Here is a 115,343-nt window from a genome sequence, read left to right as displayed (position 1 = left end):
TCTGGATGTCAGTCGCATCGAAGCCGGTGAAATGCCGATCCTGGAATCCGACATTACCGTATCCGACATCATGGCATCCTGTGCACGCCTGATCGATTCACGGGTACGGGAGCGCCGCATCACCTTCTCGCAGGAAATACAGGAGGGCATACCGGTATTGCGCGCCGATGAACGACGGATGAAACAGATTTTCGTCAACCTTCTGGCTAACGCCGTCAAATTCACGGACCCCGGCGGGGTGGTCTCCTTTTCCTGTGATTACACACCGCAGAAAGGCATGTCTTTTGTGATCACAGACACAGGAATCGGTATTCCTGAAGAAAACCTGTCCTCCGTCATGGAAATGTTTCGTCAGGTAGACGGATCCTTCACCCGGAATTATGAAGGGGTCGGCCTTGGCCTGCCGCTGTCAAAAAAACTGGTGGAACTTCAGGGTGGTACCCTGGAACTGCGCAGCCGGGAAGGCGTCGGCACAACAGCAATCGTAACCCTGCCCCCCGAACGCTGCCTGACTTAAACCACGGCCAGAAAACCAGCGAAGACTTCACATCTGGGGCTTGCTGCTAGCTCCGCTTTCTGAATCCAGCAGGGGTTCCTGTCCGTTATTTTCTTCAGCATCAAGAGGAATGAGGTGAAGACATCCATGCCTCACACCTTTTTGCGCCGTAATTTGATCAGCCAGTTTACGAACTTCCTTGACCGTTCCGTTCAATATCGTCGCCTCAAGACAGTTTTCAGCGTCAATGTGAAGATGCATTGTTGCTGTCTGGATATCATGATGATGATGCTGGGTTTCAACGAGCCGGGAGGATAGAGCCCGCTCCATATGATTATACATGTAGACGACACAGCCCAGGCTACGCGCATCTTCGTTCTCTGAAATCCTTTGACCGGCAAGCATTTGCCGGACGGCATCCCGTACCCCTTCGGAGCGATTTGCGTAGCCCTTCATTTCGATAAACCTGTCGAATTGTTCCAGCAGGTCGTCATCTATCGTCACAGTGATTCGTTCCATACAGGGTCATCCGTTATTGCCACGCCTCAAGAGTATGATAATTTTAAAATTCGTCATACTTTCTTGGATTCACGATAATATCAGGAGATACCTCATGAAACGATACATCTTCCAGGCTGCGGCTATTCTGGTGCTGGCTGCCTCACCAGCCTTTGCCCATACAGATACCGGAACCACAACAGGGTTTTCAGCCGGGTTTGTTCATCCGGTTGGCGGACTGGACCATATGCTGGCCATGATTGCGGTTGGTATTCTGGCGACCCAGATCGGCGGAAAATCCTTGTGGCTCGTGCCGGCATCATTTGTCGGGATGATGATTATCGGTGGTTTTATCGGCATGAGCGGCATTGCAGTTCCTTATGTCGAACTTGGTATCGTCGGATCCGTTGTCGGACTGGGATGTCTGATTGCTGCCGGACAAAAAATGCCAACAGTTGTTGCCATGTTTCTGGTCGGGCTGATGGCCGTATTTCATGGCCATGCGCACGGCACAGAAATGCCGATAAATGTCAGCGGAATTGAATATGGCATCGGCTTTGTTGCAGCTACGGGGATACTACATATTGCTGGAATCGGCCTGAGTATCATCGTTCAGACGATCGGAAGAAAAGCCGCTCCGAATGCTCTGCGTTTAAGCGGCGGGATTATTGCTGCGACCGGCGTCACCCTTTTCACCATCTAGAATATCGAGACCGGGGCTATAACAACCCCGGTCTCCTGCGGTTCCAGAAGACCTTATCCGGCAGGCTTTTCCAGATGTGCCGGTTTGCCCTGAACGCCCTTATACAAGACGCCCTGACGCAGTTCCATAATCCGCGCATGTTCAGCACGGGCAGCAGCGTCCATATCCGCCTTTGGCTGTGCCTCATGAATGAAGTTACCATATCTATCTTCGCCGCGAACCAGCATCGCACTGTCCTCCGCAGCATGAATCTGGTGGACATCCGGTGCAATATAGCGAATGGCCACACCAATCCGGCGGTCATCGGAACGGTTTGGTTCGGAGGCATGAACAGTACGGATATTATGCAGGGAAATCTGCCCCGGATCGAGTTCGCACAGAACTGACTCTGCTTCCGGCACCGCAACCGCAACTTCCTGTCCCCGGGTCAGCAGATTGTCTTTCGACAGGGTGTCGACATGCTCCATCTGATCCATTTTCTGACTGCCCGGCCACATTTTCATACAGCCACTAACCCGGTTGGCCGGCGACAGGGCGACCCAGGCCGTAACAACATCCGGTTTGCTGAGACCCCAGTAGGTTGAATCCTGATGCCAGGAAACGAAATTCGTGGTGCCCGCATCCTTGATGAACAGGCTGGTCGCCCAGCAGAAAATATCAGGCCCCAGGACATCCTCCACCGCATCCAGAATCACCGAATTCGTGGCCAGCTCGCAGACCCAAGTCTGCAACAGATGAAGCTTCTGGCCTTTTGACAGCTCATACCAACCATCATTCGCTGCCTCATAGGCTTCAAAACGAGCGCGGTAATGCGCCGTCTGCTCCGCCGTCAGGGCGTTAACCGGAGAGACGAAACCCTGTTCCTGATAGCTGCTGACCTGCTGATCACTCAGATATTTTGGCATTTCCCACCTGCTTGCTTTGTTTATTTGCTTATTATGACCGGACTATATCCTGCGCAGAAACCGGATGAAATGACGACCGAAAAATTACCGGGCTTTGACCCGGATTGTCAGCGCCAGTGCTTGGCAACAGCTATGGTCAGGCCATATGTTCCGACATGCCAGTTCTCTATCTTCTGCGACACGCCAAATCGACCTGGGAAAATCCTAATCTCAGCGACCATGACCGCCCTCTGAACGAACGTGGTCAGAATGCTGCACCGCTGATCGGAAAATGGTTACGCGACAACGCACCTTCGCTGGATCAGGCACTGGTGTCATCTGCAACACGGGCCCTTGAAACCTGGAAGCTGGTCGCCGCAGAACTGAAGACAAGACCCGCTGTCACAATCGACCGCTCATTTTATCTCGCTGGCCAGAATCAGTTGCTCGCCGCCCTGCGGACGGTCGACCCCGCCGCAGAGACCTGCCTGCTGATCGCCCATAACCCGGATCTTCAGCAACTCGCCCTCAGCCTTGCGGATGATCAGCAAAGCAAGGGACGCCGGTCACTCCAGAAGAAATTTCCGACAGCCGGACTTGCCGTCCTTAGCTTTCACGGTGACTGGTCGGAACTCGACGCCGGCAGAGCCAGGCTGACCGACTTCATCCGTCCGCGAGATATAGCCTGAGGCTAGGCAAAGGATTCGATAAACCGGATCAACGGTTCCCACTCGCGGACCAGCGGCAGAAAATTCCGTCCTGTTTTCTCAAAAATGCCTTCACCGGTCCCCGCAAAATCCGGGTAGACCGCGCGGTCGCTGATGATTGCCGTCGGTGTCCGACCGGTTTCTTCCAGTCTTTCCAGCAGCTGGTTCCCCGACCTGGTTCCCTTGCGGAACCGGTTCACCACCACAGCCACCGGCTTGCGGCCCTTGCGGACAGGCTTCAGCTTGTCGACCCGGTCCAGCAGTCGTTCACTCGCAGTAATATCGAAACCGGATGGCAGAATCGGCACAATCGCGAGATCACACTTTTCCAGCAGGGCAGCAAAGGCCCTGGTCCTGACACCCGCCGGCGCATCAACAATCACCCGCTGACCAGCACCCTTCGGAAGCTTCAGATCATCACGCCACTTCTGACAGGTAATTGGCGGCTGTTCCGCCCGGCGCAGGGCACACCATTGCCGGGAGCTTTGTTGCCTGTCCGCATCAATCAGCAAGGTCTGAAAGCCCCGGCTGGCATAAGCTGCGGCCAGATTGGTCGCGATGGTTGTCTTCCCGCATCCGCCTTTGGCATTTGCCACCAGAATCGAAATCATTCGCCGGTCTCCCAATAGGGTTTGGCGCGTTCGAACGCTCGCCAGTGTGCAACCATGCCCGCATTATCATGGTGCAGACGATATTGCTGCCAGCCCAGCAGAAATCCGCGGGCCGCGGCAAGCGATGCATTCTCCGGGTCAGCCCGGCACAGATCTTCGCAAAGCTGCATCGACATTGCCACGTCATTCATGAACCCAAGATCGTCCTGTAATCCGGACAGCTTCCGGCCATAACTCCGGGCCTTCTCGCGCTTGTACAGGCTTTGGAAAAACTCATTCGCATAACGCAGTTTCTTGAGCGCGATCCGAACCAGGTGACGGCTGTCATAATCCAGATTCTCAAATTTCTTTCCGCGTTTAAGAACCCGCTGCCATTGTGCTGTAAGCACCCGGTCCGCCACCTCAGACACCGCCGTACTCGTGGCTTTGTCAGGCAGACCGATCGTGCCCAGCGTCTCAATCCACAGCCCGATGGACAATGCCGCCGACGTATACCGGCGAGAGGTTAGCGCGCGGCGCATCACGGTCCGGCGCCGGTTACGGGCTGCCCCCGCCGCATCCCGCAATGGCTCCAGAATGTCCGGCGTCAGGGCCCCATCCGCAGTCCCGGTCAGGATTTCCCCCATGAAGACATCCAGATCACGGGCCGGCCCCAGAGCATCTGCAATCCATCTCACCTCACGCCCTATACGACTGGCTTCTGCCTCCGGCAGATAGTCTGAAAGAAGAGACAAGGCAGACCGGAAGCGTCGTAACGCGACCCGCATCTGATGCACGGCTTCCGGATCATGATCCGAGAGCAGCGCAGCCTGATTGGCCATCCACTGACTGAAACAATCCTTGAAGATTGTCCGCATCGCCGCCCCGATGGAGATATCCGCTTCCAGCACCGGCGCACCTGCCAGCCTGTAATCCGGCAGAATATTCCGTGCCAGTCTGTAACCCCGCGACGACTTCGTCTCGCCGCTCAGATACAGCGGACCGCTTTCGAGAAACTGCTGCGCAAGCCGGTAGAGATCGGCCGGCTTGCCTTCCAGAAGCTCGATTTCAACTTCCGCGAAAGGCTGTTGCTGCCGCCCTGACCGGACCACCCCCTTGTCGAAGGCCACTTCGACAAGGGTCCCGGTATCTGTACAGGTCAGTTCCACCGACCGGCGTTCGAACTGGTTTGAAAAGATCATCACCAGACCATCAGGAAACAGAAAGCCGATCTGTTCTGCCAGCTTCGGGTCATCAATTGTCGGAGCCGTAATGGTGCTGTCCGTAAGTTCGCGATTCTGCTCCAGCCTGCGATGCAACACATCCGAACCGGAGTCCGACTTGATGGTCTGAATGAACCGCCCGCCGGTTTCACGGACACGCAGGGAGCAACCGGCCTTCAGGAAGCGAAGGTCATCAGTGTCGTAATAGGTATTGATGAGTTTTCTGGTCTTCGGCTTCCCCATCTCCCATCCCGCTGGAATGACAGACGCAATATCCCTTAACTTTTTCGGATCAATTGAAAGCTTGAGCTCAGTCTCAGTCACTGATGAATTGGTCACGTGTAATAAAACCTTCATAGATAATATCTATAGATAAAGTTTTAGCTGTGGAATGAATCGAAATCACGCAGAGAATTTGTTCGGCCTCAAACAACAGTGCTGAACTGGTCTGCACGATGGTCAGTAACAACGGCAACATCGTCCATTTTCTCTGGTTATCCTGATCGTCAGTCCGAAACCGGGACACTGCCCGTGACAGTGGTAAAATCCGGGAAATGTCATCAGGAGAGAATGGTGGGGGCTGCCCGGTGCTGTAAAATCAGGAATACTGCGGCCTCCGTGAGATGACCTTGCTGATCGTCAAATTGATGCCACAAGCCTGAGACCTAATACAGAGTTGTACTTTCGCGCTTTCCATGGCCATTTCACCCCTACCAGCAACAAGACAGATCAATATGCCAACCATCCTGGTTGCCGATGATGAACCTGATTTCGAGATGCTTGTCCGCCAGCGATTCCGGCGGCGTATCCGCTCGGGTGAACTGAACTTTCTGTTTGCCGCAAACGGCGAGCATGCCCTGCAGACGCTGGTCGAGAACCCTGCCATTGATGTGCTGCTGACCGATATCAACATGCCCCGCATGGATGGCCTCGCCCTGCTGAACGAACTGGCTGACATACGGCCTGATATCAAGGCTGTCGTGGTTTCCGCTTACGGCGATATGGACAATATCCGCAGTGCCATGAATTCCGGTGCTTTTGATTTTGTCACCAAACCGATCGACTTCCAGGATCTGGAAATCACGCTGAACAAAACGATTGAACATGTTGCCCTGCTCCGTGACGCGGAAAAGCAGGAAATGGAACTGACCTCCATCCGGCGTGAGCTGGAAGTTGCAAGGCGGCTCCAGCAAAGCATTCTGCCGCGACAGTTTCCAAAAGATGACCGCTATGAGGTCCATGCAGAAATGCATCCGGCGCGGGCTGTCGGCGGTGATTTCTATGACGTTTTTCATCTGCCGGACGCCCGTATCGGGCTGGTCGTCGGTGATATCGCCGGTAAAGGCGTACCCGCCGCCCTGTTTATGGCCATTGCACGCACCATGCTGAAGGCAACAGCTCTTTCCGGCTGCACGCCCGGCGAATGCCTGCACCGGGTCAACGATCAGATTGCCGATCAGGAACCGGCAAATATGCTCGTCACCCTGTTCTATGCGGTCTATGACCCGGCCAGCGGCGATCTGGAATTTGCCAATGCCGGACATGACCTGCCGATCATCCGGCGTCGTGGTGGCGGGATCGACCGGCTGGACAATCCGGACGGAGTTATTGCCGGCGTTCAGTCCGGTCTGCCTTACGAAACACGATCTGCCTCGCTGGCAGCCGGTGACCGGCTGATTATCTATACAGACGGCGCCATCGATGCCCGCGACGATGCCGGTGAACGGTTTGAAACCTCACGGCTGATTCGCCTGCTGTCAGAGCAGGCCGACGGGTCGTCAGCTGCCGATGTCGTCGGCAGTGCGATGCAGAGCCTCAACCACCATATCGGTGGTGCTGACCCGGCAGACGATATCACCTGCCTCGCGCTCTGCCGGACAGCCTGATCACTCTATCCTGATTTTGACGGTCTCGCCTGTCGGCGAAGAGCCAACACCCTTCAGGACTTTCGAATCGCTGAAATCCACAGCCCCCGCGTACGACTGGCCACTTGCGCAATATAATTGCCAGCGCCCGGTCGTTGCCGACAACCTCCGGGTGATTTCCCCGGCACATCCCCGGTAGCCCCTATCTTCAGACTCAACGGAGAATTCACCGTAAACCTGACTGGCGTTCCATGTAACCGGCCCGGAGATGTCAGACGCACCACCTGGCACAGTCAGCACAAATTCCTTCCAGGGCTGGCTGGAAAGCTTTGACCCATAGGAGTCCTCAGACGCCGGCGCAGACTTGTCCCACAGGACAGTTTTTCCATTTGCGTAAATATAGCACTTTTTGCCACTGCGTTCGCAGCTGTTGATCGCAACGACAGCTCCGTTGTTCCCGCTGCAAACCGAGGCATATCCCGCCGGGCAATATGCCCAGCCAACTCTTTGCCCGTCTTCAGAAACCGCAATATAGCTGACTGTAGAATCTTCCATCGCTTTTGCGATATGACTCTGCACAGTGGGGGAGAGGGTAATCGGCCCCTTGCCGATATGGGACTGGCAACCTGTCAACAAGACAAGCAGGACAAACGCCGACAGAATTCTCATCATTCACCACTTAAAATAGATTACAGAAAGAAATCTATCAGCAATAGAAGTGGCTCTCTTCAGTGTCAAGAGCGCAGCTTTTCCACAAAGCTGCCGAGATCCTGCCGGACTCCATCGGTTTCGGACGCGAGGGAGGATGCAGCTTCATCCAGTTCGGCTGCGGTCTGGTCGAGCTGTCCGGCAGCATCAGCCAGTGCCCCCACACCCTGCGCAATGATCGCCGTTTCATTAGCGGCGTCCTGAACGCCTGAGGAAATTTCCCGGTTAGCCGCTTCCTGCTCCTCGACGGCAGCAGAAATTGTGCCGGAAATTTCATTCATACGATTAATTGTCGCGTTGATATGCTCGATGGCCTCAACCGTCACACCGGTTGCCGACTGAATGGAGCCGACCTGTTCGGCAATATCCTTGGTCGCTTTCGCGGTCTGGGTTGCAAGGTTCTTCACCTCATTGGCGACCACGGCGAACCCCTTACCGGCATCCCCTGCACGTGCGGCCTCGATTGTCGCATTCAGGGCCAGCAGGTTGGTCTGCTCGGCAATATCGGTAATCAGCTGAACCACATGGCCAATCTTGTGCGAACTCGCATCCAGATCACGGACCTGCCCCATTGCAGAACCTGCTTCCGTTTCTGCCTCCCGCGCGACTTCCGCAGAAGTTGCGACCTGACGGGCTATTTCGGCGACAGAGGCATTCATTTCCTCCATGGCCGCGGCGATACCGGCAACACGATCAGATGCCGCATTCACCGAACGGGAGACCTCGCCAGCCTGCTCTGCCGTTTCTCTGGAAACATCTTTCACTGTACCCGCCGTGCGCCGGACATCGTCAGATGTTCCGGCAATCCGGCCAATCGCACTGCCAATTGACTGCTCAATATTACCCGCGAGTTCCTGACGTGTCTGGACCCGCTGAATACGTGCCTCGTTCTCAACCTCCTGTGCGCGGGCCTGTTCTGCCCTGATACTCTCGCCAGCTGCTTTCAGCTCAGACATCGAAACGTCGGCTGCAAGAAAATTCCGGTTCAGACGGATGACGAGAACCAACAGCACCAGAGTTTCCGCAACGACAATCACTGCATGGAGCACCACCCGGAAGAAATTGGCCCCATCGGGAAAAATGCAGGTCGGCAGAACGAAATTCAGCGACAGATGATGAACGGCCACCACAGCTGCCGCTGCCAGAAGAACCGTCACGTCACAGAAAAATGCCAGCATCGCGAGACCGGCAAAGAAATACATATGCAGATCAATCTGCCACGGATGATTGCGATACATATAGACCAGCAACATGACCTGCCCCATCAGGGCCACAGCCGTAATAACCCGCATGATGATCCGCGGACAGGAAGGCAGTCGCCAGGCCAGCGTCGCCACGACGCAGAAAATCACCGACGCGACCAGAGACCCAGTCCAGTCATTTCCCGCATGAAAACCGGCGAGAACAATCAGCGCCGAATGGACCCAGAGAAACGGGACAAGAACATTGGCAGCCTGCTGCCGGATATTTGCGAGAGCTTCCATGACTCAATTTTCCTGACGTTTACCGCACAGTGATAGGCCGTCTGAATACCGGCGTCGATCCGTAGAAATACATATGCCGCCGGCAGCCCGGACGAAATTTAAAACAGAAAACTGAGGAAAAATGGTGCCGCCAGAAAGAATCGAACTTTCGACCTCACCCTTACCAAGGGTGCGCTCTACCCCTGAGCTATGGCGGCCGGGTGTGGAGGGCGCGGAACATGCCACAGGCATTCATGCTCCGCAAGTCCATAGGTTACCTGTTTTTGCAGATAAATTCTGTCGGTCAGATGAATAGCCCCGGAACCGAAATCAGGCGGCGAAACCGGCGTTGGGCGGCTCAACGGCTTTGGCAGAGATTTTCTCGGCCTCTTCAGTCGTTTCGGCAACCTCTTCATAAATCTTTTCCGGTTCGCGATAGACCGGCTGCTGCCGTGTTGCATCGGTCTGCTGTTCGGCCTTTTCGGAGGCAAAACCAGTCAGGTTTTTATCCGTATCGGGCACCGGATCTTCGATAATGTCGGTATCCTTGGCACCCGCCAGATTCGATGTCTGCTGATACAGACGCAGCCGGGCATCGCCACCCGTCTGGCGTTCCCGCAGAACACGCGCCTGTTCGGCCCGGTTGATCCGGCCATCTTCATTCCGGTCCAGACGTGCAACAGCATCAGCCGTACCGACAATTTCAGCCGGGCTCAGATGTACCGCGGCATCAACCGGGTTATCTTTCCTGCTGTCTTCAGTCTGCTCCGCCTGCCGGTTTTCATCCGGCTGTTCACGCGCAGTTTCGCGTTCGCTCCGGGCAGCCCGGTCTCGCAGGACGGCAGCGAAGCGTGCGGCTTCGTCATTGTCGTCTTTGGTGCTGTTGAAGGATTGCTGGTTATTGTTATCCACGTCAGCGACAGCCTGAGATGCGGCCAGCGCCTCCCGGCCTGCCGGGCTCAGATCAATCTGTGCTTCATCATTGCGGTTGAACCGGTCACCTGTCGTTTGCGCACGCTGCTGGGATGCAGCGATATCGGCATTCAACCGGTCAGCAAGAACAGTATTTTGGCTCGACAGCCGTGCAAATTCTGCGGGCGGCGTCGGCCGGCTGGGAATATCTTCAGACATAATGACCCTCCGTCTTCTACAAAGGTCTATACAAAAGCAGCACGCTTTCTGGTGCTGATGTTTACGTAATATACACAATTGTCAGTAAATAGCCAGTATTTTCCTTGACAGCCACGCCGATAACAGTTGGGTCAGGTTTCATGAACGACAGTCAGAAAAAACCCCGGCAGCAGCCGAAAACCGGCAAAAGCCGATCCGAACTGGAACGCGAGGCACGCCTGGCTGTCGCGCTCCGTGACAATCTCCGTCGCCGCAAGGCAAAATCCCAGGACAGCAAACCTGGAAACCGGGGCAACGGGGATACAGAAACATGATCGCCAATCCGGAGATCGACTGGGACACTTATTTCATGAGCCTCGCCTATCTGGTGGGTATGAAAAGCAAGGATCCGCGGACCAAGGTTGGTGCTGTTGTGGTCGGACCGGACAATGAAATCCGCTCGACCGGCTACAATTCATTTCCCCGCGGGATGAATGATCAGGTCTCTGAACGGTATGTGCGCCCCGCCAAGCATCTGTTTTTTGAACATGCCGAGCGCAACGCCATCTACAACGCCGCCCGCATGGGGCAATCCCTCAAGGGGTGTCGTATTTATCTGCCCTTCATGCCCTGTTCGGACTGCGCACGCGGTATTGTTCAGTGCGGTGTCAGCGAGGTCATCCTGCATGCCGCACATCCCGGCAACCATAAGCAGGAGCAGGCGAAGGAAAATCACCGTGCTTCCAGTGTCATCTTTCAGGAATGCGGAATCCATGTCCGCTACTGGGATGGTTCGGTGGCGGAAATCCGAACCGTGTTCGACGGCGATGACGTCGACCTTGCCTGATCACGCCTTTTTCTTGCCATACAGGGCTGAAACCTTATCAACAGCCTCCCGTTTCAATCATCTCTTTTTCGCGGACAGGATATAATATGGATCGCATTCGAATCCGGGGCGGGCGCCCCCTGCACGGCAATATTCAGATCGGCGGTGCAAAAAACGCTGCCCTGCCACTGCTGACATCGGCATTGCTGACCGACAAGCCCGTCACTTTTACCAACCTGCCGCGACTGGCCGACATCGACACGCTGGCGCAATTGCTGCGACAGCATGGTGCAGAAGTCGACATCACCGGCGAAAATGGCGATGCAAGCTGCCGCATCGTCGCCGCCGGCGTGAACAACACGACGGCCCCTTATGATCTCGTGCGCAAGATGCGGGCATCGGTCCTTGTACTCGGTCCGCTGCTGGCCCGGTTTGGTGAAGCCCGGGTTTCCCTGCCTGGCGGCTGCGCCATCGGCACCCGGCCGGTTGACCTGCACCTGACCGCGCTGGAAGCACTCGGCGCCACCATCAGCCTTGAAGAAGGCTATATACATGCCACCGCACCGAATGGCCTGAAGGGTGCGCGGGTGGTCTTTCCGATGGTTTCTGTCGGTGCCACAGAAAACCTTCTGATGGCCGCTTCACTGGCCGATGGCGAAACCATTCTGGCCAACGCCGCCCGCGAACCGGAAGTCGGTGATCTGGCGGAATGTCTCGTTGCAATGGGTGCCGACATTACAGGCATCGGCACCGACACTCTTAAAATCAGGGGCCAGGCGACGCTTGGCGGCTGCACGCACAGCATCGTGCCGGACCGGATCGAAACCGGCAGCTATGCTGTCGCAGCCGCACTGACCGGTGGAGATATCCTGCTGACCGGCAGCAGGCTGGAACTCATTCAGGCCGTCAGTGACACCCTGACCCGCGCTGGCGCACGCATCACCGAGGAAGCTGATGGCATCCGTGTGGCAGCGCCGAACAGCCGGATGCAGGGCATTGATGTGATGACTGAACCCTATCCCGGCTTCCCGACCGACATGCAGGCACAGATCATGGCCCTGACGACACTGGCCAGCGGGGCGTCGATGATTACAGAAACCATTTTCGAAAACCGGTTCATGCATGTACCGGAGCTTTGCCGGATGGGTGCCAATATCAATGTGCACGGCCATTCAGCGATTGTCCGCGGTGTCGACAAGCTGCAGGGCGCACAGGTCATGGCCACAGATCTGCGGGCTTCCATCTCGCTGGTTCTGGCCGGACTTGCTGCCGAGGGTGAGACGGTCATCAACCGCGTCTACCATCTGGATCGTGGTTATGAGCGGGTCGAAGCCAAGCTGGCAGCCTGTGGCGCAGATATCGAACGGGTCGCTGCCTGACGAAAACCGGCTTCGACGCTGGAATATCCGGCGAATTGGCGTTAGGAAACCGCCCACCTGTAGTGGAGTCGGAAAAACATCGTGGTCTCAGAAGACAAGATCGTCATCGCCCTGCCGAAAGGCCGGATCCTCGAAGAAGCCATGCCGTTGCTGGCCCGTGCCGGTATCCGGCCGGAACCTGCCTTCACGGACAAGAAAAGCCGCGCCCTCCGTTTCCATACCGACGACCCGCGGGTCGACCTGATCCGGGTCCGCTCATTCGATGTTGCGACCTTTGTCGCCTTCGGTGCGGCACAGCTCGGTATTGCCGGGTCTGATGTCATCATGGAATTCAATTACTCGGAACTCTATGCACCGCTGGATCTCGGTATCGGCGGATGCCGCCTGTCTGTCGCTGCACCGGAACAGCTGGTTCGGGACGAAGACCCCTCGACCTGGAGTCATGTTCGCGTCGCAACCAAATATCCGGAGATCACCCGCCGCCATTTTGCCTCCCGTGGCGTGCAGGCAGAATGCATCAAGCTGAACGGGGCGATGGAACTGGCGCCGTCTCTGGGTCTCTGCCGCCGGATCGTCGACCTTGTCTCCTCGGGAGCCACATTAAAGGCTAATGGCCTTGTGGAAGTCGAAGTCATTGCCGACATATCGTCCCGGCTGATCGTCAACCGTCCGGCACTGAAAACCCGCTCGGATGAGATCAACCGCTGGATTGACCGTTTCCGTGAGGCCCTTGATGCCAGTTGAACTGAACAGCCGCGACGTAAGCTTCGAACAGGATTTCACGCACCTGCTGCATGCCAAACGGGAAACCGATGAGGATGTCCGGGAAACTGTGCGCAATGTTCTGGCCGACGTCCGCGAACGCGGCGATGCCGCCCTGTTTGACTATACGAAGAAATTCGACCGGGTTGAACTGACGCCGGAGGCCATGCGGGTCAGTCAGGACGAAATCAATCTCGCTATTGCCTCGGTAACGCCGGACATTCTGTCGGCGCTGGAACTGGCCCGTGACCGCATCATTGCCTATCACGAACGGCAACGCCCGACGGATTTCGAAGTGACCGATGATGCCGGTGTCCGTCTCGGCTCACGCTGGACCCCGGTTGGGGCGGTTGGCCTTTATGTTCCCGGTGGTACGGCAAGCTATCCAAGCTCCGTTCTGATGAATGCCCTGCCGGCCCGTGTTGCCGGCGTGCCCCGTATTGCAATGGTTGTCCCGGCTCCTGACGGCGTGCTGAATCCACTGGTTCTGGCTGCCGCCCGCATTGCCGGGGTGGAAGAGATTTATCGTATCGGCGGCGCACAGGCGGTTGGCGCACTGGCTTTCGGTACCGAAAGCATCCCCGCAGTCGACAAGATCGTCGGCCCCGGCAACGCCTGGGTAGCCGAGGCCAAACGTCAGGTATTCGGAACGGTCGGCATCGACATGGTGGCCGGTCCTTCGGAAATTCTTGTCATCGCTGATGGTGAAAACGATCCGGCATGGCTGGCCGCCGATCTGTTGAGCCAGGCCGAACATGACACCGCCGCCCAGTCGATCCTGATTACGGACTCACCGGATTGTGCTGAAGCCGTTAAAGCCGAAGTGGAACGCCAGCTCGGCACATTGGGCCGTGAGGCCATTGCCCGGGAAAGCTGGAATAATCACGGCGCCATCATTCTCGTCGAGAACCTGCGTCAGGCTGTTCCGCTGACCGACCGGATAGCACCGGAACATCTGGAACTGGCTGTCGACAGCGAACGGGCTGAAGAACTTTGCAATGCCATCCGCAATGCCGGGTCGATCTTTGTCGGGCGTCACACACCGGAAGCAATTGGTGACTATGTCGGCGGGCCGAACCATGTCCTGCCAACAGCCCGCAGTGCCCGTTTCTCCTCCGGGCTTGGCGTTCTCGATTTCTTCAAGCGCACATCGATCCTCTCCTGTTCGCCGGAGTCACTGCAGAAACTGGCCCCCGCAGCGATTGCCCTGGCCGATGCAGAAGGGCTGACGGCCCACGCCCGTTCCGTCTCTATCCGACTCAACCGCAGCGGCGGGAGCTGAACCTTGTCCGACCGGCAGCGGATCATCGATATCGTCCTCGACGAGAAGACCGTTGTCCGCCGCAAGCCGGAGGTCGAGCACGAGCGCGCCGTTGCGATTTTTGACCTGATCGAATCCAACAGCTTTGCTCCCGTCGGCCACCAGGGAGGGCCTTACCGGCTGAAACTTGGCATCAGCGAGAACCGGCTGGTCTTTCATATCAGCACCGAAACGGAAGAAACGGTCAGCGAAATTGCCATGCCGCTGCGCCCGTTCCGGCGGATCGTGAAGGATTATTTCCTCGTCTGCGAAAGCTATTACGACGCCATCCGCACCGCGACTCCCTCAAAGATCGAGGCTATCGATATGGGACGACGCGGGTTGCACAATGACGGCTCGGTGGTTCTGCAGGAACAGCTGAACGGCAAGATCGATATTGATTTCGATACCGCCCGGAGGTTGTTCACCCTGATCTGCGTTCTTCACATCCGGGGTTGAAGGTGGATACGCCCGGGGCTGTTCTGTTTTCCTGCACCATGAATGTCATCCGTTCGCCGATGGCGGAAGCGATCATGAAGCATCTGCATGGCCGACGTATCTATGTCGATTCCGTCGGTGTACGGTCTGCCGGCGTGGTTGACGGATTTGCCATCACGGTAATGGACGAAATCGGCATTGACCTCAGCCGTCATCACAGCAAGACATTTGATGATCTGGCTGATTCTTCCTTCGATTACGTCATCACCCTGTCCCCTGAAGCACAACACCGCGCTGTCGAAATGACCCGCACGATGGCCTGCGAAGTCCTGTTCTGGAATACCTTTGATCCTTCGGTCCTGCCCGAAGACGCTCCGCGCGAGGAAAAGCTGAATGCCTATCGTCTGGTTCGCGATCAGCTGATGACCCGGATCAAGGAGCAATTCCCGCTGGCACCTGCACCCTGAGCAGTCCGTTGGCTTACCTGCACCACCTGCGGCATAATGCCGTCCCGACATTGAACGATTTAAACCGATGACAGTCATGACCCGTCTTCTCCCCGCCCTTCTGTCTTTCGTTCTGATGCTGTCCGTCAGTTTGCCACTGGCCGCACAATCAACCCAGGACGCACCGCTACCTGACAAGGCTGTCGAAGCATTGCTGCAGGTTCTCAAGGACGATGCGGCACGGGCAGCGCTGGTTGAAAAGCTGGAAGCGGCGCAATCGGAAAGCGAAGACAAGCCGGCCGGCGGTGTCGTGTCGGGCATCGCCTCTCTGTTGTCTGTCGTTTCCACGACGGCAGAGCGCTTCGGGCAGCAGGTGACGCAGTCGGCAAACCTGCTGATACGCCTGCCGGATATGACCATCAACATGGTCAACGAACTGGGACGTGAGGATAACCGGAGTTTCTGGCTGTCCCTGCTGACCATGATCGGTGCCGTCCTTGTTGCTGCACTGGCTGCCGAATGGATTGTGGTCAGACTGCTGGCACGTCCGCTGCGTGCCATGGAAGCCAAGGAAGGCGAGCAGACCCTGTTCCGGGTCATATATGTCGTCGGACGTCTGCTCCTGAAACTGCCCCCGGTTCTGGCTTTCGCCGGTGCCGCCTTCGGTGTGCTGTCGCTGTTCAATCCGGAGCCCGTCCCGCGGTTGTTGCTGCTGACCGTCATCAATTCCAATCTGTTTGTACGGATCGGTACGGTCATCGGTCAGATCGTCCTGAGCCCCAGGGTCAGCAATCTGCGCCTGATTCCGTTCACGGATGAGACCGCGAATTATCTCTATATCTGGGTGCGGCGTTTCCTGATCACGATCTTCTATGGCTACTTCTTTGCCGAAGCTGCCCTGCTGCTCGGACTGCCGGCAGGTGCCTACAATCTGCTGCTGAAACTGCTCGGGCTGCTGGTTCTGGCGATGACCGTAGCCTTCATCCTCCAGAACCGGGAACCGGTTGCTGTAACCCTGAAAGGTGAATCCACTGGTGCATCGGCGATCCTGCGGTCGCGGCTGGCCGGCTCATGGCATATCTTCGGTATTCTTTATGCCATTGCCGGTTATCTGGTCTGGGCGCTGGAAATTCCGGACGGGTTTGCCTTCATCGCACGGGCAACCGCCGTTACGCTGATTATTCTCGTTGCTGCGAAGTTGCTGCGCGGCGGTCTGCGCAGACTGACCACCCGCCTGTTCCGCCTGAATGATGAAACCCGGGCCCGCTATCCCATGCTGGAAGCCCGTGCCAATCGCTATTTACCGGCAATCGACCGGATCGGCGCTGCAATCATCACCGTACTCGCCCTGATTCCCATATTACAGGTATGGGGCGTCGATGTATTCGGCTGGCTTGGCTCTGAAGCCGGCCAGGGCTTCGCCGGCAGCCTCGCCTCGATTGTCTTCACTGTAGCGATTGCCCTGCTGGTATGGGAAGCCGTCAGCATCGGGATCGAGCGCTATCTGAAAGCCAAATCCGAGGAAGCGGGGGGCGGCAGCCAGCGCCTGCTGACCCTGCTGCCGCTGATCCGCAACTTTGTCCGGATTGCCCTCGCGGTCTTTGCTGCCCTGATCGTCCTGTCAGAACTGGGCATCAATATTGCGCCCCTGCTGGCAGGTGCCGGGGTGGTCGGTCTGGCCATCGGTTTTGGTGCACAGACACTGGTGAAAGATGTCATCACCGGGGTCTTCATGCTGATGGAAAACTCCATTGCCGTGAATGACTGGGTGCGCATTTCAGATCAGTTTGGCCGTATCGAAAGCATGTCGATCCGTACCGTCCGGATTCGTGACCTCGACGGGCAGGTACATACCATCCCCTTCGGCGAAATCACCATGGTGACAAATCTCAGCCGTGAGTTCGGTGTCGCCATGATGGATATCGGCGTCGCCTACCGGGAAGACTATGATGAAGTCGTGGAAATCCTCAGCGAGATCGGCAGGGAGATCTATGATGAAGATGAGTGGAAAGCACAGATTCTCACCCCGCTGGAAGTCATGGGATTGCAGAACCTTGCCGATTCAGCCGTTGAAATCCGCGTAAAATTCCAGACCAAACCGATGATGCAGTGGAAGGTGCGACGCGAGTTCCTGAAGCGGGTCAAGAAGGCCTTCGATGCCCGCGGAATCGAAATTCCCTTTCCGCACCAGACCATATACTTTGGCGTCGACAAGGATGGAACGGCCCCGCCTGCGAATTTCCGTCCCCTCCCGGACACAAGCGAAAGCTCAACATGACCTCTGGCCTGCGGCTGGATTCCTGAATGCCGGAATCGAAATCCCTGATCGTCACCATCCTGCTGGTAATGCTGACAGCAATGGGGCCGGTGACCACCGACCTTTACCTGCCGTCACTGCCGTCGCTGACGACAGACCTGAGTACCAATGTCGCCACGGCACAGCTGACCCTCAGCGTGTTCATGATCGGCTTTGCCCTGTCGCAGATCATCTACGGTCCGCTGTCGGATCGTTTTGGCCGCCGGCCGGTCGTCATCATCGGATTTTCACTCTATACGCTGGCCAGTATCGCCTGTGCCTTCGCCTGGAATATCGAAACGCTGATTATTGCCCGGTTCTTTCAGGCCGTCGGAGGCTGTTCCGGCGTCGTCATTGCCCGCGCTGCCGTACGCGATATTTACGGCCCCAGGGAGTCCGCCCGCGTGCTCGCCCTGCTGGGTGCTGCAATGGGTCTGGCCCCGGCCATTTCACCGGTCATCGGCGGCTTCATCCACAAGTTCTACGGCTGGACCGGAAATTTCATGGCGCTGACACTCTATGGTGCCGTGACCGTCATCATGGCCTTCCTGATCTTCGCTGAAACCAACCGTCACAAAGACCCGACCGCACTGAACCCGCGGGCAATGGCACGCAACTTTGCCGCGCTGGCAACCGCCCGCCGGTTTGTTGGCTACAGCCTGACCAATACCTTCATCTTTGCCAGCCTGTTCACCTTCATCTCCGGCTCGTCCTTCGTCTATATCGATGTCTATGACATCCCGCCGGAAGACTTCTGGATCTATTTCTCCGCCTGCCCGCTCGGCTATGTCCTGGGCAGCCTGACCTCTGCACGACTGTCACGCAGGGTCGGACCAGACAGTCTGATTCTGGCAGGCGTCCTGTTCGGTACCGTCACGTCGCTGATTGGTATGGCTGCGATGGGGCTGGGTGCTGACGGTCCGGTTACCATTACATTATCTGTTATCGGCGTCTTCGTCGCAGTTGGCATGGTCATGCCGAACAGCATTGCCTCGGCCATTGCCCCCTATCCGAAAATGGCCGGTGCCGCATCCTCGCTGCTGGGACTGGTCCAGATGACTGTCGGTGCAACCGCCGGGATTATTGTCGGCATTACCTTCGACGGCACTGCCTGGCCGATGATGTTTCTGCTCTCGCTGATGAATATCAGCGGCCTGACGGCCTATCTGCTGCTGATCCGGGCGCGCGGTCTCAGCCAGATGCAAGACGTTCCAAAAGACGATCCAGCAGACCCGGTTCCTCCGGCGCCGTAACCACAGGCTCGGATGCCGGTGGTGCGGCTGGCAGCGGCAGGTTTCGCGGCGGCAGCCCCTTGTGAGCAACCATCATGAGATCACGCCACAACTCCGCCGGTAAAGACCCGCCGGTTACCTTGTCCATTTCCCCGCTGTCGCCGGCTCCCATCCAGACGCCGGCAGCATAATCGGCGGTATACCCGACAAACCAGGCATCCCGGAAGGACTGGCTGGTCCCGGACTTGCCCCCCGCAGGGCGGTTGATCCGGGCCTTCTTTCCCGTACCCCGGTCAATCACAGCCCGCAGCATAGCATGCATGTCCGCAACCTGACGGCCATTCACGGCCGCGCTCCAGCCGGTCACCGGCCGACGGTAAAGCGTTTCTCCATCCCGGCTTCTGATCTCGCGAATGCCATAAGGCAGAACCGTGCCACCCGCATTTGCGAAGACGGCATAGGCCGTTGTCAGTTCCAGCAGGCTGGCATCTGCGGTCCCCAGCGAAATCGTCGCATCACGCGGGAAATCAGAGACGAAGCCCAGTCGCCGGGCAACTTCGACAACACGGTCATGACCGACCCGTTTGTACAGCCGCGCCGTTGGTACGTTCAGGGAATCTGCCAGCGCATCTGTCAGGCTGACCGGTCCGCGAAATCTGCGGTCAAAATTCCGGGGTGCCCAGGTGCCCAGCGTGAAGGGTCTGTCTTCAACCCTGTCTCCCGGTGACATACCTGATTCCAGCGCCGCCAGAAAAACCACCGGCTTGAAAGCCGACCCCGGCTGCCGCCGTGCCTGAACAGCCATATTATACTGACTGCGGGCATAGGAGGGGCCACCGACCATGGCGGCAATCGCCCCATCCGGACGCAAGATCACGACCGCTCCGCTGCTGATGCCGCGGGCCTTGCCCTCTTTCTTCAAAGCCCCGGCCAGCATCTGTTCGGCAACGCGCTGCAATTCCGGCTCAATCGTCGTGATAACTGTCAGATCCTTGCCACCGACCGGGGCAAAGGCAGGCGCGCGGTCCATCACCCAGTCCGCAAAGTGCCGGGCAAGCCCGCCCGGATCACCACTGCTGGCCACACCCTGACCGGAAGCCGCCTTGCCGGCGGTTGCCGGATCGATGAACCCGGCATTGACCATATTGTCGAGCACGACAGCTGTGCGCTCCCGCGATGCGGTCTCACTGGCGGCCGGATTGTAACGACTGGGTGCTTTCAGCATCCCGGCAATCGCTGCACCTTCATACAGGCTGAGCCTTGTCGCCGGTTTATTGAAATACCGGCGGGCCGCAGCATCCACCCCATAGACACCCGTGCCAAGATAGACCCGGTTCAGATAGATCGTGAGGATCTGGTCCTTGGTAAATTTATGTTCCAGCCAGACCGACAACATGACCTCCTGCACCTTGCGCTTGATCGTGCGCTCTGGTGAGAGGAACAGGTTCTTGGCAAGCTGCTGGGTCAGGGTACTGCCGCCCTGCCGTACCCGCCCGGACGACAGATTTGTCACCATCGCACGGGCTATCCCGATGGGATCGACACCGAAATGGTCATAAAAACGCCTGTCCTCGGTTGCGATGACAGCCTGCTTCAGATGTGCAGGCAATTCATGCGCCTGCACCGGCAGACCGAAAACATCACCGAACGACACGATACGGCTGCCATCTCCGGCCAGCACCGTCACAGCCGGACGGCGACCTTCAGCCACTGCCTCATCAATGTCCGGCAAATCCCAGCCATACCAGACCAGCGCACCGCCAACAGCAACCGATCCCCAGATCATTGCCACCAGCGTCCAGCTTGCCAGCAGGCCAATGACCGAACGGCGTTTTCTGGCAGCCGGCTGCTTTCTGGGTTTTCGTCTGGTTTTCTCCGCTGTCTCAGCGCCGGAGGCACGACTCTTCTTCGTTTCGGCAGGTTTACGCCGTGCCGAAGTTTTTCTGGTTCGGGAACCCGGTTTTTTTGACTTCTCCGCCATTCTCCCAATCTAAAGGAAAGGTTTTAGGAGCAGGTTAACAAGCCGGGCCGTTGTTTTGCCGTAATCCACGGGCATATGAGCTGAAGTTAAAAAGGACAGACAACATGCGTCACACACTCACCGCAGCCATCCTCGCCCTGTCACTGGCGGGAAGCACCGCATTCGCAGCTGACAAGCCGACACCGGAGCAACTGCTGGAAGACGGTGCCAGCAAAATCCTGAGTGCAATTCAGTTATTGCTGCTGGCAATCCCGCAATATGAAGCTCCGGTCATTCTCGATAACGGAGATATCCTGATTCGCCGCGTCCCCCGGGAGCCGGAAGCAACCAGCCCGGAAGACAAGCCAAAGGGCAAGGAAATCTGAGACAACGCCGAACCCGGACATGTCACCCGGTCATGCCGCAGGAGCCATTCATATGCCCCGGGTGACACCGCCGTCGATATCAACTGCAGCGCCCTGCATGTAAGCGGACCGGGGTGAGCAGAGCCATGCTGTCAGCTGGCCGATTTCTTCCGGCTGACCAAAACGCGGGATACCGGTTTTCTGCAGCATCTCGGATTCCAGTTCTGCCCGGCTGCGGCCCGTTTCTGCACTGACCGCATCCAGCCGGTCGGTCAGACGGGTCGTCTTGATGTAGCCGGGATGAATGGCATTGACCTTCACCCTGTCACTCACCCCCCGGTCAGCCAGTGCCTTGGTGAAGTTCAGGATGGCCGAATTGACAGAACCGCCGATGGTGAAATCACGCGACGGGGTTTTCGCGCCAATTCCGATAATGTTCACAATTGACCCCTGACTGGCCATGAGATGCGGCCATGCTGCCCGGCAGGAGCGCATGCAGGCATAGAATTTCAGCGCAAACCCGTCCGCAAAGTCCTGATCTGTCAGTTGCAGAAAATCACCCCGTTTGGTCGCGCCCGCGTTGTTAACCAGAATATCGACAGCCCCGAACCGGTCGATGCTCCGGGCAATCATCTCTGCCGGAGCCTCCGGGTCCGTGAGATCGAGGGGCGCTACCAGTGCCTCGCCGCCCAGCTCGGAAATCCGGCCCGCCACCCGTTCGAGATTGGCTTTATTCCGCGCTGCGAGGACAACCCGCACACCTTCACGGGCCAGTTCTACGGCGATGGCTTCGCCGATTCCCTGACTGGCACCGGTAACAACAGCGGTCTTGCCGCCAAGTTCGAGGTCCATAACTGTTTCCCTGAATTGATGATTTGGGCATAACAGTAAATGTCATCCGCCACACAAAAAAGCCGGGACTGACCGGAGCCACATAATGAAGCATATTCTGACCTGCCTGCTGATCCTTCTGCCCCTGTCGGCCCACGCTGACTTTGACCGGGATCGCAAGCTAGAAACCGAACGGTTCATCATCGCCCTGAATGCCTGTGCCGAAGATAAAGAAGTGGAATGTGCGGCGCAGTTCTTTGAAGCCTGCGGCGAACGTCAGAACTGGACCACTGTCGGCATGCAGATTTGTTCAGCCGCCCAGCATGCGCACTGGCAGAGCGAGATGGAGCTTGTCTGGCGCCAGATTGAGCGCCGCAGCGGCGGCAAATTCAGGGACCACATGCTGGATGCACAGAAGACATGGAATGCCTGGCGGGATGCGCGCTGCCACGCCTACAGATTTTTTGAGGGTACGATGTTCCGGCCGGTCGCCACGGATTGCTGGGCAGAGACAACCTTCGACCGGTTGCAGGATCTCCGGACAATTCTGGATGCCGGGCCACTGGCGAGCGAGCCTATCCTGATGGATCTGGATTGCGACAGCGTTGCCGACGAAGTGATGTCACTGCCTGTCGAAGATAACCAGATCAGCATCATCTATTATCCCGGCACACGGGATGAGCGGATGCTTGCCGTACAGATACCCGTCGCAGATAACCGTCAGGATGCCTTGTGCAGCCGCTGGCTCGATCTGGAAAAAGTTGTAACGGACGGGAAGAAATGCCCGATCCTGCGGATCGATGACGGATTCTGCGACGCCATGTATGTGTCACGCGACACCGCAACAAACCAGTGGCTGATCGACCGGAACTGAGTAGCCGTCAGGAAAACGCCTTGAAGGCAATCAGGGTGAAAGTATCCCTGACACCTGAAATTTTCTGGATGTTCTCGGTCACGAAATGCCCGATATCCGCATCGTCATCCAGATAGCACTTTATCATCAGGTCATATTTACCGGAGGTCGAATGGACTTCCGAGACCTGCTCGACATCCTGCACACAGGTATCCGCAACATCATAGGCGCGGCCCAGTTCACATTTGATCTGAACGAAGATGGTTTTCATGGTCATCGGTCTCCGGAATTGTCTGCTGCGGAGTCTAGCCTAACGTTTCACCGGACGCATCAGGAATGCGGGCATGTGATCCCCGAGGCCCACCGGTGCATCGTCATTATCGTCAGACGACTTCTTCTTTGCCGGTGCACGGCGGGGTTTCGCAGGCTTCTTTTCCTCAGTCGCCGGCTTCGCAGCCTTTTCCGCAGTATCCTGCGTTTCGGGCTTATCCGTACCACTGTCATCTGATTTCGAAGCCGCTTTGCGGCGACGAGGAGCGCGCTTTGGCTTTTCCTGCGTTTCGCTGTCTGGTGCGGCTTCCGTTTTGACGTCAGCCTTTTCCTGCGACCTGGCCGGAGCCTTTGCGGCCGGTTTCCGGCGTCCGCGACCACGTCCCCGGCCACCTTCTTCCGGATCACCCAGTTCGGAGCTTGCAACACCCGTTGCCTCAATCCGCGGGATCGGCTTGCCCATCAGTTTCTCGACAGATGCTACCGCACGGGCATCATCCGGCGTGGCCAGCGTGAAGGCCCGGCCTTCCATTCCTGCACGGCCGGTCCGGCCAATGCGGTGAATGTAATCTTCGGCGTTGATCGGAACGTCGAAATTGAAGACATGGCTAAGCGCAGAGATATCGAGGCCGCGTGCTGCAACATCAGAACAGACCAGCAGTCTGATCTCGTTGTTCTTGAAGCGTGCCAGCGTATCCATACGGGCTGGCTGCGACATATCGCCATGCAGCGCCCCGACATCATAACCATGACGTTTCAGGGAAGATTCCAGCGCCGCGATGTCACGTTTCCGGTTACAGAAAATCAGCGCATTCTTGACGGATTCCTGTTCCAGCAGGGCACGCAACGCCTCACGCTTCAGCTTGTCTTCCGTGATGATCAGTCCCTGTGTCACCGTCTCCGCCGCACTGGCAGGCGGTGCAACCGAGATTTCTTTCGGATTCATCAGGAACTTGTCAGCCAGCTTCTTGATGTCCGGTGCCATGGTGGCAGAGAAAAACAGGGTCTGGCGGATTTTCGGTATCAGCGACACGATACGCTCGACATCAGGGATGAACCCCATGTCCAGCATCCGGTCAGCTTCATCAATCACCAGAATCTTGATGTCTGACAACAGCAGGCTGCCGCGTTCAAACTGATCCAGCAGACGGCCCGGTGTCGCGATAAGCACATCAGCACCACGGTCGATAACACGCTGCTGTTCATCGAAGCTTACGCCGCCGATAAGCAGAGCCTTGTTCAGATTGTGATTCTTACCGTACTTGTCGAAATTTTCAGCGACCTGCTGGGCAATTTCACGGGTTGGGGTAATGATCAGCGAGCGTGGCATACGGGCACGGGCCCGGCCTGTCGCAAGAATTTCGATCATGGGCAGGGTAAAGGAAGCTGTTTTCCCCGTGCCGGTTTGTGCGCACCCCAATACGTCGCGCCCCATCAGAACTACCGGAATTGCCTGTGCCTGGATCGGCGTTGGCTCGGTGTAGCCCGCATCGCGGACTGCGTTCAGGAGGTCGTCGCTGAGGCCGAGATCTTCAAAAGCCATGCATGTCTCTCGGCTGATGCGTGAGGCAGACCCTCACGCTGAATGTGGCGGACTATATGGTGTTGTGCGATCAAGTCAACTATCGCGACAGGTCTGGAATGGAGCGTAAGGTCGCGATAGGCTAGCCTGCAACGTCAGGGGGATAATCATGCTATTGCAGCGCGACGAGTCTGTATTGCTCGTAATTGATGTTCAGGAGCGGCTGTTACCGGCGATGAATGATCCCCGGATGGTGGTCGAACACAGCGGTATGCTGCTGCAGGCTGCCACTGAACTGGCCATCCCGATCATGGTATCAGAGCAATATCCGAAGGGACTGGGACTGACGGTCTCGCCGCTTCGGGATCTGGCGGCAGGCGGCCATATTTTCGAGAAAATGGCCTTCTCCTGTGCTGACGAAGCCGACATCATCAAGCATCTGAGAAGCCTTGGCCGGCGGCAATTGGTGCTCTGTGGCATAGAGGCCCATGTCTGCGTCCTGCAAACCGCCCTTGGTCTCCGGCGGGAAGGCTATGATGTCTTCGTTGCCGAGGATGCAATTTCCTCACGGGCACCGGAAAACATGGCTGCCGGGCGGCGACGGATGGCCGCAAACAATATCGAGATGGTGAGCACGGAGATGGTGATCTTCGAATGGCTGCAGGTGGCTGGCACACCAGAATTCAAAACCTTGTCAAAGTTGATCAAATGAGCCAGCGCGAACGACTTCTTCTTCTGCCGGGATTGCTGTGCGATCCGATTCTCTGGACCCATCAGTCCGAACATCTGGCCGATCTGGCCGACATCACCATCGCCGACCTGACATCACAGGAAAGCGTGGCCGACATGGCAGCGGATGCCATTGCCGCCATGCCTGACGGTCCGTTCGCTCTGGCCGGCCTGTCCATGGGGGGCTATGTCGCGCAGGAGGTCATGCGGCAGGCCGGAGACCGCGTCACCCGGCTGGCCTTGCTGGACACCTCCTCCCGTCCGGATTCTGAAGAACAGACCCGCCGTCGCAAGGGCCTGATTTCGCTGGCGAAGACCGGCAAGTTCAAAGGGGTAACACCCAAACTGCTGCCGTTGCTGATCCATCCTGACCGGATGGAAGACGATGCGCTGACCGGGGCCATCATGGAAATGTCCGGCAATGTTGGCCGCGATGCGTTCCTGCGCCAGCAGATCGCCATCCTGAACCGGCCAGACAGCCGCCCGGATCTCGCGAAAATCACCTGCCCTACCCTGATTCTCTGCGGTCGGCAGGACGCCCTGACAACACTGGAAATGCATGAGGAAATGGCCGCCGGTGTAACCGGCTCAAAGCTGGTCGTGGTCGAGGACAGCGGACATATGTCGACCATGGAGCAGCCACATGCGGTCACCGCCGTCATGCGGTACTGGCTGCAAAGCTGAAGACTTCACGATGACATCTCCGGAGAGACTGAAATGACAGAGAATGTGACCGGCGATCTGGGCGCCATTATCGAACGGCTGGACGCAACCGGACGGCTTATCCGTGTCTCGTCAGAGGTTGATCCGAATCTGGAACTGGCGGGCATTGCCGCAAAATTTGAAGGCGGGCCGGCGGCGGTTCTGTTTGAGAAAGTCAAAGGTCATGACTATCCGGTTTTCACCGGTCTCTACTGGTCGCGGGAACTGCTGGCCGACCTGATGGGACAGGAAGCCCTGAAACTGCCGCAGCATGTTTCCGGCTGTATCCGGAAATGGCAGGGGGATCCGGTCGTGCCGGAGGTCGTGAAGGACGGCCCCGTGCTGGAGGTCACTGAAAACGATGTCGATCTTGACCGCATCCCGTTGCCTGTACATGCCGCGAAGGATGGCGGTCCCTATTTCGACGCAGGTGTCGTGATCTGCCGTGACCCGGACACCGGAGTCCGCAATGCCTCCATTCAGCGTTTCATGCAGGTCGACAAGCAGACCCTGACTGTGAACATCGATTCAGGACGGCATCTTGAGCTCTATCTCAACAAGGCAAAGGCACGGGGCGAGAACCTGACCATCACCATCAATTGCGGTGTTGGCCCCGGCCTGCATTTTGCCGCCGCCACACCTTCGGAGGCCGCGCCGCCAGACACGGATGAACTGGGCATCGCCTCGGAGTTTCAGGGTAGTCCCCTGCAACTTGTCCCCGGCACGATTTCCGGCACCGAAATGGTCGCCAATGCCATGTGGGCGCTGGAATGCGAGATGGTCCCGGATGAGACCGGCGAGGAAGGTCCGTTTGCGGAAGTGACCGGTTATTACGCCAGACGCGCCCCCCGTGCCGTCGCCCATGTAAAGGCCATCCACCGGCGTGCCAGCCCGGTATTCCAGACCATCCTCAGCGGTGTCGAAGTCTGGAACTCTGTCGGATTGCTGGGCGAAGCCAACGTGCTGGCGACCCTGCAAAAGCAGGTGCCGGGCGTTCTCGATGTCTATTTCACCCATGGCGGCTGCGGGTTTTATCACTGCGTCGTCCAGATGACCCAGAAACGGACGGGCTGGTCAAAACAGGCCATCCTCGCCACCTTCGCCGCCTTCCCGCCGCTGAAGATGGTCACTGTGGTGGATGAGGATGTCGATATCCGTAATCCGATGGATGTGGAATGGGCCATGGCGACCCGCCTTGACCCGGCAAAAGGTATCATCACCATCGACAATATCTTCGGCCACGGCCTGAACCCGACCTTCCCGGATTATCTCGGCTCGAAAGTCGGTTTTGACTGCACCCGCCCGCATCCGCACAGCTACGAATTCGACCGGGCGAGTTATGCGGAAGTTGATCTGGACCGGCACCAGATCGTGATGCCGGAGAAAAGGTAATTCAGGCTCAAAAGAACAGTTTCAGCGGTCAGGGACATCCTGTGGATCGCGTAAGCTTTCTGAAAGCACTGAGTTTTTCTTTGTCCGGATAAAGGATTTCATGTGCCTTGTACATTGCAGCAGCACTCATGCATTCGTCAGCCATGAGCAGCGTGCTGCCTGGCTCGGCCTGAAACAGATTTTTCAGCCTGAGATTCTCTGCGGCCGCTTCCCGAAATTTGCCAGAATCAAACGGAACTTCCCCACTATCCATGTCCTGCAGAAGCTTCTGTGTTTCAAATAATTGCCTGTGGTGGAAAGCAACCCTGCCCTGCTCGACCATCATTAATGCCATCAGGAAGCCCGAGGTGTTTCTGACAGAACCGAAGTAATACACCGGCGCCGGGAATTCCTTGCCATCCTCGGTCCAGTAATAAGCAAGCCGTCCCGGTAAGGCCGCAGTCGATTTTCGTTCCTTGGAAGGGGGATCGTAAACAACCTTTTTTATAAGGCCGGTATGATTCCAGTCCGCATCAGGCAGTTTCCCGACCATGTCGATACCCGCCTTCATGTAGCGGAAAAATTTATCGCTGTTCCGGAATTTATAGGTCGTCCCGACAAGCGTGACACCCTTATAAACAATTGTCTTTCCGGCGGGCGGATATACCTGCTCCTCAGCGATGGAAACCTGAATGGTACCGGCGATTAAGAACGCCGACAAAACCAGATGGCAGACCTTCATTCAACGCCTCCTTTACACAACAAAAACACGTTACTTACCGGACTACACAATTAATAAGATGATAAATCAACCTTCACTCTGGGCATCAGGTCAGAAATCAGAAGACTGCCCCGGCGTAAAACTTCATCATTAATGAGACCTTTTCCCGCTTACTTCAATAAAACTGAAGGAAGTCACAAACATTGGGGAAAACAAGGGTTTGGTAGGGCCAAAAAATGTCTGAACTGGCCCATTTGGGGTAGCGTTTTATAGGATTCTGGCGCTATCTATTCGCCCGGCCAGCCACTATGTCATGGCCATCGGGATAAATTTTCAGACCGGCATGCGCCCCCGGTTGGCCCAATCGGGACCGGCGCAATGTCTTAACTTCAGGGGCAGGAGGAACGCTCACCATGAAGATGACCACAGAAGAAGCTTTCGTCAAAGTTCTGCAGATGCATGGCATTCAGCATGGCTTTGGTATCATCGGCTCGGCCTTCATGCCGATCTCGGACCTGTTTCCGAAAGCCGGCATCAAGTTCTGGGACGTTGCCCATGAAACCAACGGTGGCCTGATCTGCGATGGCTACACCCGTACAACCGGCAAGGTCGCGATGGCGATTGCCCAGAACGGTCCCGGCATCACCGGATTCGTAACCGCCATCAAGACCGCCTACTGGAACCACACACCGATGTTGCTGGTCACGCCGCAGGCGGCCAACAAGACCATCGGTCAGGGCGGTTTCCAGGAAGTCGAACAGATGGCGCTGTTCCGCGACATGGTCTGCTATCAGGAAGAAGTTCGCGACGCCTCGCGTGTTGCTGAAGTCCTGAACCGCGTCATTGAAAAAGCCATTCGTGGTTCCGCACCGGCGCAAATCAACGTGCCCCGTGACTTCTGGACCCAGGTCATCGATATCGAACTGCCGCAGATCGTTCGTCTTGAGCGCCCTGCCGGTGGTGAAAAGGCTGTCGCCGAGGCAGCCAAGCTGCTTTCCGAAGCCAAGTTCCCGGTCATTCTGTCCGGCGCCGGTGTGGTGCTGGCGAATGCCATTCCGGAAACCAAGGCACTGGCCGAGCGTCTCGACTCGCCGGTCTGCTGTGGCTATCAGCATAATGACAGCTTCCCGGGCAGCCATCCGATGGCTGTCGGTCCGCTCGGCTATAACGGCTCGAAGGCAGCGATGGAACTGATCTCCAAGGCTGATGTCGTGCTGGCTCTCGGCACCCGCCTGAACCCGTTCTCGACCCTGCCCGGCTACGGCATTGATTACTGGCCGAAAGACGCTGCCATCATTCAGGTCGACATGAACTCCGACCGGATTGGCCTCGCCAAGAAAGTCTCTGTCGCCATCTGCGGTGACGCCAAGAAGGTTGCCAGCCAGATCCTTGGCCAGCTTTCCCCGACGGCCGGTGATGCCGGTCGTGATGACCGCAAGGCGCTGGTCCATCAGACCAAGTCTGCCTGGCTCCAGACCCTGTCCTCCATGGATCACGAAGACGACGATCCGGGCACGACCTGGAATGCCGATTCCCGCTCACGCGAGCCGGATCGCATGTCACCCCGCATGGCCTGGCGTGCCATTCAGGCCGCCCTGCCGAAGAATGCGATCATCTCGTCCGATATCGGCAATAACTGCGCCATCGGTAACGCCTACCCGACCTTCGAAGAACCCCGTAAATATCTCGCACCGGGCCTGTTCGGCCCCTGCGGTTACGGATTCCCGTCCATCGTCGGTGCCAAGATCGGCTGCCCGGACGTGCCGGTTGTCGGCTTTGCCGGTGACGGTGCCTTCGGTATCTCGATGAACGAAATGGGTTCGATCGGCCGCGACGACTGGCCAGCCATCACCATGGTCATCTTCCGCAACTACCAGTGGGGTGCGGAAAAGCGCAACACGACGCTGTGGTATTCCAACAACTTCGTCGGAACCGAACTGAACCTGAACCTGTCCTATGCCAAGGTTGCTGAAGGCTGTGGTCTCAAGGGTGTTACCGTGACGACGATGGAAGAAGTCACCGCCGCCCTGAAGACAGCCGTTGACGAGCAGATGAACAAGGGTGTCACCACCTTCATCGAAGTCATCCTCAATCAGGAACTGGGCGAGCCGTTCCGCCGTGACGCCATGAAGGCCCCGGTTGAAGTTGCCGGCATCGACCCGAACGACATGCGCCCGCAGCAGGTCGGCTAACCGCTGACCCTCTGACGGCTGACATCAAAGCCCGCGTCTCCCATATGGAGGCGCGGGCTTTTCTTTAGGTTGGGGAATCAGAGAATACTGACGTTACGACCGGATCCCGTCTTCCGACGGGATGACATGATTATGATATATGCTTCTGTTCGCTCTGATGGTTGCCTCAGCGATTCTCACTATCTGATTTGCTACCGCAGGCTTGGGAGTGTGCTTTGGCTGCTCTAATATGCAGCCGACATGAACGGAGACAACCCGCATGCCTGACTATCTCGACGACCTCTCTGCCTTCCTTGAAAATACCGGCTTTGACGACCTGCCTGCCCCCGTGCTGGAGCGGGCGCGGTTTGTCATTGCCGATTGTGTTGCTGCCATCACCGGCGGGGCCGCGGAACCGGAAATGCAGCGGCTGGTTGCCCGAATGGCCGGAAATGGTGGCGGGTCTTCGACGGTACTGGGGGCGGGTTTGCGGGTTGAGGCTTCCCGGGCTGCTTTTCTGAACGGCACCGCCGGGACTTTTCTGGAAATGGACGAAGGCAATCAGTTCAGCCGCGGCCATCCGGGCATCCATGTGGTGCCGGCGGCGCTGGCGCTTGCCGAGGCAATGGGACGCAATGGCCGCGATGTCCTGCTGGCGGTCATCCTCGGCTATGAAGTCGGAGCGCGGATCGGCATGGCCGCAAAGATACGCCCTTCCATGCATCCTCATGGTACATGGGGAACCACGGGTGCGGCTGTTGCCGTGGCAAAAATGATGCGGGCCGATGCCAGACAGTTCCGGGAAATCATCAATATTTCCTCGTCTCTGGGCCTCACGACCAGTCGCCAAACCATGTTGCAGGGCGGTACGGTACGGAACAGCTTTTCCGGCTTTTCAGGCCAGATCGGGCTGATGTGCTGGGACATGCTGCAATCCGGATTCACAGGAGAACATGACGGCCTGTCATCTGTCTGGGGCAAAGTCATTTCGGAAAGCTTCAATCCCGGTGAAATGACAGAGGAACTGGGTGAGCGCTGGGAAATCACCCGCAATTATTTCAAACGCCATGCCTGCTGCCGGTATAATCACGGGGCACTGGATGCGCTGGCAAAGCTTGGTATGAAACAGCGATTACAGGCGGATGAAATCGCCCGGGTCGATGTCGAGACCTATTCGCTGGCAGTGGAACTGGATGATCAGAATCCGCAAAACACACTGGCCGGAAAATTCTCTGTGCCCTTTGCCATCGCGACCACCATCATTCACGGCTCCTCCGGCGTTGGCAGCTTCACCTGGGAGGCCATTCGCCGTGACGATATTCAGGAACTCGCAGACCGGGTGATCGTCCGTGAGGACAGGAACCTGACAGCCATGATGCCGGATTTCCGGCCGGCAAGGGTCACAATTACCTTTACCGATGGCACGACCGCCACGGCCGAGACAAAAACCAACCGTGGGGACAGTGAAGACCCCTATGATGAGGCGGAACTGACCGAAAAATACTACGAACTGACGTCGCGCCTGCTTACCCCGGATGTTGCCCGGAATCTTCATGACGGCATTATGGATATCGAAAATATCCCTGATATCCGCGACCTGTTGCGCCCGTTATCATGAGTCCGGCTGTCGTCGATGAAGCGCAGGCACCGCTGAGACTAAGGCAGAACCAGATATGAAACTAATTGCCTACCCCACACAGCCAGCGGCCCTGACACCTGAAATCCGGCCCGCGCCATCAAGCCGGGTCTGGATGGATGAACTGCCCGCGGCCTATGGCTATCGCTGTCTGCCGCTGACCATTGCCAATTCCCATGGCTGGGAAATCACCTGCCCGGAAGGGTTCGAAGCCGTGTGGAACGGCAGAACCGGCAAGGATGCCATCACCCTGCGGTTTGACGGTGTCGGCGGAAATTCACATTTTGTCATCAGCCATTTCGGCTCCGGCGTGCTGACCTTTCATACAGGTTATCTGTTCCGGACCGATCCCGGCCTCAATCTCTGGGCCAGCGGCCCGCCAAATGCGCCGAAAGATGCCCTGCAACCACTGACCGGCATGATAGAGACCGACTGGGCACCCTATACCTTCACGATGAACTGGATATTTACCCGGGCCAACCATCCGGTCCGGTTTGAGAAAGGTGACCCCTTCTGCTTTTTCTTTCCCGTCAGTCGCGGGATTGTTGATGCGACCGAGCCGGAAATCCGCAATCTGGAGGATGATCCGGAAGCCCGGAAACAATATGAACACTGGAATCAGTCCCGTCGTGGTTTCCTCGACGAACTGCCTAAAGAAGGCAGCAATGCCCATGCCGAGCGCTGGCAGAAAGGCTATTACCGTGGCCTGCAACCGGATGGCGCAAAAGCCGAAGTCGGCCACCAGACAAAAATTCACGCCCGGCCGTTCCGGCGGACAGAATAGGCAGGACGACCTCTCACGAAACGGGCAGACCCGAATTCTGTTCACAGAACAGATGACGACAGCGGATCAGACCTGTATAGGCTGGCGGGAAATATCCCGCCTAACGCTCCGGAGCCCCCGATATGGACTTTGTCCTGACACTGATCACCGACCCGGCAAAACCCTGCCTGTCACAGGAACTTGTCGACAGGGTGCGTCAGGAACTGACCGGACAGGGCGCAGATGTCGGACCCGCTGACTGGCTGCATCAGAACATCGCCTGCGATATCGGCTTTTCCCGGTTCGCACCCGGCCGGGCGGAAACGACGGCCCGGCAGGCATTACAGCAGGCACCTGTCGACGCCATTGCCCAGTCAGTCTGGGATCGACGGAAAAAGCTTCTGGTCGCAGATATGGATTCCACGATCATTACCGGCGAAACCCTCGACGAACTCGCGGCGCTGGCCGGGGTTGGTGAGGCCATCGCAGAGATCACCCGCCGCGCCATGAACGGCAAACTGGGCTTCGCCGACGCCCTGCGGGAACGGGTATCGATGCTGGACGGCATTGATGCGGGACTGATGGCAGAGACCTACAAGTCGCTGGAACTGATGCCGGGGGCCGCGACCCTGATTGCCACCATGCGACATCACGGTGCCTATACCGCACTGGTTTCCGGCGGTTTCACCTACTTTACCCGCCGGATAAAGGAACGCCTCGGCTTTGACTATCATGAAGCCAATATCCTTGATGTTCAGGATGGCCTGCTGACCGGGCGTGTCATGGAACCGATCCTGTCACCGGACCGCAAGCTGCAGGCCCTGAACCAGATGGCGGTCGCCAGCGGGCTGGACCCGGAACTGACAATGGCCGTCGGCGATGGTGCAAATGACATCAAGATGCTGGCCGCCGCCGGAATTGGCATTGCCTATCGCGCAAAACCGCTGGTCCGTGATACGATCCGCGCCAAGGTTGACCATTCCGACCTGACGGCCCTGCTCTACGTTCAGGGCTATCGTCAGGCCGAGATCATCACATCCGGGCAAAGTTGAATGATGAGCACAGAACCGTCCGAACCGCTGCTGACCATCGAATTGCGCTATCTCATCGGCCTTATCGCCATTGTCGCCGCCCTGTTCACCGGCTCTGTCGTGGAAGCCCATGAAGGTGGCACTGCCGCTGATGGACTGATCGCCGGGCTGGTGCATCCCCTGTTCGGACTGGACCACCTGGTCGCCATGGTCGCCGTTGGTCTATGGGGCGCATTGCTGGGTGCACCCGCGCTCTGGCTGCTGCCGGTGATCTTTCCTGTCATTATGGCAATGGCCGCGCTTACCGGGATGGCTGGCTTGTTCCTGCCCGGCGAAAACATCGGAATTGCCCTGTCTATCCTCATCATCGGCGGCGCCATCGCCCTGGCAAAGCGGGTACCTCACTGGATTGCCGCCATCATTGTCGCAATTTTTGCCGTCATCCATGGCCATGCTCACGGCATGGAACTGCCGGATGCGGCAAACCCCTTTGCCTTTGCCGCCGGATTTGTCCTGACCACCGGGCTGCTGCATCTCTGCGGCATGGGCCTTGGCCTGCTGCTGCTGGCACCGAACGGTCTGCTGGCGGTGCGGAGCATCGGCGGCTTTATCGCCGCCATCGGCATCTATTTCCTCTCCGTGACCGTGTGACGCGGCACAGCCTGATCGCCATCCCTGCCCTGCTGGTACTGGTGCTGCTTCCGGCAACAGCCTCTGCCCATCCGGTTACAGAGGGTCTCGACCCGTTTTCCGCCGGGCTGCTGCATCCCGTCCTCGCTCCGAACCAGATCATGCTGTTGCTGGCGCTTGGCCTGTGGGCCGGTCAGCAGGGCAGGCAGCATCTTCACTGGTCGACGGGCCTGCTGCTGGCAGGGCTATTATCCGGTGGCACCGTTGCCGTGCTGGACGAACAGGCCACCCTGTTTCCCTATCTGCCCTACCTCGTTCTGTCTTCTGCCCTTGCCTTGCTGACGGCGCTGAAACTTCGCCTGCCAGTTATCATCTGCGCCGCAGCCGCCTTACTGGCGGGCGGACTGACCGGACATGAAACTGTCCTCCATGCACGGCTGACAGGTGACGGGACTATCGGAATCGTTGCGGCCAGTCTCGCCATCCTGCTGATTTGCTTCAATACGGGATGGCTGACCACCAGGGCGGGGAAGTTCTGGATGCAGATCGCCCTCCGCATCCTTGCGGGCTGGCTGACCGCCCTGTCCCTGATGATGCTGGGACTTGTGGTACTTCAGACGCCCTGACAGGCCACACGATCCGGCATCTGGTTCAGGATCACAGATTACCGCCCGGCAACCGCTTTCAGGAACAGGCGGATCTTCTCCGGGTTCTTGCGTCCGGGCTTGTCTTCAACACCGGAGGAAACATCGACATCCGTTGCACGGGTTTGCCGGATTGCCGACGCAACATTATCCGCATCAAGCCCGCCAGCCAGCATCCACCGGCCCGGCCAGTCCGCACTGGTCAGCAGCGACCAGTCGAAACTTTCCGCATTACCGCCGGGCAGGGCATCATCGCGCTTCGGTGGTTTCGCATCGAACAGAATCCGGTCTGCCACCGGCAGATAGGCACGGGCAGCCCGGATATCTTCACCGGTCGAGACGCCGCAGGCTTTCATCACCGGCTTACCAAAACGGGACTTCACCTCGGCCACCCGGTCCGGGGTTTCCCTGCCATGCAGCTGGATCATGTCGAGCGGCACCGCATCCAGCGTTTCCTTCAGCAGATCATCTTCTGGGTTCACGAACAGACCGACCCGGATCACCCCCGTTCCGGCCGCCCGGGCAAGGTCAGCCGCCAGCGGCAGCTTCAGACTGCGCGGCGATGGCGGAAAGAAAACAAAACCGACATAGGCCGCACCGCCATCAACCGCCGCGCGGACCGAGGCCACATCATTCAGACCACATATTTTTGTAGTTGTTTCCACGAAGTGCTTAGGCAGCTTCCGCTTCTAAATCAACCAAGTTCATATCTGCAACGATTTTCAGCAATGCATCCAAAGGGGTCTTAAACTGCCTTGGGTCTGGCATAGTGATTGGCCGCCCAATCACTAGATAATCAGCACCTGCTCTTAAGGCATCACTAGGCTTCATTGTCCTTTTTTGATCATCACCTTGAACCCAAGGAGGACGCAATCCGGGGACAATAGTTTTAAAATCTTTTCCAAAGTTACTTTTCACTTTTTCCACTTCAAGCCCAGAACAAACGACCCCATCAAGCCCTGCTTCCTTAGCTTGACCAGCCAAGATCAAGACCTTTTCTTCCGCAGTCATATCAACTCCGATGCTCTTGAAATGCTGATCATCAAGGCTCGTTAGCACCGTCACGCCTATCACTAACGGAGGCGTAATTCCCATTTTATCTGCAACTTCATCTGCCGTTTCTTTAGCTCTCTTCATCATTTCATAGCCGCCCTGGCAATGAACATTTAGCATAAACGGCTTACAACGCATGGAGGAACGGATCGCACCTGCTACGGTGTTCGGAATATCATGGAACTTCAAATCCAGAAAAATTGGGAGATTTTTCTCTCTAAGTTCCAGCACTCGATCAGGACCGCAATTTACGAAAAATTCCAACCCAATCTTGAGACCACCGATTTCTCCGCCGATTGAATTAGAAACTTCAACAGCTTTGTCAAAGTCACCAGTATCAAGTGCGCAAAAAATCTTTTTGGCATTATGCGCTCTCATTACGAACCCCCGTTCATATCTCAAAACAACTCGAATCGAATTGAATCATCTCACAATTCGGATCACAACACTTAAGAAATCGCTAAAATCAAAACAAAAAAATATGCCCAAACGAAGTTGCGCATATTAGTTTTTTTTCTAAGTATTTGATATTAAACAATTTTCAAACTTAAGGGAGCGCAACATATCATTGAATCATAAATGTTCAAGAAAATTAAGTTAACAACTTACCCCCATAATTCACACAATCCACCAACGAGAACACGTTCGTGAGGTAGGATCGTCATGAAATCATCTCCAGCCATTCGTCTTCGGTCAATATGGTGACGCCCAGTTCGGCGGCTTTCTTCGCTTTCGATCCTGCATCTGCCCCGACCACCACATAATCCGTCTTCTTTGAGACCGACCCGGCAACTTTCGCGCCCAGCGTCTCAGCCCGTGACTTGGCTTCGGAGCGCGTCATCTTCTCCAGCGTGCCGGTGAAGACAACTGTTTTCCCCGACACATTCGAGGAAACCGCCGCAGGTGCCACATAAGGCTGGATATCAAGAAGTTCCGTCAGCCTGTCGAGCAGATCACGATTATGCTGTTCGGCGAAGAAGCCGATGATATCCGCCGCCATGACCTTGCCGATCTGATCGATGTTGAGAAGCTGGGCGTAATCATCGCTGGCTTCATCCCCGGCCCTGTCCATCGCCGACCGCAAATCATCAAGCGAGCCATAATTACGGGCCAGCAACTTTGCCGTGGCCTGACCGACCTGCCGGATGCCCAGACCAAAAATAAAGCGATCCAGCGGGATACTCCGACGGTCATCAATCGCCTTGAACAGGTTTTCTGCCGAGGTGCGGCCCCATCCTTCACGCTTGGACAGCGGCGTCAGGGATCGCTTGTCACGTTCTGCCAGCGTGAAGATATCCGCCGGGTTCATGACCATCCCGTCGCGATAGAAGGAATCAATGGTCTTGCCGCCAAAGCCTTCAATATCAAAGGCGTCACGGGACACGAAATGCTTCAGCCGTTCAACCGCCTGCGCCGGACAGACCAGTCCCCCGGTGCAGCGTGTTACCGCCTCGCCCGGCTCCCGCATCGCCTGCGATCCGCATTCCGGGCAAAGTTCCGGGAAGCTGTATCGCTCCGGGCTGCTTTCCGGACTGCGCACCGCCTCAACCACCTGCGGAATGACATCGCCGGCACGCTGAATCGTGACCAGGTCACCGACATGGATATCCTTGCGCTCGATCTCGTCCGCATTATGCAGGGTGGCATTGCTGACCACGACGCCACCAACCGTCACCGGTTTCAGCCGTGCAACCGGCGTCAGCGCGCCGGTTCGGCCAACCTGAATGTCGATGGATTCAATAATCGTCTGCGCTTTCTCTGCCGGGAATTTATGCGCGATTGCCCAGCGCGGGGCACGGCTGACCATGCCGAGGCGGGACTGCCAGTCCAGCCGGTTGACCTTGTAGACAATGCCGTCGATGTCGTAACCAAGGGTGGCCCGGCGTGCCATGATGTCGCGATAGAAATCCATCGCTTCGCTGACACTCCTGACGATCCGGGTTTCCGGATTGACCGTAAAGCCCCATTCCCGGAACCGGTCAAGCGCGCCACCATGCGTATCCGCCAGTGGTTCTGCCACCTCACCCCAGGAATAGGCGAAAAATTTCAGCGCCCGGGATCGGGTAATCTCCGGATCCTTCTGGCGGAGTGATCCCGCCGCTGCATTGCGCGGATTGGCAAAAATCTTGGAGCCGGCTTCTTCCTGACGCTTGTTCAGCGCCGCAAAATCCTCGCCGTTCATATAAACTTCGCCGCGAACTTCAACGATATCCGGCGCACCCGAAATCCTGTCCGGAATCTCATTCAGGGTTTCCAGATTCCGCGTGATATCCTCACCGACGCTGCCGTCCCCCCGCGTTGCGCCCTGCACAAAACGACCATTCTCATAACGCAGCGAGGCACTCAGCCCGTCAATTTTCGGCTCCGCCGTCACCTCGACTGCATCCTCCGGACCAAGCCCGAGGAAACGCCGGACACGGGCAAAGAACTCCGTCAGGTCTTCTTCTGAGAAAGCGTTCGAGAGCGACAGCATCGGAACGGAATGGGTAACTTTGGCGAACCCTGCTGCCGGTGCCGCCCCTACGGTCTGGGTCGGGCTTTCCGGGTCAGCCAGTTCCGGAAAGGCTGCTTCCAGTTCCTGCAACCGCCGGAACTTCGCATCATATTCCGCATCGCTCGCCGGGGAATCATCATCCTGATAATAGGCGCGGTTAAGCTGCTCGACTTCCGCACGTAATGTGGTGATTTCGGCAATTGCATCGTCGGGAGACAAACCTCCGACCGATGTTTCGTCACTCATGTCGCGGCTCCTGTCAGCAGGCTGTTCGCCGCAGCACGTGCAGCCTCCGTTACATTCGCACCAGCCAGCATACGGGCAATCTCCTCAGCACGTTCTTCCGGAGTCAGACGACTGACCGATGTGACAGTCCCGGTCGGCAGGTCTGTCTTCGCAACCCGCAGATGCCAGGCCCCGCGAGCGGCGACCTGCGGCGAGTGGGTCACCACCATCACCTGCACCTTGGCAGACAATCGTGCCAGGCGTTCGCCGACGGCATCTGCGACAGCACCGCCAACACCGGAATCCACTTCATCAAAGATCAGCGTGCCGATGCCATCTGTCTCCGCCAGTGACACTTTCAGCGCCAGCATGAAGCGGGACAACTCCCCGCCCGATGCGATCTTGCCCAGCGGGCCCGGCGTCGCCCCGGGATTGGTCGCTACCAGAAAGGCAACCCGGTCCATACCGTTTTCATTCCACTGCGCCTCATCCAGCGCGGTCAGCGTACTGTGGAAGGACGCCCGGTCGAGTTTCAGCGGGACCAGTTCCGCATTCACAGCCGCATCAAGTTTAGCCGCTGTCTTCTGTCGTGAGGATTGTAGTTTCTCCGCCGCATCGCGGTAGGCCTTGCGTGCAGCATCTGCGGCGACCGTCAGTTCGGCGATCTGTTCATCACCCGCATCAATGGCTGTCAGCCGTTCTGCCATCCGGTCCCGCAGCAGCGGCAACTCGTCAACCGCGACCGAATGTTTCCGGGCCGCCGCACGCAGGGCAAACAGCCGTTCCTCAACAGATTCCAGCGCTGCCGGATCAAGTTCCACCTCTGCAGAAGCCCGCTCCAGCGCCATGATGGCGTCGGCACAGGCATCTGCCGCCCGCGACAGCCCGTCCAGTACCGGATCCAGTGCAGCACCTGCCTGCTCTCGCGCCCGCTCAACCGCACGCAATGCCGAGCGCAAACGATAGTCGATACCCCGGTCATGATTCAGTTCAGCAAAGGCGCCGTTCAGATTCTCGACAATCTTCTCGCCATGCATCAGCACCTGACGTCGTTTGCCGAGTTCCTCTTCCTCTCCCGCCTCGCAATGCAGCTTGTCGAGTTCCGCCAGAGCATGCCGGAGATAATCCTCATCCGCCTTGGCTGCTTCAGCAGCTTCCGTCGCCTCTTTCAGGGCACGGGCCGCCTTCTGCCAGTCACGCCACGTTCCGGCGGTTGAGCGCACAAGCATGTCATGGCCCGCAAAGGAATCCAGCAAGGCCATATGGTTCGCAGGGTTCAGCAGACCATATTGCTCGAACTGTCCGTGGACTTCTGCCAGCACATCACCGATCTGGCGCAGCAGTCGCACACCCACTGCCTGATCGTTGATATAGGCCCGGCTGCGCCCGTCTGAACCGACAACCCGGCGCAGAATCAGGGGCAGGTCATCCGGCAGGTCATTGCTGCGCAACAACTCAAGTGCCGGATGGTCATCGGTCAGATCAAACTCAGCGGTAACGCTGGCCTGATCCGCACCGCGCCGGACCAGGCCGGATTCAGCACGAAGACCCAGCGCCAGCCCCAGCGAGTCCAGCAGGATGGACTTACCTGCGCCGGTCTCACCGGTCAGTACACAGAGACCCGAACCAAACAGCAGATCAAGCTGTTCGATCAGGACCACATTGCGAATGGAGAGTGAAGACAGCATGGCGGGTCAGTACCAGCGCCCGGTCAGTTGAACCATCCGCCCGGATTATACCAGGGTACAGATTTCTCCCCCGATTTCTTTGCATCCGTATCCTTGGCTTCAACAGTTTTGGTCGGTTCTGCCGGGTCCGCGGGATCAGCGGGATCAGCAGGCTCTGCCGTCTTTGACTTGCTCGTAATACCCAGATTTTCCGGCGGCAGGACATCGCGATTCTGTGCCACACGCGGCTTTGCTGCCGGGGTGAACCAGGTGACCGGATTATACCAGCTGCCATCGTCGGCCTTGGCCTGCTGGCCGGCCGGCTGCGCCGTGCTGTCGCCCGACACTGCCGGGTCTCCCAACAGGGCAAAGCTTTCCTGATACCAGTCACTGCCCGGGAAATTATGCCCGAGCACCGCAGCAGACTTCCGCGCTTCCTCAATCAGCCCGAGCGCCAGATAAGCCTCCGTCATACGCGCCAAAGCTTCCGGCACATGCGTGGTGGTCTGATAATTCTGCAGGACAGCCCGGAAACGGTTGATGGCTGCCGGATAATGATGACGTGTCTGATAAAACCGGCCAACTTCCATTTCCTTGCCGGCAAGGTGGTCCAGCGTCAGATCGACCTTGATCTTCGCATCACGCCCATACCGGCTGTCCGGGAATCGGTTCACCACTTCTTCCAGCGCATCCAGCGCCAGACGGGTCATCTTCTGATCACGTTCGATATCGGAAATCTGTTCGTAGTAGCTGAGTGCCTTCAGATAATAGGCATAACCGATATCCCGGTTACCGGGATGCAGCTGAATGAACCGGTCCAGCGCAATGATGGCGCTGTCATACTCGTCATCCTGATAATAGGCATAGGCCGACATCAGCTGTGCCTTGGTCGCCCAGACGGAATAGGGATGCTGCCGCTCAACCTCGTCGAACTGTTTTGCGGCTTCCTTGAACTCTTCATTGTTCAGGGAGCCAAGCGCCGTGTTGTAGAGTTCCTCCACAGGCTTTTCGACATATTCGGGCTTGTCAGAACTGCAGGCTGCCACACCAAACAGGAGCGCTGCCGCAAGGGGCGCGATGAGCCGTTGAGTATTCATTTCATTCGTCCGCAAAAAATGCCGGAGATCACAGGCTCCAATATCGTTCACCATGCCCTGTGGCGCAAGTGGAGGCAGGGAATTGTTGCCCCGGCGAAACATCACCGGCATGGCTGCAATTTTGGGATATGCTATTCAGCCCGGCTTTTCAGGCTATTCCCGCACCGACAGGGCATCCGCCCGTACGCAAAGCGCCGGACAGCAATATGCGGTCCGTGGTTTTCTGAAAATCTGGGGGCGTTATGCGGAAAACGCGAAAACTTATTCAGCAGCCTTGCGTTCAACGGCATAGTCGGAAGAACCGGCCAGCGGGACATATTCCCAGGCTTCCGGATCAGCAAACAGGGCACGAAGCAGGCTGTTGTTCAGCGCATGTCCGGCACGCACACCGTGGAAGCGACCGAGGATCGGCGCCCCTGCAAGGTAGAGATCGCCGACGGAGTCGAGAATTTTGTGACGAACGAACTCGTCGTCGAAGCGCAGACCGTCGTCATTCATGACGCCGTTCTTGTCGACCACGATCGCATTTTCCAGTGAACCGCCACGGGCCAGACCAAGTTTCTGCAGATGCTCGACCTCATGCAGGAAACCGAATGTGCGGGCACGGCTGATCTGGGATTTGAAGGCGCCGTTGACGAAGGTCAGGCCACGGCTCTGGCGACCGATGGCGGCATGATCAAAATCAATCTCGAAATTCAGTTCAAACCGGTCTGCTGGTTCCAGGCGGGCCAGTTTGCCATCCTGTTCAATCTCGATGGTCTTGAGGACCTTGATGGCGCGGCGTTCTGACGACAGCAACTGCACGCCGGTCTGGTCGATCAGTTGAACGAAAGCTTCGGAGCTGCCATCCATGATCGGAACTTCCGGGCCGTCGAGTTCAATACGGAGATTATCAATACGACAGCCGGCAAGCGCGGCCATGAGATGTTCAACCGTACCAACATCGACACCTTCATCGCCGGTGATACGGGTGCAGAGCATGGTGTCGGTAACACGGTCCCAGAGAGCCGGGACTTCGGCATTGTCGAGATCGGTACGAACAAAGATGATGCCACTGTCAGCCGCGGCGGGTGCCAGTGTCATGCGAACCGGATGGCCGGAATGCAGGCCAACGCCCGCGACCGTTGCTCGGTCAGCGATTGTGGTCTGCAAAACCGGAGCATCACCCGGTGTGAATTCTGTCTGAGGCGCAGGCATCTGAGCCATCGTATTATTATTCCCCGTAACACCCGGTTAATCTGCCGCAGGCACCCCGCAGCGGAGCCTTAAAACGTGAAACGCTCCATCTGCACCCTATGGGGGACGGATGGAGCGCTCAACTCAAACATTGTTTCAGTTTGTAACGTCGTTTACAGCTGGTTAATCAGTTGGCCTGACGCCGCAAAAAGGCTGGAATTTCAAGCAGATCGTCATCAGCACTGGACTTTGACGGACGCTCGCTCGGGGTCATTCCGCTCAGCTTCGGACGCGGGGCTTCCGGGGCCTTCTGTGCCACCGGCTCGGCTGGCGAATCAACCGGCTCCGGACCACGCCGCATCCAGCTCTGTCCCGTCACCTTCGAAAACAGGGACGGACCGGTCTTGCGGGCATCGCCTCCGCTGCCGCCATTCATCATGTCGGCTTCGGCCATCGGATCCGGACGGACCGCAGCAGGCGTTCTGGCAGTTGCCGGGGCCCGTGGAATATATGGGCGTTCCTGCGGAGCGGCAGCCGGTTCAGCAGCAGCTTCGCGGGCAACCGGCTGCGGGGCAGCCTTCGGTGCTTCCTGCATTTCAACCACGGTGTCGTCCACCGATTCGTCGGCTGCTACTTCTTCCACGTCACTGTCACGCATGCTGTGTTCAATCGCCGCAAGCAGCGGCTCCTGAGTGACCACATCAACTTCGTCTTCCGGCTCTTCAACGGTCTGCGTGACACGCGGCGGGTTTGTCATGGTGTTGATCAGCACCGGGCGCGGGCGTTCAGCCGCTTCCGAGTCGATACCTGTTGCCACAACAGAGATACGCATCTTGCCTTCCATGTCCGGATCGAACGTCGCACCGAAAGTGATACGGGCATTCGGGTCAACTTCTTCACGGATACGGTTGGCAGCTTCGTCAACTTCCAGCAGCGCCAGATCCGGGCCACCGGTGATGTTGATCAGCACACCGCGGGCACCCTTCATGGAGGTGTCATCAAGCAGCGGGTTGCAAAGCGCCTTCTCGGCACATTCGCGGGCGCGGTTTTCGCCTTCGGCTTCGCCGGTGCCCATCATCGCCTTGCCCATCTCGCTCATCACGGTGCGGATGTCAGCAAAGTCGAGGTTGATCAGGCCCGGACGAACCATCAGATCGGTTACGCCACGAACCCCGGACTGCAACACTTCGTCAGCCATGAAGAAGGCATCGGTGAAGGTGGTCTTGTCGTTCGCAACCCGGAACAGGTTCTGGTTGGGAATGATGATCAGGGTATCGACATACTGGGTCAGTTCATCAATGCCGCTGTCAGCAAGCTTCATGCGGTGAGTGCCTTCAAAATGGAAAGGCTTGGTCACCACGCCGACCGTCAGGATGCCCTGTTCGCGGGCGGCCCGTGCGATCACCGGTGCGGCACCCGTTCCCGTACCACCACCCATACCGGCGGTGATGAAGACCATGTTTGATCCCTGAATATGATCGACGATTTCCTCAATCGATTCTTCGGCTGCCATCTGTCCGATTTCCGGACGGGCGCCTGCCCCCAGACCGTGCGTCACGGAGACGCCGAGCTGAATGCGACGATCGGTCCGGGCCTGGGCCATGGCCTGAGCATCGGTATTCGCGACAACGAATTCGACCCCCTCAAGCTCCGATTCGATCATGTTGTTGACAGCATTGCCACCTGCGCCGCCGACGCCGATGACAGTTATACGGGGCCTCAGATGGGCTTCCACTTCCGGGACCGACAGATTGATGGGCATTGCTAACCTCCGTTGGGAAGATTGAGGGTTTGTATTTCCCTACTCTTCGATTCGCTTCAAGACTTTATAGAATGACTTGGTTAATTAAAAGTTTTCGCGCAGCCAAAGTCCAAACTTTCCGAACGCATTACTTGTTTCTCTTTTGGGTTTTCGCTTGAAAGCCCGAATTTCCGGGCGTTCCAGGGACAAGTAACTGATAAGACCGGCACAGGCCGAGAAAGCAGGACCGCTGGCAATTTCGGCCAGGCCCTGCACATGAATCGGCCTTCCGAGTCGCAATTGCTTGTCGAGTATCTGTGACCCGACCTCACGCAGCCCCTGCAACTGGCTGGCACCACCCGTCAGGACAACGCGCCGACCGGCAACCGGTTCCAGACCCGAATCGTGAATCTTGGCGCGGATAATTTCGAAAATCTCTTCAATGCGCGGACGAATGATCCGCCCGAGCATCGACCGGGGCACCTGATTGGTCGCCCGGCCATCATCTTCACCAACCAGCGGCACCTGCAAAATTTCGCGTTCGTCAGACGGCGACGGCAGGGCGCTGCCATAAAGTGTTTTCAGCCGTTCTGCATGACTGATCGTGGTCGACAGACCTCGGGCCACATCATTGGTTACATGGCCGCCACCGACAGAAGCCGAATCGACAAAAACCAGTTCACCGTCAACGAAAACAGAAACGGTGGTACAGCCCGCCCCCATATCGATCAGTGTCACGCCGAGCTGTTTTTCATCATCCGCCAGGCAGGCCAGACCAGCAGCAAGCGGCGACGAGACAAAGGCTTCAATTTCGAGATGGCTGCGCTGGACGCAGGTCGCCAGATTACGGATCGCGCTGCCATTGGCGGTAACCACATGGACATCCACGCCCATCTTGTCACCAAACATGCCACGCGGATCACGAATGCCACCAACGCCGTCGATGTTATAGCCAACCGGAATCGTGTGAATAACCTCACGGTCGAAATCATCATGGTGCAGCCGCCATTCACGCAGCAGGCGATCAACATCGTTGTCACTGATTTCATGACCGGCGACAGAAACCTCCATGCCGTAAAGGCGTGACTCCTGCTGACCACCGGACAGGTTGACCACGACATCGGTTATCCGTTCCCCGGCCATCTGCTCGGCCGCATGGACGGCAGCACAGATTGATTCCTCTGCCGCATCCATATCGACAATGACGCCACCCCGGACACCTGCCGAAAGCTGATGGCCAACTCCGGCAATCTGCTTCACCCCGGTTTCATCAAGCCGGGCGATAATGCAGCAGACCTTGCTGGTACCAACGTCAAGAGCGGCAACGGTGCCGGTACGATGTCTGATAGTCGCCACGTTCAGGATACTTTCACTGCTGAGGTCATGTGTCTTCTCCACCCTTGAGAACCTGTGTCTCCTCGACCACGTCAGAGGCCAGCCGCACGACCAGCCGGTCGGGAGTACGCAGGTCCACGATGCGGACATCGCGGGCCAGAATATTGTGGTCACGCTGTAACGAGGCGAACCAGGCCCAGGCCTTGTCCGGGTCCGTCTCCGGCAGACGTATCTCCACATCACTCGACGGATCACCGATATGCAGGTTCCAGCGCCGTCCGGAAACCAGCACGGCAGCACGAACCCGCTCTGCCATCCGGTTCTCGGTTGCCAGCATTGCCAGCAGGTCACGGGTCCGTTCAGGCGCACCGTCACCCACGACAATCGGCAGATGCGACCAGCCCCCGACATCCTGCCGGTTGATCACGTGACCATCTGTATCAACAAGCGAGAACCGCCCCCGGTTCTGCCAGATCGCCACCGGCGACCGTTCCGCAATCTGAATATGGATGAGGTCCGGCAGGCGGCGTTCAACCACCGCGCTGCGAACCCAGTCGATGGATTCCAGCCGCGCCCGTGCCTGATCAATATCAATGCCCAGAATGGGATCGCCCTGGGTTGCGCCAAGTGCTGCAAACACATCAGCACGCGGTGTACGCAAGCGGCCTTCAACAGTGACCCGGCGCAGCGTCAGACCCGCCGACCCCGTCAGATTGACGCCCGCCAGATGCAGGCGGTCAACCACCTGCTGCGGATAACCCTGCTGCCAGGCCAGAGCCAGACCGCCGGAAACCACACCGGCAGCGACAATTCCGAACCCGCCGCGCAACAGCCAGCCGCGCAGACCAAGCTGCTTTTTTGGCGGCCGGGATTTACGCGCACGGTGAGCTTCCGCGCGGGTCGTTTCCCTGGCTTTATTAGCTTTATCGGTTTTACCGATCAGGCGTCGCATGCAGCGTTCTCCACCATCCAGCTGACAAGTTCTACAAAGTCCGTTCCGGCAAACATGGCCATTTCCGGTACCAGTGATGTTGGCGTCATGCCGGGCTGGGTATTCAATTCGAGGATGAACAACGTGCCGGTTTCCGCGTCATATCGAAAATCCGACCGGCTCACGCCCCGGCACCCCAGCGACTGATGTGCCAACAGAGCCAATCGTTGCACCTCTTTGGTTAAGTCTTCGTCAATCGGAGCCGGAAGAATGTGGGTTGACCCGCCTATTTCGTATTTTGCGTCGTAATCATAGAAGGCGCGGTCTGTCACAACCTCGGTTACAGGCAGCGCACGGTCGCCCATAACCCCGACCGTCAGTTCCCGGCCGGGGACGAAACGCTCTACCATCACCTTTCCTGTATAGGGCCAGTAATTGTCCGAGAAGGTCAGCATGTCATCGCGGGTCATGATGATCTGAACCCCGACACTCGATCCTTCATTGACCGGCTTGATGACGAAAGGCAGTTCGATGGCGATACCTGACATCAGTTCTTCACGGGTGCAGAGCAGGTCTTCGGCTACGGGAATGCCGGCCGCAGCAAACAGATGCTTGGCCATCGGTTTATCCATCGCCAGCGACGACGCCAGAACGCCGGAATGGGTGTAGGGAATCTGCATGAAATTCAGCAGGCCCTGAATATTTCCATCTTCACCATACGGACCGTGCAGCGCGTTAAAGCAGACATCGGGACGGGGCGTCAGAGCCGCCTGCAACTCGGCGATATCGCGACTGACATCAATCGGGCGGACGTTATAGCCCCCCTTTTCCAGTGCCTTGACGCATTCGGCACCACTGGACAGTGACACCTGACGTTCGGCAGAAAATCCGCCCATCAGAACGGCAACAGTCTTGGTCATGACGTCTCCTCCATGGCTGGTTCACCCAGCCGTTTGATTTCCCATTCAAGGGAGTGTCCGGTTGTCTCCAGCACGCGACGGCGCACTTCTTCGCCCAGTGCCTCGATATCTGCTGCACGTGCCTGACCTGTATTCAGCAGAAAATTGCAGTGCTTCTCCGAGACCTGCGCATCACCGATCCGTAATCCCCGGCATCCGGCACGGTCAATCAGCTGCCAGGCTTTTTCGTTCGGCGGATTCTTGAAGGTTGATCCCCCGGTTCGGGTTTTCAGCGGCTGGGCCGCGGCGCGGGTCCGGTCGATCTCGTCCATGGCGGCGCGAATATCTGCTGCCTGCCCCGGCGTTCCGGTCAGCCTCGCCTCTGTGAATATCCAGTCCCCCGGCGCCGAGGAATGGCGATAGGTCAGCCCCATATCCCCGGCGGATATCTCGTGAATACGCCCGCTGCGATCAACGGCCCGGACCGCGACAAGAATGTCTTTGATTTCCCGGCCATAGGCCCCGGCATTCATCCGCAGCGCGCCGCCGATTGTGCCGGGAATTCCGGTCAGGAATTCCAGCCCGGCAAGCCCGGCCTTCGCCGCTGCCAGTGCCACATTGCGATCCGGCGCCGCAGCTCCCGCAATGATGCTGTCCTCCGACACCTGAATGCCGCTGAACCCCTTGCCCAGCCGGATCACGACACCACGAATACCGCCATCGCGGATCAGCAGGTTCGAACCGATTCCCAGCACAGTGACTGCTATCGACGGATCGAGTCCGGACAGAAACGCAGAGAGATCTTCTTCATCTGCCGGACGAAAGGATACGTCGGCTGGCCCACCGGTCCGGAACCAGGTGACCTTCGCAATATCCGCATCAAATTCAAGACGACCCCGGACATCCGGCAGGCTGCCCCGCCAGGCCAGATCTGATGAAGGTGCCGCCGTCATTTGTTTAATCCGTTATCGGGAACTTTCAGCCCGGTAAAACCGCTTCCGCCATGGCAGGCCGGGCCTCGGGAGGTGGTCAGGCAATTTTCCGGAGGATGCTGTCCGCTCACGCGTCACCGGCTTTCAACTCTCCCGGCAAGGCATTGGCCCAGGCACTGATCGACCCGGCACCAAGGCAGACAACCATATCGCCGGGCTTTGCCCGTTCGCGCACCATGCCGGCCAGCGCCTCGGGCCCCTCAAGCGGCACAGCCTGACGATGACCACGAAGTTTCAGACCTTCGACAAGCGCATCCCGGTTGATGTTTTCGATCGGGGCTTCGCCCGCTTCATAAACATTGGCAACGATGACCGTGTCCGCATCATTGAAACAGGTGCAGAAATCTTCAAACAGGTCGCGCAGGCGGGTATAGCGGTGCGGCTGCACCACAGCGATGACGTTACCCTCCGATGCCTCGCGGGCAGCTTTCAGGACTGCGCTGATCTCAACCGGATGATGTCCGTAATCATCAATCACGGTCACCCCGTTCCAGTCGCCGGTGCGGGTAAACCGTCGTTTCACACCCTTGAAACCCAGAAGCGCCTTGCGGATGATCTCTTCCGACAGTCCCATCTCGCAGGCAATCGCAATGGCCGCGAGTGAGTTCTGCACATTATGACGGCCATACATCGGTAGTTGCAGATCGTTCATCTGACGCGGCGGGGTTGCCGCGCGATCAGAAACCGTCACGTCAAACCTGGCACCAGCCGGTCCGATATTGATATTCAGCGCCCGCACGTCAGCCTGCGGGGTCAGGCCGTAGGTGATGATCTTCCGGTCCGAGACACGGGGAATCATGGCCTGCACTTCCGGGTGATCCACACAGAGCGCGGCAAATCCGTAGAACGGAATGTTCGCAACAAAACTGTCGAATGCCCGCTTCAGGGTGTCAAAATCCCCGTAATGGTCGAGATGTTCAGGATCGATATTGGTGACAACAGCAATCGTCGCCGGCAGTTTCAGGAACGAACCGTCACTTTCATCCGCCTCGGCCACCATCCATTCACCTTCACCAACCCGGGCATTGGTGCCATAGGCGTTGATGATGCCGCCGTTGATGACCGTGGGGTCAAGTTCTGCGGCATCCAGCATCGCCGCCACCAGTGAGGTCGTCGTGGTCTTGCCATGGGTACCGCCCACAGCAATCGCCCATTTCAGGCGCATCAGCTCACCCAGCATCTCTGCCCGGCGGACAACCGGAATCAGGGCGGCCCGTGCGGCGACCACTTCCGGATTGTCAGCCTTCACAGCTGTCGAGACGACCACCACCGAGGCGTCCCCGACATTTTCAGCCCGGTGTCCGACATGAACCTCAATCCCCAGCCCGCGCAGCCGCTGTACGTTGGCATTATCGGAAATGTCACTTCCCTTTACCTGATATCCAAGCTGGTTGAGGACTTCGGCAATGCCACTCATGCCGATGCCGCCGATACCGACGAAATGGATGGCGCCAATGGACAGGGGCAGAGTTCTCATGCGGCTTCCTTTTCGCCGTTGGTGCCGATCAGGTCTTCAACCATGTCGGCCAGTCGTTCCGCAGCATCCGGACGGCCGGCACGCGCCGCACAGACTGCGGCCGCCGTCAGGGCGGAGGGTGAATTGAACAGTTCGGAGAGCCGGGCCGTCAGGGCCTCGACCGTGAATCCCGGCTGCGGGATCAGCCAGCCGCCACCCGCTGAATCAAGCGCATGGGCATTCGCTGTCTGATGATCGTCAACCGCATGGGGATAGGGAACCAGTATGGCCGGACGACCGGCCGTCGTAAGCTCGGCCACCGTGGAGGCACCCGCCCGGCAGACCAGCAGGTGAGCATCCGACAGGCGTGCCGGAAGATCATCAAAAAAGGCGGCAATTTCCGACTGAACACCGGTTTCAGCATAAGCCGCCTGCACCTGTTCCAGCAGTTCCGGCCGGGCCTGCTGGGTGACCACAAGACGTTGTTTCAGATCATCGCTCAGGCCACCGATGGCTTTCGGCAGAACTTCACCCAGAATGGCGGCCCCCTGACTGCCGCCAACGACCAGAAGATGCAGCTTGTCCGTCATTGGCGGAAACGGCCTGTCGCGCATTTCAACCACCGCATCACGAACCGGCATCCCGGTATAGACCACCTTGTCGCGCTGATTGGCGGCAATTCGTCGGACCTCTGCAAAGGACGTTGCGATCCGCTTTACCCTTGGGGCCAGCAGGCGGTTTGCCCGGCCCAACACCGCATTCTGTTCGTGAATGGCCGCCAGACGGCCAGATCGCGTTGCCGCAATCATCGCCGGGATCGAGGCATAGCCACCAAATCCCACCACGACAGAAGGCCGGGCCTGTGCCAGCACCTTGCCAGCCTGCAATACGCCGACGGCAAGCTGTGCCGCACCCCGCACGCGCCCCAGAAACCCTGCACCTGCAATTCCGCCGGCGTGAACACGGTGAGTTTCCACATCCGCCAGCGCGCCGCTATAGGCACCCCCCCGGCGGTCGGTCACAAAAATCAGACGATGGCCGCGCCGCATCAATACCCGGGCCAGCGACTCTGCCGGGAACACATGCCCCCCGGTGCCACCGGCGGCGAGAACAACAGGCCCTGTTTTCAAAGTTCTTCTCCGCTGACCCGCCGTCGGGTCAGGGCCAGCACCATGCCCATGCCAATCGCCAGCGCCAGAACCGAAGAACCGCCGTAGGAGATGAAAGGCAGCGTCATGCCCTTGGTCGGCATCAGATGCAGCGATGAGGCCATATTCACCAGCGACTGCAAACCGAACTGGGTCAGCAACCCGGCAGAGGCCAGCAGGATGAACAGGTTCTGTTCGCGCAACACGCGGGCAAAACCGCGCAGCACGATAAAGGCAAACAGCGACACAATCAGAATGCAGGCGATGGTGCCGAACTCTTCCCCCGCCACCGCAAAGACGAAATCCGCATGGGCATCCGGCAGTCGCAGCTTGTACAGCCCCTCACCCGGCCCCTGCCCCAGCAGGCCACCATTGCGAAAACCGTCAAGTGCCGTGGTAATCTGGAATGTGTCTCCGGATTCAGGATTCAGGAAGCGGTCAACCCGGCTTTGTACATGGTCGATGAAAAAGTAGGCGGAAGCCGCCCCGGCAATACCCAGACCGATCAGCCCGACAACCCAGATCATCGACAGGCCGGCCAGGAAAAACTGTGCCATCCAGACCGCCGTAATCACGATGGTCATCCCGACATCCGGCTGTAACAGCAGCACCCCCGCCGTGATGGCATATAGCCCGAAGCAGATCAGATGCCCCGGAAAGTCGCGTTTCAGGCGGCCTTCGGAAAACATCCAGGCCGCAACCACGGCAAAGGCGGGTTTGATGAACTCAGAAGGCTGGATCGAAAACCCGGCAATATTCAGCCAGCGCTGTGCTCCCTTGATTTCAGAACCGACAACAAGACACAGGGCCGCCAGAATCAGTGAAATGACAAAACCAATAGCCGCCATCCGCCGGATATTACGGGGATCGAGCAGCGAGATTGCCACAATCAGGGCAACAGCCATCGGCAGGAACAGGAACTGACGTTTGACGAAATGGAAGCCGCCAAGACCGATACGTTCCGCCACCGGCGGGCTGGCCGTCAGGGTCAGGATCGCGCCGATGGCGACCAGAAACAGCAGAGCGGCCAGTGACCAGCGGTCAACCGTCCACCACCAGCGCCCGACAACCGATGTATCTGTCCGTGCGAGACCACTCATTGCATCCCTCCCGAATATCCATCCAGCGTTTCCCGTTCGCCCGGCAGTTCATCCACCAGATCGCAGAACGTATCACCGCGATGTTCAAAACTTCTGAACTGGTCCCAGGACGCACAGGCCGGTGACAGCAGCACCACGGCACCTGTCTCGCCATCTGCCAGCGCCTGTTCACGGGCATGGGCGACAGCTGTCTCCAGCGTCCCGGAAATTTCGAACGGCACCAGATCACCCAGCGTTCCGGCAAATGCCTCTGCCGATTCACCAATCAGGAAAGCCTTGCGGATACGCGGAAACCAGGGCGCGAGGCTGGTGATACCGCCTTCCTTGGCACGGCCACCCGCAATCCAGTAAATCGTCTGATAACAGCCCAGCGCCTTGGAGGCTGCTTCGGCATTCGTACCCTTGCTGTCATTGATATACAGCACGCCATCAACCAGCCCGGCGATCTCCTGACGGTGGGGCAGCCCCTGAAAAGAGCGCATGCAGGCACCAATGGTCGGCGCCGGAACCCCGGCTGACCGGGCCGTTGCATAGGCAGCAGCCGCATTCTGCCAGTTATGTTTCCCGGGCAGCTGCGGCAGATCATTCAGATTGATCGCCTGCACTTCCTTGCCGTCCATATCGTCATACAGCCAGCCATCGATGACATAAACGCCACCATGAACCCGTTCATTGACGGAAACCGGTATGATCACCTGATCGCCGACAGCCTTCAGTTCGTCATATATGCGGCGGCAGACCGGATCATCGACACCAATGATCGCGGCACGCGGGCTGGTCTGACGATGAAAAACACGGCGTTTGGCAGCGATATAACCTTCCATACCACCATGCCGGTCGAGATGATCTTCACCGATATTCAGCAGAACCGCGAAATCAAAGGTGATCGAGGGAACCAGTTCCAGCTGATAGGACGACATCTCCAGCAGATAAATGCCATTTTCGTCCAGCCGGTTCAGGGATAATGCGGGCTGACCAAGATTGCCGCCAACTTCGCAATCCCGCCCGGAAAGCTGGAGAATATGGCCCAGCAAGGCCGTGGTGGTGGACTTACCGTTTGTCCCGGTGACCCCGATATAGGCTGAATCGCGCATTGCCCGGGCGAGCAGTTCAATATCGCAGACAACTTCCAGCCCGGCTTCACGAAAGCGGGTCACCACCGGATGCGGCTCCGGAAACGTATGCGGAATACCCGGACTCAGCACCAGTGTCGTGAGATCGTCAAGATTGCAGCTATGCAGATCAACCAGCGGAATATCCAGCGCACGCGCCTTCTGCCGGGCATCTTCATTATCGTCCCAGGCCCAGACCTCGGCACCGGATTTCATCAGCGCCTGAGCCGCCGCAATCCCCGATTTGCCTAGTCCGAGCACCGCGACTTCATAGCCGTCAAAGAAGAAGATCGGGATCATGGCTATCTCAGTTTCAGCGTCGCCAGACCGGCAATCGCCAGAATCGAGGCAATGATCCAGAACCGGATGACAATCGTCGGTTCGGCCCAGCCCTTCTTTTCAAAATGATGATGCAGCGGCGCCATGCGGAATACCCGCTTGCCGGTAAGTTTGAATGACATGACCTGAACAATCACCGAAACCGTTTCCAGAACGAACAATCCGCCGATGATAGCCAGAACCAGTTCATGTTTCGTTATCACGCTGATCGCACCCAGCGCCCCGCCCATCGACAGTGATCCGGTATCGCCCATGAACACCATTGCCGGTGGTGCGTTGAACCACAGAAACCCGAGACTGGCACCAACCAGCGCGCCGCAGAACACGGCGAGTTCACCCGCACCGGGCACATAATGGATCTGGAGATAACCGGCAAAGACCGTATTGCCGACCAGATAGGCAATCAGCAGGAAACAGCCTGCGGCAATCATCACCGGCACAATGGCAAGGCCATCGAGACCATCCGTCAGGTTCACCGCGTTCGAGGCACCGACCATGACAAAGATCGCGAAGGGAATGAACAGATAGCCGAGATTGATCAGCACATCCTTGAGAAAGGGTACCGCCAGACCATTCGCCAGCGGAGCCTCGGTAACCGAGGCAATCCAGATTGCCGCCACCAGCGCCACACCGATCTGACCGGTCAGTTTCAGTTTGCCCGGCAGTCCGCCGGACGTGCGTTTCGTGACTTTCAGATAATCATCGGCAAACCCGATCATGCCATAACCGATGGTCACCAGCAGAACCGCCCACACATAAGGGTTGGTCAGGTCGGCCCAGAGCAGGGTTGCCAGCGCCAGCGCCAGCAGAATCAGGAACCCGCCCATGGTTGGCGTGCCCTTCTTTGTCAGCAGATGGCTTTCCGGGCCGTCTTCACGAATCGGCTGTCCCTCCGACTGTTTCGAGCGCAGCAGGGCAATGACACGCGGGCCAAAGATGAAGCTGATAAACAGCGCCGTGACCACCGCGCCGCCGGTCCGGAAGGTGATATAGCGAAACAGGTTGAAGAAGCTGATTTCGTCCGCCAGCGGAAACAGAAGATTATAAAGCATGGCCTGTCAGCCTCCCGTTGCCGCTAACGGCGGGTTCAGATTTTTCAGTAAGTCGATAACGGCAGACATCCGGCTGCCATGGGATCCCTTGACAAGAACCACATCCCCCGGCGCAATCACGCCGGCCAGACGGGGAGCCAGGCTGTGCGAGTCCGGACTGTGTCCGCCACGAATGGTGTCCGGCAAAGCCCGTGAACAGGATCGCATCAGCGGGCCGCAGGTAAAAACCAGATCAATTTCACGGTTTGCCAGTTCATCAGCGAGAGCCCGGTGCTCGCGCTCTGCATGATCGCCAAGTTCCAGCATGTCCCCCAGCACCGCAATCCGCCGGCCATCCGGTCCGGGAACGGCAACCTTCAGCACATCAAACGCGGCACGCATGGACACCGGACTGGCGTTGTAGCTGTCATCAATCAGTTCTGCGGTCCCGTCCGGCAGCGAAATCACACTACGCTGGCCCCGGCCTGCCGGTGGCTGCATTTCTTTCAACGCACCAATGGCCTGCCGGAAATTCAGTGAAAGAGCCTGAATCACAGCCATGATTCCCAGACTGTTCATTGCCCAGTGTGCACCGGCACAGCCGACATCCCAGGTCAGGGGCAAGCCGCTGATGCTGGCTGTCACCCGGCAACTGTCCGGTTTCAGGTCACAATGCAGCAGTTGCAGGGTGGCCCCTCTCTGTCGTCCGAAAGAGATGATATGTCCGGCACCCAGTCGTTCCGCCGCTGCCGCCAGCCGGTCACGATAGCCATCATCCTGATTGATAATGGCCCAGCCATCAGGCTCCAGCCCTTCAAACACTTCCGCCTTGGCATCCGCGATCTCGTCAAGCGAGGCAAAATTACCAATATGATTGGAGGCAATGGTGGTGATCAGGGCAACATGGGGGCGCGCCATACGGCTGAGCGGACCAAGTTCGCCAGCATGATTCATACCCAGTTCCAGCACCGCAAACTGGGTGGATTGCGGCATCCGGGCCAGCGTCAGGGGCAGGCCCCAGTGATTATTGAAACTGCCGGGATTAGCGTGAGTTTCACCATAGCAGGACAGGATGACGCGCAGGGCTTCTTTTGTGCCGGTCTTGCCGACACTGCCGGTTACCGCAATCACCCGGGCATCCGTTCGCGCCCGTGCCGCACGCCCCAGACGCTCAATCGCGCGCAGCGTATCATCAACAATAACCAGCGCCGCATCTGCGGGTACGTCATCCGGACGGGCCGTGACAACTGCCGCAACAGCTCCGGCTGCCAGCGCCGCAGCAACAAAGCTGTGTCCGTCGAAATGCGGCCCGACAATGGCCACGAACAGATCACCCGGTACAACCGTCCGGCTGTCGATGGAAATACCTGACGCAGACCAGTCCTGCCGGTCTGATGTCCCTTCCATAGCAGCGATAGCTGCCGCTGCTGTCCATAATGGTTCCGTCATCTCATCAAACTCCCGTCGATATCCAGCACTGCCTGACGTGCCACCTGTGCGTCGTCAAACGGCAATTTGGTATCGCCGACAATCTGGCCGCTTTCATGACCTTTTCCGGCAATCACAAGGGCATCTTCCGGGCCAAGTGCCTTAATGCAGGTTGCGATTGCTTCAGCGCGATCACCGGTTTCCGTTGCCTCCGGACACCCCTTCAGCACCTCACGACGGATGAAGGCTGCATCCTCCGTGCGGGGGTTATCATCAGTGACAGTCACCTGATCCGCATATTCAGCCGCAGCCTGTCCCATCAGCGGACGTTTGCCGCGATCACGGTCACCACCGGCGCCGAACAGCACATTCAGCGATCCGCCGACATGCGGACGAATCGCCATCAGCACAGTCTTCAGGGCATCCGGTGTATGGGCAAAATCAACAAAAACCGATCCACCATTCGGGCGACGCGCAACCAGTTGCATCCGGCCCGGCGCACCTTGCAGTTTTGACGCAGCCTCTATGACAGCAGCCCGGTCGATGTTTTCTTCTGCCAGAACCAGTCCCAGGGCCGCACACAGATTATAGGCCTGAAACCCGCCGATCAGCCCCAGCGACAGGTCATGTTCTGCCCCGTTGATCACCAGACGGACCGCCAGACCATCCGCCAGCGGCACCAGTTCCGCAATCTCGATTGAGCCACCATTAACGCCGTAGGACAGAATTCTGCAACGCCCGCCGATCCGTTCTTCAAGCTGGCTGAAACAGGGGTCGTCTGCATTCAGGACCGCCACACCATCATCTGTCAGAACTTCGGTAAACAGCCGCGCCTTTGCCGCAAGATAGGCATCCATAGTGCCGTGATAATCGAGATGATCGCGGGACAGGTTGGTAAAGGCAGCAGCTTTCAGTGCCACCCCGTCAACGCGGAACTGGTCCAGACCGTGGCTCGATGCCTCCAGCGCCGTATGGGTAACACCGGTTTCTGCAAGCTGAGCCAGCAGGCCATGCAGCATCACGGGATCAGGTGTTGTCAGGCTTTCTTCCAGCCGGACATCCGGGGAATGCATGCCGAGCGTACCGATACTGGCAGCCCGACGGCCCAGCATGGACCATATCTGACGGGTAAAAACAGCGACCGATGTCTTGCCGTTCGTACCGGTCACCGCCACACAATGTTCCGGCTGCGCACCATAAAATGCTGCCGCGGTGCGGGCAAATAACCGGCGGGGTTCCGCATCACCGATCAGCGTAACACCATCAACCGGGCTGCTCAGACGATAATCGGAAGTGGTAAGAATAGCGCTGGCGCCACTGGCAATGGCCTGCGGAATGAAATCGCGCCCGTCACGGACACTGCCCGGCAGGGCCGCAAACAGAAAGCCCGGACGCACCTCGCGGGAGTCAGCCGTCAGGCCGATGATCTCCGCAGCAGCGGCAGCACCGGCCTGCACCATTTCTGTTCCTGTTTTTGCCGCGAGATCAGTAAGACGCAAGTTTCAGCATTCCTCCGGGCTCAATGGCGGGCAGTGCCACAGCCTGCAGCACTGTCGGTTCGGTTTCATCAACCGGAGGCATGGCATAGAGATGTGCCAGCTTGCGGATCACGGCACCGACCACGGGGGCCGCAACCCAGCCCCCCGTTGCATAACCAAAGGTGGCTTTCGTACCTTTCGGTTCATCCAGCATTGCCAGCACCACATAACGCGGATCCTGCATCGGGAAGGCGGCAATGAACGAGGACATCAGTGCCTTGCGCTTGTAGCGCCCGTTCACCTGCTTTTCAGCCGTTCCCGTTTTGCCACCGACCATATAGCCGGGAACGATTGCCTTCTTGCCGGTACCTTCCATAACCACTGCCCGCATCAATGCCCGCATGGCATCCGACGTTGAGGGCTTGATGACCCTGGTACCCGCAACCACCCCGGATCCGGAGTTTCGCGCCAGCAGGGTAGCGTCACGATAGATACCGCCATTGATCAAGGTCGAAATACCGTTCGCAAGCTGCACCGGACTTACGGCGATTCCATGACCGAAACTGATCGTCAATGTGTTGATATCGCGCCAGGGCGACGGAATCAGAGGCGCGCCGACTTCCGGAATTTCCAGCGCCGCCGGCTTCAGCATCCCGACCTTGCCCAGAAAATCGCGCTGGGTTTGCGTGCCAACAAACTTCGCCATCCGGGCCGAACCGACATTCGATGAATAGACCAGAATTTCAGGAACAGTCAGCCAGCGGTTCTTGGCGTGATAGTCAGAGATCTGGAAGCGGGCGACCTTCAGCGGATGCCGCGCATCAAAGGCATTCGACAGATTGACCCGGCCGCTATCCAGCGCCATCGCCGTATTCAGCAGCTTGAAGGTCGATCCCATCTCATAGACGCCGAGACTGCCGCGGTTGAAGATCGCTTCTTCCGTCGCCGTTTCGATATTGTTCGGATCGAAATCAGGCAGCGAAGACATGCCGATCAACTCGCCGGTCCGTACATCCATCACCAGACCCGCCGCACCGATGGCACTGAATTCGGTCATCGCCTTGTAGAGTTCTTCACGCAGCATGTTCTGCACCCGAACATCCAGCGACAGTTTCAGCGGCTTGTTACTGCCCCGCAGGTCGTCATCAAACCGCTTTTCGATTCCGGCCAGTCCGTTGTTGTCGATATCGGTCAGGCCAATGACATGGCTGACCAGGCGGCCATGCGGGTAAACCCGCGCTTCGGCATCTTCGAAATTCAGACCGGGAACGCCCAGCCGGTTGACCTCGACCACCTGTGCCGGCGTCAGGTCACGATGCAGATAGATAAAGGCCCGGCCCGATGCCAGGCGCTTGCGGGTGCCCGGCACATCAAGATCCGGAATGATACCGGCAAGCTGGCGGGCAATGACCGGCGCTTCGTCGGGCGCAATGATTCGGGCGTCCGCAAACAGCGCACGTGTCGGCAGGTTGGTCGCCAGCACAACACCGTTACGGTCGACAATATCCGCCCGCGCAAACCGGTCAGGATCAACATCCCAGATCGTTGCCGTATTGCGTTCCGGCGTCGTACCGAGAACCCCCACTTCGATCAGACGGCCGGCAACAACTAAAAAGGCCATCGCAAACAGCAGGCCGCCGACAACAAGCCGGTTACGGCCCGTCTCCATAGCCTGCTTCGCATCCCCTTCAATCCGCAGGCGGGTGCGTCGTTCAGGCCCGTCATAGGCATTGCTTTCCGTCACTTTCCGACCGGCGATCTGTGAACGGGTCATGGCAGAATTTCCTCATTTATCGTCTGGCCGGGACCGGCCTCGGGTTCGGGAACGGGACGCATCGGCAAATCTTCAAGACGGACAATCTGTTCCGTCGTCATTTCTGTCAGGCCAAGATAGCGTTCCGTCAGCTGGCGCAGCTTCACCGGCTGATTCAGGTAGCTCCATTCGGCCTTCAGTACATGAACGGCACGTTCTTCCGCCCTGATTCCGGCTTTCAGACCGGCAAGTTCCTCCTCCAGGCTCTGGACACGGGCCTTGATGACAATCATCGCGCCGCCAAGAACAATGGCAGCGAACAGCCAGACGAGGGCACCGCGACTGATCATGCCGTGGCCTCCCGGACAGGAGCATCGGTACGTTCGGCAATGCGCAGGCGGGCAGAACGGGCCCGGGGATTGCGCCGGGTCTCATCATCGCCGGGCACAATCGCCTTCCGGCTGACCAGTCTGAAACTCGGCGCACGGCGTGACACCGGCGCCGGCAGATGACGGGAGCCTGCATTCTCACTTGAACGGTCACGCAGAAAATGTTTCACGCGACGGTCTTCCAGTGAATGAAAAGAGACGATTGCAAGCCGTCCGCCAGGCTTCAGAAGACGTTCCGCCGCAAGCAACCCGCGATCCAGTTCACCCAGTTCGTCATTCACGGCAATCCGCAATCCCTGAAAAGTCCGCGTGGCCGGGTCAATGCCATCTTTCGACGCACGAACAACAGACCGCACGACACTTGCCAGATCACCCGTCGTCTCGAACTTGCGTTCCCTGCGGCGGGCAACGATGGCACTGGCGACGCGGCGGGATGCCTTTTCCTCACCAAATTCATAGATGATCCGGGCCAGATCTTTTTCACCCGTCAGATTGACGATGTCGGCCGCAGTCTCGCCATCACTCGACATCCGCATGTCCAGCGGTCCGTTCTGCCGGAAGGAAAAGCCCCGGTCAGCCTCATCGATCTGCATGGAGGAAACACCGATATCCAGCGCGATTCCGTCAACACTCGCCGGTGCCAGATGCTCACCCATGGTGCTGAAACAGGCATGAACGAGGTTCAGCCTTCCCGCCGAGTCCGCCACAATGTCCTGTCCGCCCGCAATCGCTGCCGGATCACGGTCGAAGGCGACAACCCGGCAATCCGCCGCAGACAGGATAGCTTTTGTATAGCCACCATATCCGAAAGTGCCGTCGACATAGACTCCGCCCCCAATGACCGCAAGCCCCTGAACCACCTCTGACAGCAGAACAGGAATATGTTTGTCGGATGGCGTGCTCATGACGAAGACCGTTGCGGCAGTGTCGCTCCGTTGGTTCTGATGCGATTGATTGCCGCATCCCGCGCCGCCTGGCCGGCCGATGGTTCCCAGATCAGGAAGCGGTCGCCCTGACCGACGAACATTGCTGAATCTGTCAGCCCGATTGCCTCGCGCATGTCGCGCGGCAGCGTGACCCGGCCTTCCGGATCGAACGACAGCGGCAGGGCCTGACCGATGGTCAGCAGCGCAAAATCCGCCTGCGTTTCGGAATACATGTCGAGACCGTCGATGCGGTCCTGCAACCGGTCGAGATACCCCTCGCCACAACCTTCGATCGCCGGCTGCTGGAAGGATGGAAAAATGTAGATGAGATCGGAACCCTGGGCATCGAAATAGGCACGGAAGGGTTTCGGCACCGAAACCCGCCCCTTGCTGTCGATCTTGTTCTCGTAGCTGCCGGCCAACCGTTTCATGGTGCCTTGCTGCTCCCCGGGTTTTCCTGCGCAACAGTCCGTCGCCAGACCCTGCACAATCCTTTACACGCCCTGTTCTGGGCGCTGTTGGGATATCATGGGAAATTTTGGGAGTCAATGGGAACACACCTGAATTACTTGCAAACCGGGCATTTCGACTTGCCTATCATTCATACAATATATTGATGTTTCGTTTACTGACTCACACCCGGAGCAGTATTTCTTGGTTAAACAAGTATTAATATTCTCTTTATGTTCGCTCCCCCTCTAAAAAAGCACATCGCCATCTCTTCCGGATCAGACAGAAAACACGGCCCGTTACCGGACAAGGGGATGGTGAAGACCGGCGTCACTGTTGTAGGGTCTGCGGACAGTTCCATGATACAGGCGAGGCAGTGATCCAATGGCTTTTCTATTTCTCTCGAACAGCGACAAGGTGAATATCTGGCGGTCGGAACTGATACGCCTCTGCCCGGACATGGATTTCCGGATCTGGCCTGATGTCGGCAACCCCGAGGACATCGAATTCGCCCTGATCTGGTCACCGCCTGAAGGGGAACTGGCGAAATTTCCAAACCTCAAGGTCGCCTGCTCCCTCGGTGCCGGGGTCGACCACCTGTTCAAGCCGGGCATGATTCCGGAGCATGTTTCGATTGTCCGGCTGGTTGACGAGACGATGGGCACCCAGATGCGCGAATGGATTGCCTATGCGGTGCTGCGCCTGCACCGGGAAATGCCGGTTTTCGACCACCAACAGCGCGAGGGGCTGTGGAAATCCCACCCGAACCCGGACACCAGCAAAACCAAAGTCGGCATTCTGGGCATCGGTGAACTTGGCCGGATGGCCGGGCAGGCACTCCGGGCTTTTGACTTCCCGGTGATGGGATGGAGCCGCTCACCAAAGCAGATCGAAGGGATCGAATGTTTTCACGGACCTGACGGCCTGACCGAAATGCTGCGCCAGACCAACATTGCCGTCTGTCTGCTGCCGCTGACACCCGAGACAAGAGGTATTCTGAACGCCGAACGTTTCGCGCTGATGCCCAGAGGCGCCTCGGTCATCAATGCTGCACGCGGTGCCCATATTGATGACGACGCCCTGCTTGCGGCACTCGACAGCGGCCAGATTGCCTTCGCCATGATGGATGTCTTCCAGACCGAACCCCTGCCCGCAGATCATCGCTACTGGAACCATCCGCGTGTCACCATCACCCCCCATGCGGCCAGCCTGACCCCGCCCTATACCAGCGCCCCGCAGGTTGCCGAGAATTACCGCCGGATGCTGGCTGGCGAACCCCTGATGAACGTCGTCGACCGCAAGCAGGGATACTGACCCTTGTTCGCAGACCCCTCGGTCCTGCCCATTGTCGGCGCGGTGTTTCTGCTGGCCGGTTTCGTCAAAGGTGTGACCGGGATGGGATTACCCACCACATCGCTGACGCTGCTGACGATCGTCTTCGGCATGAAGGACGCGTTGCAGCTGATGCTGATCCCGTCGATCCTGACGAATTTCTGGCAGGCCGCCATAGGTGGCTACTTCATCGAAACACTGAAACGCTTCTGGCTGTTTTTCATCATCGGTATTGCCTGCATCATATTCGCCACCGGCTTTCTCGCGGGTGACGACATCACGATCTTCACCCTGCTGCTCAGTGCGACCCTGATTGTCTATGCGGCCTATGGGCTGATTTCGCGCAGCCCGACAATCTCACCGGAAACGGGCCGTATCGCCGCGCCCTTTGTCGGTGGTATCACCGGTATTCTGACCGGCCTGACAGGCTCCACCGTCGTCCCGGCCGTCCCCTATTTTCAGGCGCTGGGCATGAACCGGGACATGCTGATCCAGACCATGGGAATCTGGTTCTCGATCTCCCTTGTCTCGCTGGGCACCGGATTGCAACGGGTTGGTATGCTGGACCAGCAGATGATGGTTCTGTCGGCAACCGGCTGCATCCCCGCCTTTGGCGGCATGATGATCGGTCAGGCCCTGCGCAAACGCATGTCTGACCGGATATTCAAACAGGTCTTCTTCTGGATGCTGGCAATCATGGGAATCTATATCGCCTGGCGCACAATCGGCATCTGACCCGTCAATGTATGGTCGTGCTTGCCGCCGGGCGTTCCCGGGACAGCCAGCCGCCGGCCAGAAATGTGTCATTGCCCGCCTCACCCGTTCCGTTGGCAAAGGCCGTATGAAGCTGAAGGGCAGCTTCTGACAAATCACGCGCGGCCTCCGAATGAACAAGCCCGGCTGCGGTTTCCATCGCCCCCATACTGTCGCCCGATCCGGCCTTGCGCAGCAGCAGCAGCATCACACCTTCGTCCATACCGACAAAACCACAGGGTATTGGCCGGAACGTCACAGACCGGACGGCCTGCCGATTGATGACCTTGACGAAGCGCTCTACCCCAACCAGCACCCGCCGGGCATTCGCCTCGCCCATTCTGCCACAAAGGTCATTCCAGGCCTGTTGCCAGACCCCGGTGTCATTGTTGCTCAGGCCGGTCAGCCACTGGCGCAGCAGCCGCAACAGCAACCTTGTCTGGTCATTCAGTTCTTCTGTCGTGGAAAGCACGCCGGTCATGGCGGGTCTGTTCGCTAAAGACGTCATCCGGTTCCTGCCCGTCAGGTTGATCAGACCGGCAGGTTATTCATATTAATAATTATTCGCAACAACTAATCACAGAGATATAAAATCCAACCGGCCTATAGCCGGGAGAACATCCTCACTGATGATGTAGCAGGTGGCCGGCCGACAGGCTTAGTTTGCCGCCGGGAGGTTCCGGGCATCTGCGGCGCGGACGATGAGGTCCCCGAACTCCCGCAGGTAAACCGACCCTTTGACCGTCCGCTGGACCAGCACATTACGCCGGTCATCCGCATCGACCTTGCGTCGAACCAGCCCCAGTTCCCCCAGCCGGTCAAGTGCTCGGGTTACGGCAGGCTTCGAGACGTTCAGCGCGGCAGACAAACCACGCACCGTATGCGGAGCCGGGGTCAGGTAAACCGCCAGCATTACCGCCATCTGGCGGGCTGAAAGGTCCGGTCCGGACTGGCGGACACTCTCCGTCAGGGCGCCACGCCAAATATCCAGCGCTTCAAATGCCTGCAGGTGAAGTCCCATCATCGCCCCGATCATTACGAATACGAATCATTTTTACGAGTCGCGCGGAAGCGACGCAACTAGAAAATGGTTAACGATGAAGAGTTAGCCAGAAATTCTATGCAGTAAAACGTTTCGATATTGCATTGAATACTGCGCGCGCACCTTGTGCTTCACCGCCTTCAGGCCGTCCCGGTTTGGCCGACAGATTCCAGGCCATCACATCGATATGTCCCCAGGGAATGTCCTCAGCAACGAAATGCTCAAGGAACAGTGCTGCCGTGATCGACCCGCCATAGGGAGAACCGGTGGAATTCGTGATGTCCGCCACCTTGCTTTCAATCATCCGTCCGTATGGCTTCCACAGCGGCATTCGCCAGAGCGGATCACCGGTCCGGTCGGCGCCAGCAAGCACATCAGCCGCCAGCCCGTCATCATTGCAGAACAGACCCGGAAGTTCCGTCCCCAGCGCCACACGCGCCGCACCGGTCAGGGTCGCAAAATCCATGATCATCGCCGGGCTTTCCTCTGATGCCAGTGCCAGTGCATCCGCGAGGACAACACGGCCTTCCGCATCCGTATTCCCCACTTCCACGGTCAGGCCTTTCCGCGTCGGCACCACGTCCATCGGGCGATAGGCATTGCCGGAGATATTATTCTCGACAGCCGGAATCAGCACCCGCAGGCGAACCGGCAGGCCGGCGGCCATGATCATATGGGCGATCCCCAGAACATGGGCCGAGCCACCCATATCCTTCTTCATCATGGTCATGCCGCCGCCGGTCTTGATGTTCAGGCCGCCCGTATCAAAACAGACCCCCTTGCCGACCAGCGTGACCTTTGGTGCAGACTCATCTCCCCAGGTCAGGTCAATCAGGCACGGCTCCTTTGCGGCGGCGCGTCCGACCATGTGAATGGCCGGGAAGTTTTCTTTCAGCAGATCTTCCCCAACCACACAGCGGAAGGCAGCGCCAAACCGTTCTGCCAGTGCTTCTGCTGCCGCTGCCAGTTCCGGCGGGCCCATGTCTTCAGCCGGTGTATTGATGAGAGTCCGGATCAGATGCACAGCTTCTGCTGTTCCCTCCACCGCTTTCCGGTTGGCCGCCTCTGGCCAGACCAGTTCCGCCGGCTGACGATCTGCCTTCTTGTAGCGGTCAAACCGATAGGCCCCAAGCGCCCAGCCCAGTGCCGCCGCATCGCACAGTTCCGGATTGTCACTGGCCAGATGATAGCTGCGGGCCGGCAGTTCATAGGGCAGACTGCCGAAAGCCCAGGGCGTTATGGTTTTGCCGACACCGATCAGAACCTGCGCGATGCCACCGTCCGCACCGGACAGAATAGCGGACTGCCCGTCTTTCGCCTTGTAGCCGATATCCTGCAACCAGCGCTGCACCGGTGCCGGCTGCGTCAACAGCCAGGCATCATAACCATCGGTCATCACCGGAACTACCGGCAGGCTGGCATCAACAGGATCGATCAGGGCAAGTGACATGGGTGGCCTCAAATGAGAAATTGATGGAATGTTCCGGTGATGCTATCGCTCAAAGCCATCATGGCAACACCAACTCTCATCCTCGGCAACAAAGCCTACTCTTCCTGGTCCCTGCGGGGCTGGCTGGCGCTGACCGCTGTCGGCTGTGATTTCAGTGAAGTGGTCATTCCGTTACGGCAAAGTGATACCCGCGCGCGTATTCTCGAACATTCTCCGACCGGCAAGGTACCTGCGCTGGTGCTGGCGGATCTGGTGATTTCAGAAAGTCTGGCGATTTGCGAATGGGCCGCCGAAACCTTTCCCGAAGCAGGTCTCTGGCCCGCTGATCCGAAAGCCCGCGCCATGGCCCGTTCTGCGGCCAGCGAAATGCATGCCGGTTTTGCCGCCTTGCGCAAAGCCGTGCCGATGACCGTGCTGGGCAGACATCCCGATTTTACACCCGATGCAGAAGTCGCCGCTGACATCCGGCGAATCAGCGAACTCTGGCAGGCTTCCCGTGAACGCTTTGGCAGTGACGGGCCGTGGCTGTTCGGCAGCTATTCAGTTGCGGACATCATGTTTGCCCCTGTCGCCATCCGCTTTGCTACCGCCGGGATCGAACTTGATCCGGTCTCTGCCGCCTGGCGTGACACCATGCTGAACCGCCCGGACATGCAGCGATGGATTCGGGAAGGCCGGGCAGAAACCTGGCGGCTTCCGGAAATCGATACGGAATTCAGCGCGGACTGGGACTGATACAGCTGCTCTGCACCTGCTCCCGCAGGACCATCATTCGGGATTATTTCCATTCTATGGGCAATGTCATCCCGGCGCAGATCGGGAACCAGCCATCAGATCCTGCCTGAGCATGTCTGATCCCTGTGCCTGAAGGTAACAGAGTGAAAATTCAGATTGAGGTGCCGATGAAGTACGCGACAAGTACGATGATGATTCCGTAGAAAAACATATTCATCAGCGAGCGGAAGATCATCCGGGTTTCCCCATCTTCAGGCATCCCGAGCAGCGTGCAGATGAGATTTCCGGGGGCGAGAAACCAGTTCATGTCAAAGCTCCAGTTGCTCGCTCCAACCTATGCCCGGCGGCATCAAAGCGCAAACTGGCGTTCGATATAACGCAACAGTTCACGAAGATTCTCTTCGACTTCCCGGCCATCGGTCACCAGCCGCAGTTCCGGCGTTTCCGGCGCCTCATAGGGCGCATCGATACCAGTGAAATCACGTATCTCGCCCGCCCGGGCCTTGGCATAAAGCCCCTTCGGATCACGCCGTTCACATTCGGCCAGCGAGGTATCGACAAAAACCTCGTGAAATCCGTCCGGCAGGATCGCCCGGGCCCGGTCGCGGTCAGACCGGTAGGGCGAGATGAAGGCGGTAATGACAATCTGACCGGCCCGCGCCATCAGGGACGAGACCTCACCGACGCGGCGGATATTCTCCGCCCGGTCTTCCGGAGAAAAGCCCAGATCTCCGCTCAGGCCATAACGTATATTGTCACCATCCAGCACATAGGCCTGCCAGCCTTTACGGAACAGCGCTTCCTCCAGCGCAATCGCCAGTGTCGACTTGCCCGACCCGGACAGGCCGGTCAGCCAGACCACACCGCTGCGATGACCGTTCATCCGCCAGCGATCTTCCGTCGGCACTGAATGAATGACCCGGGTAATGTTCGTCGACTTCACGCCCGCGCCGCCACGACGGTCCGTCAGACCGTCACGCAGCACAACGCCGCCAGCGACAACCCGATACTGATCCTGCAGAATGAAACGTCCCGTCGCCGGGGAATCTTCAAATGCATCCAGCGCAATCGGGCGGACCGCCTCGAAACTAACCTCGACCACATCATGACGCAGCGCATCTTCGCGGTCTTCGTCCCGGCTGAGATCTTCCGACGACAGAACCGCATCAATCGACAGCACCCGCACCGCAAGCGACGCCGTACCAACCATCAGCTGTAGCCGTCGTCCGACGGTCAGGGGCGTCTCTGACAGCCAGAACAGCCGCGCCCGGAACCGGTCAGCCAGCACGGGCGGTGTTTCGGGCAGACTTGCGACCTCACCCCGCTCGACAAAGATATCGTCATCAAGCTGCAAGCCGACCGACAGGCCCGCTTCAACTGTCTGCCCGGTGGCAGCATCCGGCCAGCCCTCGATCGAGGCAACCCGCGCACGATGCCCGGAGGGAGTGAAAAGCAGTTCATCACCCATCGACAGGCGACCTGCCTCAACCTTGCCGGCAATGATACGCCGGTCATCAAACTTGTAGATATCCTGTACCGGCAGGCGGAGCGGCAGACCCACAGGTGCCGTCTTTTCATCCAGCCCGTCCAGCGCCTCGATCAGCGTCGGCCCCTGATACCAGGGCATCTTGTCACCAGCGGCAACAATCCCGTCCCCGTTCCGGGCCGCAACAGGAATGGCGGTCAGCCGGCTGCGGTCAAACCCCAGTGACAGCAACCGGGATTCTGCTTCTTCGACAATCGCGGCAAAACGATCTCCGGCATAACCGACGAGATCCATCTTGTTGACCACAAGGATAACCTGCCGAATGCCGATCAGGTTGAGGATCAGGGCATGACGGCGGGTCTGTTCGGCAACACCTTCCTGCGCATCGACAATCAGCACGGCAGCATCGGCACCGGATGCCCCGGTGACCATGTTGCGCAGGAACTCCTTGTGTCCCGGCGCATCAATGATGGCGTAGCGGCGCCGGTCGGTCGCGAAGAAAATCCGCGCCGTATCAATAGTAATACCCTGATCCCGTTCTGCCTGAAAAGCATCCAGCAGAAAGGCCCATTCAAAGGGCATCCCCCGCCGGTCGCACATCGCCTTCACGGCTTCCAGCTTGCCATCCGGCAGGGCATTCAGATCCCCCAGAAGGCGGCCAATGACGGTGGATTTTCCATGATCGACATGGCCGACGAAGACAACATTCAGCAGCGACTGGTCTGTCATCACATATATCCGTCGGCGCGCAGACGCTCGAAGGCATCTTCTGACTCATGATCCATCGCCCGGCCTGACCGTTCAGCGACCTTTGTCGTTTGCAACTCGGTAATGATTTCAGCCACCGTCGCCGCATCACTGACAATCGGCGAGGTGATGTCCTGATCACCGAGTGACCTGTAACGCTTGCCGTCGCGGGCGAAATAGAGATCGACCAGCGGGATGTTCTCGCGCTCGATATAGCGCCAGATATCAAGCTCGGTCCAGTGCAGCAGCGGATGCACGCGCATCTGGCAACCCGGTGCGGGCTCGGCTGAAAACAGATCCCAGAACTCCGGCGGCTGATCGCGAAAATCCCATTCGCCGGATGACGCACGTGGCGAGAATACCCGTTCCTTGGCGCGCAGCCCCTCTTCGTCCCTGCGGATACCGGCGATGATACCGTTATAGCCTTCCCGTTCGATCAGACGCTTGAGACCGGCGGTCTTGCGGGCGGCAGAGCGGGCAGCCGGCGGCAAAGATGGGTCCATCTCCTCAACCGGCGGGCACTCGCCCGTCACCAGCCGGATATTCCATTCTGTCTTGTAGCGTTCCCGGAATGCATACATCTCCGGAAACTTCTTGCCCGTATCAACATGCACAGCCGGAATCGGCACGTGACCGAAAAAGGCTTTTCGCAGCAGCCAGATCAGGACATTTGAATCCTTACCCAGTGACCAGAGCACCATCAACTGGTCTATCCGGGCATAGGCCTCGCGCAGGATGTGAATGCTGCGACTTTCCAGTTCATCAAGATGGGTCATCATTTACCGGTACTCACTGGCGGCAAATGAATGCCACATTCCGTTTTGGTTACACCACGCCACCGTCCTGCTCTGGCCGATTCTCCCTGAACCGTCCGTGTCGTGCAAGGCGCACAGCCAATCGAACTGTATCCGCGGGCAGCCAGAGGATGCGGCGGCAGATCATGAAGCAGTCTGTAGCGGTTCATATCCCCCGCCGTCCAGTCCGCCAAGGGGTGAATACGCACCAGCCCGTCGACAACCTCAACCATCGGCAATGTGGTCCGCTCCCCGCCATGGTGCCGCTTGCGGCCTGTCAGCACAGCACGGAACCGGCGGGAAAGTTCAGCGAACGGGTCAGTTTTGCGAATCCGGCAGCACAGATCAGGATCCAGCATATGCAATTGCCCTTCCCGGTCACTCCGGTCAATCACAGCAGGCGAAGGATGGAGAGAGACAAAATTCTTCAACCCGAGCCTCCCGACCAGCAGATCACGATAAGTCAGGGTTTCCGGAAAATGCCGGCCGGTATCGATAAAACGCACGGGCAGCGCAGGATCAATATCGGCAACCAGATGCAGCAACACCGCAGATTCCGTACCGAAAGAAGTTACGGCGCACAGTTCTCCGGCATATTCCTGTTCACCAAACTGCCGGATGATCGAGCGGGCTGAGGCTGTCTTGCGGGTTGTCGTCATGGGCTTTCCCCTGTTTCGACATCACAAAGACCCCGGATTGCCCCTGCCGTAAATCAAGAACATTTCACCTATGTATAAAAAATAATTTTGCAGTTTTATACTGTTATTCAGTAACCGGAGGAACTCTGCAGATCACGCCATTTTCAAAAAATGCCGGGCGGTCAGCCATCGCCGGAATACCCGTCGGGGATTGCGCCACAGCACGGGCCGCTGCAACAATGTCATCGAGCGGGACCGTCTCATCGACATTGCCAAGCAGATAGGTCCATTTACCCGGAGCCTGAAAGGCCACAGTCACCGGACGCTCGCACACGGCCAGACATTCCGCCGTCCGAACCTCGATTGCCGGGTCGTCCTTCAGATAACCGGCAATGCGGTCAAACAAAGTCTCGCCGGCGACAGGGTCATCCCCCGCCGCGCAGGCGACACAGACCGTGATTGTGGTCCGCGACTGATCAGGCAACCGCCTGATCCCTTTCACCGCGATTCCACATAAACCCGATGACCGATCCAACGATAGCCCAGATCACTGCATGAACAGCCAGTGATGCCGCTGAAAAGTGACCCGCCAGCTCTGACGGAACCACACTGGTATAGGCTTCCGGATGGGGTGCACCGACAATGTGCGGCAGCGCGATCAGAATGATGCCGAGAACAATCGACCAGCTTCTGGAAAGTACCAGCACCAGCCAGAGCCCCCCTGCGGTGAGGGCGACGGTGGCCAGCCACCAGGTCTGACGATATTCCAGCACGGCAGCGGCTGATCCCGGCAATTCAGGGCTGAGACCAAGGGCCGGAGCCAGACCGGTCGCAACGAATGCGGCGGCGCCCCAGGCAAGGCCGGTGCGCGGCGTAATCCTTGCGTTGCTGACCAGCATCACGGCCAGCAGCATCAGGGCGAATCCGAAGGCCGTCGCAATCGAGGTAATGGTCGTGTAACTGAGCCGCTCCAGCCCGTCTTCCGGCGACCAGGGTTCCGCACCATCGGCTGGCGCATCATGGCTGCCGGAATGTGCGAGATACAGTTTCGCCTCACCATACTGCGTGGCAACGAAACGGGAAGCTGGCGCAGATGCCGCAGCCGTTTCATACTTCTCAGCTTCGAGGATCAGGGGTGTCGTCGTGAATTCCTGCAGGATGGCACCAGCCAGACCTGCCAAAAGGCCCGCCGCAAGGCAGGCAGTCAAAACCCGGTTTATCATGACAGACCTGTCTGGTTAGTGGCAGGGAAACGCCAGCGAATGCCGGGTATCATGGGCCGCATTATGCAGCACCGATGAACCGGCGAGACCGGTGGTAAAAACCAGCCCTGCGCCAAACAGAAAAGCCAGCGCGGCAACAACACGAATGCCAGTCCGTGAACTGGTCTGCGTGGTTGCTGAAGCAGCGGCCTGTGTATGTGTCAGTGTCTCGGTCGTCATCTCATTCTCCCTGCCGTCCCATCGACGGCCTTGCTGGAGTTGCATCCTACGGCAGGTCTCCTGGCTTATGGATCACCCCGCCTGTTCCCTTCCCGGCTCCGCAGAACCAGTGGCTCTTAACAGGCGATCACCATCTACAGTCGCGAGGGCGGCCCCGGCATCTGCTGTTCACTTTAGTCCCAGCATCACCGCGTTCCCTTTTCATGCCCGACATAAAATGTCCTCTGGGCAACCGTTCTCCCATTCAAGGCCAAACCGTTTGGATGTCAATGTCAATCTGCTGCGCGGGGGTCACTGAAGCCCCCTTTCCCACTCAACTGCGGTACGGATAATTTCCACCAGATCGGCATGTGCCGGTGTCCAGCCGATGACCTTTCCGGCCCGCTCACAGGCGGCAATCAGTTCCGGCACATCACCCGGCCGGCGGTCACCTTCCCGCACCACAAGTGCGCCGGGATAGAGATCATCAATCACCGCCAGAATTTCCCGGACCGAAAATCCCCGCCCGTAACCGAGGTTCAGACTGTCCGGCGCACCACCTCGTTCAAGATAGGCCAGCGCATCAAGATGCGCCGCAGCGATGTCTGAGACATGCAGATAGTCGCGCACACAGGTTTTATCGGGAGTCGGGTAATCCGTTCCGTAGATGACCAGATGATCACGCGCCCCGACAACCACCTGGGCCGCCACCTTGATCAGATGCGAAGCAGGCCCGATCTGTCCGCAGCGCCCTGACGGGTCGGCGCCTGCAGCATTGAAATAACGCAGCGTTACACAGGCCGGGCCACCGGCAAGATACGCATCCCGCAAAACCCATTCACCGGCCAGCTTGGAGGCACCATAGGGGTTTTCCGGTTCCTTCCGGGTCGTTTCCGCGACAGGCTGCGTTTCAGGCGCGCCGTAAACCGAGGCCGTAGACGAATAAATAAAGGATTTAACATCATGCGCCTTGCAGGCGGCAGCCAGAAGCCGCGTACCTTCGACATTGACGCGATAATATTCCAGTGGCTGCTGTAGTGATTCCGGCACCAGCGACCGGGCTGCCAGATGCATCACAGCGGTCGGGCGACAGGTTGAAAATACCGCTTCAACAGCCGCCTCATCACAGATATCTGCCTCAACAAACGTCACGTCGTCAGGCAGCAGGGCCCGGTCACCCCGCGACAGATCGTCGACCACCACAACCTGCACACCACTGTCGCAGAGAGCATGAACGATGTGACTGCCGATATAACCGGCACCGCCCGTAACGAGAATATTGCGTTCCATATCGTCTTCCTAGGACGACATTCTCCCTGCCGCAAGTACGGCAGGTGAGAGAGCGTTTGATTCCGCCCCCGGTTTGGCGTCATTCTTCTGTTGCGGGGAATGGGTATGTTGTCAATTCAGCGAGGATAAAGATGATTATAACAACGACCGATTCCGTTGAAGGCCATGTTATCATTGAATATCGGGGCGTCGTCGCCGGAGAAGCGGTGATGGGAACCAATCTGTTCAGTGACTTTTTTGCATCCATCCGGGATGTTGTCGGCGGCAGGTCCGGCTCCTACCAGAAGATCCTGAAAGAGGCCAAGGAAGCGGCACTGGAAGATCTCATGGAAGAAGCAAAATCAGCCGGTGCAGATGCCGTCGTCGGGATTGATCTGGATTATGAAGTCGTCGGTGGTGACAAGAAAACCATGCTGATTGTCAGCGCAAACGGCACCGCCGTAAAGCTGGCCTGACCGATGATCATCACAACCACTGACAATATCGAAGGCCGCCGGATCACCGAATATATGGGGTCCGTTTCCGGTGCAGCCGTTGTCGGCGCCAGCGTCTTCAAGGATTTCCTGAAGAACGCGGTAGCCATTATCCATTCGCAAAGCGGCGTTTTTGAAGCCGACGTCGACAGCCTTCACAAGGCAGCAGAGAAAACCATTGCGGAAAAAGCGACCGCCATGGGGGCTGATGCCGTGGTCGGTGTCGATTTCGACTATCAGGTGCTTGGCGACAGCCGCCCGATGATTCTGCTCAGCGTCAATGGCACAGCGGTAAAGCTGGACTGACCTCCGGTTCCTATTTCCGGGCCGGCATCCGCACAGCCGCCAGCAACAGGCCGCCACCAATCAGCATCGCAACGATGACGCCCATGCCGATTCGCTGAGAGCCTGTTATCGCCGTCACGCTGCCCAGCAGAATAGGCCCGACAAAAGCCGTCGCCTTGCCGGAAAAGGCGAACAGCCCGAACATCTCACCGCGCAATTCCGGCGGCGCAAGCTGCGCCATCATGGTCCGGCTTGCCGCCTGAATCGGGCCGACAAACAATCCGAGCGGCAGTCCAAAGGTCCAGAACAGGGTTTTTGACTCGACCATCAGCAGCCCCACAACCAGCAGAACCAGCCCGGCAATCGAAATCAGAATGGTCGGTTTCGGGCCGATCAGATCATCCACCCAGCCGAACAGCGCCGCACCGACACCCGAAAAGACATTGATCGCGATACCGAACAGAATGATTTCTTCGAAGGTCAGTCCGAAAACCGTCCCCGCAAAAATCGCACCGACCACAAACAGGGTTGTCAGGCCGTCGATATAGAGCACCCGGGCCAGCAGGAAGACGGCAATATCACGATAATCGCGGACACGGGAGAAGGTCGCCGCAAGCTGGGCCAGACCTTCCCGCACGGACTCGGTCATCGGGCGCCCCTGACCAGGGCTGTCCGGAGTCATCAGGAACATCGGCAGCGAGAAGACGGCAAACCAGACCGTCACAGCCACCGAGGTTACCCGAACATTTGCCGCATCTTCCTTGCCGACACCAAACAGGGGTGTTTCAGCCTGAACGAAACCGAACAGGCAGATCGCCAGCATGGCAAGACCGCCAGCATAACCGATCCCCCAGGCCCAGCCCGACCACCGCCCCAGCCGGTCGGCAGGGGCCAGCGACGGCAGCATGGCGTTGTAGAATACTGACGACATCTCGAAGCCGACATTGGCGAGACCAACCAGCACCAGCGCCATGATCGCCAGTTCCGCTTCCGGGCGGATAAACCACAACCCGGCCGTCGCAGCGATACAGAGCAGGGTAAAGGCTGCGATCCAGGGTTTGCGGCGTCCATCCTTGTCGGCGATCGCGCCCAGCACAGGTGCAATGATGGCAACAACCAGCGCCGAGACACCGACCCCCCAGCTCCACCAGACCTGACCGAGTTCCTCGGTCGGGGCGACAGCCTTGGCGAAATAGGCCGCGAAGACGAAGCTGATGACTGTCGTCGGAAAGGCACTGTTCGCCCAGTCATAGAATGACCAGGCAATCAGGGCCCTGGTCGACGCCGGTTTTTCTGTACTCACGTCTCGATCATCGTCCTGAACTGCCGGTTAGCGACGGCGAGCATGGCAAGATCAACCGTGCCGGACATCGACTGGAATTCACCAAGCAACTGTGCCGTGCGATCCACCGCGACCTGATTTCCGGCAATCCAGTTTTCAATCGCGTCGTCGGAGGTCTTGCCCTTCGATGCCTGCAGAATCGCCGCCGTAATTGCCTGCTGATGGCTGTAGAAATCCTCGACAATGGCCGAGACGGCAAGCCGTTCCCAGTGACTGTCACCTTCAGCACCGTCCGATGCCAGACGGATCCAGTCCAGCCCGAAACGATCACCTACATTGAAATACAACGCCCCGACATCACTGACTTTCTTGCCGGAGGTCGCTGCGATGCGACAGATGTCACAGGCCGTCACCATGATCGACATATTGGCGACCTTGCGGGCCAGTGCTGCCGGCACCTTGTCAGCGATCATTTTCTCTGCCCGGCGGGCAAGGATATCCTTCACATCGCCGACAACCAGATTATCCAGATTGTCCGCAATCTCTTTCACACCAGCCTGGAATGTTTTGATGTTGGCCGCAATATCCAGCGGATGCGGGCCATTACGCAGGAACCACAACACGCCGCCGGAGATCAGCTTGTTGATCCATTCCAGCATCCGGATCTGCACATCCGCCGCGACCTTGTTATCCAGCGACTCTATCTCGGCCCAGACGCTGCGCAGGGCGAACACATCACGGGTAATGGTGTAGGCGCGGGCAATATCGACCAGCCCCATGCCCGTGCGCTCTCCGATTTCCGCCGCGAACCAGCCGCCAACCCGGTTGATCATGGAATTGGCGACAACCGTGGTAATGATTTCCCGGCGCAGACGGTGTTCCACGATCTGGTCGCGGAATTTGTCACGCAATGGCGTCGGGAAGTAACGCACCAGGTCTTCTTCAAGCTGCGGATCATCGGGCAGGTCAGAAGCCAGCAGTTCGTCATACAGCCAGATTTTCGCATAAGGCATCAGAATGGAAATTTCCGGTCGGGTCAGACCGATTCTTCGGTTCTGCCGATCCTGTAATTCCTCGTCATCCGGCAGATATTCAATGCTGCGGTTCAGCCGGCCCTGACGTTCCAGCATCCGCATCAGCTGCCGTTGCGGATGCAGTCCGGCAACGCCGCCATGTTCGACCAGCGAGATCGCCTGACTTTGCAGATAGTTATCACGCAACACCAGTTCGCCGACTTCATCGGTCATTTCGACCAGCTGCTTGTTGCGCTGCTTCATGGTCATGTCGCCGTCATTGACCACACCGCCCAGCAGAATCTTGATGTTGACCTCATGATCCGAGCAATCAACACCGGCAGAGTTATCAATGGAATCAGTGTTCAGCCGGACTCCGGTCATCGCGGCTTCGATACGGCCAAGCTGGGTCGTTCCCAGATTCGCACCCTCACCGATAACACTCGCCCGCAAATCCTCACCATTGACGCGGAGCGCGTCATTCGCCCGGTCCCCGGCATCCGTATGGCTCTCGTCGGAGGATTTGATATAGGTGCCAATACCCCCGAACCATAGCAGGTCGACGTTCGCTTTCAGCATCGTCCGGATCAGGTCGCTCGGAGCCAGTTCCGTCTCCGTGATATCAAACAGCTTGCGGATTTCCGGGGACAGCTTGATCGACTTCGCCGACCGCTCGAAAATTCCGCCGCCTTTGGAAATCAGCTTGCTGTTGTAATCCGTCCAGCTTGAACGGGGCAGGTCGAACAGTCGCTGACGCTCGGCGTAGCTGGCTTTCACATCCGGGTCCGGATCAATGAAGATATGCATATGGTTGAAGGCGCCAACCAGTTTCGTCACCGGGGAATTCAGCATCCCGTTACCGAACACATCACCGGCCATATCCCCGACGCCGACACAGGTGAAGGGGTCAACCTGACAGTTTGTGCCCATTTCACGGAAGTGCCGTTTCACGCTTTCCCAGGCGCCGCGGGCGGTAATGCCCATTTTCTTGTGATCGTAGCCCTGACTGCCGCCGGAAGCGAAGGCGTCATCCAGCCAGAAACCATATTCCGCAGAAACAGAGTTGGCATAATCCGAGAAGGTTGCCGTTCCCTTATCCGCCGCGACAACAAGATAGGGATCGTCATCATCCCAGCGCACCACATCAACCGGCGGTACAATTTCACCACCGACCAGATTGTCGGTGATATCCAGCATTGAGCGCAGGAACGTCTTGTAGCAGGCAACGCCTTCTTCCATGAAGGCCTCGCGACCACCTTCTTTCGGTGCCCGCTTCAGCACAAATCCGCCCTTTGATCCGACGGGCACAATCACCGCATTCTTGACCTGCTGGGCCTTGACCAGCCCCAGCACTTCCGTCCGGAAATCCTCCCGGCGGTCGGACCAGCGCAGCCCCCCGCGGGCGACCAGACCAAACCGCAGATGGATTGCTTCAAGCCGCGGGCTGTAGACGAAAATCTCCCGCAGCGGGGCAGGCAGCGGCAATTCCAGCAGAGCCTTTGAATCAAATTTGAAGCTCAGTGCCGGCTTCGGCCCACCGTCTTCCGCCTTCTGGAAGAAATTGGTCCGCAGGGTCGAGGTAATGCAGTTCAGGAACCGGCCCAGCATGCGGTCTTCATCCGCATTGACCACATCGTTCAGATGCGCAACGACAGACTTTACCAGCGCCTTCGACTTTGCTTCCCGCTTGCCGTCGGCTGCCGGATCAAATCGTGCCATGAACAGTTCGATCAGCAACCGCGTGATGGCTGAATGCTTGGCCAGTGTCTCTTCAATATAAGACTGGCTGAAAGTGATACCGGCCTGACGGAGAAACTTCGCATAGGCCCGGATGATGGTAATTTCGCGGGGCGCCAGACCGGACAGAACCAGCGCGTTGAACCCGTCATTCTCCAGCTCGTCGGTCCAGAGCGCCTCAAAGGCGGTATGGAAATTCATCCGCACGGCAGCCAGATCAATGGCCGCACCATCACAGGTGGCGAGACCAAAATCATGGATCATCACCATGTCGCTCTCTGCCGGGCGCACCGATGTGGGTTGTTCGTCGATGACGTTCAGACCCATATTTTCCAGCATCGGCATGACAACCGATAACGGCACCGCCCCTTTCGGATGATACAGCTTGAAACGAACTTCGTTCGGCCCTGCCTCGATGGGGCGATACAGGTTCATGCCGATCCGGCCTGTCTCCAGCGCTTCCTCGATCTTGCCAATGTCAAAGACTGCGGCCTGTGCGTGAACCTTCTCGGTATAGCCACCGGGGAACGCCGCACCAAAACGATCAGCAGTGCGTAATCCCAGTTCTTCGCCCCGGTCTGAAACCAGCGCTTCCGTCAGCCGGTCTGTCCATGTGCGGGCGGCCTCGACAATGCTGTCTTCGATATCATGTGCATCATAGGCCGGGATTTTACCCGGCTCGGTCTTCACGATGACATGCAGCCGGGCCAGCATGGATTCGCCAAGCTGGGTGTAAAAGACGGTCACTTCACCATTGAAGGCCTTGGCGAGAATCTTGTTGATCCGTTTGCGGAGGTCTGTCGAATAATTGTCACGCGGCACATAAACGAGGCAGGAAATGAACCGCTCGAAATTGTCCTGACGCAGGAACAGGGCGACCCGCTGGCGTTCCTGAAGCTGCAGGATACCCATCGAGGTTTCAAATAATGCCCCGATTTCCGCCTGAAACAGTTCATCACGGGGATAGGTTTCAAGGATATTGACCAGCGCCTTGCCATCATGGCTGCTCGGCCGCAGACCGGCTTTCTTCAGAATGGTACTGACCCGGCGCCGCAGCATCGGAATTTCCGACGGGCTGCGGTTATAGGCGACGGAGGTGAACAGGCCCGCGAACAGGCGCTGACCGATTGCCTTGCCGGACTTGTCGAATTGTTTGACGCCGATGATATCAAGCCGGGCCGCGCGGTGAATGTAAGAAGCACCTTCTGCCTTGGTCACCATCAGCAATTCCGGTGAATTGACGAAGCGCAACACATCTGCCGGCATATCCTCGACATCGCGCAGTTCGCGCATCAGGACGCGTTTTGCATCGCGCAACACACCAAGGCCGCTCTTCGGGTCGACGCTACCCTTGCTGCCCTTCTTCGGATAGCTGTAATCGCGATAGCCGAGAAAAATGAAATGATCGTCATGCAGCCATTGCAAAAAGTCAGCCGCTTCCTGCAACTCTTCCCCATCAGCAGAACTGTCTGCGGCCTTGCGTAAACCACCGATCTCATCCTGCGCCGCCTTGCGCATTGCCGGCCAGTCCTCGACTGAGGCCCGGACATCGGCATAAACCTCGGACAGGTCATCATGCAGGCGCTTCAGAACCGCCGGGTCAGTCTGTTCATTGATCTCAAAATGCATGCAGGATGTCGCGGTAACATCTGCACCTTCCGCGTCCTCATCCAGAACATCGGTAACAGACCCATCCTTGGCGCGGCGCAGGCGGACAATCGGATGAATAATCAGATGCACATTCAGATCATGTGATTGCAGAAGCGCCGTACCGGAATCGACGAGGAACGGCATATCATCCGTTACGATCTCGACAATCGTATGGTCGGCTTTCCAGCCCTGTTCCTCAAAGCGGGGATTATAGACGCGGACAAGCGTATCGCCCGGCTTGTGATCCTGTGCAAAATTCCACAAAGACAGCGCAGAACCATACATTTCATCCAGGTCCATCTCGGCCAGATCGTGCCAGCCGACATGTTCATAATACTGCCGGACAAACTGTTTGGTCTGGGATGCTTTCTCTCCGCCGGATCTTTTATCGATCAGCGCCAGCAGTTCATCCATGCGGTCCGATTTGCGATCTTCATTGCCGAAAGCCATCTGCACTCTCCCGTACATCTGCGGCAGGCGTTGAAATCGCCCGCCTTTGAAATCAGGCTACCCCATAGTCAGTACGAATAAAACGGTTGTGACAAAACCGGAACTAAAGCACGTCACAATAAACCTGCGCCACGATCTGCGTCTGTCGTAAACGGTCACCAATTGTACCAAATGTCTCCGGCCCCGGCCGGATCGCCGTCTCGGGACGCGCTGTCGTTCTGGCCAGTTGCAGAACTTCACGCACAGAAACCGGTGCTGCGGTCATGACCCGTCCGCGCCGGGCCGATTCAGACGAAACAACCCCGACAATCTGCCCTGTTGCATCTACCACCGGACCACCACTCAAGCCGCCAAGACTGCCGGACAGGTCAGGCATCCGACGCATTTCCGTCCAGGCAATTACCGGCTCGGAGTTTATGCGCCCCTGTCGCGTGACCGATCGCGCCCGGCCCATTAACTGCGCATGAACATCACCCGGCCTGCCCTGCGGAAAGCCGAACATGTAGCCATCTTCGCCTATTTCCAGATTGCCCGCCCGCAGACCCAGCGACGCGACACCACCCGATGTGCGAATCACCGACACATCAGCCCGTGGATGTTCGATCACATCAACAACCCGGATCAGTTTGCGGTCAGGACGGACCAGCGCGATCCGGTCGCAACCATGGGTGACATGTTTTGCCGTCAGCCAGAAACCACTGTCATTGACCGAAAAAGCCGTGCCTGTGGAATCCGATTTCTGTGACGGCGCCACTACAAATACCGGATCACGGTCAGACTGGTCAGGCAAGGGACGTCGCGGGCCGGAGGGCCGGTCAGGCACCACCTCGAACCTCTCCGGTGATGGCCGGCGATCATCGAAACCGTCACGGTCGTCGCCAAAAAAATAGGTGAACAACCCACTGACCACGATCAGCAAAAAGGCGAACTTGTCGATCCCCTTCATGACAGCAGCCTAACCGGCAACCGCCGCCGCATTGATCATGGCGACCCCGAACTTTACCCCGACCAGAAACAGGGCCGGTGCGGTCTCGCCTTTTTCTATTCGTGCTGGCAGCCCCTTGAGAAGCAGGTCGACAAACCGATAGACGATCAGCTGCAGTGCAATCGTCAGCGACCCCCAGACGACGATATCCGCCACCGACACACTGGCCGCCATGCAGACTGCCAGCGGCAGCGCGAGACCAATGACAGCACCGGCCATTGCGATCGCCGCCGCCATATTGCCTTCGCGAATCAGCGTGATTTCACAATAGGGCGTCCATTTGTAATAGAGCCACGCGCCGATACCGAGCATGATGACGGTGACGCTGAAATGCAGCAACAGGATGGGAAATCCGGTGAGAAAGCTTTGCAGAACGGCTTCCATGATGATGGCTCCTGACAGGTTCTGACCGGATGCTCTCATATTCTGGCGACAGGACAACCATGACCGGCAGCAAGATCACCACTATGATGCCGGAAAATAACCGGGGAACTTCCGATATGAGCCAGCAATCCGATAAAGTACGCCACTTTCAGGCGCTTCACGAACGCGATGAAGCCTTCATCATTCCCAACCCCTGGGATCGCGGTTCTGCCCGCCTGCTGGCTGATGCGGGATTTGAGGCACTGGCCACCACCAGCGCCGGCTTTGCCTTCGGGCGCGGACTGGCCGAGGGTTTTGGCCAGACCCACCGGGAGATGGTGCTCGACCACTGCCGGGAAATCGTCGAGGCAACCCCGCTGCCGGTCAGTGCGGATCTGGAAGGCGGATTCGATGACGCCCCGGCCTATGTCGCAGAGACCATCCGGATGGCTGCCGGGACCGGGCTGGCTGGCGGATCGATTGAAGATGCGACGGGCAACACGGATAAGCCGATCTATGATTTCGGTTTTGCCGTTGAACGGATACAGGCTGCGGTCGAGGCTGCCCGGTCGGTGAAGGATGGTTTCGTACTGACTGCACGCGCCGAGAATTATCTGCATGGCCGTCCCGATCTGGCTGACACCATCGCCCGCCTGCAGGCCTTTCAGGAAGCCGGTGCCGATGTGCTTTATGCACCGGGCCTGACCTCGCTGGCAGACATCGAAACCGTCGTAAAATCCATCGACCGCCCGTTCAACGCCCTGCCCAACCCGAAAATCGACGGAGTCACGCATGCTGCCCTCTCAGCAATCGGCGTGAAACGCATCTCTGTCGGCAGCCTGCTGGCGCGGACAGCCTACGGGGCAATGCTGGCCGCAACCCGCGAGATGCAGACCAGCGGCAGATTTGACCTCGCCATGAACAGTATTCCCTTCAACAGCCTGAACAGGGTATTCGCAAAACCGGTCCGGTAAGCGCCGGAAAATTTCCTGTTGCAGCCCGGATCAGACTCCGGCTAGGCTGCATCGCAGGAGAACAATAGATGAACATTTTTCCAGACAAGCGCCTCTCCGGGGCGGCTCTGGCAATCACCCGCGGTGTCTGCCGGCATCTGGTTGACCGCGGTTATGAACCGCTGACGGAATTCAAGCTTCGGGGTGGTCGACGGGTCGATGTTGCGGCCCTGAATGACCGGGGCCGGTTCATCGTCATTGAGGTCAAAAGCTCTGTCCCGGACTTTCGGGCCGACAGCAAATGGCCCGAATATCTGCCGCATTGTGACGCATTTTATTTCGCCGTGAACGAGAATTTTCCGCTCGACCTGTTGCCGGATGACTGCGGTATTCTGGTTGCAGATGCTTTCGATGCAGCCCTGATCCGCGAAGCCCCTGATGCCGGCATGAATGCCACCCGCCGCAAGCATCAGACCCTGCAATTCGCCCGCGCCGCCGCCGCACGTCTGCGCCGGACAGGCTGACCCCCCGGCGACATCTGCGGCAAGGGGAAGGCTAAAACATCAGGCTCCTGTAACTACTTCTTCTGCCCGAAAGATTCTGCTGCCGGGTCGTTCATCCAGGCTTCTTCCTCCGCCGTATTCGTACGCCCGAGCACATCGTTCCGGTAAGGGTAGCGACCAAAGCGAAGGATGATATCCCGGTGCTTGTGGGCATAATCGAGATATTGCGGATCAGACAGACCACTCATCAGGCTGACAGCCCGGTCCTGCATGGCGATATCTTCCGCATGTTCAAACGGCAGGTACATGAACATGCGTTCGAGTTCCGCCAGTTCCTGATCGAAACCTGCATCAACCGACTGAATGGCAATTTGCAGGGCGCGTGAATCAGACGCAAAAGCCTGCGCCGTAGCCCGGAACATATTGCGGGGAAACTGGTCCAGCAGGATGATGATCGCCAGCGCGCCACGGGCATCACCGGTCAGATCATCATAATCGCCTGCCATCGCACGATGCCAGTCAGCCTCGAACCGGGTTCTGATCTCGGCATCCAGTGTATCACCGGATTTGAACCACATCCTCCGGGGCTTGCCATATTCGGCAGATCCGGGAGCACCGAACCAGAAGTCCAGAATGCGGGTGACGACCCCGGATTCCACCGGGGCCGTCACAGCATTTCTCCATCAAAGCGCAAGATCAGGATGCCATCGACCGCAGCATCCAGGCGGTCTTTTCATGCAGGTTCATCCGCTGGGTCAGCAGATCAGCACTCGGCTCGTCCGAAGCTGCTTCGCAAAGCGGGAACACTTCACGGGCGGTCTTCGCAACCCGTTCCTGATCGCGGGCAAGCTGACGGACCATTTCCTCAGCCGACGGGATATCTGTCGGTTCCTGAATGCTGGTCAGTTCAGCGAACTGACGATAGGTGCCGGGAGCCGGAAAACCCAATGCCCGGATACGTTCAGCAATTTCATCAACGGCCAGCGCCAGTTCGGTATACTGGGTCTCGAACATCAGGTGCAATGTGTTGAACATCGGGCCTGTGACGTTCCAGTGGAAGTTATGGGTCTTGAGGTAAACCGTGTAGGTGTCGGCGAGCAACCGCGACAGCCCGTCTGCAATCGCCTTGCGCTGATCACCGCTGATTCCGATATCAATATCCATTTCTTCGGGCATGAGAAATCTCCTGTACTTTTCGTTGCGCGACGTTGCTCGCCGCTGATGAAAAGACCATAACGCCGGGCCGGGCGCCGATCCAATTGATTGCGTCAGTCGTGATGATTGACAGAACTGATCAGACTTTAATCAGTGATCTATAATCGCCTGACCGCTGTTCGCCTTCAACTTGGTCGCCGGTTCCCTGATTGCAAGATTGCCAAGAAACTGATCCACGCTGACATCCCATGACCGGGCTTCTGCAAAACGCCGGCAGGCATTGCGATCGAGCAGCAATGCGCCGTCCACCGCAGCGGACAAATCTTCATTCAGCACGCCAACATCCGTCTCACCGACCACATCAAGCGGTCCGGGCACCGGATAGGCGGCGACAGGGACACCACAGGCCAGCGCCTCCAGCAGCACCAGCCCGAAAGTATCGGTACGGCTGGGGAACACAAAGACATCTGCCGAGGCCACATGCCGGGCCAGATCGTCACCATGTCGCATGCCGACAAACACCGCATCCGGGAAGCGTCTTTGCAGACCGGCTCTTTGCGGGCCATCCCCGACAACGACCTTGGTTCCCGCATTGGGCAGCGCCAGAAACGCCTCGATATTCTTCTCCACCGCGACCCGCCCGGTATAGAGCAGGATCGGCCCGGGCAGGTTGAGCAGACGGTTATCAACTGGCCGGAACTGCGTGGTATCCACGCCACGGGTCCAGCGACCGATATTGGTGAATCCCCGTTCAGCCAGTGCATCTTCAATTGTCCGGGTCGCGACCATCACCCGATGTGCCGCACCATGAAACCAGCGCAGAAAGGCATAGGAGAGTCCAAGCGGCAGACGGCAGCGGGCATGAACATATTCCGGAAACCGGGTGTGATAGGAAGTTGTAAAGGCCAGCCCCCGGGAACGGCAGTAACGATTGGCCGCAAGGCCCAGCGGACCTTCAGTGGCGATATGAATGGCATCCGGTGCAAAAGCCTTTATCCGGGCTCCTACCCGGTGCCCCGGCATCAGTGCCAGCCGGATTTCCGGATAAGTGGGGCAGGGTATGGTGCGAAAGCCGTCCGGCGAGATGACCTCAACCTCATGACCGTCCGCCTTCAGCCTGGTGACGAGCGTAACAAGCGTGCGTACGACGCCATTGACCTGAGGAAGCCAGGCGTCAGTGATGACGAGGAGACGCATTGTTCAGCCTTTTCCGCTGGAAGTTTTTCAGAGTCTTCAAACCGTCCATCAAGTGGAGACAATTGCTGCATTGCCATCCAGTCGATGATTTCAAGCCGGCCATCCATATGCTCGACAAGGGCCGTGCAGCTTTCGACCCAATCACCGTCATTGGCATAGGTGATACCGTCGATATCTTTCAGGGCTGCCGTATGGATATGGCCACAGATCACTCCATCGAGGTCGCGGGAACGTGCTTCATCAACAACCGCATCTTCAAAATGCGAGATGAAGTCGACAGCATCCTTCACCTTGTGTTTCAGATAGGCCGATAACGACCAGTAGCCGAAACCAAGCGCCCGGCGGGCAATGTTGTAGTGATGGTTGATCGCAAGCAGCAGGTTGTAGGCCCAGTCTCCGGTCAGCGCGAGCCATCGTGCATATAGCACCACCGCATCATACTGATCACCATGCATCACCAGATAGCGCTTGCCGTCGGCGGCCACATGAATGGCCTCATTCATTACCGTAACACGGCCAAAGCGGTGCTTGCCGAAATCCCGCAGTTTTTCATCATGATTACCGGGAATGTAATAAAGCCGCGTACCCTTACGCGCCTTGCGCAGCAGTTTCTGGATCACATCATTATGCGTCTGCATCCAGTACCAGTTGCGACGCAATCGCCAGATATCGATGATATCCCCGACCAGATAGAGATATTCGGACTCCGTATACTTCAGGAAATCGAGCAGGAATTCTGCCTTGCAGCCCCGGGTTCCCAAATGGATATCGGATATCCAGATGGCTCGATAGCGATGTAGAGAAGGTGATTCAGCGCTCATCTCTTCCCCTTTATCCGTCTGTTACCATCATCCGTTTCTTCATCTCCGGATTATTATTCAAATAATTTTTTTATGTTGCACATTTTGATTTTATTATTCTAATTGAATCGGAATGTTACTAAACCAAACAACTGACACCCACATTCTATACGGATCGTATATTTATTTATTACTTCAGTTTTGTTACGATCAGGAGACACCTCAGCATGAGACTTCCGCCTGAACCCGGCAGCATTGCCGCGCCAGCATCCCCGTCGCGAAGCTTTCTTGTGATCTTCAATCCGACGGCCGGGCACCGGCGACAGCTTTATCTGAAGCAGGTACTGAACCGGCTGACAGATCTCGGTTGCCGGGTCGAAATGCGGGAAACGACCTGTCGGGGTGATGCGGAACAGTTCTGTCGGAATCTCCAGCCCGGTGACTATGACGGGGTGCTGATTGCCGGCGGTGACGGCACCATCAATGAAGCCATCAACGGCCTGCAACATACGGATATTCCGATCGGCATCATCCCGACGGGCACTGCCAATGTCATGGCCTGTGAACTGAACATGCCGCAGAAACCGGAGGCCGTGGCCGACATGCTGGCCAGTGCCACCCCGCGAATGGTGCATGCCGGGTCTCTGAACGGCCGCAAGTTCATCATGATGGCCGGTGCCGGCTTCGACGCCCATGTGGTTGCCGCCGTTACACCCGCCCTGAAACGCAGCCTGCGCAAGATGGCCTATGTGCTAAAATCACTGACCCTGCTGTTTCGCTTCAACTATCCGCCCTATCAGATCACCATCGACGGTCGTGACCACAGCGCCGCCTCCGTGGTCATTGCCAACGGCCATTATTACGGCGGCAAATATGTCTGTGCACCGGAGGCAAAACTGGCCGACCCGGACCTGCATGTCTGCCTGTTCCGGAAACAGGGACGGCTGGCTGCCGCCACCTACGCGCTCTGGCTGCTGATCGGCAGGCTGCATAAACGCCATGATATCGACATCCTCCGCGGACGCGACATCCGGCTGTCAGGCCCCGATGGCGATCCCGTTCAGGCCGATGGCGATATCGCCGGTCATCTGCCGGTGCACATCATCGCGGCCGCCGGGAGCTTCCTGGCACTTGCGGAATAATTCCAAAGCAGCCTCCTCCCGGGATGAGGGGACTGGCGGAAAGTCTGAAATCTGTCTCAGGCCAGCCTGACACCAGACAACAAAAAACCCCGGCGCTCACGCATCCGGGGTCTTGTCGTCTTTGGTCGTCTGGGCCGGCGGGTTAACGCGGAGCCAGGACCATGACCATCTGACGGCCTTCCATACGCGGGAACTGTTCGACCTTGATCAGTTCGTCGAACTGGTCGCGGACGCGGTTCAGGACTTCCATGCCGAGATCCTGATGGGCCAGCTCGCGGCCACGGAAACGCATGGTTACCTTCACCTTGTCGCCGCCTTCGAGGAACCGCTGAACGGCACGCATTTTCACATCATAATCATGCTGGTCGATGTTCGGACGCAGCTTGATTTCCTTGACCTCGATGGTCTTCTGCTTCTTGCGCGCATCGTTTTTCTTTTTCTGTTCCTCGTAACGGAACTTGCCGTAATCGAGAATTTTGCAGACCGGCGGGTCGGCATTGGGCGACACTTCGACAAGGTCGAGCCCCGTTCCCTCTGCGATTCGCAGTGCTTCATCCAGCGATTTCACGCCGAGCATTTCACCTTCTGCATCTACCAGCCGCACCTTGGCAACTGTGATGTCTTCGTTGACGCGGGGGCCATCCTTGGCCGGCGGCGCCAGATCAGTATGTCGTGCTATCTCAGTTTCTCCTTTTAATGTGTCCGAAAATCATAACGCAGAATACCACGATAGGCTAACCCCGTCTTCGACAAAGCTGTCAGACGGCGGGATTTCCCGGCATTCTTGCCTCATCCGTTAACTTACGAACCGCTTCATCCAGCGCAAGAACTTCTTGTGCCTTGCCGCCGAGACGACGCATGGCAACCGTGCGACCTTCACCCTCGCGGGCGCCGACCACCAGAATGACCGGCACCTTCTTCACGCTGTGTTCGCGAACCTTGTAGTTAATCTTCTCGTTGCGGACATCAACCTCTGCCCGCAGCCCGGCCTTGCGCAGCACAGCCGTTACTTCACGGGCATAGTCATCAGCTTCCGACGTGATGGTGGCGACGACGATCTGCTGCGGTGCCAGCCAGAGCGGGAATTTACCCGCATATTGTTCGATCAGGATACCGATGAAACGCTCGAACGACCCGAGGATGGCACGATGCAGCATCACCGGGCGATGTTTCTCGCCATCTTCTCCGACATAACTCGCATCCAGCCGTTCCGGCAGCACGAAATCAACCTGATGCGTGCCGCACTGCCATTCACGGCCAATGGCATCGCGCAGGACAAACTCCAGCTTCGGACCATAGAATGCGCCCTCACCGGGATTCATCGTATAAGGCAGACCGGCGGCCTCGATGGCTTCACGCAGTGCATCTTCTGCCTTGTCCCAGATCGCATCCGACCCGGCACGGACTTCCGGACGGTCCGAGAAGCGGACATGCACTTCCTCAAAGCCGAGATCCTTGTAGATGGAAATCAGCAGATCACAGAAAATTTTCGTTTCTGACGTGATCTGATCTTCCGTGCAGAAAATATGTGCATCATCCTGCGTGAAAGCCCGCACCCGCATGATGCCATGCAGTGCACCAGACGGCTCGTTTCTATGGCAGGACCCGAACTCGGCCATGCGCAGCGGCAGGTCGCGGTAGCTTTTCAGGCCCTGACGGAAAATCTGTACATGGCAGGGACAGTTCATCGGCTTCAGGGCGTAGATCTTGTCTTCCGCTTCCGAGACAAACATGGCCTCGCGGAATTTGTCCCAGTGGCCGGATTTTTCCCACAGGGTACGGTCAACCAGCTGTGGCGTGCGGACTTCTTCATAGCCGCCCTCATCAAGGCGGTTGCGCATATAGGTTTCCAGCGTCTGCCAGAGATGCCAGCCCTTCGGATGCCAGAACACAGACCCCTGTGCTTCTTCCTGCTGATGAAACAGGTCCATCTCGCGGCCCAGCCGGCGATGATCCCGCTTTTCGGCTTCTTCCAGCATATGCAGATAGGCGTCGAGTTCCTTCTTCGACGGCCAGCAGGTGCCGTAAATCCGTTGCAGCATGGCGTTGTCGGAATTGCCCCGCCAGTAGGCACCGGCCAGCTTCATCAGCTTGAAATGCTTGCCCAGCTTGCCCGTCGACGGCAGATGCGGCCCACGGCAGAGATCAACCCAGTCGCCCTGACGATACAGGGTGACAACCTCATCCATCGGCAGATCGCGGATCAGTTCAGCCTTGTAGGTTTCACCTTTTTCCTCGAACAGCTTCACCGCATCATCACGGTCCCAGACTTCTCGGACAAAAGGCAGGTCGCGATCAACGATCTCGGCCATCCGCTTTTCAATCTTCTCGAAATCTTCCGTCGAGAATGGCTCTTCACGGGCGAAATCATAATAGAAGCCGTTTTCGATAGCCGGGCCGATTGTGACCTGGGTTCCGGGGAACAGCTCCTGTACTGCCTGCGCCAGCACATGCGCACAGTCATGGCGCAGCAATTCATAGGCATCATCATCCCTGGCGGTAATCAGCGCCAGTTCTGCATCGGCCTCGATCGGGCGTGTCAGATCCCACTGCTGACCATCGACACGCGCCAGCAACGCCGCCTTGGCGAGACTGGGGCCAATGTCTTCGGCGACCTTGAGAGCGGAGACGGAACCGTCATATTTGCGGACGCTGCCATCCGGCAGAGTAATAGCGACCATGATTCAAGCCTGTTCTGATAAGATGATGTCACATGCACAACAACTGCCGTGCGGTGGGTGGGCAACAGCGCAAGATCCCCCCTCAGGGGGTTCGCGGCAGGAAACGGGGCAGAAACTGTGACATAGCGCGCATATTATGGTCCGGCCCTTGCCTGTCAAGAAAAGGCCGACTTGCTGCATGCAGTCCCGGAAATCATTCGCTAGAATGTAGCGAATCAGAAACATCTTCCGGGACGAAACAATGGAAAACCGCACAAACGCCCGAACGGGTGCGCAATTGCTTGTCGACACCCTGCTCACACAGGAAGTCCGGCAGGTCTTCTGTGTCCCCGGAGAGAGTTATCTTTCAGTCCTTGATGCCTTTGTTGATGCGCCGGATATCGACGTCACGGTCTGCCGTCAGGAAGGCGGTGCCTCCATGATGGCCGATGCCTATGGCAAGCTGACAGGGGAACCGGGCATCTGTTTTGTGACCCGCGGCCCCGGTGCTGCCAACGCCGCAGCCGGCCTGCATATCGCCCGGCAGGATTCGACCCCGATGATCCTGTTCATCGGTCAGGTCGGACGGAATATGATCGAGCGCGAGGCCTTCCAGGAAGTCGATTATCGCCGGATGTTCGGCCAGATGGCAAAATGGGTCGCCGAGATTGATGACCCTGCACGGGTGCCGGAATATGTCAGCCGTGCCTTCCACACCGCAACATCAGGCCGTCCCGGCCCGGTCGTCCTGGCCCTCCCGGAAGACATGCTGGCCGAACTGGCACCGGGCGCACAGACCGTCGGGCGCTATCGCCGGGCAGAGGCCGCCCCGACACCGGATGACCTGACGGAGCTGCGCGACCTGCTGTCAGCCGCCAAACATCCCTTTATGATTCTGGGCGGCGGTGGCTGGGATGCCAATGTAAAGGCCGCGATGGAGAAGTTCGCGGCAGATAACGGCCTGCCCGTCGCCGTCTCCTTCCGCCGTCAGGATTATTTCGATAACAGCCATCCGAATTTTGGCGGCGATGTCGGCATTCATCTCAATCCCGACCTTTCTGCCCGGATCAAGAAAGCGGATCTGTTGCTGGTTGTCGGTGCCCGGATGAGTGAGAAAAGCTCTGCCGACTATACCCTGATCGGCATTCCGGAGCCGGATCAGAAGCTGATCCATATCCATGCCGACCCGCATGAACTGGGTCGCGTTTATCGTCCGACCCTCGGAATTGCGGCGACGGCCCGCGGCTTTGCCAATGCGGTCGCTGAAATGAAGCCGGTCAGCCGCGCAGACGAGGATGTAAAGGCACTGCATGACAGTTACCTCGTCTGGAACACGAAGCTGCCGGTCTCGCCCGGACCGGTTCAGATGGGCGATATCATGGCCTGGCTCGGCCAGCACCTGCCGGAAGATGCGATTGTCTGCAACGGTGCCGGGAACTACGCCACCTGGGTCCATCGGTTCCGCCGCTTCACCCGTTACAAGTCCCAGCTGGCCCCGACCAGTGGTTCAATGGGCTATGGTGTGCCTGCTGCTATCGCGGCAAAACGCACCCACCCGGAACGGACCGTGGTCGCCTTTGCCGGTGACGGCTGCTTCCTGATGACCGGGCAGGAACTGGCAACCGCTGTTCAGTACAAGGCGAATGTCATCATCATCGTCGTCAATAATGGCATGTATGGCACCATCCGGATGCATCAGGAACGGGATTATCCGGGCCGGATATCCGCCACCCAGCTGACCAATCCCGATTTCGCAAAGCTGGCCGACGCCTATGGCGGACATGGTGAAGTCGTTGCCCGCACGGAAGATTTCGGTCCGGCCTTTGAACGGGCACAGGCCTCTGGCAAGCCATCCGTCATCGAAGTCCGGATTGATCCGGAAGCGATCACCATTTCCGCCAGCCTGTCCCAGATCCGTGACCGGGCGCTCGCCGCCCGGGGCTGATCCAGGACAACAATACGTCTTTCCCCCCAAAGAACCTGAACAACAGAAAACAGGACAATCATGACAACCCAGATAACCCCGGCTGACCTCAAGGAAATGCTCCACGACGGCAAGGAACTTGCCCTGCTTGATATTCGCGAGAGCGGGCGTTTCGTCCATAATCACCTGTTCTATGCCATCAGCCTGCCAACCAGCCGGCTGGAACTGATGCTGCCAAGACTGGTTCCGAACAAGAATGTGCGTTGCGTTCTGGTCGATGACAGCGACGGGCTGGCCATCAAGGCCGCCGGGCGCATGGCGGATATGGGATATCAGTCGGTGGTCATTCTGGCAGGCGGAAATCCGGGCTGGAAAGCCGCCGGACATGAGCTGTTTGAAGGCGTCAATGTTCCCTGCAAGGCCTTCGGTGAAGTGGTCGAGCATGGCAACCACACGCCTTCCATCTCAGCCGAAGAACTGCATGAGATGGCTGAAAACAAAGCCGATTACGTGATCCTCGACAGCCGTACACAGGCTGAATATCACCGTATGAACATCCCCGGCGGCACCAGTTGCCCCGGCGCGGAGCTGGCCTATCGCGTTCATGCCCATGCCCCCAGCCCCGACACCACAATTGTCGTGAACTGCGCCGGGCGAACCCGCAGCATCATCGGGGCACAGTCGCTGATCAATGCCGGTGTTCCAAACCGGGTTGTCGCGCTGCGTAACGGCACCATGGGCTGGGAACTGGCCGGCTATGAGCTGGACCGTGGCCGCGACCCCGCCCTGACCGAACTGGACGACAGCGCGCTGGCCGCAGCCGAAGCTCGCGCCACGCTGGTTCGTGAACGCTACAATGTCGGCAGTGTCGACCGGGAAACACTGGACAGCTGGCTGGCTGAAACCGACCGCACGACCTTCCTGCTGGATGTCCGCCAGATTGATGAATATCTCGCCGGACATGTCCCCGGCGCCATCAATGCACCGGGCGGCCAGCTCGTACAGGCATCTGATACCTGGGTTGCGGTGCTTGGTGCCCGCATCGTACTGACCGACGATACAGAAGTCCGCGCGGTAATGAGTGGCCACTGGCTGTCCCAGATGGGCTGGGATGTCTATGTCCTGAAAGGTGGCATCGCCTCCGGCCCGGTTGAAACCGGTATGCCTGCCTACCCGGTTGCCGGGGGTGTGGCCGCAATTGACGCAGCCACCCTGCATGACAAGCGTGACAGCTACACGGTGATTGATGTCTCGACCGACATGACTTTCCGGCAGGAACATGTGCCGGATGCAATCTGGTGGCATCGCTCCCGTCTGTCTGAACTGACCCTCGCCGACGGGCCGGTCTGTGTGGTCTCCGAAGACGGCGCACTGGCCAGCTTTGCAACTGCTGATCTGGAACGCCTCGGCTTCAGGGATGTCTGCTATCTCTCCGGCGGTCTTGCTGCCTGGAAGGCGGCGGGCCATGAAACGGCTGCAAGTCCTGACACACCTTCCGATCAGGACTGTCTCGACTTCCATTTCTGGGTCCACGACCGGCATTACAACAATGCCGAGGCCGCGACCTATTATCTCGACTGGGAAGTTAATCTGCCGGCGCAGATCGAACGCGATGGCGATGCCCGCTACAACCTGCTGAGCTGAACCGGTGCCTGTGACACTCCGTCCCTGTTCTGTTGCGGGATGGAGTGTCATATCCCGGCACTATCCGACTCCGCCGGGCAGACATGACCTTATGAAAGGATGACAGCATGACCCGCACCATAGCCGATCAGGTCACCGAGCGCTTCGGCCTGGAAACAACCGCCGGGACAGACCGGGCAGCAGAGGGAACGGTTGCCGGTATCCTCGGACATAGCGTCTGCCGCACTTTCAAGCCCGACCCGATTGATGATGATCTGCTGGAAATCCTGCTGGCCTGTGCCCAGTCCGGACCAACAAAGTCGAACCTGCAGCAATATTCCATCATGGTGCTGCGTGATAAGGAACGGATCAGCAAGCTGGCTGGCCTGGTGCCGACCATGCCCTGGATCGCCGACGCACCACTGGTCATGATCTTCCTTGGCGATGTGCGACGTATCCGGCGACTCGCCGCGTGGCGGAAACATGATTATCAGAACAATGTCGCCGATACCTTCATGAACGCCGCCGTTGATGCGGCCATCGCCCTGCAGAGTTTTGTCATCGCAGCAGAAGCCGAAGGTCTTGGCACCTGTCCGATCAGTTATATTCGCAACCGGCTGGACGAATTACAGGAACTGCTGGCTCTGCCGGAAGGCGTGTTCCCGATTGCCGGGCTCTGCGTCGGCTGGCCCGCCCGGCGTCGCCCGGTCTCACTCCGTCTGCCACCATCAGTCGTCGTTCACCACGAAACCTATGATGACTCGAACCTCACCGACGAAGTTGCTGCCTATGACGAACGGGCCCATGAGCGCCAGCCGATTGCCCCCGGCAGCCAGCGCCATCGCGACCTCTATGGCGAGCTGGAGAAATGCGTCTGGTCCGAAAATGTCACCCGGCAGCTGTCGCGCCCGGAGCGGGATAATTTCGCCGACTGGCTGCGCCGCAATGGCATAAGACTCGACTGACGCAGCAGATGCTTGACGCGCGGCGGTTGTAGCGGCCACCATCCTTGTCATGGAAGCGTTGATCAGCATTCTCTTTGACGGCCTGGCCTATGCCATGTTGCTGTTCATCATCTCGGTGGGGTTATCCGTGACGATGGGCCTGATGGGCTTCGTCAATCTGGCGCATGGTGCCTTTGCCATGGTCGGTGGCTATGTACTGGTCACCCTGATGACTGGCTATGGCGTGCCTTTTGTCGCGGCACTCGCCATTGCACCGGTTGTTGTCGGTGTTGGCAGCATCCCGTTTGAACGCTTCCTCTATGCCCCGCTTTATAAAGCGGGAGAGCTTGATCAGGTGTTGCTGTCGATCGGACTGGTCTTTGTGACGATCGGCGTTGTGACCTTTATTTACGGCCCTGCCCCGCCGGCCATTCCGATGCCGGACTTCCTGACCGGTCAGGTCGATCTCGGATTCCGTGAAGTCCCGACCTATCGCTTTTTCATCATCCTCATCGGCTGTGTCATGATGGCGATCCTGTGGTTTGCCTTTGAGCGCACCTTGCTTGGCGCGAAAATCCGCGCGGCCGTCGACAACCGCCGGATGGCGCAATCCGTCGGTATCGATGTCGACCGGCTGTTCGTTCTGGTCTTCGCAATAGGCAGCGGACTGGCGGCCCTTGGTGGCGGACTGGCGATTGAGATCGTCGGCATGTCGCCGACTTTCGCCATTCAGTATCTGGTATTTTTCCTGATCGTTGTCGCCGTCGGCGGGCTGGGCAGCATGGGCGGGGCCTTTGTCGCTGCCATCGTGCTCGGCGTGCTGGATACGGCCGGCAAGTACCTCTGGCCCGATGGCGGCGCCTTCTTCATCTATGCAGCAACAGTGGCCATTTTGCTCTACAGGCCAGCCGGGCTGTTTGGACGGGCGTCATGAACGCAACCGACAGAAGCGACCCGACAGCAGATCTGCGCAACCGCCATCGCTGGCGGCTGATCGAGGCGCTGCCCTGGATGACGGCCTTCGCCGCCTTTGCCCTGCTGCCGGACTATGCGGCGCTCGGCACGCAGATCATCATCATGATCATCTTTGCCCTCTCGATGGATCTGATTCTGGGTTATGCCGGGGTCGTGTCGCTCGGCCATGCGGCCTATTTCGGTGCCGGGGCTTATGCAACCGGCATGCTGTCGGCGCTGCTGGGATGGAACGAGCCGCTGACCGGACTGCTGTTTGGCGGGCTGGCCGGCGGGGCGCTGGGCCTGTTATCCGGTCTGGTCCTGCTGCGTTATCACGGCCTTACCCTGCTGATGCTGACCCTGGCCTTCGCCATTCTGTTGCAGGAAGCCGCCAACACGGCAGCCCCTGTCACCGGTGGCTTCGACGGCTTGCAGGGTATCAGCATCGACCCGATCTTCGGCCTGTTCGAAAATGATCTCTGGGGCCATCATTACTACTGGTACAGCCTCAGCGTCCTGTTTCTGGTCTTTCTGGTTGCCCGCCGGATTGTGCATTCCCCGTTTGGCCGGTCACTGGTTGGCGTGCGGGAAAATGTGCGGCGGATGAACGCCATCGGTACCCCGGTCTTCGGACGTCTGGTCACGGTCTATACCATTTCCGCTGCGATGGCCGGGATTGCCGGGGGCCTGTTCGCGCAATCCAATGCCTATGTGACCCTCGACGTGCTCGATTTTGCCCGCTCCGGCACTGTGCTGATCGTTCTGGTTCTTGGTGGCACAGGCCGCCTCTATGGTGCCTTCCTGGGCGGCGCTGTCTATATGGCTCTGGAGGATGAACTGGCCCGGATCAGTCCCGAGTTCTGGGAAATCGGTGTTGGCCTTGTGCTGATTGCTGTCGTGCTGTTCTTCCGGGGCGGATTGCTGGGGGCCAGCGACGCCCTGGTTCGCCGGATCAAAGGCAAGTCTGCCGGATGAGTGTCGCCCTGCAACTGACCGGTCTCGACAAGCATTTCGGGGCGCTGCATGTCACCCGCGCGGTCGACCTGACACTGGAAGCCGGTGCCCGCCATGCCCTGATCGGCCCGAATGGCGCCGGAAAGACGACGCTGGTCAATCTGGTAACCGGCGTGCTGACCCCGGATGCCGGGAAGGTCAGCCTGAATGGCCGGGACATCACCGGCTTCGGACAGGCAGAACGGGTGCGTGCCGGGATTGCCCGTACCTTCCAGATCAACCAGTTGTTCCGGGGCCTCAGCGCACTTGAAAATGTTGTCCTCGCCCTGTCAGAACGGGAAGGCATTGCCAGACGAATGTGGCAGCCGGCGGGTACAAACTCCGCGATTCTTGATGAGGCTATGGCCATCCTGACCAGCCTCGGGGTCGGTGCCGATGCCGGGAAGACCATCGCCGGTCTGCCCTATGGGCGGCAGCGGCTGATCGAAATCGCCATCACGCTGGCGCTGAAACCCCGTGTTCTGCTGCTCGATGAACCGGCCGCCGGGGTTCCCTCGGTCGAGAGCGATGTCATTCTCGACGTGATCGCCGGGTTGCCGTCAGATATCGCCATCCTGATCATTGAACATGACATGGATGTCGTGTTCCGTTTTGCCAGCCGGATTTCCGTGCTGGTTGATGGTGGTGTCCTGACCGAAGGCACCCCGGACGAGATCGCCCGCAACCCGGAAGTACGCGCCGTCTATCTGGGGGAGGAAAGCCATGGCTGAGCCACTTCTGACCCTAGATAATGTCAGCGCCGGTTATGGCGAAACGGTCGTGCTGGACGGCATCAGCCTGACACTGGCAGCCGGTGAAAGTCTGAGCATCCTCGGGCGCAACGGTGTCGGGAAATCCACCCTGCTGTCCACCATCATGGGTCATACCAGCCTGCACCAGGGCAGGATCAGCCTTGGCCAGTCCGATATTTCACGCTCAAAACCGCATCTGCGCAACCGGGCCGGCATCGGTTTTGTGCCGCAGGAGCGGGAGATATTCCCCTCTCTCAGCGTGACGGAAAACCTCCGGGTTGCCGCCCGCGGCGGTGACTGGACAACAGATCGGGTTTTTGAATTCTTCCCGCATCTCGACCGCCGCCGCAACAACCGGGGCAACCAGCTTTCCGGCGGCGAGCAGCAGATGCTGGCGATTGGCCGCGCCCTGATGGGCGGGCCGGATCTGCTGCTGATGGACGAACCCAGTGAAGGCCTTGCCCCGGTCATCGTCGAGGAACTTGGGCGCTCCATTGCGAAGCTGCGAGACGTAACCGGCATGGCCATCATTCTGGTCGAACAGCATACACGCTTTGCCCTCGGATTTTCAGCCCGCTGCGTGGTGATGGACCGCGGTCAGATTGCCTTCGATGGTGCCAGCCTTGAACTGAAAGACAATCCGGACAGGCTGCAACAGCTGATCGGTGTGGGGGGCGGATAAGCCCCTCTCCCGTTTCTCTTCATCCTTCGAGACGGGCTTTCAGCCCTCCTCAGGTGAAGCGGAATGCATAAAAACCTCATCCTGAGGAGCGGCAACGCCGCGTCTCGAAGGATGGCAACAAAGATCAGATTTTCAACTTCGGGCAGGATTGAGTGTCAGGCGGCCTGTAAGCCGGGTTCTGTTCCCCTGCAATGCAGGTTCGACGACCATTCATCTGGGACGTTCATCGCTGAACGCCTCGCGCAACCGACCCGGGTGACAGTCTGAAAACCGACCATAAGCCACCCCTATTTGGTTTTGCTCCCGGTGGGGCTTGCCATGCCGTTCCTGTTGCCAGGATCGCGGTGCGCTCTTACCGCACCCTTTCACCCTTACCCATAATGCGAACATGTCCGGGCGGTATACTTTCTGTGGCGCTTTCCCTGGGGTTACCCCCGCCGGGCGTTACCCGGCACCGTGCTTTCATGGAGCCCGGACTTTCCTCCCTTCACCGGTTACCCGATGAAGAGCAGCCGTCCAGCCGCCTGACGCTGCGGACAATAGCGAAGTTTCAGGCGAGGTAAATGCGGGAAAATTCTGATCGGAGATTTTCACTCACCAAAAGGGCAGCCTACTCCGCTTCTTTAATCAGCTCCATCAGGCCGGCGAGGCGGGCGAGGGTCTGGCCGTCGGCGATGCCGTTGATTTTCTGCGGGCGGAAATGGCGCTGGAAGGCGGCGATGACGCCCGGTTTCGGACCGTAACCATAGGCGGACAGCATCTCCATACGTCCGCCCAGCTTCTCCTCCGGCCAGAGACCAATGCCGCGTTCGGCCAGCCATTGCCAGTCAAACAGCTCGCCGGGGTCAAGCTTGCGGTCCGGGGCGATGTCGGAATGCCCGACAACATTGCGGGCCGGAATGTCGTGCCAGCTCATCACGCTGCCGGCGAGTTCGGCCAGCGCCTCCATCTGCGCATCCGGAAACCGGCGCAGGCCATAACGATGACCGGGATTGACCAGTTCGATACCAATGGAGGTTGAATTGATATCGGTCTGTCCCCGCCATGCGGCGACACCTGCATGCCAGGCCCGGCGGTCTTCCGGCACCAGCCGGTGAATGCTGCCGTCTTCCTCGATCAGATAGTGCGAGCTGACTTCAGCCACAGGATCGGTGAGGATGGCCAGCGCCTCGTCGGTGTCTTTCGTATCGGTGTAATGCAGCACCAGCATATCGACGACCGCCCCGTCGCGCCGGGGACCATGATTTGGGGAGGGCGTGTCGATGATATCCACGGTCAGTCCTTTTGTGTGACCTGTTTCGGGTCAGCCACCGGAACACAGGGAGGCGCAGGCGGCCGGTACAGGGTGATCATGGCAACTCCGGCAATGGTAATGGCCCCGCCGACCAGCTTTTGCCAGGTCGCCGCCTCTCCCAGCAGCAGGATACCGGCGGCCACCCCGAATACGGGGCCCAGCAGGCTGAACGGCACCACCTGATTGACCGCATAGGTTTTCAGCAGGTGATACCAGATTGCGTAGGAGACAATCGCCACCAGCACGACCATATAGATCACCCCGCCCCAGGCGATCCAGTCGGCGGTGCGGACAGCATGCATCTGGCCCTGCTCCAGCAGCAGCGACAGGACCAGCAGTTCCGGCGCAGCAAACATCGCCATCCCGGCAGAAAGCGCAAAGGGGTTGATATCGCCGATCCGCTTGATCTGAATATTGCCGACACCCCACATCGCTGCCGACAGCACGACCATGCCAAGCAGGAACAGTTCACCGTCCATACGCGGTTCACCGGCCAGGATGACGACGCCGGTAAAGGCGATAATCATGCCGATGGTGCGGCGGGCACCCAGCTTGTCATGGAAATAAAAGCTCGCCATCAGGGCAGCGAAGGGAACCGAGAGTTGCATGGCAATCGCAGCGGCGGCGGCATCCGTGCCGGTCAGGCCGACAAACATCAGGCCGAAATGAAACGGCGCCATGATGGTGGCAAGAATGAAGATGTCTTTCAGCTTGTCCCGGGGAATCCGGACGAAGGGGAGCAGGATGGCAGCCACAAGGGCAAAACGGATGGCATTCACAAACAGGGGGGGCAGTTCCGCGACCGTGACTTTGGCGACTGCGAAATTCACACCCCAGATCAACATGACGCAGAGCGCCAGCAATATGTGTCCGGGTGTCACCCGGTCTGGCCTTCCGCCAGCATTTCGCGTTTCATTTCAAGTTCCAGCCATTCTTCTTCCATACCCGCCTTATCTGAACGCGCCTTGTCCAGACTGGCAACCGCTGCGTTGAAAGAATCCGGGTCGCGAGCGAACAGGCCGGCATCATCCAGTATCTTTTCCAGCTTCTCGATGGCCTTGTCGAGGCGGGCAATATCCTTCGGCAGATTATCCAGCCGGCGCTGATCCTTGTAACTCAGCTTTGCCGCCGGACGGGCCGGTTTTCGGGATTCAGAGGCTTTTGTCCCGCGACGGTCATCTCCCAGTTCGGTCGTAGCCTGACGCTGGCGGCGATAATCGGTATAGCCGCCGGGATATTCCGTCGCCTTGCCATCACCTTCGAGCGCGAAAGTACCCGTTACCAGCCGGTCGATGAAGTCACGGTCATGGCTGACCAGCAGCAACGTCCCCTCGTAATCCGACAGCACCTCAACCAGCAGATCGAGGGTTTCCATGTCGAGATCGTTGGTCGGCTCATCCAGCACCAGAAGATTGGCCGGTTTCGCCAGCTTCTTCGCCAGGATCAGCCGGTTCCGTTCCCCCCCGGACAAGGCATGAACCGGACTGCGCGCCTGGCTTTCATCAAACAGGAAGTCGCGGAGATAGGAGACCACATGCCGCGGCGTGCCCCGCACATCGATATGATCGCCACCGCTGTCGCACAGCGTATCCCACAGCGTCGCATTCGGATCGAGTGCGTCACGTCGCTGATCGATATAGGCAATGTCGAGACGCGACCCCAGCCGTACCGTACCGCTGTCAGGCTGGATATCACCCAGCAGCAGTTTCAGCAGCGTGGTCTTGCCTGCTCCGTTCCGCCCGATGATGGCAATCCGGTCGCCCCGCAATATCCGGGTGGAAAAATGATCAAGGATGACCTTGTCGTCATATTTCTTGCTGACATCCACCGCCTCAAGCACCAGTTTCCCGGATGCTTCCCCGGCAGCGGCAGTAAGACTGGCCTGCCCGGTCGGGGCCCGCCGGTTCGCCCGTTCCTGCCGCAGATCATTCAGGCGGCGCAGGCGACCCATATTCCGCTTGCGACGTGCCGTGACACCTTTATGCAACCAAGCGGTTTCGCGGACGATCTTGCGGTTAAGCTTGTGCGCTTCCTCTTCCTCGCGGGCCAGCTCCGATTCCATCCAGTCTTCAAAACCGTCAAAACCGGTCGGGGCGGTGCGGATGATTCCGCGATCCAACCAGTGAACTTCCTTAGTCAGGCGGCGCAGGAAGGTCCGGTCATGGCTGACGATCAGATAGCCGCCGCGATATTTCGACAGTTTGTCTTCCAGCGCTTCAATGGCCGGAATATCAAGATGATTGGTCGGCTCATCCAGCAGCAGGAAATCCGGCTCACCAGCAAACATCCGGGCCAGAGCCGCCCGCCGGCCTTCACCACCGGACAAGGTCATCGGGTCGCGGTCAGCATCCAGTCCGGCTTCCAGCAATTCAGAATCCGCCAGCCAGGTGGAATCCGGATCCGCCAGACCATCGGCGACAAATTCACCCACGGTTTTAAAAGCGCTGAAATCCGGCTCCTGTGCCAGATAGGCAACGCGCAGTCCGGGGACCGCAAACCGCTCTCCTGCATCCGGCTGGCGCTGATTGGCGATGATCCGCATCAGGGTCGACTTGCCGGTGCCGTTACGGCCGACAAGGCAGGACCGGGAACTGGCCGCCAGATACATCTCCAGCGGCCCGAAAAGCGGATCGCCGCCGAGATGAACTTCGACATCACGAAGCGAAAGGATCGGTGCTTCAGCAGCCATGGCAGCCGTCCGAAACAGTCAGAAAGGGGGTCAGCGAAGCCGGGAGATTATCAGGATATGTCATGACCCCACCTTGTTGAGGACGCGACGGTTATCGTCAACCGCAATCAGATGAGATCGGTGGCAAACCGGACAATAAGGGCCACGCTGAACGGTGAGGTGCAGCGCGGCCTGATCTGAAACCCGGTCTAGTTACCGAGCACGCCCCGGAGCAGGTTGTTCAGCGGGTTATTGTCCTGCTGTTGTTGCTGTTGCTGAGGCGGCGGTGTTGCCGTTCCGGAAGACGACGAAGGTTGCTGGGCCTGCGGCGTCGTCTGTTGCTGCTGACCGCCCAGCGTGCCGAGGATGCCTTTCACGACCCCGCCGACACCGCCACCGGCACCCTTGACAATATCCTTGCCGTCCTTGACCAGTCCGCCGACACCCTTGACCAGACCATTGGCCAGCATGAAGGCCTGAAAGGCATTGATATCGAAAGTCGGGTTCGGCTGGTCCAGCGGGCCGCTGAAACGGACATTGATCGGCGGAGCCCCCTCGATCCGGGTCAGCTGCACCACCGACGATCCGTTCATCTTCCAGTCAGCCAGGTCGGCTTTTGCCACCGTTGTCGCCGTACCGGACTTTGCCGTCACCTTCAGGTCATTTGTCTCGACCACACCATTGGTCGCCCTGAAAGTGCCCTTGAGATCCTGAAACCGCGTCTGCCCCCCGGAGATACCCTGCGTCACCAGAGACAACAGACCGGCAACATTCACCGGATTGTTGAGTCTGTCAGAAAGCGCGTCCAGATCGAAGCCGTTCACCAGCCCGTCCGTAACAGCCAGATTTGCGGTACCGTTGAGATTGCGGATCAGGTCATATTCGCTGAGGCCCGTTGTTTTCATGTTACTGGTAAAATTCAGCGTACCATCGGCAACATCCATCCCGGCAGTCTGCAGGATCGCCTTCTTGATATTGGCGTTTTCGACCTTCGTTGCGGTCTCCACCGTCAGCTTGTCCGTGGCAACAGCAACCGCCGTCATATCGAATCCGCCACCGAACATCTTGCCGGCCATGCGCTTGAGGTCGAGCCTGCCATTATTCAGCGTCAGGATGATTTCCGGGTTATCCACCCGGTAAGGCTCATACAGAACAGCCTTCGCGCTGATCTGCACATCCGCATCAACTGATTTCAGGCCACTGACATCAAGCTTCTCCCGCGACCAGCGGCTGCCACCGGCAGCAGCCGGAGCGGAGGCACCGCCGGAAGCGGCACTGCTACGCTGCGCCGGTGCCGGTTTTGTGCCGCCGACAAGCGGCGCAAACAATTGTGCCGGCAGTTCGTTTGCAGACAGCCGCGCCGTAATCATCGGACGGGCCCCACCCGTTGCAACGGAGGCGTTACCGGCAACAGAGACCGGACCGACACGGGCATTCAGGTCATCGACAGCAATCGCACCCGGTGTCACCCCGACACCGGCCTTCACTGCCAGCGGACCGAGATTGCGACCGGTCGGGCGGTAGTCGGGGGCGACCACTTCCAGCAACCGGTTCAGCGAGGGATGATCGAGTGTGACCGCCAGCCGGAGGTCATCAACTGCTGCCAGCGGTGAGATTGGTCCGGTGGCGGTAGCCGTGCCACCCGCTGCCGTCACCTTTGCTGAAACCTGCAACTTGTTGAGATCGCCATCTGCAGTCACCCTTGCTGAAATCGCACCGAGTTTTTCGGGCGGGATCGGCGACTGGACACCGGCCAGCCGCAGCAGGCCATCAATACTGTTGGCAGACAGACCCGCATCCAGTCCAGAGATTGACGGTACCGCACCAAAATTTGCAAAGCTGCCCGATACACGGGCCGCAGCCCCGGCAAGATTACCGACAGAAAATTCTGTCAGGTCGAGCTTGCCTTTCACAAGCCGGGCCCGCAGCGCCAGCTTGTTGGCTGTAATACCGTTATGGGTCAGCGTCGCGATCTCGACATCCGTGCTGACGTCAAAATCATTCAGTGCCTTCAGACCGGCAAACGGAGAGGGTGACGATGCCGGGGCAGTGGCCGGGGTCGAACCGTTTGCCGCAGTCGCCGGTGCCGCAGCCGGTTTCGCCGGGGCCGAAGACGAAGCCGGGATATAGCCATCCAGATCCAGCCGGTCGACACGCAGGGTGATCCCTGCAGCCGGACGATCCCCCGGTCGCAGCGTTGCCGCCGCCCGGACCGTGGTGCTGTCCAGTTTCAGGTTCAGATCGGTGATCTGGATATTCTCGGTCGTGCCACCAACCTTGGTGCGCAGTGCCATGGTCTGCAGCTTGCCCTTCGGCATGGCGCTCAGATCAACACCTGCCCAGTCCAGCAGGGCACGCAGGTTATCGGATCGCGCATCCGCCTCAATTTCCATACCCAGCAACTTGCCGCGTGGTGCGATGAAGCCGAACACAGCGACATCCGATCCGCCGGGAAGCTGCGCCGAAATCTGGTTGATCGACAGTTCGCCATTGGCCAGTGCAACGGACGCCGTTGCCTTGTTGACCGGCTTGCCGCGATAGACGATGGCATCGGCGGTAAAGGTCGCAGCGAAATTCACATTTTTCGGTAATTCCGGTACTGCGGTATCTGCAGGCTTACCTGCGGACTGTGCGGGCGCGGAAGCCGGGGCATTAGAATCCGTCGCCTTCGCCGTGTTGTCCCCTGCCGCCGGCTGAGCCGGAAGTGAAGCGAGCAAAGCATCAAGGTCGAGACGGGCGACATGCAGATCAATACCGCCATCAATCATCTCACCCAGTGCGACTCTGGCTGAACCGGTAATCCGGCTGCCCGCAGCCTCAAACGCAATATCCTCTGCCTTGACCTCGGTTGCCGATGCATTCAGGGAAGCATCCAGGCTGAGCGGTTTCGCCAGTTCAGCCGGTAGCCCGTCACCTGCGCCAAGGGCCGTCATCAGTTTCAGGATATTCTCGCTGCGCCCTTTCAGCTTGCCCCGGACACCGGGATTATCCGGCAATCCGACCAGCGCCCCGGTGAAATTCGTCCGGGTCGCACCACCATCCACATCAACACTGAGGGTAAGCGGCACGGCGGCACGTTCGAAAGAGACCTCACCCAGCCCCGCCTCGAAGGCGAGAGGAATACCCAGCAGGCTGATATCTCCGGACAGGTCATAGGGGCCAACCAGCGAATTCGCCCCGACCGTAAGATTGAAGTTCTCGATGACCTGCATGCTGCCCGCCTGCGTGTCACGATAGATCAGCGTACCGTTACGAATGGTGGCACTGTCGACGCTGACATCAAAACCGGCCACCGAAATCGGCTCATTCTGGCTGCTGGTTCCGGCAGACCCGGCTGGCGCTGCAGCCGGTGCAACCGTCGCATTGCCACCTCCGGACAGATCATCGAAATTCATGCTGCCGTCGGCGCGTTTCTCAACCTCGACAATCGGCTCGACCAGTTCAAAACTGTCGATGCGGACAATCTTCGACAACAAAGGGGCAATCGCCACCTTCACCCGGACAGCCTTGAGCGACAGCATGTCCTCGCTTGCCGAACCGGCACTGTTCGAGAGCCTGATATCTTCAGCGCTGATCTCTGGCGAGGGGATCAGGCGTGCCTTGATATCACCCTCAATGACAAGATCGCGGCCTGTCTGTTCCTTTACGACCAGACGCAGATCATCCTTATAGGCATTCCAGTCCACAAAGCTGGGAGCAGCCAGCGCCCCGCCAACCAGAACCACGATCACGACCAGAAATGTAAACAGAACTTTTTTCACGCCAGACCCTCATAAAACACAACTACCCCGCGGCAACGCTATTCGTTGCCCCGTCTTTGGCAAGTAAACAGCGACACTATAGCAAAATTAAGGCTGTGGCTGTGACCGGCTTCACTCCGGAACAAATACAATTCCCTGTTGTGGAATTGTCGGGGCATCCGCTTGCGCTTTCAGCCCGCTCAGGATCAGAATGGCATCTTAACGGGAGCAAAGTAACACGAGATGGAACGTTATCTGGTCTTTGGCATCGTCATCGTCGGCGCACTCGCCTCGCTGGCTGCATCAGCCGTTTATTCAGGCTGGTTCCTGATCCTTGCCGCCGTGCTGACAGCCCTGATCGGGCTTGGCGTCTATGACCTTATTCAGACCCGGCACAGTCTGCTGCGAAATTATCCGGTGATTGCTCATATGCGCTGGCTGTTTGAGGGCATCCGCCCGGAAATCCGCCAGTATCTCTTTGAAGCCGACGCCGATGCCGTCCCGTTCAACCGGCAGCAACGGGCGCTCGTCTATCAGCGGGCGAAAAACGAACTCCAGACACTGGCCTTCGGCACCCTGCAGAATGTCTATGAACCGGGCTATGTCTGGCTGACCCATTCGATGTCACCGAAGCCGTCTCCCAACCCCGATTTCCGGGTGCCGATCGGCGGCCCGGACTGCAAACAGCCTTATGCCGCTTCACTGCTGAACATCTCCGCCATGAGTTTCGGATCACTCAGCGGCAATGCCATTCTGGCACTGAACAAGGGTGCAAAGATTGGCGGCTTCGCCCATGACACCGGCGAAGGCAGCCTGTCGAAATATCATCGCGCCGGTGGCGGAGATATTATCTGGGAAATCGGTTCCGGCTATTTCGGCTGCCGCAGTGAAGACGGCAAATTCGATGAGGACAATTTCAAGCGGCAGGCCGCAGATCCACAGATCAAGATGATCGAAATCAAGCTGTCACAGGGGGCAAAACCCGGACATGGCGGAGTCTTGCCGGCTGCCAAGATCACCCCGGAAATTTCGGAAGCCCGGGGTGTGCCAATGGGTGTCGACTGTATCTCTCCCGCCAATCACTCCGCCTTCAATACGCCGCGGGAGTTTGTCGAATTTCTGGGAAAACTGCGCCAGTTGTCTGATGGCAAACCGATCGGATTCAAGCTTTGTGTCGGGCACCGCTGGGAATTCATGGCGATACTGAAAGCCATGATCGAAACCGGCCATGTTCCCGATTTCATTGTCGTCGACGGCAAGGAAGGCGGCACCGGCGCGGCACCCCTGGAATTCTCCAATTCCATCGGCACACCGCTGCGTGAAGGTCTCACCTTTGTCCATAACGCACTGGTTGGAGCCGGGCTGCGGGACAAAATCAAGATAGGGGCCAGCGGCAAGATCATCTCCGGTTCCGATATCGCGACCACAATCGCGCTGGGGGCGGACTGGGTCAATTCGGCCCGTGGTTTCATGTTCTCCATCGGCTGCATTCAGGCCAAGAACTGTCACACCAACCGATGCCCGACCGGCGTTGCCACGCAAGACCCTCTGCGACAGCGTGCTCTGGTGCCGGAAGACAAGGCAACACGGGTCGCCAATTTCCATCACAACACGCTCCATGCACTGGCTGAAATGCTGGGTGCGATGGGTCTGGAAGGGCCGATGGAACTGCGCGGCGAGCGGCTCATGCTGCGCGGTTCGGACGAGCGCAGCCTGAACATCAAGGACTGCTTTCCTAATCTGGAGCCCGGCGACCTGTTGTCCGGCAAGGGACATAATTTTTACCTGGAAGCCTGGAAGCAGGCTCAGATCGACAGCTTCGAACCCCGACAGAAGGCCCTTACATGATGACAACCGAACTTGGAAAAATTGCCCGTCTGGAACATGTCAATCTGGCGATCCCTGACCAGCAGGTTGCAACACAGTTCTATGTCATCGGACTTGGCCTGACACGCGACCCGGCCATGACCGTCGGGCTGACCAATATGTGGATCAATATCGGCCGGTCCCAGATGCACCTGCCAAGCCGGGAGCCCATTGCCCATCAGCTTCGCGGTGAAGTTACCCTGACCTTGCCCGATATCGATCTGGTCATGGCCAATCTGCAGGCCATACAGCCCACCCTGTCCGGCAGCGCCTTTGATTTCCGGCGGGATGGCGAGACAGTTTTCGTTACCTGCCCCTGGGGCAACAGGTTCCGGCTTCTGCCACCGGCTGGAGACGAAGACAGTATTCAACTCGGGCTGACAGATGTCCGCCTCGATGTTCCTGCCGGTGCCGCAGATGGTATCGCCCGGTTTTATCAGCAGATCATCGGCACGACAGCAACAACAGCAAACCTGTCCGGCAAAGCCTGTGCCATCGTGCCGGCCGGACCGGGGCAGACCCTGACATTTCAGGAAACCAGCGACCCCCTGCCCGCTTATGACGGTCATCATATCCAGATTTACATTGCCGGGTTTGAGGCGCTTCGCCGCGAACTTGAACAGCGCAATCTGCTGTCTCTGGATGAAGGACGCTATCAGTTCCGGTTTATCGATATCGTTGACCCCGAGAGTGGCGACCTGCTGTATCAGATTGAACATGAGGTCCGTGGTCTGGACCATCCGATGTTTGGCCGCCCTCTCTACAATCGCAATCCGGCTCAGGTTCAGTTCGGCTACAAACCCGGCCGCGATATGTTTTTCGGCACCATCTGACCTGTCTGTCGCTTCCGCAGACAAGACCCGCTAGACTGTCGCCACATGACTGATGGATAACTGACTTGGCGCAGCCCCAACCCGCAAAGAATGCTCTTACCGAAGCCCTTGGCGCCTGTCGCCGGGGCTTTGTCGTCGTGGCTGTCTTCAGCCTCGGCGTCAATCTCTGCATGCTGACCTCGCCGATCTACATGATGCAGCTTTTCGACCGGGTGTTGTCGAGCCGCAGCATCGAGACGCTGATTGCCCTGCTGATCGTCGCCATTGCTGCCCTCATGGTTCTCGCTTTACTGGACGGTCTGCGGACGGTCGTTCTGGTCCGGGTTTCAAGCTGGCTGGATCAGCGACTGGGCGGCCAGTTACTGGGGGCCGCCGTGACACGCGCGCTGATGGACAGCCGGGGTGGCTCTGCACAGGTGCTGCGTGATCTCGGCACCCTCCGCAGCTTCCTGTCCGGCAGTGGTGTCTTTCCGCTGATGGATGCGCCCTGGGCACCGATATTCCTCGCCGCCATGTTCCTGCTGCACCCCTGGCTGGGCTGGTTATCACTGATCGGTGCGGTGCTGCTGTTCGCGATTGCCGTCACCAACGAGACCGTTACCCGGGGTATGCTGGGGGAAGCCAACGGTGCCTATGCGCAGGCCATGCGCCGGGCCGAAGCCGCCGTGCGCAACGCGGATGTCATCAACGGCATGGGTATGCTGCCGAACATTGTCAGCCGCTGGCAGACCGAAAACGCAAAATCCATCGATCTGCAGTCCCGGGCCAGCAACCTCAGCGGCGGACTGACCGCGTTATCGAAGTTCATCCGGTTCTGCCTGCAGATCGGCGTTCTCAGTCTCGGTGCCTATCTGGCGCTTGAGGGTGAGCTGTCGCCGGGCGCGATGATTGCCGGATCCATCATCATGGGGCGTGCGCTGGCACCCGTGGAACAGGCCATCGGTGCCTGGAAAGGATTTGTCGGCGCGCGGGCTGCCTACGCCCGGATCAAGACCCATCTTGCCGACGATGGCCGCGAGGCGGGTATGCCGCTGCCGCAACCGGAAGGCCGGGTAAAGGTTGAGGCGGTTTCGTTCGCGCACAAGCCGGGAGCAGAACCGGCCCTGCGGAATATCAGCTTTGAACTGGCACCGGGTGAAAGCCTTGCCATGATCGGCCCCACAGCATCCGGCAAGACCACCCTCGCCCGCATTCTGATCGGCAACCTGCTGCCCTCTGCCGGTGTCGCCCGACTTGACGGTATGGATGTTGCTGCCTGGGATGCCGATGACCTTGGCCGGCATATCGGTTATCTGCCACAGAATATCGAGCTGTTTGATGGCACCATACAGGACAATATCGCCCGAATGGGCCCGGCTGATCCGCAGGCTGTCATCCTCGCCGCAAGACAGGCACAGGTACATGATCTGATTCTGGGTCTGCCGGATGGCTACGACACCGAAATCGGTGACGGGGGTGCCGGGCTGTCCGGTGGCCAGCGCCAGCGTATCGGCCTGGCCCGCGCGCTGTATGGCGCACCAAGGCTGGTGGTCCTCGACGAGCCGAATTCCAATCTTGATACAGAAGGCGAAGAAGCGTTGCTGCGGGCCCTGGCCTATCTGAAACAGGCCGGCGTCACCGCCATCCTGATTTCACACCGCCCCAACCTGCTGCGTTTCATTGACCGGGTGCTGGTTCTGAACAAGGGACGCCTGCATCTGTTCGGCACCCGTGACGAGATCATGAGCAAGATGTCCGCCGCCACACAGAAAGCCACGGTAAAAGAACCAAAAATCGAAGCGCAGGAAACATCTCCGAGAATAGCACCGGCACAACCCGGCGGGGAGCCCCGTAATGGCTGATAATGCCCTGACCCGCCCCGCCGCAACCGGCCTTGCGACGCCAATGGCCGCGACAACAGGCAGCCCGGCCACCCTGCCGCCACGTCCCAACCTGACAGCACCTGTGCTTGGCGGTGTGCTGGTGATCGGCCTGTTCTTCGGGCTGTTCGGTGCCTGGGCGGTGACCGCCAGCCTGTCCAGTGCGGCGGTTGCTCCCGGCGTGGTCAGTGTTGCGGGCAACAAGAAGGTCATCCAGCATCTCGAAGGTGGCATCGTCAAATCGATTGCGGCGCGGGATGGCGATCTGGTCGATGCCGGTCAGGTGCTGGTGACGCTGGAAGACACACAGGCCCGCTCTGCCGTTCAGACCCTGCGTTCACGGCGCGACAGTTTTCTGGCCGAGGAAACCCGCCTGATTGCCGAACGGGACGGCCTGAACAACCTGTCCTTTCCGGAAGAACTGACCAGCCGGATGGATGACCCTGCGGTCCGCGGAATTCTGACAGGTCAGGAAAATATGTTCCGGGCGCGGCTGAACGCCCAGACCGGCCAGCAATCCATTCTGGAACAGCAGATTGCCCAGTTTGAGGAAGAAATCAGCGGGCTACAGGAACAGATATCCTCAGAAAACCGTCAGATCGCGCTGATTGAGGAAGAAATCCGGGACCTGGAGACCCTGAACGCACAGGGGCTCGGCCGCAAACCGCGTCTGCTGGAAAAGAAGCGTGAAGCCTCCCAGATTGCCGGATCACGCGCCGCCCACCGGTCAGAAATCGCCCGCACCCGTCAGAGCATCGGCGAGACACAGATCCGGATCAACGAGATCCGCACCGAGTTTCTGAATTCTGTGATCTCCGACCTGCGCGACATCCAGTCCCAGTTGTTTGAAGTCCGCGAGCAGTTACGCAGCGCCGAGGACGTGCTCCGCCGGACGACCATCCGCGCCCCCATCGCCGGCACCATCGTCAATTCCACGGTCTTTACGGATGGTGGTGTTATCCGTCCCGGTGAGCCGCTGATGGAGATGGTTCCCACCGGCGACAAGCTGATTGTCGAAGCACGTGTGCAGCCGTCAGATATCGATGTGGTCAATATTGGTCTGACGGCTGAAATCCGCCTGTCAGCCTTCAGCCAGCGCAGTTCCGCGCCGGTAAAAGGCCGGGTCATCGGTGTGTCTGCGGACGGGATCGAAGATGAGAAGACCGGCGATACCTATTACCTGACCCGGATCGAGCTGACCGAAGATGTGGGTTCCGTCATACCCGGCGCCATCCTGCAGCCGGGCATGCAGGCAGAAGTGCTGATCGTCACCGGAGAACGGACATTCATGGATTATGTCACCCAGCCGCTGATCCAGAGCTTCCAGAAATCACTGCGGGAATGATGCTGGCTGACCGCTTCAAAACCTGAGATGCCGGAGGCACTGCTCTCTCTCTGACCATGTCCAGAGCATCTGACCGGAGCGAAGTTCGACACCACCCAGCCATTCATGCCGCCGGATACGTCCCGGCTCCAGATCTCCGGACAGCGCCGCCAGGCCTTCCGGCGTCAGTTCCAGTTGCTGCGCCAGAAAATCATCACGCAACAGGTTGTCGACAGGTGGATAAAGAAAGGCATCACCACTGACAGTCCGCAGAAGCGGACAGCCCGTATCCATCAGACGGGCGATGCGATCAAAAGTCTGCCAGTCCCCCATATGCAGCCTGTCTTCGCGTGCCATATTCTCACGAAACAGATGCCCCGGCCCGACCGGCCCCTCTGCGGCGATCTCCAGCAACTGCTGTTCGGTTCGTGTCAGGCCACTGCCGGATGACGGAAACTCCTGCAGATGACGCCGGAGTGCCGGTGCCAGAAAGGGCAGGGCCGTCATATCTGACCCCAGAATATCGAACAGGTCTGTCGGCTGCTCTTTGCGAAAGGCCGACCAGACGCGGACAGAAACATCCATCATGACCGCATCAACCGGCACTCTCTGCTCAACAAGCCCGGCGATCTGAGGTGGTGAAAGCTGTCCCAGTCCCCGAAACGGCACGATACCGGGATAGTCATCAATACAGATCAGGGTCAGTTTGCCCGGTCGCCGTTCCGGCTTTGAGAACCAGTCGAGGATCTGCACAAGCTGAAGCTGGTCCAGCAGGTCATGCTCAAACCACAGGATCACTTCATCCCTGTCTGCCGCCAGCCGCAAAAGATTGTTCCGGGCCAGCATGTCCGCCTGCACGGCATCAACCGGCAATGCCTCACCGGCAAGAAATTTCGCCCGGACCCGGCTCACCTCATCAATATCGTCAATGTCAGGAAACGGTCCCTGATGCATCGTGTCCCGCCAGGGCAGAACATCGCCGGGCAGGGTCGAGGCTGTCAGCAGGTCCCCCGCCCCGTCACCGTTGGTGATGTGAAGAATATTCTGCATCTGCATCCCGTGAAGCATGGAGAATAATCCGCGAACTATCACGGCAGCAGACAACGCCGTCAATGCGGGCCACTGTAGCGGTCATTACCGGCTGGGTCTGGACCACCCCCGTCTTCTGCTTTAAGCGGGACCGGGAAACAGAAAGCAGAATGATGACCGTCCATTTCATTGGCGCCGGCCCCGGCGCACCCGATCTGATTACCGTTCGTGGCCTCCGGCTGATCGAAGCGGCCCCCGTGGTGCTGTATGCCGGATCGCTGGTGCCGGCGGAGATCGTTGCCGCCGCCCGGCCTGACGCACGGGTCATTGATACCGCGCCCCTTCATCTCGACGAGATCATCAGCGAAATACAGGCAGCCCATGATCGCGGGCAGGATGTTGCCCGTGTCCATTCCGGTGATCCGTCAATCTATGGCGCCATCGCCGAACAGATGCGCAGGCTGGATGCACTCGACATTCCCTATGACATCACCCCCGGCGTCCCGGCCTTTGCTGCGGCTGCCGCCGAACTGAAGACGGAACTGACACTGCCGGATGTCAGCCAGGCCGTTCTGGTGACACGGACTGCCGTGCGTTCATCCTCCATGCCGGAAGGACAGGAACTGGCAAACCTTGCGGCCGGACGGCCAACACTGGCTTTGCATCTGTCGATCAACAATATCGCAAAGGTGGTCCGTGACCTGTCGCCGATTTATGGGGCAGATTGTCCGGTGGTCATTGCCTATCGCGTTGGCTGGCCGGACCAGTTGTTCCTGAAGGGCACCCTGAGTGACATTCGGGACAAAGTGAAGGAATCCGGCGTTACCCGAACAGCCCTGATTATGGTTGGCGCTGTCTTCGGTGATGCCGCCTTCACCGATTCAAAACTTTACGATGCCGCACACCATCATGTGTTGCGGCCGAAAGCTCAGACCAGCCCTGACTGATCGCGGATCCATGCCATAGCCGACTCCACGTCGCTGACCCGGCGCCCCGGTTCTGGCCGTGGTCTGCGAACCATCAGCACCGGAATATCCGCTTCCCGTGCCGCCAGAATTTTTGCCTCCGTCGCCGCACCACCGCTGGCTTTGGTAATCAGCAGATCAATCCGGTGATGCAGCATCAGCTCACGTTCACCGGCAACCGTGAAGGGACCACGGGCAATCACGGTCTCATGGTTCTGCAACGGCAGCGGAGCTTCCGGAGGGTCAACCAGCCGGACCAGAAACCAGACATCTCCGGATTGTGCGAAGGGGGCAATCTCGGTCCGGCCAACAGTCAGAAACGCCCGCTTCGAGATATCACCTGCCGCACGGGCTGCCTGTTCCACCGTCTCCACCTCGATCCATCGGTCAACCGGATCACGCCGCCAGAGCGGACGAGCAAATCCAAGGCGCGGCAGACCCGCCATTTCTGCTGCCTGCCGTGCATGAGACGATATCCTGTCGGCAAAGGGATGGGTGGCATCAATCAGCAGGTCCACCTGTTCATCCCGCAGATAAGCCACCAGCCCTGCAACGCCGCCAAAGCCACCAACCCGGACATGACCCGGCAGGGGCCCCGGTTTTTCCACCCGGCCAGCCAGGGATGATGTCAGGCGCACTGCCTCGCTCCATTCCCGGTCAATGGCACGGGCCAGCGCCGCAGCCTCACCTGTACCGCCCAGAATCAGGATATGGGGCCGTCGTTCAGTCGACATGAGCCAGCTGGTTCCCGGCCCGGTCGATCACCAGCACATCGACGGACACGTCACCGGAGAGGGTCGCCAGCGCGACTTCACGCGCTCCACGGGCACAGCGTTCTGCCAGCATCGGCTGATAACCCTCTGCCAGCGCCAGCACCTGCCCTGCAGCCGTACAGGCCGCAGCCGCCTCAACCATCGGTTTGTCAGCCCCCGCCTCCGCCAGCCAGCGGGCCAGCATCGCCGTGTTGACCCGGCTGCGCGATGAATGCAGGTCCATCTCGCCATCCGCCAGTTTTGCCAGCTTGCCGAAACCACCCGCAATGGTCAGCTTCGGTATCGGTTTCCGTCGGAGATATTTCAGCATACCACCCGCGAAATCACCCATATCGATCAGGGCCTGTTCCTGCAGGCCGAACAGATTGCGCACGGTCTCCTCGGATGTCCGGCCGGTGGAACCCGCGATATGATCGATCCCGGCGGCCCGCGCCACGTCGATGCCACGATGAATGGAATGTATCCAGGAGGCGCAGGAATAGGGCACGACCACGCCTGTTGTACCGAGGATGCTGAGGCCACCGAGAATCCCGAGACGACCATTGGCCGTATTCACCGCCAGCGCCTCGCCACCGGGAATCGAGACAGTGACATGCAGATCACAAACCGCATCCAGTTCTTCGGCAACTTCCGCCAGGTTGGCCGCGATGATTTCCCGCGGTTTCGGATTGATCGCCGGTTCCCCGACCGCCAGCGGCAGACCGGGCAGGGTCACATGACCAACCCCTTCTCCCGCCGCAAAGGTGATACCAGACCCGGGAGCCCCGGCCCGTACGGTGGTAATTATTTCCGCCCCATGCGTCACATCCGGATCATCCCCCGCATCCTTGATAATGCCTGCTGTTACGGCATCACCCGTCCGTTCCAGCCGTGACAGGGTAAATTCGGGGCTAACCCCTTTCGGCAGGCTGACACGCACCGACTCCTGCCGCTCGCCAGTCAGCAGAAATCGCCAGGCCGCACGGGCACCCGCAGCCGCACAGGCGCCTGTCGTCCAGCCCTTTTTCAGGGGTACGTCGGGTTTACGTTGAGCCATGTCGCAAATCTAGCCATGATCCCGGTGAATCGATATAGGCTCTCTTGAATGACGACTTCACGCAATGACCTTCTGCTACCCGACCTGCCGGAATTTCAGGCGGGATGGGTCTGGCTTGTCGGAGCGGGGCCGGGAGACCCGGGTCTGCTGACCCTGCACGCCCTGCATGCCCTGCGGTCTGCCGATGTCATCATCTATGATGCGCTGGTCGATGAACGTATTCTCCGGCTTGCCGGTAACATGGCTGAACTGGTCTATGCCGGAAAGCGCGGGGGAAAACCGTCGCCGAAGCAGCCGGACATATCAAACCGGATTATTAAGCTGGCACAGGCTGGCAAGCGGGTCTGCCGCCTGAAGGGGGGCGATCCCTTTGTTTTCGGGCGGGGCGGCGAAGAAGCACTGG

106 protein-coding genes, 1 tRNA gene, 1 other RNA gene and 1 riboswitch (2 of these 109 running past the window's edge) are annotated in these 115,343 nt (G+C 58.4%); of the genes, 44 read left to right on the top strand and 64 right to left on the bottom strand.

Annotated features, from left to right (window positions below):
* On the top strand, nucleotides 1–517 hold the 3' end of the coding sequence (locus GH722_10150; protein ID MRG72135.1) for a PAS domain-containing protein. 2,006 nt of this gene lie to the left of the window's left edge; 517 of the gene's 2,523 nt are visible here — the last part of the coding sequence; its start codon lies beyond the left edge, outside the window; its stop codon occupies nucleotides 515–517.
* A 27-nt stretch (nucleotides 518–544) separates the two neighbouring features.
* Here GH722_10150 and nikR read toward each other — a convergent pair whose 3' ends face one another.
* Complete coding sequence (gene nikR, locus GH722_10145; GenBank protein ID MRG72134.1) at nucleotides 545–1,015, bottom strand: nickel-responsive transcriptional regulator NikR; 471 nt, start codon at nucleotides 1,013–1,015, stop codon at nucleotides 545–547.
* Between the two features lie 94 nt (nucleotides 1,016–1,109).
* On the opposite strand from nikR, the gene GH722_10140 reads away from it, so the two are divergent.
* The gene (locus tag GH722_10140) at nucleotides 1,110–1,697 is read left to right on the top strand and encodes an urease accessory protein (protein MRG72133.1); all 588 of its coding nucleotides are present in this window, start codon (nucleotides 1,110–1,112) and stop codon (nucleotides 1,695–1,697) included.
* Between the two features lie 53 nt (nucleotides 1,698–1,750).
* On the opposite strand, the gene GH722_10135 is transcribed toward GH722_10140, so the two are convergent.
* Nucleotides 1,751–2,602: a phytanoyl-CoA dioxygenase gene (locus tag GH722_10135; GenBank protein MRG72132.1), complete on the bottom strand. Its 852-nt coding sequence runs from the start codon at nucleotides 2,600–2,602 to the stop codon at nucleotides 1,751–1,753.
* A 155-nt stretch (nucleotides 2,603–2,757) separates the two neighbouring features.
* On the opposite strand from GH722_10135, the gene GH722_10130 reads away from it, so the two are divergent.
* A complete protein-coding gene (locus GH722_10130; GenBank protein MRG72131.1) occupies nucleotides 2,758–3,270 on the top strand; it encodes a histidine phosphatase family protein in 513 nt (170 codons plus the stop codon).
* Between the two features lie 2 nt (nucleotides 3,271–3,272).
* Here the strand turns inward: GH722_10130 and GH722_10125 are convergent, their stop codons facing one another.
* Together GH722_10125 and GH722_10120 are read right to left on the bottom strand one after the other, a co-directional pair.
* The gene (locus GH722_10125) at nucleotides 3,273–3,899 is read right to left on the bottom strand and encodes an AAA family ATPase (GenBank protein MRG72130.1); all 627 of its coding nucleotides are present in this window, start codon (nucleotides 3,897–3,899) and stop codon (nucleotides 3,273–3,275) included.
* Nucleotides 3,896–5,458: a CHAD domain-containing protein gene (locus tag GH722_10120; protein MRG72129.1), complete on the bottom strand. Its 1,563-nt coding sequence runs from the start codon at nucleotides 5,456–5,458 to the stop codon at nucleotides 3,896–3,898. The genes GH722_10125 and GH722_10120 overlap by 4 nt, the downstream gene beginning before the upstream one ends.
* Before the next feature lie 377 nt (nucleotides 5,459–5,835).
* On the opposite strand from GH722_10120, the gene GH722_10115 reads away from it, so the two are divergent.
* Nucleotides 5,836–6,987 carry a SpoIIE family protein phosphatase gene (locus GH722_10115; protein MRG72128.1) on the top strand — a complete coding sequence of 384 codons (1,152 nt, stop codon included), beginning with the start codon at nucleotides 5,836–5,838 and terminating at the stop codon, nucleotides 6,985–6,987.
* Here GH722_10115 and GH722_10110 read toward each other — a convergent pair whose 3' ends face one another.
* From GH722_10110 to GH722_10095, 4 genes are all read right to left on the bottom strand, one after another.
* Nucleotides 6,988–7,521, bottom strand: coding sequence for a hypothetical protein (locus tag GH722_10110; GenBank protein ID MRG72127.1), 534 nt, complete (start codon nucleotides 7,519–7,521; stop codon nucleotides 6,988–6,990).
* A 179-nt stretch (nucleotides 7,522–7,700) separates the two neighbouring features.
* Complete coding sequence (locus GH722_10105; protein ID MRG72126.1) at nucleotides 7,701–9,158, bottom strand: chemotaxis protein; 1,458 nt, start codon at nucleotides 9,156–9,158, stop codon at nucleotides 7,701–7,703.
* A 122-nt stretch (nucleotides 9,159–9,280) separates the two neighbouring features.
* Nucleotides 9,281–9,355 (bottom strand) — tRNA-Thr (locus GH722_10100).
* Between the two features lie 112 nt (nucleotides 9,356–9,467).
* Nucleotides 9,468–10,268: a hypothetical protein gene (locus GH722_10095; GenBank protein MRG72125.1), complete on the bottom strand. Its 801-nt coding sequence runs from the start codon at nucleotides 10,266–10,268 to the stop codon at nucleotides 9,468–9,470.
* Between the two features lie 310 nt (nucleotides 10,269–10,578).
* On the opposite strand from GH722_10095, the gene GH722_10090 reads away from it, so the two are divergent.
* The 8 genes from GH722_10090 (at nucleotide 10,579) to GH722_10055 (ending at nucleotide 18,947) form a co-directional block, all read left to right on the top strand.
* Nucleotides 10,579–11,094, top strand: coding sequence for a CMP deaminase (locus GH722_10090; GenBank protein ID MRG72124.1), 516 nt, complete (start codon nucleotides 10,579–10,581; stop codon nucleotides 11,092–11,094).
* Between the two features lie 86 nt (nucleotides 11,095–11,180).
* Nucleotides 11,181–12,452 carry a UDP-N-acetylglucosamine 1-carboxyvinyltransferase gene (gene murA / locus GH722_10085; GenBank protein MRG72123.1) on the top strand — a complete coding sequence of 424 codons (1,272 nt, stop codon included), beginning with the start codon at nucleotides 11,181–11,183 and terminating at the stop codon, nucleotides 12,450–12,452.
* A gap of 81 nt (nucleotides 12,453–12,533) precedes the next feature.
* Nucleotides 12,534–13,196 carry an ATP phosphoribosyltransferase gene (locus GH722_10080; GenBank protein ID MRG72122.1) on the top strand — a complete coding sequence of 221 codons (663 nt, stop codon included), beginning with the start codon at nucleotides 12,534–12,536 and terminating at the stop codon, nucleotides 13,194–13,196.
* On the top strand, nucleotides 13,186–14,496 hold the full coding sequence (gene hisD / locus GH722_10075) for a histidinol dehydrogenase (GenBank protein MRG72121.1): 1,311 nt from the start codon (nucleotides 13,186–13,188) through the stop codon (nucleotides 14,494–14,496). Before GH722_10080 ends, hisD begins: the two co-directional genes overlap by 11 nt.
* A 3-nt stretch (nucleotides 14,497–14,499) precedes the next feature.
* A complete protein-coding gene (locus GH722_10070; GenBank protein MRG72120.1) occupies nucleotides 14,500–14,973 on the top strand; it encodes a UPF0262 family protein in 474 nt (157 codons plus the stop codon).
* Nucleotides 14,970–15,419 carry a low molecular weight phosphatase family protein gene (locus GH722_10065; GenBank protein ID MRG72119.1) on the top strand — a complete coding sequence of 150 codons (450 nt, stop codon included), beginning with the start codon at nucleotides 14,970–14,972 and terminating at the stop codon, nucleotides 15,417–15,419. The genes GH722_10070 and GH722_10065 overlap by 4 nt, the downstream gene beginning before the upstream one ends.
* 67 nt (nucleotides 15,420–15,486) lie before the next feature.
* Nucleotides 15,487–17,676: a mechanosensitive ion channel gene (locus GH722_10060; GenBank protein ID MRG72118.1), complete on the top strand. Its 2,190-nt coding sequence runs from the start codon at nucleotides 15,487–15,489 to the stop codon at nucleotides 17,674–17,676.
* Between the two features lie 26 nt (nucleotides 17,677–17,702).
* Nucleotides 17,703–18,947, top strand: a complete 1,245-nt coding sequence (locus GH722_10055) for a Bcr/CflA family efflux MFS transporter (protein MRG72117.1) — start codon at nucleotides 17,703–17,705, stop codon at nucleotides 18,945–18,947.
* Here GH722_10055 and GH722_10050 read toward each other — a convergent pair.
* The gene (locus GH722_10050; protein MRG72116.1) at nucleotides 18,886–20,907 is read right to left on the bottom strand and encodes a PBP1A family penicillin-binding protein; all 2,022 of its coding nucleotides are present in this window, start codon (nucleotides 20,905–20,907) and stop codon (nucleotides 18,886–18,888) included. The genes GH722_10055 and GH722_10050 overlap by 62 nt on opposite strands.
* Nucleotides 20,908–21,011: 104 nt before the next feature.
* Between GH722_10050 and GH722_10045 the strand changes: the two genes are divergently transcribed.
* Nucleotides 21,012–21,272 (top strand): hypothetical protein, encoded by a 261-nt coding sequence (locus tag GH722_10045; protein ID MRG72115.1) that lies wholly within the window; start codon nucleotides 21,012–21,014, stop codon nucleotides 21,270–21,272.
* A 48-nt stretch (nucleotides 21,273–21,320) separates the two neighbouring features.
* On the opposite strand, the gene GH722_10040 is transcribed toward GH722_10045, so the two are convergent.
* Nucleotides 21,321–22,103 (bottom strand): SDR family oxidoreductase, encoded by a 783-nt coding sequence (locus GH722_10040; GenBank protein MRG72114.1) that lies wholly within the window; start codon nucleotides 22,101–22,103, stop codon nucleotides 21,321–21,323.
* An 85-nt stretch (nucleotides 22,104–22,188) separates the two neighbouring features.
* Between GH722_10040 and GH722_10035 the strand changes: the two genes are divergently transcribed.
* On the top strand, nucleotides 22,189–22,956 hold the full coding sequence (locus GH722_10035) for a DUF1311 domain-containing protein (GenBank protein MRG72113.1): 768 nt from the start codon (nucleotides 22,189–22,191) through the stop codon (nucleotides 22,954–22,956).
* A 7-nt stretch (nucleotides 22,957–22,963) separates the two neighbouring features.
* Here the strand turns inward: GH722_10035 and GH722_10030 are convergent, their stop codons facing one another.
* Nucleotides 22,964–23,206 (bottom strand): Lrp/AsnC family transcriptional regulator, encoded by a 243-nt coding sequence (locus GH722_10030; GenBank protein MRG72112.1) that lies wholly within the window; start codon nucleotides 23,204–23,206, stop codon nucleotides 22,964–22,966.
* A gap of 39 nt (nucleotides 23,207–23,245) precedes the next feature.
* On the bottom strand, nucleotides 23,246–24,748 hold the full coding sequence (locus GH722_10025) for a DEAD/DEAH box helicase (GenBank protein MRG72111.1): 1,503 nt from the start codon (nucleotides 24,746–24,748) through the stop codon (nucleotides 23,246–23,248).
* A 148-nt stretch (nucleotides 24,749–24,896) separates the two neighbouring features.
* Here GH722_10025 and GH722_10020 point away from each other — a divergent pair, with 148 nt between their 5' ends.
* Genes GH722_10020 through GH722_10010 form a run of 3 tightly spaced genes read left to right on the top strand, consistent with a single transcriptional unit; the run spans nucleotide 24,897 to nucleotide 27,550 of the window.
* A complete protein-coding gene (locus GH722_10020) occupies nucleotides 24,897–25,439 on the top strand; it encodes an isochorismatase family protein (GenBank protein MRG72110.1) in 543 nt (180 codons plus the stop codon).
* Complete coding sequence (locus tag GH722_10015; GenBank protein ID MRG72109.1) at nucleotides 25,436–26,140, top strand: alpha/beta fold hydrolase; 705 nt, start codon at nucleotides 25,436–25,438, stop codon at nucleotides 26,138–26,140. Before GH722_10020 ends, GH722_10015 begins: the two co-directional genes overlap by 4 nt.
* Nucleotides 26,141–26,173: 33 nt before the next feature.
* Nucleotides 26,174–27,550, top strand: coding sequence for a UbiD family decarboxylase (locus tag GH722_10010; protein MRG72108.1), 1,377 nt, complete (start codon nucleotides 26,174–26,176; stop codon nucleotides 27,548–27,550).
* Between the two features lie 28 nt (nucleotides 27,551–27,578).
* On the opposite strand, the gene GH722_10005 is transcribed toward GH722_10010, so the two are convergent.
* Nucleotides 27,579–28,271 (bottom strand): hypothetical protein, encoded by a 693-nt coding sequence (locus GH722_10005; protein ID MRG72107.1) that lies wholly within the window; start codon nucleotides 28,269–28,271, stop codon nucleotides 27,579–27,581.
* Between the two features lie 392 nt (nucleotides 28,272–28,663).
* On the opposite strand from GH722_10005, the gene xsc reads away from it, so the two are divergent.
* The 6 genes from xsc (at nucleotide 28,664) to GH722_09975 (ending at nucleotide 35,107) form a co-directional block, all read left to right on the top strand.
* Complete coding sequence (gene xsc, locus GH722_10000; protein ID MRG72106.1) at nucleotides 28,664–30,442, top strand: sulfoacetaldehyde acetyltransferase; 1,779 nt, start codon at nucleotides 28,664–28,666, stop codon at nucleotides 30,440–30,442.
* Between the two features lie 259 nt (nucleotides 30,443–30,701).
* Nucleotides 30,702–32,039: an MmgE/PrpD family protein gene (locus GH722_09995; GenBank protein ID MRG72105.1), complete on the top strand. Its 1,338-nt coding sequence runs from the start codon at nucleotides 30,702–30,704 to the stop codon at nucleotides 32,037–32,039.
* 55 nt (nucleotides 32,040–32,094) lie between these two features.
* The gene (locus GH722_09990) at nucleotides 32,095–32,841 is read left to right on the top strand and encodes a hypothetical protein (protein ID MRG72104.1); all 747 of its coding nucleotides are present in this window, start codon (nucleotides 32,095–32,097) and stop codon (nucleotides 32,839–32,841) included.
* A 122-nt stretch (nucleotides 32,842–32,963) separates the two neighbouring features.
* Entirely contained in the window at nucleotides 32,964–33,872 is a 909-nt protein-coding gene (serB, locus tag GH722_09985) for a phosphoserine phosphatase SerB (protein ID MRG72103.1), read from the top strand.
* A gap of 3 nt (nucleotides 33,873–33,875) precedes the next feature.
* On the top strand, nucleotides 33,876–34,502 hold the full coding sequence (locus GH722_09980) for a Ni/Fe hydrogenase (protein MRG72102.1): 627 nt from the start codon (nucleotides 33,876–33,878) through the stop codon (nucleotides 34,500–34,502).
* Nucleotides 34,388–35,107 (top strand): hypothetical protein, encoded by a 720-nt coding sequence (locus GH722_09975; protein ID MRG72101.1) that lies wholly within the window; start codon nucleotides 34,388–34,390, stop codon nucleotides 35,105–35,107. The genes GH722_09980 and GH722_09975 overlap by 115 nt, the downstream gene beginning before the upstream one ends.
* Before the next feature lie 38 nt (nucleotides 35,108–35,145).
* Here the strand turns inward: GH722_09975 and GH722_09970 are convergent, their stop codons facing one another.
* From GH722_09970 to GH722_09865, 22 genes are all read right to left on the bottom strand, one after another.
* Nucleotides 35,146–35,790: a phosphoribosylanthranilate isomerase gene (locus tag GH722_09970; protein MRG72100.1), complete on the bottom strand. Its 645-nt coding sequence runs from the start codon at nucleotides 35,788–35,790 to the stop codon at nucleotides 35,146–35,148.
* 7 nt (nucleotides 35,791–35,797) lie between these two features.
* A complete protein-coding gene (gene pyrF / locus GH722_09965; protein MRG72099.1) occupies nucleotides 35,798–36,556 on the bottom strand; it encodes an orotidine-5'-phosphate decarboxylase in 759 nt (252 codons plus the stop codon).
* A 283-nt stretch (nucleotides 36,557–36,839) separates the two neighbouring features.
* Nucleotides 36,840–38,918 carry an NAD-dependent DNA ligase LigA gene (gene ligA, locus GH722_09960; GenBank protein MRG72098.1) on the bottom strand — a complete coding sequence of 693 codons (2,079 nt, stop codon included), beginning with the start codon at nucleotides 38,916–38,918 and terminating at the stop codon, nucleotides 36,840–36,842.
* Nucleotides 38,915–40,585, bottom strand: a complete 1,671-nt coding sequence (gene recN, locus GH722_09955; GenBank protein ID MRG72097.1) for a DNA repair protein RecN — start codon at nucleotides 40,583–40,585, stop codon at nucleotides 38,915–38,917. Before recN ends, ligA begins: the two co-directional genes overlap by 4 nt.
* A 23-nt stretch (nucleotides 40,586–40,608) precedes the next feature.
* Nucleotides 40,609–41,715 (bottom strand): outer membrane protein assembly factor BamD, encoded by a 1,107-nt coding sequence (gene bamD, locus GH722_09950; GenBank protein ID MRG72096.1) that lies wholly within the window; start codon nucleotides 41,713–41,715, stop codon nucleotides 40,609–40,611.
* Between the two features lie 207 nt (nucleotides 41,716–41,922).
* Nucleotides 41,923–42,858 (bottom strand): UDP-3-O-acyl-N-acetylglucosamine deacetylase, encoded by a 936-nt coding sequence (locus GH722_09945; GenBank protein ID MRG72095.1) that lies wholly within the window; start codon nucleotides 42,856–42,858, stop codon nucleotides 41,923–41,925.
* A gap of 166 nt (nucleotides 42,859–43,024) precedes the next feature.
* On the bottom strand, nucleotides 43,025–44,599 hold the full coding sequence (gene ftsZ, locus GH722_09940; GenBank protein MRG72094.1) for a cell division protein FtsZ: 1,575 nt from the start codon (nucleotides 44,597–44,599) through the stop codon (nucleotides 43,025–43,027).
* Nucleotides 44,600–44,683: 84 nt separating this feature from the next.
* Nucleotides 44,684–45,925: a cell division protein FtsA gene (gene ftsA / locus GH722_09935; GenBank protein ID MRG72093.1), complete on the bottom strand. Its 1,242-nt coding sequence runs from the start codon at nucleotides 45,923–45,925 to the stop codon at nucleotides 44,684–44,686.
* Between the two features lie 34 nt (nucleotides 45,926–45,959).
* Entirely contained in the window at nucleotides 45,960–46,865 is a 906-nt protein-coding gene (locus tag GH722_09930; GenBank protein ID MRG72092.1) for an FtsQ-type POTRA domain-containing protein, read from the bottom strand.
* Nucleotides 46,853–47,764 carry a D-alanine--D-alanine ligase gene (locus GH722_09925; GenBank protein MRG72091.1) on the bottom strand — a complete coding sequence of 304 codons (912 nt, stop codon included), beginning with the start codon at nucleotides 47,762–47,764 and terminating at the stop codon, nucleotides 46,853–46,855. The genes GH722_09930 and GH722_09925 overlap by 13 nt, the downstream gene beginning before the upstream one ends.
* Entirely contained in the window at nucleotides 47,761–48,696 is a 936-nt protein-coding gene (gene murB / locus GH722_09920; GenBank protein ID MRG72090.1) for a UDP-N-acetylmuramate dehydrogenase, read from the bottom strand. The genes GH722_09925 and murB overlap by 4 nt, the downstream gene beginning before the upstream one ends.
* Nucleotides 48,697–48,802: 106 nt before the next feature.
* Nucleotides 48,803–50,212, bottom strand: coding sequence for a UDP-N-acetylmuramate--L-alanine ligase (locus GH722_09915; GenBank protein ID MRG72089.1), 1,410 nt, complete (start codon nucleotides 50,210–50,212; stop codon nucleotides 48,803–48,805).
* A complete protein-coding gene (gene murG / locus GH722_09910; protein MRG72088.1) occupies nucleotides 50,209–51,321 on the bottom strand; it encodes an undecaprenyldiphospho-muramoylpentapeptide beta-N-acetylglucosaminyltransferase in 1,113 nt (370 codons plus the stop codon). The genes GH722_09915 and murG overlap by 4 nt, the downstream gene beginning before the upstream one ends.
* Nucleotides 51,318–52,439: a cell division protein FtsW gene (locus GH722_09905; GenBank protein ID MRG72087.1), complete on the bottom strand. Its 1,122-nt coding sequence runs from the start codon at nucleotides 52,437–52,439 to the stop codon at nucleotides 51,318–51,320. Before GH722_09905 ends, murG begins: the two co-directional genes overlap by 4 nt.
* The gene (locus tag GH722_09900) at nucleotides 52,436–53,851 is read right to left on the bottom strand and encodes a UDP-N-acetylmuramoyl-L-alanine--D-glutamate ligase (GenBank protein ID MRG72086.1); all 1,416 of its coding nucleotides are present in this window, start codon (nucleotides 53,849–53,851) and stop codon (nucleotides 52,436–52,438) included. The genes GH722_09905 and GH722_09900 overlap by 4 nt, the downstream gene beginning before the upstream one ends.
* Before the next feature lie 2 nt (nucleotides 53,852–53,853).
* On the bottom strand, nucleotides 53,854–54,942 hold the full coding sequence (locus GH722_09895) for a phospho-N-acetylmuramoyl-pentapeptide-transferase (protein MRG72085.1): 1,089 nt from the start codon (nucleotides 54,940–54,942) through the stop codon (nucleotides 53,854–53,856).
* 6 nt (nucleotides 54,943–54,948) lie between these two features.
* On the bottom strand, nucleotides 54,949–56,370 hold the full coding sequence (locus tag GH722_09890; GenBank protein MRG72084.1) for a UDP-N-acetylmuramoylalanyl-D-glutamyl-2,6-diaminopimelate--D-alanyl-D-alanine ligase: 1,422 nt from the start codon (nucleotides 56,368–56,370) through the stop codon (nucleotides 54,949–54,951).
* Entirely contained in the window at nucleotides 56,367–57,809 is a 1,443-nt protein-coding gene (locus GH722_09885; protein ID MRG72083.1) for a UDP-N-acetylmuramoyl-L-alanyl-D-glutamate--2,6-diaminopimelate ligase, read from the bottom strand. Before GH722_09885 ends, GH722_09890 begins: the two co-directional genes overlap by 4 nt.
* Before the next feature lie 25 nt (nucleotides 57,810–57,834).
* Nucleotides 57,835–59,601 (bottom strand): penicillin-binding protein 2, encoded by a 1,767-nt coding sequence (locus GH722_09880; protein ID MRG72082.1) that lies wholly within the window; start codon nucleotides 59,599–59,601, stop codon nucleotides 57,835–57,837.
* Nucleotides 59,598–59,930 (bottom strand): hypothetical protein, encoded by a 333-nt coding sequence (locus tag GH722_09875; protein ID MRG72081.1) that lies wholly within the window; start codon nucleotides 59,928–59,930, stop codon nucleotides 59,598–59,600. Before GH722_09875 ends, GH722_09880 begins: the two co-directional genes overlap by 4 nt.
* Complete coding sequence (gene rsmH, locus GH722_09870; protein MRG72080.1) at nucleotides 59,927–60,874, bottom strand: 16S rRNA (cytosine(1402)-N(4))-methyltransferase RsmH; 948 nt, start codon at nucleotides 60,872–60,874, stop codon at nucleotides 59,927–59,929. The genes GH722_09875 and rsmH overlap by 4 nt, the downstream gene beginning before the upstream one ends.
* Nucleotides 60,871–61,326, bottom strand: a complete 456-nt coding sequence (locus tag GH722_09865) for a division/cell wall cluster transcriptional repressor MraZ (protein MRG72079.1) — start codon at nucleotides 61,324–61,326, stop codon at nucleotides 60,871–60,873. Before GH722_09865 ends, rsmH begins: the two co-directional genes overlap by 4 nt.
* A gap of 403 nt (nucleotides 61,327–61,729) precedes the next feature.
* On the opposite strand from GH722_09865, the gene GH722_09860 reads away from it, so the two are divergent.
* Entirely contained in the window at nucleotides 61,730–62,659 is a 930-nt protein-coding gene (locus tag GH722_09860; protein MRG72078.1) for a glyoxylate/hydroxypyruvate reductase A, read from the top strand.
* A 3-nt stretch (nucleotides 62,660–62,662) separates the two neighbouring features.
* On the top strand, nucleotides 62,663–63,412 hold the full coding sequence (locus GH722_09855; protein ID MRG72077.1) for a TSUP family transporter: 750 nt from the start codon (nucleotides 62,663–62,665) through the stop codon (nucleotides 63,410–63,412).
* Nucleotides 63,413–63,416: 4 nt separating this feature from the next.
* Here the strand turns inward: GH722_09855 and GH722_09850 are convergent, their stop codons facing one another.
* The 3 genes from GH722_09850 to GH722_09840 all read right to left on the bottom strand — a co-directional run bounded on the left by GH722_09850 (nucleotide 63,417) and on the right by GH722_09840 (nucleotide 65,922).
* Nucleotides 63,417–63,938 (bottom strand): hypothetical protein, encoded by a 522-nt coding sequence (locus GH722_09850; GenBank protein MRG72076.1) that lies wholly within the window; start codon nucleotides 63,936–63,938, stop codon nucleotides 63,417–63,419.
* Nucleotides 63,939–64,088: 150 nt separating this feature from the next.
* Nucleotides 64,089–64,451 (bottom strand): MarR family transcriptional regulator, encoded by a 363-nt coding sequence (locus tag GH722_09845; protein ID MRG72075.1) that lies wholly within the window; start codon nucleotides 64,449–64,451, stop codon nucleotides 64,089–64,091.
* 97 nt (nucleotides 64,452–64,548) lie between these two features.
* Nucleotides 64,549–65,922, bottom strand: coding sequence for a leucyl aminopeptidase family protein (locus GH722_09840; GenBank protein ID MRG72074.1), 1,374 nt, complete (start codon nucleotides 65,920–65,922; stop codon nucleotides 64,549–64,551).
* Between the two features lie 60 nt (nucleotides 65,923–65,982).
* Here GH722_09840 and GH722_09835 point away from each other — a divergent pair, with 60 nt between their 5' ends.
* A complete protein-coding gene (locus tag GH722_09835) occupies nucleotides 65,983–66,657 on the top strand; it encodes a glutathione S-transferase (protein ID MRG72073.1) in 675 nt (224 codons plus the stop codon).
* 151 nt (nucleotides 66,658–66,808) lie between these two features.
* Here GH722_09835 and GH722_09830 read toward each other — a convergent pair whose 3' ends face one another.
* The 8 genes from GH722_09830 to galE form a co-directional block, all read right to left on the bottom strand.
* Nucleotides 66,809–66,964, bottom strand: a complete 156-nt coding sequence (locus GH722_09830; GenBank protein ID MRG72072.1) for a hypothetical protein — start codon at nucleotides 66,962–66,964, stop codon at nucleotides 66,809–66,811.
* Between the two features lie 42 nt (nucleotides 66,965–67,006).
* Nucleotides 67,007–68,872 carry an adenylyl-sulfate kinase gene (gene cysC / locus GH722_09825; protein MRG72071.1) on the bottom strand — a complete coding sequence of 622 codons (1,866 nt, stop codon included), beginning with the start codon at nucleotides 68,870–68,872 and terminating at the stop codon, nucleotides 67,007–67,009.
* Entirely contained in the window at nucleotides 68,872–69,666 is a 795-nt protein-coding gene (gene cysD, locus GH722_09820) for a sulfate adenylyltransferase subunit CysD (GenBank protein MRG72070.1), read from the bottom strand. Before cysD ends, cysC begins: the two co-directional genes overlap by 1 nt.
* Entirely contained in the window at nucleotides 69,666–70,343 is a 678-nt protein-coding gene (locus tag GH722_09815) for a phosphoadenylyl-sulfate reductase (protein ID MRG72069.1), read from the bottom strand. Before GH722_09815 ends, cysD begins: the two co-directional genes overlap by 1 nt.
* Before the next feature lie 103 nt (nucleotides 70,344–70,446).
* Nucleotides 70,447–70,857 (bottom strand): DUF1636 domain-containing protein, encoded by a 411-nt coding sequence (locus tag GH722_09810; protein ID MRG72068.1) that lies wholly within the window; start codon nucleotides 70,855–70,857, stop codon nucleotides 70,447–70,449.
* Complete coding sequence (locus GH722_09805; GenBank protein MRG72067.1) at nucleotides 70,799–71,545, bottom strand: cobalt transporter; 747 nt, start codon at nucleotides 71,543–71,545, stop codon at nucleotides 70,799–70,801. Before GH722_09805 ends, GH722_09810 begins: the two co-directional genes overlap by 59 nt.
* A 15-nt stretch (nucleotides 71,546–71,560) precedes the next feature.
* Complete coding sequence (locus tag GH722_09800; GenBank protein ID MRG72066.1) at nucleotides 71,561–71,764, bottom strand: CbtB-domain containing protein; 204 nt, start codon at nucleotides 71,762–71,764, stop codon at nucleotides 71,561–71,563.
* A 32-nt stretch (nucleotides 71,765–71,796) separates the two neighbouring features.
* Nucleotides 71,797–72,016, bottom strand: a riboswitch (cobalamin riboswitch).
* A gap of 39 nt (nucleotides 72,017–72,055) precedes the next feature.
* Nucleotides 72,056–73,033: a UDP-glucose 4-epimerase GalE gene (gene galE / locus GH722_09795; GenBank protein MRG72065.1), complete on the bottom strand. Its 978-nt coding sequence runs from the start codon at nucleotides 73,031–73,033 to the stop codon at nucleotides 72,056–72,058.
* Between the two features lie 131 nt (nucleotides 73,034–73,164).
* Between galE and GH722_09790 the strand changes: the two genes are divergently transcribed.
* Nucleotides 73,165–73,488 (top strand): heavy metal-binding domain-containing protein, encoded by a 324-nt coding sequence (locus tag GH722_09790; protein ID MRG72064.1) that lies wholly within the window; start codon nucleotides 73,165–73,167, stop codon nucleotides 73,486–73,488.
* Nucleotides 73,489–73,491: 3 nt separating this feature from the next.
* On the top strand, nucleotides 73,492–73,812 hold the full coding sequence (locus GH722_09785; GenBank protein MRG72063.1) for a heavy metal-binding domain-containing protein: 321 nt from the start codon (nucleotides 73,492–73,494) through the stop codon (nucleotides 73,810–73,812).
* 10 nt (nucleotides 73,813–73,822) lie between these two features.
* On the opposite strand, the gene GH722_09780 is transcribed toward GH722_09785, so the two are convergent.
* From GH722_09780 to GH722_09765, 4 genes are all read right to left on the bottom strand, one after another.
* A complete protein-coding gene (locus GH722_09780) occupies nucleotides 73,823–75,094 on the bottom strand; it encodes an MFS transporter (protein ID MRG72062.1) in 1,272 nt (423 codons plus the stop codon).
* A complete protein-coding gene (locus GH722_09775) occupies nucleotides 75,091–79,923 on the bottom strand; it encodes an NAD-glutamate dehydrogenase (protein MRG72061.1) in 4,833 nt (1,610 codons plus the stop codon). The genes GH722_09780 and GH722_09775 overlap by 4 nt, the downstream gene beginning before the upstream one ends.
* Nucleotides 79,924–80,026: 103 nt before the next feature.
* Nucleotides 80,027–80,869 carry a hypothetical protein gene (locus GH722_09770; GenBank protein MRG72060.1) on the bottom strand — a complete coding sequence of 281 codons (843 nt, stop codon included), beginning with the start codon at nucleotides 80,867–80,869 and terminating at the stop codon, nucleotides 80,027–80,029.
* A gap of 9 nt (nucleotides 80,870–80,878) precedes the next feature.
* The gene (locus GH722_09765; GenBank protein MRG72059.1) at nucleotides 80,879–81,292 is read right to left on the bottom strand and encodes a DUF350 domain-containing protein; all 414 of its coding nucleotides are present in this window, start codon (nucleotides 81,290–81,292) and stop codon (nucleotides 80,879–80,881) included.
* Nucleotides 81,293–81,408: 116 nt separating this feature from the next.
* Between GH722_09765 and GH722_09760 the strand changes: the two genes are divergently transcribed.
* A complete protein-coding gene (locus tag GH722_09760; protein ID MRG72058.1) occupies nucleotides 81,409–82,245 on the top strand; it encodes an isocitrate lyase/phosphoenolpyruvate mutase family protein in 837 nt (278 codons plus the stop codon).
* Between the two features lie 68 nt (nucleotides 82,246–82,313).
* The gene (locus GH722_09755) at nucleotides 82,314–82,748 is read left to right on the top strand and encodes an MmcB family DNA repair protein (GenBank protein MRG72057.1); all 435 of its coding nucleotides are present in this window, start codon (nucleotides 82,314–82,316) and stop codon (nucleotides 82,746–82,748) included.
* 53 nt (nucleotides 82,749–82,801) lie between these two features.
* Here GH722_09755 and GH722_09750 read toward each other — a convergent pair whose 3' ends face one another.
* The 4 genes from GH722_09750 to GH722_09735 all read right to left on the bottom strand — a co-directional run bounded on the left by GH722_09750 (nucleotide 82,802) and on the right by GH722_09735 (nucleotide 85,900).
* Complete coding sequence (locus GH722_09750; GenBank protein ID MRG72056.1) at nucleotides 82,802–83,386, bottom strand: DUF924 family protein; 585 nt, start codon at nucleotides 83,384–83,386, stop codon at nucleotides 82,802–82,804.
* 37 nt (nucleotides 83,387–83,423) lie between these two features.
* Nucleotides 83,424–83,903 carry a DNA starvation/stationary phase protection protein gene (locus GH722_09745; GenBank protein ID MRG72055.1) on the bottom strand — a complete coding sequence of 160 codons (480 nt, stop codon included), beginning with the start codon at nucleotides 83,901–83,903 and terminating at the stop codon, nucleotides 83,424–83,426.
* A 129-nt stretch (nucleotides 83,904–84,032) separates the two neighbouring features.
* Nucleotides 84,033–85,079 (bottom strand): glycosyltransferase, encoded by a 1,047-nt coding sequence (locus tag GH722_09740; GenBank protein MRG72054.1) that lies wholly within the window; start codon nucleotides 85,077–85,079, stop codon nucleotides 84,033–84,035.
* Nucleotides 84,995–85,900 (bottom strand): UDP-2,3-diacylglucosamine diphosphatase, encoded by a 906-nt coding sequence (locus GH722_09735; protein ID MRG72053.1) that lies wholly within the window; start codon nucleotides 85,898–85,900, stop codon nucleotides 84,995–84,997. The genes GH722_09740 and GH722_09735 overlap by 85 nt, the downstream gene beginning before the upstream one ends.
* A gap of 206 nt (nucleotides 85,901–86,106) precedes the next feature.
* On the opposite strand from GH722_09735, the gene GH722_09730 reads away from it, so the two are divergent.
* Nucleotides 86,107–87,021: a YegS/Rv2252/BmrU family lipid kinase gene (locus GH722_09730; protein ID MRG72052.1), complete on the top strand. Its 915-nt coding sequence runs from the start codon at nucleotides 86,107–86,109 to the stop codon at nucleotides 87,019–87,021.
* 142 nt (nucleotides 87,022–87,163) lie between these two features.
* Here GH722_09730 and GH722_09725 read toward each other — a convergent pair whose 3' ends face one another.
* Complete coding sequence (locus tag GH722_09725) at nucleotides 87,164–87,682, bottom strand: translation initiation factor IF-3 (GenBank protein ID MRG72051.1); 519 nt, start codon at nucleotides 87,680–87,682, stop codon at nucleotides 87,164–87,166.
* A 97-nt stretch (nucleotides 87,683–87,779) separates the two neighbouring features.
* Nucleotides 87,780–89,702, bottom strand: coding sequence for a threonine--tRNA ligase (gene thrS / locus GH722_09720; GenBank protein MRG72050.1), 1,923 nt, complete (start codon nucleotides 89,700–89,702; stop codon nucleotides 87,780–87,782).
* 241 nt (nucleotides 89,703–89,943) lie between these two features.
* On the opposite strand from thrS, the gene GH722_09715 reads away from it, so the two are divergent.
* The 7 genes from GH722_09715 to GH722_09685 all read left to right on the top strand — a co-directional run bounded on the left by GH722_09715 (nucleotide 89,944) and on the right by GH722_09685 (nucleotide 97,553).
* Entirely contained in the window at nucleotides 89,944–91,626 is a 1,683-nt protein-coding gene (locus tag GH722_09715) for a thiamine pyrophosphate-binding protein (protein MRG72049.1), read from the top strand.
* 60 nt (nucleotides 91,627–91,686) lie between these two features.
* On the top strand, nucleotides 91,687–93,249 hold the full coding sequence (locus GH722_09710; GenBank protein ID MRG72048.1) for a sulfurtransferase: 1,563 nt from the start codon (nucleotides 91,687–91,689) through the stop codon (nucleotides 93,247–93,249).
* Nucleotides 93,250–93,356: 107 nt separating this feature from the next.
* Entirely contained in the window at nucleotides 93,357–94,193 is an 837-nt protein-coding gene (locus GH722_09705) for an NADPH-dependent oxidoreductase (GenBank protein ID MRG72047.1), read from the top strand.
* A gap of 49 nt (nucleotides 94,194–94,242) precedes the next feature.
* Complete coding sequence (locus GH722_09700; GenBank protein MRG72046.1) at nucleotides 94,243–95,106, top strand: branched-chain amino acid ABC transporter permease; 864 nt, start codon at nucleotides 94,243–94,245, stop codon at nucleotides 95,104–95,106.
* A complete protein-coding gene (locus GH722_09695) occupies nucleotides 95,103–96,101 on the top strand; it encodes a branched-chain amino acid ABC transporter permease (protein ID MRG72045.1) in 999 nt (332 codons plus the stop codon). The genes GH722_09700 and GH722_09695 overlap by 4 nt, the downstream gene beginning before the upstream one ends.
* Nucleotides 96,098–96,850: an ATP-binding cassette domain-containing protein gene (locus GH722_09690; protein ID MRG72044.1), complete on the top strand. Its 753-nt coding sequence runs from the start codon at nucleotides 96,098–96,100 to the stop codon at nucleotides 96,848–96,850. The genes GH722_09695 and GH722_09690 overlap by 4 nt, the downstream gene beginning before the upstream one ends.
* A complete protein-coding gene (locus GH722_09685) occupies nucleotides 96,843–97,553 on the top strand; it encodes an ATP-binding cassette domain-containing protein (protein ID MRG72043.1) in 711 nt (236 codons plus the stop codon). The genes GH722_09690 and GH722_09685 overlap by 8 nt, the downstream gene beginning before the upstream one ends.
* 151 nt (nucleotides 97,554–97,704) lie before the next feature.
* Here GH722_09685 and rnpB read toward each other — a convergent pair.
* The 5 genes from rnpB to GH722_09660 all read right to left on the bottom strand — a co-directional run bounded on the left by rnpB (nucleotide 97,705) and on the right by GH722_09660 (nucleotide 105,276).
* Nucleotides 97,705–98,081: RNase P RNA component class A (gene rnpB, locus GH722_09680), an RNA gene on the bottom strand.
* Nucleotides 98,082–98,163: 82 nt separating this feature from the next.
* On the bottom strand, nucleotides 98,164–98,763 hold the full coding sequence (locus GH722_09675; protein ID MRG72042.1) for an N-acetylmuramoyl-L-alanine amidase: 600 nt from the start codon (nucleotides 98,761–98,763) through the stop codon (nucleotides 98,164–98,166).
* A 65-nt stretch (nucleotides 98,764–98,828) separates the two neighbouring features.
* Nucleotides 98,829–99,728 (bottom strand): EamA family transporter, encoded by a 900-nt coding sequence (locus GH722_09670; GenBank protein ID MRG72041.1) that lies wholly within the window; start codon nucleotides 99,726–99,728, stop codon nucleotides 98,829–98,831.
* Nucleotides 99,725–101,536 carry an ATP-binding cassette domain-containing protein gene (locus tag GH722_09665; GenBank protein MRG72040.1) on the bottom strand — a complete coding sequence of 604 codons (1,812 nt, stop codon included), beginning with the start codon at nucleotides 101,534–101,536 and terminating at the stop codon, nucleotides 99,725–99,727. Before GH722_09665 ends, GH722_09670 begins: the two co-directional genes overlap by 4 nt.
* 188 nt (nucleotides 101,537–101,724) lie before the next feature.
* Nucleotides 101,725–105,276: an AsmA family protein gene (locus GH722_09660; GenBank protein ID MRG72039.1), complete on the bottom strand. Its 3,552-nt coding sequence runs from the start codon at nucleotides 105,274–105,276 to the stop codon at nucleotides 101,725–101,727.
* A gap of 222 nt (nucleotides 105,277–105,498) precedes the next feature.
* Here GH722_09660 and GH722_09655 point away from each other — a divergent pair, with 222 nt between their 5' ends.
* The 4 genes from GH722_09655 to GH722_09640 all read left to right on the top strand — a co-directional run bounded on the left by GH722_09655 (nucleotide 105,499) and on the right by GH722_09640 (nucleotide 111,158).
* The gene (locus GH722_09655) at nucleotides 105,499–107,103 is read left to right on the top strand and encodes an FMN-binding glutamate synthase family protein (protein MRG72038.1); all 1,605 of its coding nucleotides are present in this window, start codon (nucleotides 105,499–105,501) and stop codon (nucleotides 107,101–107,103) included.
* A complete protein-coding gene (locus GH722_09650; GenBank protein ID MRG72037.1) occupies nucleotides 107,100–107,954 on the top strand; it encodes a hypothetical protein in 855 nt (284 codons plus the stop codon). The genes GH722_09655 and GH722_09650 overlap by 4 nt, the downstream gene beginning before the upstream one ends.
* A 65-nt stretch (nucleotides 107,955–108,019) precedes the next feature.
* Complete coding sequence (locus GH722_09645; GenBank protein MRG72036.1) at nucleotides 108,020–109,795, top strand: type I secretion system permease/ATPase; 1,776 nt, start codon at nucleotides 108,020–108,022, stop codon at nucleotides 109,793–109,795.
* Nucleotides 109,788–111,158 (top strand): HlyD family type I secretion periplasmic adaptor subunit, encoded by a 1,371-nt coding sequence (locus GH722_09640; protein MRG72035.1) that lies wholly within the window; start codon nucleotides 109,788–109,790, stop codon nucleotides 111,156–111,158. Before GH722_09645 ends, GH722_09640 begins: the two co-directional genes overlap by 8 nt.
* A 15-nt stretch (nucleotides 111,159–111,173) precedes the next feature.
* Here GH722_09640 and GH722_09635 read toward each other — a convergent pair whose 3' ends face one another.
* Nucleotides 111,174–112,187, bottom strand: coding sequence for a hypothetical protein (locus GH722_09635; GenBank protein ID MRG72034.1), 1,014 nt, complete (start codon nucleotides 112,185–112,187; stop codon nucleotides 111,174–111,176).
* 152 nt (nucleotides 112,188–112,339) lie between these two features.
* On the opposite strand from GH722_09635, the gene cobM reads away from it, so the two are divergent.
* The gene (cobM, locus tag GH722_09630) at nucleotides 112,340–113,113 is read left to right on the top strand and encodes a precorrin-4 C(11)-methyltransferase (protein ID MRG72033.1); all 774 of its coding nucleotides are present in this window, start codon (nucleotides 112,340–112,342) and stop codon (nucleotides 113,111–113,113) included.
* On the opposite strand, the gene GH722_09625 is transcribed toward cobM, so the two are convergent.
* Both GH722_09625 and GH722_09620 read right to left on the bottom strand, forming a co-directional pair.
* Nucleotides 113,095–113,865, bottom strand: a complete 771-nt coding sequence (locus GH722_09625) for a cobalt-precorrin-6A reductase (protein ID MRG72032.1) — start codon at nucleotides 113,863–113,865, stop codon at nucleotides 113,095–113,097. The genes cobM and GH722_09625 overlap by 19 nt on opposite strands.
* A complete protein-coding gene (locus GH722_09620) occupies nucleotides 113,855–114,940 on the bottom strand; it encodes a cobalt-precorrin-5B (C(1))-methyltransferase (protein ID MRG72031.1) in 1,086 nt (361 codons plus the stop codon). Before GH722_09620 ends, GH722_09625 begins: the two co-directional genes overlap by 11 nt.
* 48 nt (nucleotides 114,941–114,988) lie before the next feature.
* On the opposite strand from GH722_09620, the gene cobA reads away from it, so the two are divergent.
* On the top strand, nucleotides 114,989–115,343 hold the 5' portion of the coding sequence (cobA, locus tag GH722_09615; GenBank protein MRG72030.1) for a uroporphyrinogen-III C-methyltransferase. Its footprint extends 509 nt past the window's final position; 355 of the gene's 864 nt are visible here — the first part of the coding sequence; its start codon is at nucleotides 114,989–114,991; the stop codon falls past the right edge of the window.

It is taken from the genome of Alphaproteobacteria bacterium HT1-32 (assembly GCA_009649675.1).
Taxonomy (GTDB): domain Bacteria; phylum Pseudomonadota; class Alphaproteobacteria; order Rhodospirillales; family HT1-32; genus HT1-32.
This window is presented reverse-complemented; position numbering and strand designations above follow the sequence as displayed.

Excerpts from the sequence above, each read along its gene's own strand:
- GH722_09620 (MRG72031.1), bottom strand. The coding sequence starts at position 114,940 with ATGGCTCAACGTAAACCCGACGTACCCCTGAAAAAGGGCTGGACGACA.
- GH722_09710 (MRG72048.1), top strand. The coding sequence starts at position 91,687 with ATGACAACCCAGATAACCCCGGCTGACCTCAAGGAAATGCTCCACGAC.
- GH722_09990 (MRG72104.1), top strand. The coding sequence starts at position 32,095 with ATGAAACTAATTGCCTACCCCACACAGCCAGCGGCCCTGACACCTGAA.
- GH722_10105 (MRG72126.1), bottom strand. The coding sequence starts at position 9,158 with ATGGAAGCTCTCGCAAATATCCGGCAGCAGGCTGCCAATGTTCTTGTC.
- GH722_10110 (MRG72127.1), bottom strand. The coding sequence starts at position 7,521 with ATGGAAGATTCTACAGTCAGCTATATTGCGGTTTCTGAAGACGGGCAA.
- GH722_10140 (MRG72133.1), top strand. The coding sequence starts at position 1,110 with ATGAAACGATACATCTTCCAGGCTGCGGCTATTCTGGTGCTGGCTGCC.
- galE (MRG72065.1), bottom strand. The coding sequence starts at position 73,033 with ATGGAACGCAATATTCTCGTTACGGGCGGTGCCGGTTATATCGGCAGT.
- GH722_09785 (MRG72063.1), top strand. The coding sequence starts at position 73,492 with ATGATCATCACAACCACTGACAATATCGAAGGCCGCCGGATCACCGAA.
- GH722_09800 (MRG72066.1), bottom strand. The coding sequence starts at position 71,764 with ATGACGACCGAGACACTGACACATACACAGGCCGCTGCTTCAGCAACC.
- GH722_09900 (MRG72086.1), bottom strand. The coding sequence starts at position 53,851 with ATGATCCCGATCTTCTTCTTTGACGGCTATGAAGTCGCGGTGCTCGGA.
- cysD (MRG72070.1), bottom strand. The coding sequence starts at position 69,666 with ATGACCCATCTTGATGAACTGGAAAGTCGCAGCATTCACATCCTGCGC.
- GH722_09945 (MRG72095.1), bottom strand. The coding sequence starts at position 42,858 with ATGCCTGCGCCTCAGACAGAATTCACACCGGGTGATGCTCCGGTTTTG.
- GH722_09930 (MRG72092.1), bottom strand. The coding sequence starts at position 46,865 with ATGCGACGCCTGATCGGTAAAACCGATAAAGCTAATAAAGCCAGGGAA.
- GH722_09980 (MRG72102.1), top strand. The coding sequence starts at position 33,876 with ATGAGCACAGAACCGTCCGAACCGCTGCTGACCATCGAATTGCGCTAT.
- GH722_09695 (MRG72045.1), top strand. The coding sequence starts at position 95,103 with ATGAACGCAACCGACAGAAGCGACCCGACAGCAGATCTGCGCAACCGC.
- pyrF (MRG72099.1), bottom strand. The coding sequence starts at position 36,556 with ATGAGAGCGCATAATGCCAAAAAGATTTTTTGCGCACTTGATACTGGT.
- GH722_09715 (MRG72049.1), top strand. The coding sequence starts at position 89,944 with ATGGAAAACCGCACAAACGCCCGAACGGGTGCGCAATTGCTTGTCGAC.
- GH722_09655 (MRG72038.1), top strand. The coding sequence starts at position 105,499 with ATGGAACGTTATCTGGTCTTTGGCATCGTCATCGTCGGCGCACTCGCC.
- GH722_09840 (MRG72074.1), bottom strand. The coding sequence starts at position 65,922 with ATGTCACTTGCCCTGATCGATCCTGTTGATGCCAGCCTGCCGGTAGTT.
- GH722_10045 (MRG72115.1), top strand. The coding sequence starts at position 21,012 with ATGCGTCACACACTCACCGCAGCCATCCTCGCCCTGTCACTGGCGGGA.
- GH722_10060 (MRG72118.1), top strand. The coding sequence starts at position 15,487 with ATGACAGTCATGACCCGTCTTCTCCCCGCCCTTCTGTCTTTCGTTCTG.
- GH722_09665 (MRG72040.1), bottom strand. The coding sequence starts at position 101,536 with ATGGCTGCTGAAGCACCGATCCTTTCGCTTCGTGATGTCGAAGTTCAT.
- GH722_09790 (MRG72064.1), top strand. The coding sequence starts at position 73,165 with ATGATTATAACAACGACCGATTCCGTTGAAGGCCATGTTATCATTGAA.
- GH722_09805 (MRG72067.1), bottom strand. The coding sequence starts at position 71,545 with ATGATAAACCGGGTTTTGACTGCCTGCCTTGCGGCGGGCCTTTTGGCA.
- GH722_09640 (MRG72035.1), top strand. The coding sequence starts at position 109,788 with ATGGCTGATAATGCCCTGACCCGCCCCGCCGCAACCGGCCTTGCGACG.
- GH722_10030 (MRG72112.1), bottom strand. The coding sequence starts at position 23,206 with ATGAAAACCATCTTCGTTCAGATCAAATGTGAACTGGGCCGCGCCTAT.
- ligA (MRG72098.1), bottom strand. The coding sequence starts at position 38,918 with ATGAGTGACGAAACATCGGTCGGAGGTTTGTCTCCCGACGATGCAATT.
- GH722_09995 (MRG72105.1), top strand. The coding sequence starts at position 30,702 with ATGCCTGACTATCTCGACGACCTCTCTGCCTTCCTTGAAAATACCGGC.
- GH722_09925 (MRG72091.1), bottom strand. The coding sequence starts at position 47,764 with ATGACCAAGACTGTTGCCGTTCTGATGGGCGGATTTTCTGCCGAACGT.
- GH722_09835 (MRG72073.1), top strand. The coding sequence starts at position 65,983 with ATGGCAACACCAACTCTCATCCTCGGCAACAAAGCCTACTCTTCCTGG.
- GH722_09765 (MRG72059.1), bottom strand. The coding sequence starts at position 81,292 with ATGGAAGCCGTTCTGCAAAGCTTTCTCACCGGATTTCCCATCCTGTTG.
- GH722_09815 (MRG72069.1), bottom strand. The coding sequence starts at position 70,343 with ATGACGACAACCCGCAAGACAGCCTCAGCCCGCTCGATCATCCGGCAG.
- GH722_10055 (MRG72117.1), top strand. The coding sequence starts at position 17,703 with ATGCCGGAATCGAAATCCCTGATCGTCACCATCCTGCTGGTAATGCTG.
- GH722_09635 (MRG72034.1), bottom strand. The coding sequence starts at position 112,187 with ATGCAGAATATTCTTCACATCACCAACGGTGACGGGGCGGGGGACCTG.
- GH722_09865 (MRG72079.1), bottom strand. The coding sequence starts at position 61,326 with ATGAAACGGTTGGCCGGCAGCTACGAGAACAAGATCGACAGCAAGGGG.
- GH722_09775 (MRG72061.1), bottom strand. The coding sequence starts at position 79,923 with ATGGCTTTCGGCAATGAAGATCGCAAATCGGACCGCATGGATGAACTG.
- GH722_09845 (MRG72075.1), bottom strand. The coding sequence starts at position 64,451 with ATGGGACTTCACCTGCAGGCATTTGAAGCGCTGGATATTTGGCGTGGC.
- nikR (MRG72134.1), bottom strand. The coding sequence starts at position 1,015 with ATGGAACGAATCACTGTGACGATAGATGACGACCTGCTGGAACAATTC.
- GH722_10015 (MRG72109.1), top strand. The coding sequence starts at position 25,436 with ATGAGCCAGCGCGAACGACTTCTTCTTCTGCCGGGATTGCTGTGCGAT.
- GH722_09730 (MRG72052.1), top strand. The coding sequence starts at position 86,107 with ATGAGACTTCCGCCTGAACCCGGCAGCATTGCCGCGCCAGCATCCCCG.
- GH722_09675 (MRG72042.1), bottom strand. The coding sequence starts at position 98,763 with ATGCTGGTGCTGCATTACACCGATACGAAAGACACCGACGAGGCGCTG.
- hisD (MRG72121.1), top strand. The coding sequence starts at position 13,186 with ATGCCAGTTGAACTGAACAGCCGCGACGTAAGCTTCGAACAGGATTTC.
- xsc (MRG72106.1), top strand. The coding sequence starts at position 28,664 with ATGAAGATGACCACAGAAGAAGCTTTCGTCAAAGTTCTGCAGATGCAT.
- murB (MRG72090.1), bottom strand. The coding sequence starts at position 48,696 with ATGACGGCGGCACCTTCATCAGATCTGGCCTGGCGGGGCAGCCTGCCG.
- thrS (MRG72050.1), bottom strand. The coding sequence starts at position 89,702 with ATGGTCGCTATTACTCTGCCGGATGGCAGCGTCCGCAAATATGACGGT.
- GH722_10125 (MRG72130.1), bottom strand. The coding sequence starts at position 3,899 with ATGATTTCGATTCTGGTGGCAAATGCCAAAGGCGGATGCGGGAAGACA.
- GH722_09755 (MRG72057.1), top strand. The coding sequence starts at position 82,314 with ATGAACATTTTTCCAGACAAGCGCCTCTCCGGGGCGGCTCTGGCAATC.
- GH722_09830 (MRG72072.1), bottom strand. The coding sequence starts at position 66,964 with ATGAACTGGTTTCTCGCCCCCGGAAATCTCATCTGCACGCTGCTCGGG.
- cobM (MRG72033.1), top strand. The coding sequence starts at position 112,340 with ATGACCGTCCATTTCATTGGCGCCGGCCCCGGCGCACCCGATCTGATT.
- GH722_09875 (MRG72081.1), bottom strand. The coding sequence starts at position 59,930 with ATGATCAGTCGCGGTGCCCTCGTCTGGCTGTTCGCTGCCATTGTTCTT.
- GH722_10135 (MRG72132.1), bottom strand. The coding sequence starts at position 2,602 with ATGCCAAAATATCTGAGTGATCAGCAGGTCAGCAGCTATCAGGAACAG.
- ftsZ (MRG72094.1), bottom strand. The coding sequence starts at position 44,599 with ATGCCCATCAATCTGTCGGTCCCGGAAGTGGAAGCCCATCTGAGGCCC.
- GH722_10050 (MRG72116.1), bottom strand. The coding sequence starts at position 20,907 with ATGGCGGAGAAGTCAAAAAAACCGGGTTCCCGAACCAGAAAAACTTCG.
- GH722_10120 (MRG72129.1), bottom strand. The coding sequence starts at position 5,458 with ATGAAGGTTTTATTACACGTGACCAATTCATCAGTGACTGAGACTGAG.
- GH722_09905 (MRG72087.1), bottom strand. The coding sequence starts at position 52,439 with ATGAGTGGTCTCGCACGGACAGATACATCGGTTGTCGGGCGCTGGTGG.
- GH722_10010 (MRG72108.1), top strand. The coding sequence starts at position 26,174 with ATGACAGAGAATGTGACCGGCGATCTGGGCGCCATTATCGAACGGCTG.
- GH722_09745 (MRG72055.1), bottom strand. The coding sequence starts at position 83,903 with ATGCCCGAAGAAATGGATATTGATATCGGAATCAGCGGTGATCAGCGC.
- recN (MRG72097.1), bottom strand. The coding sequence starts at position 40,585 with ATGCTGTCTTCACTCTCCATTCGCAATGTGGTCCTGATCGAACAGCTT.
- GH722_09740 (MRG72054.1), bottom strand. The coding sequence starts at position 85,079 with ATGCGTCTCCTCGTCATCACTGACGCCTGGCTTCCTCAGGTCAATGGC.
- GH722_09890 (MRG72084.1), bottom strand. The coding sequence starts at position 56,370 with ATGACGGAACCATTATGGACAGCAGCGGCAGCTATCGCTGCTATGGAA.
- GH722_09915 (MRG72089.1), bottom strand. The coding sequence starts at position 50,212 with ATGAGAACTCTGCCCCTGTCCATTGGCGCCATCCATTTCGTCGGTATC.
- rsmH (MRG72080.1), bottom strand. The coding sequence starts at position 60,874 with ATGAGCACGCCATCCGACAAACATATTCCTGTTCTGCTGTCAGAGGTG.
- GH722_10035 (MRG72113.1), top strand. The coding sequence starts at position 22,189 with ATGAAGCATATTCTGACCTGCCTGCTGATCCTTCTGCCCCTGTCGGCC.
- GH722_09770 (MRG72060.1), bottom strand. The coding sequence starts at position 80,869 with ATGAAGGGGATCGACAAGTTCGCCTTTTTGCTGATCGTGGTCAGTGGG.
- GH722_10005 (MRG72107.1), bottom strand. The coding sequence starts at position 28,271 with ATGAAGGTCTGCCATCTGGTTTTGTCGGCGTTCTTAATCGCCGGTACC.
- GH722_09625 (MRG72032.1), bottom strand. The coding sequence starts at position 113,865 with ATGTCGACTGAACGACGGCCCCATATCCTGATTCTGGGCGGTACAGGT.
- GH722_10130 (MRG72131.1), top strand. The coding sequence starts at position 2,758 with ATGCCAGTTCTCTATCTTCTGCGACACGCCAAATCGACCTGGGAAAAT.
- GH722_09685 (MRG72043.1), top strand. The coding sequence starts at position 96,843 with ATGGCTGAGCCACTTCTGACCCTAGATAATGTCAGCGCCGGTTATGGC.
- GH722_09885 (MRG72083.1), bottom strand. The coding sequence starts at position 57,809 with ATGGTGCAGGCCGGTGCTGCCGCTGCTGCGGAGATCATCGGCCTGACG.
- bamD (MRG72096.1), bottom strand. The coding sequence starts at position 41,715 with ATGGTGAACGATATTGGAGCCTGTGATCTCCGGCATTTTTTGCGGACG.
- GH722_09850 (MRG72076.1), bottom strand. The coding sequence starts at position 63,938 with ATGACGTCTTTAGCGAACAGACCCGCCATGACCGGCGTGCTTTCCACG.
- cysC (MRG72071.1), bottom strand. The coding sequence starts at position 68,872 with ATGACAGACCAGTCGCTGCTGAATGTTGTCTTCGTCGGCCATGTCGAT.
- GH722_09860 (MRG72078.1), top strand. The coding sequence starts at position 61,730 with ATGGCTTTTCTATTTCTCTCGAACAGCGACAAGGTGAATATCTGGCGG.
- murA (MRG72123.1), top strand. The coding sequence starts at position 11,181 with ATGGATCGCATTCGAATCCGGGGCGGGCGCCCCCTGCACGGCAATATT.
- GH722_09760 (MRG72058.1), top strand. The coding sequence starts at position 81,409 with ATGAGCCAGCAATCCGATAAAGTACGCCACTTTCAGGCGCTTCACGAA.
- GH722_10095 (MRG72125.1), bottom strand. The coding sequence starts at position 10,268 with ATGTCTGAAGATATTCCCAGCCGGCCGACGCCGCCCGCAGAATTTGCA.
- GH722_10115 (MRG72128.1), top strand. The coding sequence starts at position 5,836 with ATGCCAACCATCCTGGTTGCCGATGATGAACCTGATTTCGAGATGCTT.
- GH722_10020 (MRG72110.1), top strand. The coding sequence starts at position 24,897 with ATGCTATTGCAGCGCGACGAGTCTGTATTGCTCGTAATTGATGTTCAG.
- GH722_10040 (MRG72114.1), bottom strand. The coding sequence starts at position 22,103 with ATGGACCTCGAACTTGGCGGCAAGACCGCTGTTGTTACCGGTGCCAGT.
- GH722_09735 (MRG72053.1), bottom strand. The coding sequence starts at position 85,900 with ATGAGCGCTGAATCACCTTCTCTACATCGCTATCGAGCCATCTGGATA.
- GH722_09650 (MRG72037.1), top strand. The coding sequence starts at position 107,100 with ATGATGACAACCGAACTTGGAAAAATTGCCCGTCTGGAACATGTCAAT.
- GH722_09880 (MRG72082.1), bottom strand. The coding sequence starts at position 59,601 with ATGACCCGTTCACAGATCGCCGGTCGGAAAGTGACGGAAAGCAATGCC.
- GH722_10025 (MRG72111.1), bottom strand. The coding sequence starts at position 24,748 with ATGGCTTTTGAAGATCTCGGCCTCAGCGACGACCTCCTGAACGCAGTC.
- GH722_10090 (MRG72124.1), top strand. The coding sequence starts at position 10,579 with ATGATCGCCAATCCGGAGATCGACTGGGACACTTATTTCATGAGCCTC.
- GH722_09895 (MRG72085.1), bottom strand. The coding sequence starts at position 54,942 with ATGCTTTATAATCTTCTGTTTCCGCTGGCGGACGAAATCAGCTTCTTC.
- GH722_09700 (MRG72046.1), top strand. The coding sequence starts at position 94,243 with ATGGAAGCGTTGATCAGCATTCTCTTTGACGGCCTGGCCTATGCCATG.
- serB (MRG72103.1), top strand. The coding sequence starts at position 32,964 with ATGGACTTTGTCCTGACACTGATCACCGACCCGGCAAAACCCTGCCTG.
- GH722_09705 (MRG72047.1), top strand. The coding sequence starts at position 93,357 with ATGACCCGCACCATAGCCGATCAGGTCACCGAGCGCTTCGGCCTGGAA.
- GH722_09690 (MRG72044.1), top strand. The coding sequence starts at position 96,098 with ATGAGTGTCGCCCTGCAACTGACCGGTCTCGACAAGCATTTCGGGGCG.